The organism is Streptomyces sp. LARHCF249 (assembly GCF_052871255.1).
Map to the genome: position 1 here is coordinate 213128 of NZ_JBIXJQ010000007.1, position 109980 is coordinate 323107.

Consider the following 109980-nt stretch of genomic DNA (forward strand, 5'->3'; position numbering starts at 1 on the left):
CGCCCGAGGGCGAGGCCGAGGTGGTCTGGGGCCGCAGGCTGGACCCGGCCCGGCTCGAGGTCCTCTCGATCCCGCTGCCCTCCTCGGGGCGCCGCTGGGGCGAGGTGGTGCTCCACGACGGGGTCCCGCACGGCGAGCGGGTCACCGCGGCCGGTCCCTCGTACCCCGTCTTCGACGAGATCGAGCTGTGGGCGCCGTCGCCCGTGCCGACCTGGGTGGTGCTCCTGGAGGCGGCCGGCGAGGCGGACCGCAACGCGCTGGAGCAGCTGGCCTCGGACGCGGGCTTCGCCGCCGAGGACTGGTCCTCGTCGGTTCGGCTGCTGTGCCGGACCTGCTCGGAGAGCGAGATGCCGAGCGACGAGGGCGACGGGGAGCACCTGGATCCGCACGACCACAGCGAGCCGGGGCACCCCGGGCCCCTGGGGCACCGTACGGCCGGGTCCGGTTCGCTGTGGGTGCCCGAGCGGGAGTGCGGCATCGCGGCTCCGGCGGGCCTGGTGCGCGGGCTGCTGGACGGCTGGGTCGCCGACAGTCCGGACACCCGGGAGTGGCGGGATCTCGAGGAAGTCTGCTGAGCCGGGGGCCGTAGGCTGTACGGGCACATCGGTGACTTACGGAAGGCGTACGGCGGACATGGCGCAGCAGGAGAACGAGGTTGTCGAGGTCGCGGGCGAGGTGAACGACGGGTACGTCGTGGACACCGAGGACTGTGCGGAGCGCGAGCTCGCCCACCGCGAGCGCGGCACCGCCCGCCCCATCACGGTGGTCGGCAACCCGGTCCTGCACCGGGAGTGCAAGGACGTCACCGAGTTCGGCGACGAGCTGGCTCAGCTGATCGACGACATGTTCGCCAGCCAGCGGGCCGCCGAGGGCGTGGGCCTGGCCGCGAACCAGATCGGCGTGGACGCCAAGGTCTTCGTCTACGACTGCCCGGACGACGAGGGCGCGCGGCACACCGGTGTGGTCGTCAACCCGAAGCTCGTCGAGCTGCCGGCCGGCGCGCGGGTGCTGGACGACTCCAACGAGGGCTGCCTGTCGGTCCCGACGGCGTACGCCTCGCTGGCCCGCCCGGACTACGCCGAGGTCGAGGGCCAGGACGCGCAGGGCAACCCGATCAAGGTGCGCGGTACCGGCTACTTCGCGCGCTGCCTCCAGCACGAGACCGACCACCTGTACGGGTACCTGTACATCGACCGGCTCTCCAAGCGCGACCGCAAGGACGCCCTGCGGCAGATGGCGGAGGGCACCCCGCGCTACGAGACGGTCCCCAACGACTGATCTTGCGCACCCGCGCCCCGCACGCGGCAGGGCCCCGCTTCCCGTCAGGGAGCGGGGCCCTGCCGCGTGCGGCTGCTGCGTCCGCGCTACTTCTGCGCGCAGCCCCAGCCGCTGTCGGCCGGTGCGGCGGTCCAGCCGCTGTCGTTACGGGACATGCGGGCCTCCTGAGCTGTGATGAGCGGTGCGCGGCCGGGCGCTGTGCGCGAGCGCCGAGCCGGGCATCATCACGGTACGACACCGCTTGACTACACAGGGGACTGGTTCGGGCCAAAGGAAGCCGGTTCTCGGCCAAGGCGCGTTCTCGACGGCGGAGGCCGGCGGCCGGGCGGTTCAGGCCACGGCCCGCGGGCCCCGGAACGTACGCCTGAAGGCGTTCGGGGTGGTGTCGAGCGTCCGCAGGAAGTGGTGGCGCAGCGCGGCCGCGGTTCCGAAGCCGCAGCGGCCGGCGATCGCGTCGACGGTCTGGTCGGTGGTCTCCAGCAACTCCTGGGCCAGCAGGACCCGCTGGCGCAGCACCCACTGGTAGGGGGTGGTGCCGGTCTCCTGGAGGAAGCGGCGGGCGAAGGTGCGCGGTGACATGTGCGCGCGCTCGGCGAGCTGCTCGACGGTGATCTCGTCGTCCAGATGGCGCGCCATCCACCCGATCACCTCGCCGACCGTGTCGCACGCCGTGCGCGGCAGCGGCCGCTGGATGTACTGGGCCTGCCCGCCGTCCCGGTGGGGCGGTACGACCATCCGCCGCGCGATGGTGTTGGCGACCTCGGCGCCCTGCTCCTGCCGTACGACGTGCAGGCACGCGTCGATGCCCGAAGCGGTGCCCGCGGAGGTGATCACCCGGCCTTCGTCCACGTAGAGCACGTCGGGGTCGACGACGGCCCGCGGGTACCGGCGGGACAGGGCCGGGGCGTGCATCCAGTGCGTCGTGCAGCGACGGCCGTCGAGCAGCCCGGCCGCGCCCAGGACGAAGGCCCCGCTGCACACGCTCAGCACCCGCGCCCCCCGGTCCACGGCCCGGCGCAGGGCATCGAGGAACGGATCGGGGTACTCCCGTACGGGCGCCTGCCGGTCGGCGGGCAGGCAGATCAGGTCCGCCTCCTCCAGCCGCTCCAGGCCGTGCGCGGGCGCGATGGCGAAGCCGACGTCGGCCATGGTCAGCGGGCCCTCCTCGGCCGCGCACACGGCGAAGTCGTACACCGGCAGACCCTGCGCGCTGCGGTCGATCCCGAAGACCTCGCAGAAGATCCCGAACTCGAAAGGTGCCACTCCGTCGACGAGGGCCACGGCCACGTTGGTGAGCATGACTCCAGTGTGGCAGTAATTCGATCTTCCAAGACAGTCCTGCCACTGTCTGGTGTTCCCGGCGGTGACGAGAGTGGACCCATGACCACCTTCCTGAACTACCTCATCGTCCTCGCCGTCGCCGCCCTGCTCCTCGGCCCCTCCCTGTATGGAGCCCTCCGCGAGCGCCGCATCGACCGCCAGCTGCGGGCTGCCGGGCAGCGCCCGCGCACCGCCCCGCACCGGCGGGTCCGCCCCGCACGCGTCGCCCTGAGGCACGCATCCTGCGAGTGAAGCGGGGCCGTCGCTCCTGGGCTGTGCCGCGCTCTAGGTCAGTGCGGATGCGCCGTGACGCATTCGTGCGACTCTCGTTCAAATGAATGGCCGATAAGTGCTCAATGTGCGGGGGTGTCATGTCGACATTCGGGTGGGAGATCTCGTCGGATCTCACCAAGGCTCTGGCGGAGGGTGGCGACTTCGCCCGGTGGCTGGGTGATCGTGTACCAGTTGCTTCCTACGCACGGATCAGCCGCTCCCAATGGGGTGCTGCCAGTAGGCAGCACCTGAATAATCTGGCCGAAGCGGGCAGGCTCGGCTGGGCGGTGGTCTGCCTGTATACCGACGATGGCGTTTCGGCAGCCAACCCTGACACCGCGCGCCCGGCATTCGAGTGCATGGTGAGGGATCTCTCCCTGCGCAGAACAGCAGGCTTCCCCATCAGCGGCGTCATTGCGGTGGAGCAGGAGCGTCTGGCCCGAAGGGCAGACGACTATCTCTGTCTGCTCAGGGCACTCGCGATCCGACCCGATGGCTGCCTCTACCTGGTGGACACCGGCGAACTCGTCGAGATTCATGCGGTACTGACGTCTCTCGAGGGTGGTGCCGAGCCGCAGGGACAGCTGGAGACGGATCGGATCGGGCGACGCAGGCGCCGCTCCATCAGAGATCGGGCCAGGGAAGGGCTGGGATCAGGCGGGCAGCGGCGATTCGGGTGGCTCGGGCCGGACACTGCCGCGGGGCGGTCAACGAACGCCGTGCTTGATCCCTCGGAATCGACGTACTTGAGAGAGGCCGTCGACAGGGCGCTCGCCGGAGCCACATGGATGTCGATCGCCGACTGGCTGACGGCCGAGAAGGTGCCCACCGTGCGCGGAGGCAGGTGGACGATTCCCACCGTGCAAGCGATGCTGACGAACCCTGCGATCTGCGGCTATCGGATTCTCGACGGGGTTCTCGTGCGCGATGGAGAGACCGGAGCCCCGGTGGTCGGGGGTTGGCAGGCGGTTGCCACACCTGAGGAGTGGTGGGCGTTGGTCGGCCGATGCGACCGATGGTATTCGCCGAACGGTCAGCGGAGCGGCTACAAAGACCGGTACCCATCACAGTCCCGGGGGAACGGCCCGGGTGCCGGGCGGCAAATGCGGCTCGCTGAGGCCGAGCTGTCGCGCAAGTACCTTCTCTCCGGATTCCTCAGATGTGGCCACACGGACGGGGAAGGCGATACGTGTGGCGCCAAGATGGGTGGACACCCTCCGCACGGCACCAATCGGCATGCTTCCTACCGCTGTTCGTCGTCCGGGTGCCGCAAGGTGGGACGTCGTGCCGACCTGCTCGAGCGCCACGTCGAGGCAATCGTGTGCGAGCGGGCGGAACTCAGCGCCGAAGAGTGGCAACTGCTGGACACGAAGGGGCAGCGAGCCGTGATCGCAACGATCACCGACTCGATCGTGGTGCGTCCCCTCCCCAAGGGACGCACCCGGAACGCCCCCTTCGATCCAGCTCTCATCGAGGTGATCGCGAAGACGCCTGCCGTGGCGGACTCTCCGCCCCGAACGTGACGATGCCTCCTCCGGATCAACAGGGTCCGGAGGAGGCATCGTTGACGTGGCTAGAAGTCCTCGTCCAGGTCGACCGTGCCCTCGACGGCGACCTGATACGCCGACGGGCGGCGCTCGAAGAAGTTGGTCAGCTCCTGCACGCCCTGCAGCTCCATGAAGGAGAACGGGTTCTGCGAGCCGTACACGGCCGGGAAGCCGAGGCGGACCAGGCGCTGGTCCGCGACGCACTCGAGGTACTCGCGCATCGACTCGGTGTTCATGCCGGGCAGGCCCTCGCCGCACAGGTCGCGGCCGAACTGCAGTTCCGCCTCCACGGCCTCCTTCAGCATGTCGGTGACCTGCTGCTGGAGGGCGTCGTCGAAGAGCTCCGGCTCCTCGTTGCGGACCGTGTCCACAACCTGGAACGCGAAGTTCATGTGGCAGGTTTCGTCGCGGAACACCCAGTTGGTGCCGGTGGCCAGGCCGTGCAGCAGGCCGCGGGAGCGGAACCAGTACACGTACGCGAAGGCGCCGTAGAAGAACAGGCCCTCGATGCACGCGGCGAAGCAGATCAGGTTCAGCAGGAAGCGGCGGCGGTCGGCCTGCGTCTCCAGCCGCTCGATCTTCTCGACGGAGTCCATCCACCGGAAGCAGAACTGCGCCTTCTCGCGGATGGAGGGGATCTCCTCGACCGCGTCGAAGGCGGCCGCCCGGTCGTCCGGGTCGGGCAGGTAGGTGTCGAGCAGCGTCAGATAGAACTGGACGTGCACGGCCTCCTCGAACAGCTGGCGCGACAGGTACAGGCGCGCCTCCGGGGAGTTGATGTGCTTGTACAGCGTCAGCACCAGGTTGTTCGAGACGATCGAGTCGCCCGTCGCGAAGAACGCGACCAGACGGCCGATCATGTGCTGCTCGGCCGGCGTCAGCTTCGCCAGGTCGGCGACGTCCGAGTGGAGGTCGACCTCCTCCACCGTCCAGGTGTTCTTGATCGCGTCCCGGTAGCGCTCGTAGAAGTCCGGGTAGCGCATGGGGCGGAGCGTGAGCTCGAAGCCCGGGTCCAGGAGGTTCTTGGCGGACTGGGTGGTGCTCATTACTGGCAGGCCTCGCAGGACTCGGGGTTCTCAAGGGAGCAGGCCAGTGCGTCGGCGTCGACGGCCTGCGGGAGCGGAGCGGCGGCGGCCGGGACGGCGGAGCCGGACGCGGCGCGGGCGATCTTCGTCGCCGGGCGCGAGCGCAGGTAGTACGTGGTCTTCAGACCCTGCTTCCAGGCGTACGCGTACATCGAGCTGAGCTTGCCGATGGTGGGCGTCTCCAGGAACAGGTTCAGCGACTGCGACTGGTCCAGGAACGGGGTACGGGCCGCCGCCATGTCGATCAGACCGCGCTGCGGGATCTCCCACGCCGTGCGGTACAGCTCGCGCACCTCGGCCGGGATCCAGCCGAAGCCCTGGACGGAGCCGCTGGACTCGCGCAGCGCCTCGCGGGTCTGGGCGTCCCACACGCCGAGCTGCTTCAGCTCGTCCACCAGGTACGCGTTGACCTGGAGGAACTCGCCGCTCAGCGTCTCGCGCTTGAAGAGGTTGGAGACCTGCGGCTCGATGCACTCGTACACGCCGGCGATCGAGGCGATCGTCGCCGTCGGGGCGATGGCCAGCAGCAGCGAATTGCGCATGCCGGTCTTCGCGACGCGGGCGCGCAGCGCGTCCCAGCGCTCCGGCCAGTTCAGCTCCGCGTCGTAGTGGTCCGGGTGCAGGACGCCGCGGGCGGTGCGGGTCTGCTCCCAGGCCGGCAGCGGGCCGCTGCGCTCGGCGAGGTCGCAGGAGGCCTCGTACGCGGCCAGCATGATGCGCTCGGAGAGCTTGGTGGACAGGGCCTTCGCCTCGGGGGAGTCGAAGGGCAGCTTCAGCTTGAAGAAGACGTCCTGGAGGCCCATCGCGCCCAGGCCCACCGGGCGCCAGCGGGCGTTGGAGCGGCCGGCCTGCTCGGTCGGGTAGAAGTTGATGTCCACCACGCGGTCGAGGAAGGTCACGGCGGTGCGGACGGTCTCGTCCAGGCGCTCCCAGTCGATCTCCCCGTCCACCACGAAGGCGCCCATGTTGACCGAGCCGAGGTTGCAGACGGCCGTCTCGCCGTCGTCGGTGACCTCGATGATCTCGGTGCACAGGTTGGAGGAGTGGACGACGGTGCCCGGCTCGGCGGTCTGGTTCGCCGTGCGGTTGGAGGCGTCCTTGAAGGTCATCCAGCCCTGGCCGGTCTGCGCGAGGGTGCGCATCATCCGGCCGTACAGGTCGCGGGCGGGCATGGTCTTGCGGGCGAGGCCCGCAGCCTCGGCCTTGCGGTAGGCGGCGTCGAAGTCATCGCCCCACAGGTCGACGAGCTCGGGCACGTCGGCCGGGGAGAACAGCGACCAGTCGGCGTCGGCGTTCACGCGGCGCATGAACTCGTCCGGCACCCAGTGCGCCAGGTTCAGGTTGTGCGTACGGCGCTGGTCCTCACCGGTGTTGTCGCGGAGCTCCAGGAACTCCTCGATGTCCGCGTGCCAGGTCTCCAGGTAGACGGCGGCGGCGCCCTTGCGGCGGCCGCCCTGGTTCACGGCGGCGACGGAGGCGTCGAGGGTCTTCAGGAACGGCACGATGCCGTTGGAGTGGCCGTTGGTGCCGCGGATCAGCGAACCGCGGGAGCGGATGCGGGAGTACGAGAGACCGATGCCGCCGGCGTGCTTGGAGAGGCGGGCGACCTGGTGGTAGCGGTCGTAGATCGAGTCGAGCTCGTCCAGCGGGGAGTCCAGCAGGTAGCAGGAGGACATCTGCGGGTGCCGGGTGCCGGAGTTGAAGAGCGTGGGGGAGGACGGCAGGTAGTCGAGGCGGCTCATCAGCCGGTACAGCGAGGCCACTTCCTCGACGGCCGGGACGGACTCGTCGGCGGCGAGGCCGCAGGCCACGCGCAGCATGAAGTGCTGCGGGGTCTCGATGACCTGGCGGGTGATCGGGTGGCGCAGCAGGTAGCGGCTGTGCAGGGTGCGCAGGCCGAAGAAGCCGAAGCGGTCGTCGGCGCCCTCGGCGAGGGTGTGCTCCACCAGCGCGTCCAGGCGGGCCGTGTGGGCCCGTACGAACTCGGCCGTGCGGTCGGCGATGAGCCCCTCGCGGTGCCCGACCTCGACGGACGCGGAGAAGGAGGTGGCGCCCTGGCCGGCGGCCTCGTCGCGGACGGCCAGCGTCAGCAGCCGGGCGGCGAGCTTCGAGTACGCGGGGTCCTCGGAGATCAGGCCGGCGGCGGCCTCGGTGGCCAGCCCGCGCAGTTCGGCCTCGTCGGCGGCGGAGCTGCGGCCGCGCAGTGCGGCGGCGGCGACGCGGCCGGGGTCGGTGTCGGGGAGGTCCGCCGTCAGTTCGGTGAGGGTACGCAGCAGCGTGGCCCCCGGGCCCTCGGTGTTGTCGCCAGAAACGGACTCGGCGCGCGGTGCGGAAGGCGCGATGGTCACGGCGGGAGCTCTCCCTCGCTCGGCCCGGTCGACGGCGGGCGGGCACGGGGAGGCGCATGCGGGCGTGACGGGAACGCGTCGACCGCATGGCGTCCACCGGCCCAACCGCGAGGCCCGGACGTATCGGCACCCGGTTCGGTCGAGCCGGATGCGCTGTCGGCAGGTCCTCGGACTTTTCATACCGTTGCGGGACAGTTCCGGATTCACACCGGATTCCCCTGCGGCGACAGCAGGCTTGAGCATACATGTGGGGGGCCGCGGATGAGCGACCCCCCACATGTTGTGTCGGTGCGTCTACAGCTCCAGACGGTACGTGAGCAAGGTCAGCCCGGGAACGGGCGCCCAGTCCCGCTCCGGCGTCCGGATGAACCCGAGCCGCTCGTAGATCCGCTGGGCCCCCGTCATGCCGCGCTGGGTGGACAGCACCAGGTGCGTGACCCCCTTCAGCTCCCGTGCGCGGGCCATGCAGGCGCGCACCAGGGCCTCGCCGGCGCCGCGTCCGCGGGCCTCGCGGGAGACGGCCAGCATCCGGAACTCGGCCTCGCCGGGCCCGGCGATGTCGCACAGCGGACTCCCGGGCGGGGCGAAGGTCACCCCGCCGAGGACGGTCCCCTGCTCGACGGCCACGAGCACCTCCCCGTCGGCGGCCCGCCCGGCGACATCGCGCAGGACCTTCGCGTAGAACGCCTCACCGGAGCCGAGGAGGCCGTCGCCCACGTAGGCCTGCGCGGTGATCTCCCCCAGCTGCTCGTACTCGGCGGGCCGGGCCGCCCTGATCACTATGTCCATGGGGTCGAGTGTGCCGGACGGGTGTCGGTGCCCGGCGCTATCGTCGGAGACAGCACCGTCGATGAAGGTGAGCGAGGCATGACCGTGATGACCGAACGTCCGCACATGCTGACTGAGGACTTCGAAGCCGTCGCACGGATAGCGGCGCGCGAGAGGGAGGGAACGCGGCTCGAATTCATCGACGGGGTAATCAGGAGCAAGGCCATGCCGGATGGCGACCACCAGATGATCATCCAGTGGCTCACCCGGATCTGCATGCAGCACCGGCCGGAGCTCTGGTTGCACGGAGCGCAGGGGATCACCGCCCAGGAATACCGGGAAGGACGGGCTATCCCGGACGCGGTGCTGGCGCCGTCCCATGCGTTCGTAGGGCAGGGCGACTGGGTGGATCCCGCTCCGATTCTCATGGTCGTCGAGGTGACCTCGTGGGACTCCGACACCCACCGTAGGGACCATGTCGAGAAGCCCAGGGCCTACGCCGAGACAGGCATTCCCGTCTACCTGCTGATCGACCGGGCCAAGTGTGAGGTCTCCGTCTACAGCCAGCCCAACGGCCGTCGGTACGAGAGCATCCACATCGTGCCGTACGGAACGGACATCGCGCTCCCCGAGCCCGTCGGCATCACCCTCCAGACCGAGCCCCTCAAGGACTGGGTGCGCTGAACGACCCGAAGGCCCCGCCGCAGAACGCGGCGGGGCCTTCGGTGTGCGAGGGGCTCAGCAGCAGCCGAAGCCCTCGCGGGGATCCGCCTCGCGGGCGTCCGTGCGGGCGCGTTCGAAGGCGCGGCGGGTCATGACCTGCGCGTCCGGGTCGTGGCCGCGGGCGTGGGCGACGTACCGGTCGTAGGCCGCCTCGCCGGAGAACTCGCGGACGTAGTACCGGACCTTGGCCAGCCGCTCCCGCAGGGAGGTCATGCCACCGGCTCCTTGACCTGCCCGCCGCCCGAGTCCAGGCCCGCCGCGGCGAGCTCGGCCTTCTCCTCGGCGGTCGGGATCAGCCCCGCGGGAGCGATGATCTTCGACTCGGTCCACGGGACCTCGGCCAGCTTCGCCGACTCCGGGTTGCTGATCGCCTTGAAGCAGGTGCGGCCCGCGTCGGCCAGCACGATGATGATCAGCAGCGCGAAGAGGGCGCACAGGACCCCGTCCACCGTGGCGTTGGTGACGACGGTCTGCATCTCCTCCATGTTCTTGGCGGGCGGCAGCACCTTGTCCGCGTCGATGCCGGCCTGGTACTTGTCGCGCTGGGCGAAGAAGCCGACCCGGACGTCCTCGGAGAAGATCTTCTGGTAGCTCGCGGTGAGCGTCACCGTGGCGTCCCAGGCCAGCGGAACCGCCGTCACCCAGGCCCACTTGAGCCGCCCCGACTTCACCAGCAGCGTCGTGCAGACCGCCAGGGCGACGGCGGCCAGCAGCTGGTTCGCGATGCCGAACAGCGGGAACAGCTGGTTGATGCCGCCCAGCGGGTCCTTCACGCCGACCCACAGGAAGTAGCCCCAGCCGCCGACCACGATGGCGCTGGCGAGCCACACGCCCGGCTTCCAGCTGACGTCCTTGAAGGACTTGTGGACGTTGCCCAGGGTGTCCTGGAGCATGAACCGGCCGACCCGGGTCCCCGCGTCCACCGTGGTGAGGATGAACAGCGCCTCGAACATGATCGCGAAGTGATACCAGAAGGCCTTCATCGAGCCTCCGCCGATCACCGAGGCGAAGATCTCCGACATTCCGAGTGCGAAGGTCGGCGCCCCACCCGTACGGGAGAGCAGGCTCGTCTCCTCCACGTCCTTCGCGGCCTGGGCCAGGGCCTCCGGTGAGATGGCGAAGCCGAAGTTCGTGACCGCCTGCGAGGCCGACTCCACCGTGGTGCCGATGACGCCGCCGGGGGAGTTGATGGCGAAGTAGAGGCCCGGCTCCAGGATGCAGGCGGTGATCACGGCCATGACGGCGACGAAGGACTCGGTGAGCATCGCCCCGTAGCCGATCATCCGGACCTGGGTTTCCTTCTGGATCATCTTCGGGGTGGTGCCCGAGGAGACCAGTGCGTGGAAGCCCGACAGGGCGCCACAGGCGATCGTGATGAACACGAACGGGAACATCGAGCCGGCGAAGACCGGGCCGTCGCCGCGCGACGCGAAGTCGGTGACCGCGGGCATCTTCAGGGTGGGCATCGCGATGAACACGCCGACGGCCAGCAGTGCGATCGTGCCGACCTTCATGAAGGTGGAGAGGTAGTCGCGCGGTGCGAGCAGCATCCAGACCGGCAGCACCGAGGCCAGGAAGCCGTACACGACCATCCAGATGACCAGCGTCTCCTTCTCCAGGGTGAAGGTGTCCGCCAGCGAGGACTCCGCGACCCAGCCGCCCGCGACGATGGCGAGCAGCAGCAGGGCCACGCCGATCAGCGAGACCTCGGTGACCCGGCCCGGCCGCAGCACGCGCAGGTAGAAGCCCATGAAGAGGGCGATCGGGATGGTCATGCCGATGGAGAAGACGCCCCAGGGCGAGTGCGCCAAGGCGTTGACGATGACCAGCGCGAGCACGGCCAGGAGGATGATCATGATGGCGAACACGGCGATGAGGGCGGCGGCTCCGCCCACCGGGCCGATCTCGTCCCGGGCCATCTGGCCGAGCGAACGGCCGTCGCGGCGGGTGGAGAAGAACAGCGTCACCATGTCCTGCACGGCGCCGGCGAAGATCACGCCCGCGACGATCCAGATCGTGCCGGGCAGGTAGCCCATCTGTGCGGCAAGCACCGGTCCGACGAGCGGTCCGGCTCCGGCGACGGCGGCGAAGTGGTGGCCGAAGAGGACCCGTCGGTCGGTGGGGTGGAAGTCGACACCGTTGTCAAGGCGTTCGGCGGGGGTGGCCCGCGTCTTGTCCACCTTCAGTACGCGGCGGGCGATGAACCGCGAGTAGAAGCGGTAGCCGATCGCGTACGAGCCGAGCGCGGCGGCGAGCAGCCAGGCGGCGGAGATCTCCTCGCCGCGCGACAGGGCCAGAACGGCCCAGCCGAGTGCGCCGACGAGGCCGACGAGCACCCATACGGCGATGGACTTCGGAGAAGGCGAGCCCGGCGTGCTGCCCGGACTCGCCGCTTTCCCTTGTGCCTCCGGTTCAGGCATGACCCTCGTCCCCTCGTCGATCATCTGCGTGAGTGCAGGGAATCTACGGGGGATCGCCCGGTGTTCGTAAGACCTGGTCCGTATACCGGTACCGGAAAGAAACCTGTGGTCAGACCGCGGGCCGCTTGAGTCGCGCGACGAACTTGTACCGGTCGCCGCGGTACACCGACCGCACCCACTCCACGGGCTCCCCGTCCGCGTCGAGGGAGTGCCGGGACAGCATCAGCATCGGCAGTCCGACGTCGGTGCCGAGCAGGCCGGCCTCGCGCGGGGTGGCCAGCGAGGTCTCGATCGTCTCCTCGGCCTCGGCGAGGTGGACGTCGTAGACCTCGGCGAGGGCGGTGTAGAGGGAGGTGTACTTGACGAGCGAACGGCGCAGGGCGGGGAAGCGCTTGGCCGAGAGGTGGGTGGTCTCGATGGCCATCGGCTCACCGCTGGCCAGCCGCAGCCGCTCGATGCGCAGGACCCGCCCACCGGTGTTGATCTTGAGGAGTCCGGCCAGGGTGTCGTCGGCCGTCACGTAGCCGATGTCCAGCAGCTGGGAGGTCGGTTCCAGCCCCTGGGCGCGCATGTCCTCGGTGTACGAGGTGAGTTGGAGGGCCTGGGAGACCTTGGGCTTGGCGACGAAGGTCCCCTTGCCCTGGATCCGCTCCAGCCGCCCCTCGACGACGAGCTCCTGGAGGGCTTGGCGGACGGTGGTCCGCGAGGTGTCGAATTCGGCCGCGAGCGTGCGCTCCGGCGGCACCGGGGTGCCGGGCGGCAGCGTTTCGGTCATGTCGAGCAAGTGCCGCTTGAGTCGGTAGTACTTGGGTACACGCGCCGTGCGGGTGGCCGCCCCGCCTTCCGGCTCCGTGATCGCCCCTTCGGTGGCCATCGCCGCCCGCCTTCCCGACTCCAGTTTCGCTGCCGTCACCGGCTCCTCCGATATGTGCGGTCACATCGTGACACGTGCGGGGGGACAGGCCTTCTCTCTCCCCAGGTGTCGGTCCGATAACGGACCGAGCACCCGCTCATTAGACCCTTGACACCCCTAAAGGTCTAGGCCAAGCTCCAGCTACTGGTCTAAACCAATATGGATCAGATCCCGGCCCCACGGCAGTACTTCGCGTATGTCACCGCGGCGGGCAAGGGAAGTGCAGGCAGGCATCCCTGAGGAGGGTGGCGTGAAGCGCAAGCTCATCGTGGCGGTCAGTGTGGCGGGCATGTTGGCGGGTGTCGCGGCGTGCGGCAACGGCGACGACGGCAAGGCCAAGGCCGACGCGGGCCCCAAGGAGATCACCGTCTGGGTGATGGACGGCTCCGCGCCGAAGGCCTGGATCGACGAGGTCAACAAGGAGTTCTCGGCCAAGCACCCCGGTGTCACGGTCAAGGTCGAGGAGCAGAAGTGGACCGGCATCCAGGAGAAGGTCACCACGGCCCTCTCCGAGAACACCCCTCCGGACGTCCTTGAGCTCGGCAACACCCAGACCGCCGGCTACGCGGTCACCGGCGGCCTCGCCGACCTGACGAAGGACAAGGCCAAGCTCGGCGCCGATGCCTGGCAGAAGAGCATGCTCGCCTCGGCCGAGGTCGACGGCAAGCTCTACTCCGCCCCGTGGTACGCCGCCAACCGCGTCGTCATCTATGACAAGAAGGCCTTCGAGAAGGCCGGCGTCACCCCGCCGAAGACCCGCGACGAGTGGATCGCCGGCCTCGAGAAGCTGAAGGCGGCCGACCCGGCCTCGCAGCCGATCTACCTGCCCGGCCAGAGCTGGTACGTCCTCGCCGGCCTGATCTGGGACGAGGGCGGCGACCTCGCCGTCAAGGACGGCGGCAAGTGGAAGGGCGGACTGGGCACCCCGCAGGCCGCCTCCGCCATGGAGTTCTACAAGAAGCTCCAGTCCTTCTCCACCGCCCCCAAGGACAAGGACGAGGCCAACCCGCAGCAGTCCACCGACATCGTCCCCAAGGGCGGCGTCTCCTCCTGGATCGGTCTCGGCTGGGAGGCCGGCGGCGCCGAGAAGGCCCTGAAGGAAGCGGGCAAGGAGGCCGACTTCGGCTACTTCCCGATCCCGGGCAAGACCGCTGACAAGACCAGCACCGTCTTCCTCGGCGGCTCGAACCTCGCGGTGGCCGAGCGCTCCAAGAACAAGGAGCTCGCCAAGGAGTGGCTGGCCCTCGCCGCAGGCAAGGACCAGATGACCAAGTACGCCGCCGAGACCAAGGGCGCGCTGCTCCCGAACCAGGCCGGCGCCAACTTCACCCCCGCCGCGGGCTCCTTCGCGGAGGCCATGGGCAAGGCCGGCGTCAACGGCAAGATCACCCCGGTCACCCCGGGCTGGGCGAACGTCGAGACCGAGCCGAACCCCATCAAGGAGTTCATGACCAAGGTCCTGAAGGGTGAGGACGCCGCCAAGGCGGGCGCGGACGCGGACAAGGAAATCGCGAACCGCATCAACAAGTAGTCCCACCCCGCAGTACCGGCTGCACGCGCAGCACGCGCAGTACCCAGCAGTGTGAACGCACCGGGGGGTGCGGCAGGCGCCCGCAGCGCCCGCCGCGCCCCCGGTCGCGCATGTGACTCCACAGTCAACCGCGAGGAAACGAAGACCATGACTGTGCACTCCCAGGGGGCGGCGACCAGCGCTCCACAGGACGCACCGATGAAGTCCGCCGTGCCGCCGCCGAAGGCACCGGTCAGCGGAAGCGACCGCGGCCGTACGTCTCCTCGCGGGGCCGGGAGGTCGCTCCCGTCGGGGTGGCTGCCCTACCTGCTGATCGGGCCCGCGGTGCTCAGCCTCGCGACCCTCCTGTTGTATCCGCTGATCAAGAACGTGATCCTGTCCTTCCAGGACATCAACAAGATCGAGTTCATCCAGCGGAAGTACCCCTTCGCCGGACTCGGCAACTACACCGAGCTGCTCGGCGACGCGAACTTCTGGACCGTGGTCGTCCGGAGCTTCGGCTTCACCCTCGCCAACGTCGCACTGATCATGGTGCTCGGCAGCCTCATCGGCATCCTGCTGAACAAGCTCGGCACGAAGATGCGCCTGGTCCTGTCGATGGCGCTGGTGATGGCCTGGGCCATGCCGATCGTCGCCTCGGTCCAGGTCTTCAAGTGGCTGTTCGACGAGCAGTTCGGCGTCATGAACTGGCTCATGCGCACCGCCGGGTTCGCCGGCTACGAGCAGCACAACTGGATGGAGACCGGCCTCTCCACCCTGGTGATCGTCACGATCCTGGTGGTCTGGGGCTCCATCCCCTTCGTCGCGCTCAACATGTACGCCGGCCTGACCACCGTCAGCTCCGAGCTGTACGAGGCCGCCCGGATGGACGGCGCCAACGGCTGGCAGACCTTCTGGAAGATCGTCTTCCCGAACCTCAAGCCGTTCTTCCTCGTCACCACGTTCCTCGAGGTGATCTGGGTCTTCAAGGCCTTCACCCAGGTCTACGCGATGAACAAGGGCGGCCCCGACCGCGCCTCCGAGATCCTGCCGGTCTTCGCCTACGTCGAGGGCCAGAGCCAGGCCCACTACGGCCTCGCCGCCGCGATCTCCGTCCTGACGATCGTGACCCTCGTGATCGTCATGTCCTTCTACTTCCGCCTGATCCTGAAGCAGGAGGAGGAGCAGTGAGCACGACCACCGCCCCGAAGCCCGCGCCGTCCGGCCCGTCCGCGCCGTCCGCGATGCCCGCGCAGAAGCTCCGTACCCGCCGGCCGGTCCGCCCCGGAGCCGTCGCCAAGAACCTCGGCGCCCTCCTCCTGGCCCTCGTCTTCGTCTTCCCCGTGTACTGGATGTTCTCCTCGGCGCTCAAGCCGTCGAGCGAGATCCTCACCAAGGACCCGGTCTTCGTCTTCACCCCGACGCTGGACAACTTCACCAAGGCCACCGGGGTCGACCAGTTCTGGACGTACGTCACCAACAGCGTCCTGGTCACGGTCGGCGCCGTGCTGGTGGCCCTGATCGTCGCGCTCGCCGCGAGCTTCGCCATCGCCCGGATGAGGTTCAAGGGCCGCAAGGGCCTCGTACTCGCCGTGATGATGGCCCAGATGGCCCCCTGGGAGGTCATGGTCATCGCGATGTACATGATCGCCCGCGACAGCGAGATGCTGAACAGCCTCCCGCTGCTCACCGCCATCTACTTCGTGATGGTCCTCCCCTTCACCATCTGGACCCTGCGCGGCTTCATCGCCGCCGTCCCGGTGACCCTGGAGGAGGCCGCCCAGATCGACGGCTGCACCCGCGGCCAGGCCTTCCGCAAGGTGATCTTCCCGCTGCTGGCCCCCGGCCTGATGTCCACCTCGCTCTTCGGCTTCATCACCGCCTGGAACGAGTTCGCGATGGTCCTGATCCTGAACAAGGACAAGTCCGCGCAGACCCTGCCGCTCTGGCTCACCGAGTTCCAGACCGCCTTCGGCAACGACTGGGGCGCCACCATGGCCGCGTCCTCGCTGTTCGCCGTACCGGTCCTTCTGATCTTCATCTTCCTCCAGCGCAAGGCCGTCGGCGGCATGACCGCCGGCGCCGTGAAGGGATAACGGCCCCATGACTGTCCTTGCGCACAGGGTGACGGCCTCCGATTCGAACGACAGGGTCACCCGCGACGCCCTCGCCGTCCTCCAGCCCGGCTTCGAGGGCACCACCGCCCCCGCCTGGCTGCTCCGGCAGGTGTCCGAAGGCCTCACCGCCGTCGGCCTGTTCGGCCGCAACATCGCCTCGCCCGAGCAGCTCGCCGCGCTGACCGCGCAGCTGCGCGCGGAGCGCGAGGACGTGCTGGTCGCCATCGACGAGGAGGGCGGCGACGTCACCCGCCTGGAGGTCCGCGGCGGTTCGTCCTTCCCCGGGAACCTGGCGCTCGGCGCCGTCGACGACACCTCCCTCACCCGGGACGTGGCGCGCGAGCTGGGCCGGCGCCTCGCCGAGTGCGGGGTCAACCTCAACTGGGCCCCGTCCGCGGACGTCAACTCCAACCCGGACAACCCGGTGATCGGCGTACGGTCCTTCGGCGCCGACACCCGCCTCGCGGCCCGGCACACCGCCGCGTACGTCGAGGGCCTCCAGGCCGCCGGCGTCGCCGCGTGCACCAAGCACTTCCCCGGCCACGGCGACACCAACGTCGACTCGCACCACGCGCTGCCGCGCATCGACGTGGACCTGGACACCCTCCAGGCCCGCGAGCTCGTGCCCTTCAGGGCGGCGATCGAGGCCGGCACCAAGGCGGTGATGAGCGCGCACATCCTGGTGCCCGCCCTGGACCCGACCCGCCCGGCCACCCTCAGCCCGCAGATCCTGACCGGTCTGCTGCGCAAGGAGCTCGGCTACGAGGGGCTGATCGTCACCGACGGCATGGAGATGAACGCCATCGCCGGGACGTACGGGATCGAGCGCGGCTCGGTCCTGGCCGTCGCGGCCGGCGCCGACGCGATCTGCGTCGGCGGCGGGCTCGCCGACGAGGCGACCGTGCTCCGGCTGCGGGACGCGCTGGTCGCGGCCGTACGGGAGGGCGCGCTGCCGGAGGAGCGGCTGGCCGAGGCCGCCGCCCGGGTCCGCGCGCTCGCCGAGTGGACCCGCCGGGCCAGGCCGGACGCGCGACCGGAGGGGAGCCGCGCGTCCGGCATCGGCCTGGAGGCGGCCCGCCGGGCGGTGGCCGTCACCGGTGCGGCGAGCCCGCTGGCCGCTGCCCCCTACGTGGCCACGCTGACCCCGGTCGCGAACATCGCGGTGGGCGACGAGACCCCGTGGGGCGTGGCCGCCGAACTGGCCGCGCTGATGCCGGGGACGGCCTCGGGCACGTACCCCGAGGGCGCGTCGGCGGGGGACGTCCTGGCGGCGGCGGGGGACCGTACGGTCGTCGCGGTGGTGCGCGACGCGCACCGGCACCCGTGGATGACGGAGGTGCTCGACGCGCTGGTCGCGGCGCGGGCCGACACAGTCGTGGTCGAGATGGGCCTGCCGCGGGCCGAGCCGCGGGGCCGCTTGTACATCGCCACGCACGGCGCCTCCGCCGCCTGCGGCCGCGCCGCGGCCGAAATCCTGGCCGGCGCGTAACCGAACAGCCCCGGGGCTCCGCCCCGGCGGCGGGACTGCTGAACCCGCGGATGCGAAAGGGCCGGGCCCCCGTGACGGGAGCCCGGCCCTTTCGCGTGCGGACGGCTACAGGCCCTGCCAGGCGGGCTTGTTCGCGTACGTGTGCCGGAAGTAGTCGGCCAGCTTCAGCTTCGACGCGGCCGCCTCGTCCACGACGACCGTGGCATGCCGGTGCAGCTGCAGGGCGGAGGCGGGGACCAGCGCCGACAGCGGCCCCTCGACCGTCTGCGCGACGGCCTCGGCCTTGCCCTCGCCGGTGGCCAGCAGCACCAGGTGCCGGGCGTCGAGGATGGTGCCGATGCCCTGGGTGATGACGTGGTGCGGCACCTGGTCTATGTCGTTGTCGAAGAACCGCGCGTTGTCCACGCGGGTCTGCTCCGTCAGCGTCTTGATACGGGTGCGGGAAGCCAGCGAGGAGCACGGCTCGTTGAAGCCGATGTGCCCGTCCGTGCCGATGCCCAGCAGCTGGAGGTCCACACCGCCGGCCTCGGCGAGCGCGCGGTCGTAGGCCTCGCACGCGGCGACGATGTCCTCGGCCGAGCCGTCGGGGCCCATGAACGAGGCCTCGGACAGCCCGAGCGGTTCGACGACCTCGCGCAGCACGACCGCACGGTAGGACTCGGGGTGCCCGGCCGGCAGGCCGACGTACTCGTCGAGCTGGCAGATCCGCGCCCGCGACGCGTCGACCTCGCCCGCCTTGACCTTGGCGGCGAGGGCCTCGTAGATGGGCAGCGGGGTAGAGCCGGTCGCCACGCCGAGCAGGGCGTCGGGCTTGCGGCGGACCAGTGCGGCCATGGCCTCCGCGATGAGTTCGCCGCCTGCCTTGGCGTCCGGGACGATGACAACTTCCACGCGGGGCCTGCCGATCTGAGAAGGGTGGGGGCTGTTGTGGTATAGACCAATCTAGCAGAACCGGGCCCGCCAGACCCCGGTTCGCACCCCTTTCCATGGTGGTCCGAATCCCGGCAGGCGCACTCCGGCGGGCGGGGCGGGGCGGGTCGGGCCGATCGCCGGGACCGACCGCGCCGCAGTCGCGCGCTACGGGTTCGCCGAGCGGATGGTGGGTCGCCCCGCACGGCTTCAGAGGCGGCGGAAGCGCCGAGCGCGGGGTGCGGCGGTAGGCCGGAGCCGTACTTCAGGGGATGTTCCGGCAGTCGCGCAATGGGCGAGGCGGGAGGGGCTCGAGGCCGTTTCCTCTGGGCCACGGTGCCCGACGGGACCCTCAGCCCGTCCGGCACCGTAGCCCGGAGTACTCACGGCCGAGGGTGTGCGGTTCCCGCGGCCGTTGGGAGGTGCCTGCGCGGTCAGGGCAGAGCGCGCGGCTTACCTCGATCCGTCCTCCTGTGCGGGGAGGGCGGAAGCTTAAGGCAATTGTGGACTAGACCATTCTGTTCTGTCCATCCAATGACAGCACCCGGAATGCCGTCACTTCCTCCAACAGTACGCGCCCGGGGCCCCTCCTGTGTACTCCCGAGTATTCCCGTGGGGAAAGTCATGGGGCGTACCCGGGGTACGCTCGCCACGTGCCCTCCATGAACGACCTCGTACGCCAGCACACCGCTCTCAGTGAAACCGACCTGGAGTGGCTCCACCTGCTGGTCTCGGAGTGGCAGCTGCTCTCCGACCTGTCCTTCGCCGACCTCGTGCTGTGGGTGCCCACCCTCGACGGCACCCGGTACGTCTCGGTCGCGCAGATGCGCCCGAACACCGGCCCCACCTCGTACCAGGACGACATGGTCGGCCACCTGGTGCCGCGCGGCCGCCGCCCGCTGCTCGACGCGGCGCTCGACGAGGGCCGGATCGTGCGCGAGGGCGACCCGGAGTGGCGCGAGGAGGTGCCCGTGCGCGTCGAGTCGATCCCCGTGCGCCGCGAGGGCCGGGTACTCGGAGTGATCGCCCGCAACACGAACCTGCTCACTGTGCGTACACCGAGCCGGCTGGAGCTCACCTACCTCCAGTCCGCCTCCGACCTGGCCCAGATGATCGCCGCGGGCTCCTTCCCGTACCCCGGCCAGCAGGTCGACATGGACGCCTCGCCGCGCGTCGGCGACGGCCTGATCCGGCTCGACGCCGACGGCGTGGTCACGTACGCCTCCCCGAACGCGCTCTCCGCCTACCACCGCCTCGGCCTCGCAGCCGACCTGGTCGGGCAGCACCTCGGCAACACCACCGCCGAACTCGCCCCGTCCCGCGGGCCGGTGGACGAGGCCCTGGTCAAGCTCGCCAGCGGCTGGGCCCCGAGGGAGACCGAGGTCGAGGGCAGCAGCGGGGTCATCCAGCTGCGCGCCATCCCGCTCAAGCCGAAGGGGACCCGGATCGGTTCCCTGGTGCTGTGCCGCGACGTCACCGAACTGCGCCGTCGCGAACGCGAACTGATCACCAAGGACGCGACCATCCGGGAGATCCACCACCGGGTGAAGAACAACCTCCAGACCGTGGCCGCACTGTTGCGGCTGCAGTCCCGGCGAATGGATTCGCCGCAGGGCCGCGAGGCGCTCAACGAGGCCGTGCGCCGGGTCGGTTCGATCGCGATCGTGCATGAGACGCTGTCTCAGAACCTGGATGAGCGGGTCGAGTTCGACGAGATCGCCGACCGGGTGATCGCGATGGTCTCGGAGATCTCGCCGGGCAAGGTCGACTGCCGGCGCACCGGCCGGTTCGGGATCCTGGACGCGGAGGTCGCCACTCCGCTGTCGATGGTGCTGACCGAGATCCTGCAGAACGCGCTGGAGCACGCCTTCACCCAGGGGGAGCGGGGCACCGTGGAGGTGTCGGCCATCCGCAGCGGAACCGGTCGCGCCGACGGGCGGCTGCTGATCACCGTGCTCGACGACGGCAGCGGTCTGCCCGAGGGATTCGATCCCCAGCGGGCCGGCAACCTCGGGCTGCAGATCGTACGGACCCTCGTGGAGGGTGAGCTCGGCGGAACGTTCGACATGGTGCGGGCGGAGCCGCGCGGCACCAAGGTGGTCCTCGACATCCCGTCCAGCCCGCAGAAGTAGCGGAACCGGCGGAACGAGCGGGACGGATCCGTCACTCAGCGTGGCGGATCCGCCCCCGGACAGCACTGAGCCCCGGACCGAAGGTTCCCGGTCCGGGGCTCAAGAGCACGTTGCTAAGCGCTTATACGGGTACTACGCGCTGCGCGTCGAGGCTCGAAAGTCGTTGTCAGGCGCTGGCGTTGCGCGCCCGGTTGCGAGCGGCGCGGCGCTTCATCGCACGGCGCTCGTCCTCGCTGAGACCGCCCCACACGCCCGAGTCCTGACCGGACTCGAGCGCCCACTGCAGGCACTGCTCCATGACGGGGCAGCGGCGGCAGACGGCCTTGGCTTCCTCGATCTGCAGCAGCGCAGGACCGGTGTTGCCGATGGGGAAGAACAGCTCCGGGTCTTCCTCACGACAAACGGCGTTGTGACGCCAGTCCATGGCTGCTACCTCTCTTGATGTGAAATGCAGGTTGCTTGTGAATGTGAACGCTTTCACGAATCCCCCCGTGGGGGAAGGGCCGACACCCAGTTGCCTGGTGTGGTCCGAAGATTCGTGGAGGGGTTCTGGCGGTCTGTGTGGGTGCCGGTTCTGCGGGCTGTCCCGATCGCCATGTAGAGATTCGCAAACCTCGGACGGGGATACAACCCCTTCCGGAAAGTTTTTTTTGATTCGTCGGTGTCTACTAGGTCACAGCCCTACTTCCTAGGGGTGGACCAGCGTGTAAACGTTCGAGTGAAAGGACTTTGGCCTCTTCCACTCACACAATCACACGCAGTGCCTGCCGTACGCCTGTGAACTGAACGCTGGTGCGCAGACCGAGGTGGTCTCCGTCCATCTGGAACGGAAGCGGAACCTTCGAATGCAAGGTGAAGTCGGTCAGATCGTGCAGAGACACCGCATGCTTGCCGTGCGGACCTCGTTCAGGAGTCGAGGTCAGGAGCTGTGTCGCGTAGCGCGCGACCGCCGGAGTTGACAAACGGTTGAGCGCCAGTACGTCAAGCGCAGTATCGAACGACGCCTCCGGAGAGGCGTAAAGCGGGCGATTGCCCAGAAACGTCCACGGCGAGGTGTTGCAGACTATGGACAGCACCAGATCCGTCACCGGATCCGCGCCCGGACGCTCCAGGGTGACCGTGCCGTGCCGGCGGTTCGGCTCGTCCCAGAACTGTCGCATCAGCTGTCGTACGTACAGGGCGTGCGTCGAACGCTTGCCGCGCTCGCGCTGCTGTTCGACCCGTCCCACCACGCCCGCGTCGAAGCCGAAGCCCGCGCAGAAGGTGAACCAGCGGGCCGGGACCGACTCGTCCTCCGTGCCCGGGGTGCCGGCCGCAAGGCCGAGGCCCACGATCCGCTCGCGCTGTTCCCGCAGGGCGTCGAGCAGGGCGCCGGTCGCCTCGACCGCGTCGTTGGGCAGGCCGAGCGCGCGGGCGAAGACATTGGTGGAGCCGCCGGGCACCACGGCCAGCCGGGGCAGCCGCTCCGGATCGGGCCCGTCGTGCAGCAGCCCGTTCACCACCTCGTTGACCGTGCCGTCGCCGCCCAGGGCCACGACCAGGTCGAGCCCCTCGTGCGCCGCCCGGCGCCCCAGGTCCCGGGCGTGGCCCCGGTACTCGGTGGTCACCGCCTCCAGCTTCATCTCGCTGGCCAGGGCGTGGGTCAGGACGTCGCGCGTGCGCGCACTGGTGGTCGTCGCTGCTGGGTTGGCCACGAGAAGTGCGCGCATGAGCGCCAGACTACCCAGCCCGTCCATGAGCTTCGAATGGCGACCCTGCCACCCGTGCCCCTCCGGCGTCCGGGACGCGCGGCTACCCTGCTGGAGTGAGTAAGAAGCAGCCCGCGAAAGCCGCCGCCCCCACCGCCGCTCCCGCCGCCGAATCCCCCGCCGCGCTGCCCGGCCGGCTGACCGCCGCCGCCGTGCTGACGGCCCTGGAGGGCCTGGCGCTGGCCGGCCTCGGCGTCTACATGCTGTTCGTGGGCATCGCCGGCGACCCCGACTCCCCGCAGCAGGCGGAGACGGGCGGCATCACCCTGCTCGCGCTCGCCGCGCTGCCGCTGATCGCCGCCCGCGGTCTGCGCCTGGGCCGCCGCTGGAGCCGCGGACCGGCCCTGATCACCCAGCTGATGGCGCTGCCGGTGGCGTGGACGCTGTACACGACCGGCGGCGCGATGATCGCCGCCGGGGCGGCCCTGGCCCTGGCGGCGGTGGCGGTCGCCGCCCTGCTGGTGAATCCGACGGCGACCGAGGCCCTGGGTATCGGGCCCGGCGAGCAGGCCCGATAGTCCGCTTCTTCCCGCTGCTCTCTGCTACTCCTCGACGAGGAGCTTCTCGCGCAGCTGGGCCAGGGTGCGGGCCAGCAGGCGCGAGACGTGCATCTGGGAGATGCCGACCTCCTGCGCGATCTGCGACTGGGTCATGTTCCCGAAGAACCGAAGCAGCAGGATCCGCTTCTCCCGCGGCGGCAGGCCCTCCAGCAGCGGCTTGAGGGACTCGCGGTACTCGACGCCCTCCAGGGCCTCGTCCTCCGCGCCCAGGGTGTCCGCGACCGCCGGCGACTCGTCGTCGGTGTCCGGCACGTCCAGCGAGAGCGTGCTGTAGGCGTTGGCCGATTCCAGGCCCTCCAGCACCTCCTCCTCGGAGATCCCCAGCCGTTCGGCCAGTTCGTGCACCGTGGGGGAGCGGCCGTGCTGCTGGGACAGCTCCGCCGTGGCCGTCGTCAGCGACAGCCGCAGCTCCTGCAGGCGCCGGGGCACCCGTACCGCCCAGCCCTTGTCACGGAAGTGCCGCTTGATCTCGCCGACCACCGTGGGCGTGGCGTACGTGGAGAACTCGACCCCGCGGTCCGGGTCGAACCGGTCCACCGACTTGATCAGGCCGATGGTCGCGACCTGGGTCAGGTCGTCGAGCGGTTCGCCGCGGTTGCGGAACCGCCGTGCCAGGTGTTCGACCAGCGGCAGGTGCATCCGTACGAGCCGGTTGCGCAGCTCGGCCTTCTCCGGCGAGCCGTCGGGCAGCGCCCGCAGCTCGATGAACAGGGCGCGCGCCCCGCTGCGGTCGCGCGGATCCGGCAGCGGCGCGGTCACCTGGAACGCGGGCGCCTCCGGGATCACCGGCGCCGCGGAGGCCGTGGCAGCGGCCGCCGGTGGCTCCACCGGCTGTGGTTGTTCGTGCTGGTTGTCGCTCATAGGGCCCGCCCGTCGCTCCGCCGAGTCCAAAAAGCCGTCTTCCGCATCCGCGTCAGCCGGGTGCGGCCGGGCGTGCTGCTGCTCCGGGATGCCGCCGTCGACCTCGTGCCGCACCCGGGGCCGATCCCCGCCCCGCACCGGGATCTCCCCGCCGCTCACGCCGGGCCTGGTCCCGCGCCGCGTTGTTTGTAGAGACTGATGCTCACCGTCCGGTCCTCCTCGACCGTCGACTCGACCTTGCCGGCCAGCGCCGACAGTACGGTCCAGGCGAACGTGTCGCGCTCCGGTGCACGACCGTCCGTGGTCGGCGCCGAGACGGTCACCTCCAGCGAATCGTCCACCAGCCGGAAGACGCAGCTGAGGACGGAGCCGGGCACGGCCTGCTGGAGCAGGATCGCGCAGGCCTCGTCCACCGCGATGCGGAGGTCCTCGATCTCGTCGAGGGTGAAGTCCAAACGTGCTGCGAGACCGGCCGTGGCCGTTCGCAGCACCGACAGGTAGGCACCCGCAGCGGGCAGCCGGACTTCCACGAAGTCCTGGGTCCCGGGCTCGCCTGCGATCTGGGACACCCTCACCTCCAAGGTGGTACGAGCTCTGTTCGCCGGTGACGCTACCGCGATCCGGGCGATCGTGTCGCGGCACCCCTCGTGACGCCCGCTGGGGACACCCCTTCCCACGGCCAGTGACTGATGGTAAGCCCATGGGTACGCACAGTGGCTAGAGGTCTGCGGGCCCAAATCGGGGGAGCCGGCGGAGGTTTGACCTACCCCGCCTCAGACGATCGAACCGTCGACAAAACACCAGCGCCAGATCTCGCCCGGCTCGAAGCTGCGCATCACCGGATGGCCGGTCTTCTCGTGGTGCGCCGTGGCGTGCCGGTAGGGGGAGGAGTCGCAGCAGCCCACCTCACCGCATTCCAGGCACATCCGCAGCTGCACGGGGTGGCTGCCGAGTGCCAGACATTCGGAGCAGGTCCGGTCAGAGGGGACGGGCTCGGGGCGCGGCAGTTCGGCAACGTGGGTGCACTCGCTCATGATGGCCAGCGTACGGCCAGGGTGCGGGTGCGCGATGGCTCCGACGAACACGGAGGGGATCCCCGATGGAGGTCTTGCCGCTGGTGGCACTGGTTGCGGGCAGTGCGGCCGTCGCGGGCGCGGCCCGCCGGACACCGGTGCCCGCGCCGCTGCTGCTGGTCGCCGCCGGGCTGATCGCGGCGTACCTGCCGGGCGTGCCCTCGTACACCCTCGACCCGCACATCGTGCTGCCGCTGCTGCTCCCGCCGCTGCTGCACACGGCCGCGGTGGACAGCTCGTACCTGGACCTGCGGACGAACATCAGGCCCATCGCGATGCTGTCGGTCGGCTACGTGCTGTTCGCGACGATCGCGGTCGGGTACGCCGCCTACCTGGCGGTGCCGGGGCTGTCGCTGCCGGTCGCGCTGGTGCTGGGCGCGGTGGTCGCGCCGCCGGACGCGGTCGCCGCCACCGCCATCGCCCGCAAGCTCGGGCTGCCGAACCGGATCACGACGATCCTGCAGGGCGAGTCCCTGGTGAACGACGCCACGGCCATCACCGCGTACAAGGTGGCCCTGGCGGCCGCGGTCGGGGTGAGCGCCGGCTGGGCGGGCGGGATCGCGGAGTTCCTGCTGGCCTCGGTGGGCGGGATCGGCGTGGGCCTGCTGCTGATGGTGCCGATCCACCAGCTGCGCAAGCGGCTGAAGGAGCCGCTGCTCCAGAACACCCTCTCGCTGCTGATCCCCTTCGTGGCGTACGCGGCGGCCGAACGGGTGCACGCCTCCGGGGTGCTGGCGGTGGTCGTGGTGGCGCTGTACCTGGGGCACCGCAACTGGCAGGTCGACTTCGCCACCCGGCTCCAGGAGGAGGCGGTGTGGAAGATGGTCGCCTTCGTGCTGGAGTCGGTGGTCTTCGCGCTGATCGGGCTCCAGCTGCCGGTGGTGCTGAAGGGGCTGGGGGAGTACGAGGGCCGGGCCGCGGCCTGGTACGCGGTCGCGGTGTTCCTCGCGGTGGTGGCCACCCGCTTCCTGTGGGTGTTCCCGGCGACGTTCATGCCGCGCTGGATGTCGGAGCGGATCCGGACCCGGGAGCCGGACACCGACTGGAAGGCGCCGGTGATCGTGGGGTGGGCCGGGATGCGGGGGGTGGTCTCGCTGGCGATCGCCTTCTCCGTGCCGATGTCGGTGCCGCACCGGAACCTGATCCTGTTCCTCACGTTCACGACGGTCATCGGCACGCTCGTCGTCCAGGGGGTCACCCTTCCGCCGCTGATCCGGCTGCTGCGGCTGCCGCCGCGGGACCTCCAGGCCGAGACGCTGGCGGAGGCGCAGGCGCAGAGCGAGGCCTCCCGGGCGGCGGACGAGCGGCTGGCGGAGCTGCTGGAGTCGCCCGAGAACCAGCTGCCGCCGCCGCTCGCGGACCGGCTGCGCACGGTGCTGGAGCGGCGGCGCAACGCGGTGTGGGAGCGGCTGGGCGAGGTCAACGCGGTGACGGGGGAGTCGGCGGACGAGGTCTACCGGCGCCTGGCGCGCGAGATGATCGAGGCGGAGCGGGAGGTCTTCGTGTCGCTGCGCGACCGCCGCCGGATCGACGACGAGATGCTGCGCGGGCTGCTGCGCCGCCTGGACCTGGAGGAGGCGGCGGCGTACCGCGAGGAGACCTGACCTCGCCCTCCCCCGCACGGGGGAGCGGATCGCCCCGCAGGCGGTACTGGTGGGCTGGATCGGCTTCGCGGCCTTCGTCGGATACGGGCTGGCCCTGCTGGCGGCGACGCGTTCCTACTGGCTGCGCACGCGCCCGGTCACGGCCGGCCCGTGATGACCGCGGCCAGGGTGGTGCCGCGGGGGAAGGCGCCGGATCCGGTGAGTTCGGTGAGGGCCCACAGCAGCTTGGCGACGTAGATCCGCTCGACCGGGAGGCCGTGCCGGGACTCGAAGTCGGCGGCGAAGGCGTCGAGGGCGGCCGGGACGCGGGCGTAGCCGCCGTGGTGGAACTCCTCGGCCAGGGCCCAGTCCCCGGCCGGGCCACCGAAGGCGGCCAGCTGGAGGGAACGTATCTCCGCCGCCAGGAAGCCGCCCGCCAGCACCGGTACGCCCAGCGCCCGCTGCCCGGGGCCGAGTCCGGCCGCCAGCCCGGCCAGGGTCCCGCCGGTCCCGCAGGCCACCGCCACCACATCGGCCGCGCCGCGCAGTTCGCGGCCGAGCTCGGCGCAGCCGGTCAGCGCGAGGGCGTTGCTGCCGCCCTCGGGGACCACGTACGCCCCGCCCGCGCCCGCCCCCTCCAGCAGCCGGGCGAGCACCTCGTGCTCGGCCTTGCGGCGGTACTCCGACCGGGCCGTGAAGTGCAGCCGCATCCCGTCGGCAGCGCACCGCGCGAGCGAGTCGTTGAGCGGCCGCCGGGCCAGCTCCTCGCCGCGCACGATGCCGACGGTGTCCAGCCCGAGCAGCCGCCCGGCCGCCGCCGTGGCCCGCAGGTGGTTCGAGTACGCCCCGCCGAAGGTGGCCACGGCCCGGTGTCCGCCCTCCACGGCGGCCCGCAGATTGGGCGCGAGCTTGCGCCACTTGTTCCCCGGCAGCTCCGGATGCACGAGGTCGTCCCGCTTGAGCACCAGCCGCACCCCGCGCGAGGCGAACCGCTCGTCGCGGACCTCGTGCAGCGGGGAGGGCGGCCGGGGCCGCAGTTCGGGATGACTCACCCGCCCATTGTGCGCCGCGCCGCCCGGCGGTACGGGCGGCGGGCGGGGCTGCTACGTCAGGCGCTCCGCGATGCGGCTCCGCAGGGAGTCCATCGTGAAGCCCTTGGGGTCGATCTTGCCCGGCCGCCATTCCAGGTGGCCGATCACCGAGCGGGCCGTCCAGGCGTGGACGCGGCACAGGGCCGCCGACGCGCGGGTGATCGCGTCGAGCTGGACCGCCGGCCACGGGTCCTCGCCGTCGCCGAGGTTCTCGCACTCGAAGCCGTAGAAGTGGCGGTTGCCGTCGGTGTTCGCGCGGCGGTCCGGCGGCAGCCGCTTCTCGGCGATCACCGCCGCCAGGACGTCGGAGTCCCCGGCGCCCGCGTGGTTGGCGCGGCCGTAGCCGACCAGGTGGACCCGGCCGTCCTTGGTGATCACGCCGTGGCAGAGCGGGCCGGGGAGGTCGGAGTCGCCGTGGCGGCAGAAGGAGACGGTGTTCGCCGTGCCGTTCGAGACGGTGTGGTGGATCATTACCCCGTGCACCGGCCCCCAGGGACCCTTGTGGTTGCGGTTGTGGGTGCGCCAGGCGCCCACCTCGACGACGGTCAGACCCTCGTCGCGCAGTGCGCCGGCGAACCGGTCGGCAGACATGGGTGCGGCCATGGCCCCTCCTCCCATGGACACCCTGTGTGTCCATGTCGCTACGCTCCGGTGTAGCGGAGGAGGGGCTTCCGCGCTAGTGGTTTCGCACGGCGAGCGAGCCGATCCGGACAGCGCTCAGGCCGAGGCGAGCCACAGGTCCGGACCGAACACCTCGTAGTGGATGTCGGCGGCCGCAACGCCCTTGGCCAGCAGCTGCTCGCGGACGGACCGCATGAACGGGAGCGGTCCGCAGAGGTAGGCGCGGGTGCCGGGCGCGACCGGGACGGCGGCCAGGTCGAGGAGGCCCGTGCCGTCGCCCGGCTCGGCCGACTCCTCGTACCAGAACCGGGCCGACGCGTCGGCCAGTTTGTGCGTGAGGGCGCGGTGGTCGGCCCGGAAGGGGTGGTCGGCCGGGGAGCGGTCGGCGTGCAGGACGGTCACCGGGGCGGTGTGCCCGGTCTCCGCCAGGTGTTCCAGCATTGAGAGCATGGGGGTGCAGCCGATGCCGGCCGAGGCGAGCAGGACCGGGGCCGCGGAGTCCTGGAGGACCAGGTCGCCGTACGGGGCCGAGACCCGCAGGGTGTCTCCGGCCCGGACCCGGGCGTGCAGGTGGTTCGAGACCTCGCCGTCCGGGCCCGCCGCGGCCGGGCCGTGGACCCGCTTGACGGTGATCGCGCGGACCGGGGAGCCGGGCGGGGTGGACAGGCTGTACTGGCGTATCTGGCGGGCGCCGTCGGGGAGTTCGACCTGGACCGAGACGTACTGGCCGGGCCGGAACGCGGGGGCCGGAGCCCCGTCGGCGGGGACCATCCGGAACGTGGTGCAGTCCGCGGTCTCCTCGACCCGGCCGGTGACGGTCCACTCGCGCCACACGTCCCCGGCGACGACCTGCTGTTCGGCGTAGAGGCGCTCCTCGACGGCGATCAGGGCGTTGGCCATCAGCCAGTAGACCTCGTCCCAGGCCTCGGCGACCTCGGGGGTGACGGCCTCGCCGAGGATCTCGGCGATCGCCTCGAAGAGGTGCCGGTGGACGACCGGGTACTGCGCGCGCGTGACGCCGAGCGAGGCGTGCTTGTGGGCGATGCGGCCCAGCATCACGTCGGGGCGGTCGTCCGGGTGCTCGACGAGATGGGTCGCGAAGGCGGCGATGGAGCCGGCGAGGGCCTGCTTCTGGAGGCCCGCGTTCTGGTTGCCCCGGTTGAACAGGTCGCGCAGGAGCTCGGGGTGGACCGCGAACAGCTTCGCGTAGAAGAGCTCCGTGATGTCGCCGATCGCCGCGCCCGCGGCGGGCAGGGTGGCTCGTACGGTCGCGGTCGACTTCTCGGAAAGCATCAGGACTCCTCGCGGATCGGGTGGTGATTGAATTGGCATCTAAGATGTGTATTTTTGAATGCGCGTCCGCGGGGTGTGAACGTTTGTTCGGCCGCCCCTCGGAGTCAGCGTATGCGGGCCGGACGCCGGTGCGAATCGGCCATCCGGCCCGGGTGTCAGGGCCTTTCGGCCCCGGTCGGCGCACCGCCCGCGATGCCCAGCAGCAGCGGGCCGGTCGGGGCTGCCACCAGGTCGTTCACCGTCAGCGGGTCCAGCGCGGCGAAGAAGGCCTCCTGGGCCCGGCGCAGCGCCCCGCGCAGTACGCAGCCGCCGCGCAGCGGGCAGGGGGTGGCGCCGTCGCAGTCCACGACGTCGCCCGCGCCCTCCAGTTCGCGCACCACCGCACCCACCGAGGCGCGGTGTCCGGCGGGGGTCAGGGTGAGTCCGCCGCCGCGTCCGCGCCGGGCCTCGACCAGGCCGAGATGCTGCAGCCTGGCGACCACTTTCGCCGTGTGCGTGTACGGGACCTCCATGGTCGCCGCGACCTCGCGCGTCGTCGGGAGGCCGGCCTCCTCGACGGCCAGGCGCATCAGGACGCGCAGGGCGAGGTCGGTGAACCGGGTCAGGCGCATGCGGCCACCGTAGAAAACTTGCATCGCAGATGCAAGAAATGGGCCCGCGGGTGGCTGAACCCAGTGGGTCCAGAGTGGCGTGTGGGAGGGAGGTGAACCCAAAAGGGTGCCCCGCACCCGGACGGAGTAGTCCCACCCTTTTGTGTAATGGCCCCGTCACGTTCGGCACTGGAAGGCTGTGGTCGCAGATTCATGGAGTGATCGAAAGGGAAATACATGTCGGTCCAGGCAGGTTCCGAAACCGAGGCCCAGGCTCCGCAGCGCAGTCTCGGGACATCGGCCGCACGGAACTTGGCAACCACGACCAAGTCCGCGCCCCAGATGCAGGAGATCACCTCCCGTTGGCTGCTGAAGATGCTGCCGTGGGTCTCCGTGCAGGGCGGCACGTACCGCGTCAACCGACGGCTGAGCTACTCGGTCGGCGACGGGCGCGTCGAGTTCATCAAGACCGGAACCCAGGTCCAGGTGATCCCGGCCGAGCTCGGTGAGCTCCCTCTGCTGCGGGAGTACGAGGACCTCGAGGTCCTCGGCGAACTCGCCCAGCGCTGCCGGCAGATCGACTTCGAGGCCGGCCAGGAGCTCACCTCCTTCGGCAGCGCCTCCGACCGCGTCTTCCTCCTCGCCCACGGCCGCATCGACCACGTCGGCCCCGGCCCCTACGGGGACGACGCCGTCCTCCAGACCGTCGCCGACGGCGCGTACTTCGGCGAGGACTCCCTCGTCGACGGAGAGGCGATCTGGGAGTACACCGCCCGCGCCGCCACCTCCGGCACCGTGCTCGTCCTGTCCCGGCAGGACTTCCAGCTGCTCGCCGACCGCGTCGACTCGCTGCGCGAGCACCTGGAGCGCGTACGGACGCAGCCCGCCCAGCGCACCAACAAGTACGGCGAGGCGGCCATCGACCTCTCCGCCGGCCACGAGGGCGAGGCCGTGCTCCCCGGCACCTTCGTGGACTACGACGCCCACCCGCGCGAGTACGAACTCTCCATTGCACAAACGGTCCTGCGGGTGCACACCCGCGTCGCCGACCTCTACAACCAGCCGATGAACCAGACCGAGCAGCAGTTGCGGCTCACGGTCGAGGCGCTGCGCGAGCGCCAGGAGCACGAGATGCTCAACAACCGCGAATTCGGCCTGCTCCACAACGCCGACTACGACCAGCGCATCCAGCCGCACGACGGCGCGCCCAGCCCCGACGACATGGACCAGCTGCTCAGCATGCGGCGCGGTTCCAAGCTGTTCCTCGCGCACCCCAAGGCCATCGCCGCCTTCGGCCGCGAGTGCAACAAGCGCGGTCTGTACCCGGAGTCGGTGGAGATCGGCGGCAACCGGGTGCCGGCCTGGCGCGGGGTGCCGATCTTCCCGAGCAACAAGATCCCGATCAGCGACGCCCGCACCACGTCCATCCTGTGCATGCGTACCGGCGAGGACGAGCAGGGCGTGATCGGCCTGCACCAGCCGGGCATCCCGGACGAGATCGAGCCGAGCCTGTCGGTCCGCTTCATGGGGATCAGCGAGCAGGCGATCATCTCGTACCTGGTCACCGCCTACTTCTCCGCCGCGGTGCTGGTGCCGGACGCACTCGGCGTGCTCGAGAACGTCGAGATCGGCCGCTGGCGCTGAGGCGGCCGGCCGAAGAGCAACGGGGACACGGACACGCCATGGCGACCACCGAGGCGATCACGACCGGCGAGGGCCAGGAGGCTGCGGCTCTGCTGGAACGGACAAGAGAAACGGTTACCCCGCAGCTGCGCCGGACGGTCGAGAGCCTGCCCGGTTCGATGCGGAGCGTCGCGATGTACCACTTCGGCTGGGAGCACGCGGACGGCACACCGGCCGCGGGCAACGCGGGCAAGGCCATCCGGCCCGCCCTGGTACTGGCCGCGGCCCAGGCCCTGCAAGGGCCGGGCGGGCAGGTGGACGACGCCGTGCGGGCGGCCGCGGCCGTGGAGCTGGCGCACAACTTCACGCTGCTGCACGACGACGTCATCGACAAGGACGCCCGGCGGCGCGGCCGGGCCACTGCCTGGACCGTCTTCGGGATACCGGACGCGATCATCACGGGCGACGCCATGATGGCGCTCGCACTGCGCCTGCTCGCGGAGGATCCGCACCCGGCGTCGGGGGCGGCCTCGGGGCGGCTCGCGGCCTGCATCATCGAGCTGTGCGCGGGCCAGCAGGCGGACTGCGCCTTCGAGCAGCGCACGTACGTCCCGCTCGACGAGTGCCTGACCATGGCGACGGCCAAGACCGGAGCCCTGCTGGGCTGCGCCTGCGCCCTGGGCGCGCTGTACGCGGGCGCCGGGCCGGACGAGGTCGACGCGATGGACGCCTTCGGCCGGGAGGCCGGGCTGGCCTTCCAGCTGATCGACGACCTGATCGGCATCTGGGGGGATCCGGGGCACACCGGCAAGCCCGCCGGGGCCGATCTGCTCGCCCGCAAGAAGTCCCTCCCGGTCGTGGCCGCCCTCACCTCGGGCACCGCGGCGGGGGAGGAGCTGGAGGCCCTGTACGCGGGTCCCATGACCGCGGCCGACGTCCACAGGGCGGCCGACGCGGTGGACCGGGCCGGCGGACGCGACTGGGCGCAGGCCCATGCCGCGGACCGGATGGGCCGGGCCGTGCAGCAGTTGTCCCGGGCCGTTCCGGACCTCGGGGCGGCGGGCGGACTGCTGGCGCTCGCGGAGTTCGTGACGCGCCGTACGCGGTGAGTGCGCGGCGGGGCGTCTGAGGGCAGTCCGGTTCCGGTGCCGAGCGGTGCCGGAACCGGGCTGTCCGCGTATCGGGGCCAACTCTAGGATCGCTCAAGGTTGTTGATGATCGAGCGAAGGGTGTGGCCCATGGGGCTGGACATACGTCAGGCGGATCAGTCGGACCGGGACGCGGTCGCGCGCCTGCTCGACGTGGCCTTCCGCACCGACCCGGTGAGCAGCTGGGTCTTCCCGGACCCGGAGCACCGGGCCGCGGTGCACGGCAAGTTCCTCGGGGTCTTCGTGGACGTGGCGCTGGCCGAGGGCCGGATCGACTACGCGGTGGACGGGTCCGCGGCCGCGCTGTGGCTGCGGATCCCGGCAGGAGAGCCGGAGGGCGAGGACGAGGTCCCGGCGAAGATGCGGGCGGCCGCCGACCCCGGCAACGAGCGGTGCGAGCTGGTCGGCCGGCTCACGGGCGCGGTGCATCCGACGGCGGAGGAGCACGAGTACCTGCTGATGATCGCCGTCGCCCCGGACCGGCAGGGGGAGGGGCTGGGCACCGAGCTGATGCGGCCCGTGCTGGAGCGCTGCGACCGGGAGGGCCTGCCCGCGTACCTGGAGGCGAGCAGCGAGCGCAGCAAGGGGCTGTACGAGCGGCTCGGGTGGGAGTTCACGGGTGAGGCGGTGCGGCTCCCGGACGGGCCGCTGATGTGGCCGATGTGGCGCAAGCCGCGGGGGTAGGCCCGTGCGGCGCCGGGTGCGTGCGCAAGCGATTGCCTAACCACTTCAGCTGAAGTACTTTGTTTGGCGTGCCCCGGTGTGGCGGCACTGTCGAACGGAAGAGAATCGCTTGCGCAAGCTCACGTACTTCGTCGCAACCTCGGTCGACGGCTTCATCGCCGACCCGGACGGAGACGGCGACTACATCAACCGCTTCCTGGACGCGGACTACACCGGCTCCCTGTTCGGGGAGTTCCCGGAGACCGCGCCCACCCACCTCCGGGCTGCATTCGGTGTCGAGGGCGCGGTGGGGAAGCACTTCGACGCGATCCTGATGGGGCGCGGAACGTACGACCAGGGGCTGCGGCTGGGGATCACCAGCCCGTACGCCCATCTGGACCAGTACGTCGCCTCCCGCTCCCTCGGCGCCCCGCCCGACCCGGCCGTCGAGATCATCTCGGGCGACCTCCCGGCGCGGGTGCGGCGGCTGAAGGAGCAGCCGGGCCTCGGGATCTGGCTCAGCGGCGGCGCCGACCTGGCCGGACAGCTCGTCGAGGAGATCGACGAGTTCGTCCTCAAGACGTACCCCGTGTTCGCCGGATCAGGCGTCCCGATGGCGCGCGCCGGCTTCGCGATCCGCGAGCTGGAGCTGACCGGCCTCAAGCACTACGGCGGAGGGCAGATCGTGAGCACGTACGCGCGCAGGCGTTGATCCGCCGGACGCACGAAACCGGCCTACCGTAGAGGTATGGCCGGTGAAAAGCAGCAGCAGGAGACGGTCGCCCCGCAAGCCGGGCACGAGCAGCACACGTGCCCGGCCTGCGGGAGCCCCGTCGAGACGGTGATCCGACGGCGCAAGTCCCTCGGGGTGTTCGTTCCGGAGTGGGTGGCGGGTCCCTGCCGGAACCCGCAGTGCCCGCGGTACGCGGCTCCCGAAGGGGCCGGGTCCTAGCCCCGTCCTAGCCCCGTACTGGCCCCGTACTAGGCCTTCGACCCCAGGCCGGAGGCGACGAGGCCGTTGGCCCACAGCTGGTTGACGCGCGCCCGCTCGGTGGAGTTCGGCGTGGCGTTGGTGCACGAGGTGCCCGGACCGCCGCCCGACATGAGCTCGCTGCACGGGCCCGAGTAGTGGTCCGGAAGGCCCAGTACGTGGCCGGTCTCGTGCGAGGTCACCCGGGTGGAGTTGTAGATCTGGTTCTGCCGGTAGTCGAGGAAGATGTAGCCCCGGCCGTGGCCGTCCGTGCTCGCGTACGAACCGCGCGAGTCGTTGCCCTCGCGGTACGAGAAGTTCCCGCCGGAGGAGACCTCCTGCAGTTTGACGTTGGACACCGAGCTGTTCCAGATCTGCGTGGAGCGGGCTATCTGGGTGCGGAAGCTCGGCGCGTTGCGGGTGTTGTAGGTGACGGTCACGGCCAGGGCGCCCGGGTTCGCGGCGCGCTGCTCGGCGACCGAGCGCTGCACGGCCTCGAAGAAGGCCTTGTTGGCGGCCTGATTCTCCTGCGAGTGCTCGTACGCCGCGAAGCTCGCGGTGGTGCCGGTGCCGCCGGCGGTGGCGGCGCTGGCGCTGGGGACGACGCCGCCGAGGGCGGCAGCCATGCCGAGGCCGATGGTGGCGGCCAGCACGGCCTTACGGGAGTGGCGCATGTGGGGGAGCTCCTACTCGTCCGGTGCGGTGGGGGGTGGGTCGTTCGAACCGGAGTCTGAGGGAGCGGAAGTGCCCGGCGGATGATGTCACTCCCCGATAGCGCGGGCCTATCGGGAAGATTTCGACAGATCAACTGGTGTGAGAATGGCGGGATTCGGGGGGCTATAGGCGGCTGGTGCGGTCCACCGGCCGCCGCCTACCCTCGGGACATGGAGCTTGAGGTCAGGCACCTGCGCGCCTTGTGCGCCATCGCCGACGCCGGGAGTCTGCACAAGGCCGCCCGGCAGCTCGGCGTGAGCCAGCCCTCGCTCACGACCCAGCTGCGCCGCATCGAACGGGCCCTGGACGGCGAGCTGTTCCTGCGCGACCGGACCGGCTGCCGGCCGACCCCCTTCGGGCGTACGGTACTGGGCCGGGCCCGTCCGCTGCTGGCCGAGATGGCCGCCCTGGTGGCCGAGGCCCGGGCGCTGGCCCACGGGCCGCGGCTGCGCATCGGCTCCACGGCCAGCCGCGCGCTGCCGGGCTGGCTCCGGCGGATCCACCGGCGGCTGCCGGACACCGAGACCTCCCTGGTGGTGGACGTGTCGGCGAACGCCCTGCTGCGCATGGCGGCTTCGGGGCAGCTGGACGTGGCGTTCGTGCACGAGGTGGAGGGCAGCCCGCTGCGGGTGCCGGCCGGGCTGCAGGTGCGCGTGCTCGTCGAGCGCGAGCCGCAGTTCGTGTCGATGTCACGGGAGCATCCGGCCGCCGGGCAGGCGGTCGTGTCCTTACAGGACCTGGCCGGCGACCGCTGGATGGTGGACCCGTCGGTCGACGGCGAATGGGACGGCCTGCGGCGGGTGTTCGCCGGGGCGGGGCTGGACCCGCCGGTGCTGCACGCCGATTACCACACCGCGAGCTCGCTGATCGTCTCCGGCGAGGCGGTGGCCCCCTGCCAGCCGACCTCCGGGCCGCGCGAGGACATGGCGATCCGGCCGCTGTCCGGCGACCCCCTCGCCGTACGGCTGCTCCTGGCGACCCGGCCCGGCGCCCACGCGGAGCTCTACGAGGACCTGCGCGCCGCCTATCGCGAGGTGGCCCTGCGCACGCCCCCCTACCGGGCCTGGCTCCACCGACACGCGAGCCCGCTGCTGGAAGCGGCGTAGCCGCCCGCTGCCGGTGCACGCCCCCGATCCCCGCGCCTCAAAGGCCGCCGGGGCGATTGCGGCTGCTGCTGCGCAGTGGACCCGGCCGGCCGGCTCCGAGCGCGCCCCCGGCGGCCCTCCTCCACCGGATTTCGGGACCGCGCTTGACTTCGCCCGACCGCGATATATCGTGTTCTCCAGAAGACGCGATATGTTGCGTGCGTCGAGTCCCGTCCGTGAACGCACGAGGAGGACCAGCCCCATGGCCGAGCAGGCGTCGCAGTCGACGTGGCACATCGCCGAAGCGCAGAAGCTCACCCTCGAGGAGCCGGTGACCGAGCTCCGCGTCCGCCTCGTGAGCGGCACGGTGAACGTGGTCGCCGCCGAGGAGGGCCCCGCCCGCCTGGAGGTGACCGAGGTCGACGGACCGCCCCTGTACGTGGTGCAGGAGGGCGGCACCCTCACCGTCTCCTACGAGGACCTGCCCTGGAACGGTTCCCAGGGCTTCAAGCAGTGGTGGGAGACCAAGCCCTGGAAGGCCTGGTCGGGTTCCGCCTCCGGCCGCAAGGCGTGGGAGCGCAGCGCCGCCGTCACCCTCGCCGTCCCCGCCGCCACGCACGTGGAGGTGGCCGTGGTCGACGCCACCTCCTTCGTCTCCGGAATCTCCGGCGGCACCGAGGTCAACGCGGTGTCCGGCGGCGCCACGCTGGCCGGACTGTCCGGCCGGGTCAAGGCGCACACCGTCTCCGGCAGCGTCGAGGCCCAGTCCGTCACCGGCGACCTCGGCTTCCACTCGGTGTCCGGCGGCCTGACGGTGGTCGACGGCGCGGGCGTGAGCGTGCGGGGCGACTCGGTGAGCGGCGACATGCTCATCGACCTGGACCTCGACCCGGCCGCTCCGCGCCCGGTGGACATCGCGGTGAACTCCGTCTCCGGCCAGGTCGCCATCCGGCTGCCGCACCCCGCCGACGCCCGCGTGGAGGCCAACACCGCCACCGGCGGCGTCTCCAACGCCTTCGAGGACCTGCGGGTCTCCGGCCAGCTGGGCGCCAAGCGGATCACCGGAACCCTCGGCTCGGGCACCGGCACCCTGCGCGCCACCACGGTCTCCGGAGCGATCGCCCTGCTGCGCCGCCCGCAGGCCGACGCCGACACCCCCGCCGCCCCCCTCGCGCTCGACAAGAAGGTGCTCTGACATGCCGCCCGTCTTCGCCCACGGCCGCCTCCGCCTCTACCTCCTCAAGCTGCTGGACGAGGCTCCGCGGCACGGGTACGAGGTGATCCGCCTGCTGGAGGAGCGTTTCCAGGGCCTGTACGCGCCCTCCGCGGGCACGGTGTACCCGCGCCTCGCCAAGCTGGAGGCCGAGGGCCTGGTCACGCACGCCACCGAAGGCGGGCGCAAGGTGTACTCGATCACCGAGGCGGGCCGGGCCGAACTGGCCGACCGCGGCGGCGAGCTCGCCGACCTGGAGCTGGAGATCCGCGACTCGGTCACCGAACTGGCCGCGGAGATACGCGACGACGTCCGGGGCGCGGCCGGCGACCTGCGGCGCGAGATGCGGGCCGCGGCCTCCGCGTCGGCGACCCGGGTCGAGGACGAGTCCTGGAAGGCGGCCAAGGAGGAGCTGCGCAAGGCGCGGCAGGAGTGGAAGGAGCAGGCGCGGCGGGCCAAGGACGAGAGCCGCCGGGCCCGCGAGGAGGCCCAGCAGGCCCGCCGTCAGGCCAAGGAGGCCCAGGAGCGGGCCCGCGAGGAGGTCCAGCGCATCGCCGGCCAGCTCCAGGAGCAGTTCGCCAAGTCGGGCGGGGTCCTGGGCAGTCTGGCCGGAGCCTGGCTCGGCGGCGGCGCGACGCAGGCCGGGCCGGCCGGACCGGCTCCGTCCGCCGCGCCGGCCGACTCCGCGGCGCCCACGGGGGCGGACACGGGGGCCGGCACGGACTGGGCGCAGGACCTGGCCCCCACCGGCGACCCGGCCCGGGACCTGGACCGGCTGCTGGACCGCTTCCGCGACGAGGTCCGCGACGCGGCCCGCGACCACGGAGTGACCCCGGCCCGGCTGGCCGAGGCCCGCGCCGATCTCGCGGCCGCCGCCGCCCGCCTGACGGCGACCCTGCGGGGCGGGGCGTAACCCGGGTGCCCCCCAGGCGGGTGAGCCGCCGAGGGTCAGGCCGTCAGGCGGGCCTCGGCTGCCGGGTACGTGACGCCGTGGTCCGTCAGGACCTCGGAGACCGCCCCGGGGCGGGAGAGCAGGGCCAGGAGCAGGTGCAGCGTGCCGATGCGGCGGTCCTTGCGGCCCATGGCGATGCGGAGTGACTGCTCCAGGGCCTTCTTCGAGCCCTGGGCGAAGGGGACGTGGCGGGACGCGCCCAGGGTCCGCCGGCGCGGTGCCGGAGTCGCGAGGGCGCCTTCGCCGTGGGTCTCCTCGATGCGGGAGACGATCTCCGTGAGGTCGATGCCGAGTCCGGCCAGGGCCTCCTCGTCCGCCCGGGACATGCCGCCGCGGCGGCGGGCCGCGGCGAGGTCGGCCGCCACCGCCGTGCGGTCCACGCCCAGTTGGTCCAGGGTCCCCCGTGCCAGCAGGGACAGCAGCAGGTGTTCCTCGGTGACCGTGGCGGATCCGGCCTGCCGGGCCTCCGCCGCGGCGCCCGTCACCGTGTCGCGGGCCTCGGTGGTGAAGCGTTCGAACATCACAGCCTCCCGTGCTTCTTGTGCACGGCCTGCCGGCTTACGCCCAGCTCGGCCGCGATCTCCTGCCAGGACCATCCCTGCGCGCGGGCACTGCGTACCTGTACGGCCTCCAACTGCTCCAGCAGTCTGCGGAGGGCGGCCACGGCACGCAGGCCCACGCGCGGGTCGCGGTCACCGGCCCGCTCGGCGAGATCGGTAGCTTCCGTCATGGGTGTCAATGTAGGTTGACGCGAGGGGGGATGTCAACCCGAGTTGACGCATCAGGGCTTGAGGACGATCTTTCCGAAGAGGTCGCCCGACGCGAGCTTCTCGAATCCCTCGCGCGCCCGGTCCAGCGGCAGCACCTCGTCGATGACCGGCCGCACCCCGGTGGTCGCGCAGAACGAGAGCAGGTCCTCCAGCTCGTCCTTCGAGCCCATCGTCGAGCCGACCACCTTCAGCTCCAGGAAGAAGATCCGGGTCAGCTCGGCGTGCGCGGGGCGGTCGCCGCTGGTGGCGCCGGAGATGACCAGGGTGCCGCCCGGGCGCAGGGACTTCACCGAGTGCGACCAGGTGGCCGCGCCCACCGTCTCGATCACGGCGTCCACCCGCTGCGGCAGCCGGGCGCCCGGCTCGTACGCCTCCAGGGCGCCCAGTTCCACGGCACGCTTGCGCTTGGCCTCGTCCCGGCTGGTGGCGAAGACGCGCAGGCCCGCCGCCTTGCCGAGGACGATGGCCGCGGTGGCGACCCCGCCGCCGGCGCCCTGGACCAGGACGGAGTCCCCGGGGCGGACCCCGGCGTTGGTGAACAGCATCCGGTACGCCGTCAGCCAGGCCGTCGGCAGGCAGGCGGCCTCCTCGAAGGAGAGCCCGGGAGGCTTGCGCAGCACGTTCCAGGCGGGCACGGTGACCTGCTCGGCGAAGGTCCCCTGGTAGCGCTCGGTCAGGATCGAGCGGGGCTCGTCCGGGCCGACCCCGTGCCCGCTCTGGCCGATCACGGAGTGCAGGACGACCTCGTTGCCGTCCTGGTCGGTCCCGGCGGCGTCGCAGCCGAGGATCATCGGGAGTTTGTCCTGGCCGAGGCCGACCCCGCGCAGCGACCACAGGTCGTGGTGGTTGAGGGAGGCGGCCTTGACGTTCACGGTCACCCACCCGGGCCGGGCCTCGGGCGCCGGGCGCTCGCCCAGCTCCAGGCCGTTCAGCGGGTGGTCACGGTCGATTCGGGCGGCATAGGCAGCGAACATGCCGCGACGCTACCGCTGGGTAGGCCGGGGTTCCAGCCCCTCCGGGGCCGGGAGGGGTGAGGTCTTCGTCGCACTGGCCGCAAAAGGGCGGGGGCCCGGCCGGATCGCTCCGGCCGGGCCCCCGCCCGTACAGCTCAGCGCGGCGGTCAGGCCAGGCGGGCCACGCCGTCGGCCCTGGCCGCGGCGGCGACGGCCGAGGAGACGGCCTCGGCGACGCGCGGGTCGAACGGAGACGGGATCACGTAGTCGGCGGCCAGCTCGTCACCCACGACACCGGCGATGGCGTCGGCGGCGGCGATCTTCATGCCCTCGGTGATCCGGGTCGCGCGCACCTTGAGGGCGCCCGCGAAGATGCCGGGGAAGGCCAGGACGTTGTTGATCTGGTTCGGGAAGTCCGAGCGGCCCGTGGCCACGACCGCCGCGTACTTGTGCGCGACGTCGGGGTGGACCTCCGGGTTCGGGTTGGCCATGGCGAAGACGAACGCGTCCTTCGCCATCGAGGCCACCGCCTCCTCGGGCACCGTGCCGCCGGAGACGCCGATGAAGACGTCCGCGCCCGCCAGGGCCTTCTCCAGCGAGCCGGTCTGGCCCGTCTTGTTGGTCAGGCCCGCGATCTCCGCCTTGACGTCCGTCAGGTCGGTGCGGTCCGCCGAGACGACGCCCTTGCGGTCGGTCACGCAGACGTCGCCGATGCCCGCGTCCACCAGGATCTTGGCGATGGCGATGCCCGCGGCGCCCGCACCCGAGATCACGGCGCGCAGGTCGCCGAGCGTGCGCCCGGTCAGCTTGGCGGCGTTGCGCAGGGCGGCCAGCGACACGATGGCCGTGCCGTGCTGGTCGTCGTGGAAGATCGGGATGTCGAGGGCTTCCTGGAGGCGGCGCTCGATCTCGAAGCAGCGGGGGGCGGAGATGTCCTCCAGGTTCACCCCGCCGAAGGACGGCGCCAGACGGATGACCGTCTCGACGATCTCGTCCGTGTCCTTGGTGGCGAGCGCGATCGGAACCGCGTCCACGCCGCCGAACTGCTTGAAGAGGATGGCCTTGCCCTCCATCACGGGGAGGGAGGCCTCGGGACCGATGTCACCGAGCCCCAGCACGGCCGTGCCGTCGGTGACGACGGCGACCACGTTGGACTTCCAGGTGTACTCGTTCACCAGGTCCGGCTGCTCGGCGATGGCGCTGCACACCTTCGCCACGCCGGGGGTGTACGCGAGGGACAGGTCGTCCTTGTTGTTGACCGGCACCGTGGCCTGGATGGCCATCTTGCCGCCCCGGTGGAGCGCGAACACCGCGTCCGGGTTGTTGTCCGTCGCGCTGTCAGTGTGAGGGTTGACGATCTCCGCTGCCACTTTGTGTGACCCCTTAAGTCCTTTGAATCGTTGAGGGTGGCCACTCCTGGTTAAGGGGTGGGCGGGCACCGCGTTCGTACTCCGCATCGACGGTTGGACCGTCTCCGCGAAGGGGAGGTTCGTACGCGCGGGCGCGCCGCACGCGCGCCCTGAGCCCCGGATGAGGGGTGTAAGGATCTGTTCTACCGGATGAACGCTCACCCAGACGAGTCGATTCCGCCTCGACCATAGGTTGCTTGTCATGGTTTTGGCTAAAAGTCCAAACCCTTGTGTCCGATGGGCGAGACGTGCCGCAAATAGTGAGGCCAAACGGGCTGGTCGCGGCGGTTTGTGCGGCTCAGGGGCGCCTTGCCCGCAGTCCTGTTGGGTAGCCGGGGGTGTCCGTTATCTGATTTTGACCTCGCGGGCAGCCTGAATGCGCCAGTCCGAATGGCAAGATGCCGTAATCACACAAGGTCGCGACACTCGATGGTGCGTGCCCGACCGTTTTTCGGTGCTTTTCCACCAGCCGGAGGAACCAGCTCATGACCGCAAGCATCACCCGTCGTTCGACCGCCGCCCGGTCCCGGATCGCCGCGGTCGGCGCGATCGCGGTCGCCGGCGCCCTGATCCTCACCGGCTGTGGCGACCAGACCGACGGCGGCTCCGCCACCAAGGAGAAGACGAGCGACGCTCCGCTGTTCTCCAAGCTCCCGAAGAAGATCCAGGACTCCGGTGTCATCAAGGTCGGCTCGGACACCGCCTACCCCCCGATGGAGTACATCGAGGGCGGCAAGATCGTGGGCGTCGACCCCGACATCGCACAGGCGCTGGAGAAGCAGCTCGGTGTGAAGTTCCAGTTCACCTCCGGCACCTTCGACGGCCTGCTCACCTCCCTGGAGACCGGCCGCCAGGACGTCGCCATGTCGTCGATCACCGACAACAAGCAGCGCCAGGAGGGTCTGGACAAGGAAGGCAAGAAGGTCGGCAAGGGCGTCGACTTCGTCGACTACTTCAACTCCGGTGTCTCCCTCCTCGTCAAGAAGGGCAACCCGGAGAACATCAAGTCCCTCGACGACCTGTGCGGCAAGACGGTCGCCGTCCAGCGCGGCACCACGTACGAGGACACCTTCAAGGCCCAGGCCGAGAAGTGCGGTGACAAGAAGCTCACCATCGAGGCCTTCGACACCGACGCCGAGGCCCAGACCCGCGTCAAGGCGGGCGGCGCCGTCGCCGACCTGAACGACTACCCGGTCACCGCGTACGCCGCGAAGACCTCGGGCGGCGGCAACGACTTCGAGGTCGCCGGCGAGCAGGCCGACAAGGGCCTCTTCGGCATCGCGGTCTCCAAGGACAACGCCCAGCTGCGCGACGCCATCAAGGAAGCGCTCGACGCCATCATCAAGGACGGCTCCTACTCCAAGGTCCTGGAGAAGTGGAACGTGAAGGACAGCGCCGTGCCGTCCGCCACGATCAACGCAGGCAAGTGATCCGAGCGCTCCACTGAAGGGCAGTCATTGTGACTGACAAGAACGACAAGGGTCCGGCCGCGACCACGCCGGCCGGACCCGGCGCCTCGGGCATCTCCTACGAGGCGATCAAGGCAGTCCCCGTACGGCACTACGGTCGCTGGATCAGCGCCGTGGTCGTGGCCGTGCTGCTGGCGTGGCTGGTCTACGCCTTCTCCCAGGGCAAGGTCATCTGGGCCACGGTCGGCGACAAGCTGTTCGACCCCTCGGTCATCGCCGGCCTCGGCAACACCGTGATCATCAGTGTCTCGGCGATGGCGCTGGGCCTGGTGCTCGGCATCCTCTTCGCGGTGATGCGGCTTTCGAACAACCCGGTCACCAGCTTCGTGTCCTGGCTGTACATCTGGTTCTTCCGCGGCACCCCGGTCTACGTGCAGCTCCTGGTGTGGTTCAGCCTTCCGCTGATCTTCCAGTACATCAACCTGGGTCCGATCTACAAGAACGAGACCGTCGACGTCATGACGCCGTTCATGGTCGCCCTGCTGGGCCTCGGCCTGAACGAGGGCGCCTACATGGCGGAGATCGTCCGGGCCGGCATCCAGTCCGTCGACGAGGGCCAGGGCGAGGCCTCGCACGCGCTCGGCATGACCCGGACGCAGACCATGCGCCGCGTGGTGCTCCCGCAGGCGATGCGCGTGATCATCCCGCCGACCGGCAACGAGTTCATCAACATGCTGAAGACCTCGTCCCTGGTCTCGGCGGTGCAGTACACCGAACTCCTGCGGGCCAGCTCCAACATCGGCAGCACGGCCGGTGCCATCATCGAGATGTACTTCGTGGCCTCGATCTGGTACCTGGCGCTGACCAGCGTCTTCAGCGTCGGCCAGTACTACCTCGAGCGCCGCTACGCCCGCGGTTCGCTGCGCAGCCTGCCGCCCACGCCGTTCCAGCGGCTGAAGGCCAACCTCAACATGTTCCGCCGTACGGAGGTGGCGAAGTGACCGCCCAGCCGATGGTCAAGGCAGAAGGCGTCCACAAGTCGTACGGCGCCGCCCACATCCTCCGCGGGATCGACCTGGAGGTCGCCCCACGGGAGGTCTTCTGCCTGGTCGGTCCGTCCGGCTCCGGCAAGTCGACCTTCCTGCGGTGCATCAACCACCTGGAGCGCATCAACGCCGGCCGGCTCTCGGTCGACGGCCAGCTGGTGGGCTACAAGCAGAAGGGCGACAAGCTCTACGAGCTGAAGGACAGCGAGGTCGCGGCCCAGCGCCGGGACATCGGCATGGTCTTCCAGCGCTTCAACCTCTTCCCGCACATGACGGCCATAGAGAACGTCATGGAAGCCCCGGTCATGGTCAAGGGCGAGTCCAAGGCGGTGGCCCGCGAGCGCGCCGTACGCCTCCTGGACCGCGTCGGCCTCGGCGACAAGGGCGGGAACTACCCCACCCAGCTCTCCGGCGGCCAGCAGCAGCGCGTGGCGATCGCCCGCGCGCTCGCCATGGAGCCGAAGCTGATGCTCTTCGACGAGCCCACCTCGGCGCTCGACCCGGAGCTGGTGGGTGACGTCCTGGACGTCATGCGGGACCTGGCCGAATCGGGCATGACCATGATCGTGGTCACGCACGAGATGGGCTTCGCCCGCGAGGTCGGGGACAACCTCGTCTTCATGGACGGCGGCGTGGTCGTCGAGTCGGGCCACCCGCGCGAGGTACTGGGCAACCCCCAGCACGACCGGACGAAGGCGTTCCTGTCCAAGGTGCTCTGACACCGGGTACGCGAAGGAGGGGCGGTACGGGAATTCCGTACCGCCCCTCCGCCGTTCCCGGGTTCCTACTTCAGGCCCAGGACCAGTGCGTCCGAGGGCGAGCGCCAGACCGTACGGGCCTCCGCGAATCCCGCGTCGAGCAGCGTGCGGGCGTGCCAGGCCTCGGGCGGGGTGTCGCCGTCGGCGTGCTCCCCGTAGATCTCGAAGCGCTGCTCCACGGCCCCGGCCAGGACCGGGTCCGCGGCGGCCAGGGCCCACCACTCGCGCCAGTCGGGCACCCCGGAGCCCTTGGCGCGGTCCATGCCGGCGTGCCGGTGGCCGCGCTCGGCGGCGTCGATGCGCGGGGTGGCCGGGTCGGGCATGCGGTCGGCGTTCATGAACACCCCGCCCGGGCGGACCAGGGGCGCGAGCTGCCCGTACAGCACGGCGAGGTCCTTGCTGTGCAGCCAGTGCAGGGCCGTCGCCGTCAGGACCGCGTCGTACCCGTCGTGGGGGAGGGCCGCGCGCCAGCCGGGGTCCTTGAGGTCGGCCGTCACGAGGGTGACCCGGTCGTCGCCCGCGAAGTGGCCCCGGGCGATGGCCAGCAGCGCCGGGTCGAGGTCGACGCCCGTACTGGTGGCCTCCGGGAACCGCCTGAGCACCCGGTCCGTAATACTTCCCGTACCGCACGCGAGATCCAGTACCCGGGGGGCGGGGCCGACCAGGGCCTCGACCATGTCCAGCATCACCCGGAACCGCTCCTCGCGGTCGGGCATGTACCACTCCTGCTGGCGGTCCCAGCTGTCCTGCCACGCCTGCCAGTAGGCGCTGGTATCGGTCGCCCCCGCCGTATCCACCCTCACGAACCCCTCCATACGTAATACCCTCGAATACGTCTCAGCCGTTACCGGAGACACTAATCCGCAGCCGTAAGGACTACAAGTGGAACTGGCCCATTACTCGGACTTCGCCGTGCGCCTGGTCAACACCGAGGAGCCGGCCCGCAACAAGGACTCGCTGACCTCGGTCGACGCCGTCCGCGCCCTGTTCGGCGGCAGCGTGCAGATGGCCCGCCGGGCCACCGAAACCGACGTCACCCGCTTCCGCAACGTCCGCGGCCGCCTGCGCGCCGTCTTCGAGGCGGCCGACAGCGGCGACCACGTCCTCGCCGTCGACCTGCTCAACTCGCTGCTCATGGAGTTCCCCGTCAGCCCCCAGGTCTCCGGCCACGAGACCCTCGGCGAGGACGGCGCCCCCGACTGGCACATCCACCTCGCCGAGCACCCCTCGAACGCCTCCGCGGGCTACGCCGCCATGGCCTCCTTCGGGCTGGCCTTCCACCTCACCGAGCACGGCCCCGACCGGCTCGGCCTGTGCCAGGCCGCGCCCTGCCGCAACGCCTACCTCGACACCTCCACCAACCGCTCCCGGCGCTACTGCTCCGACCGCTGCGCCACCCGGGCGAACGTGGCGGCCTACCGCGCCCGCAAGCGGCTGGAGGCCGAGGCGTCCGCCCGGAGCGGGCGCAGCGCCGAGGCCGCCCACGAGAGCCGCGCCCTCAGCGACCGCTGACCGGCCTCGCGCGGCCGGAACCGCAGGACCGCCGTCGCCAGTACCAGCTCGTCGGGCACCGGCCCGAAGACGGTGCTGTCGCCGGTCTCGTTGTACGGGTTGTCGCCGAGCACCCACCAGCTGCCGCCCGGCCGCCGCTCCACCGCCCGCTTGACCACCAGCAGGTCCTGCTGGAACGGGTGGCGCAGCACCACCACGTCACCCGGACGGACGGCCGCCCCGTAGCGGACCACCAGCCGGTCGCCGTGGAGCAGCGTGGGCACCATCGACGGCCCCGTCACCTCCAGCACCTCGAACCGCTTGCGCGGGCGCCCGTTCTCCGTCATGCCCGACCTCCTCGTCACCCCCGCATGCTGCCGTACGGCTCCGTACATTCGCTCACCGGTCCGCGCGCGAGGCTGGACTTTTGTCCTAAGCCCATGGGGGCGACCGCGAAAACACGATTCCGAGCGAGTAATCTCCCCCTTGAGAAGACGATCACGAGGAGGACACACTCCATGCTTTCCCGCCTCTTCGCCCCCAAGGCGAAGGTCTCCGCCCACTGCGATCTGCCGTGCGGCGTGTACGACCCTGCCCAGGCCCGCATCGAGGCCGAGTCCGTCAAGGCCGTGCAGGAGAAGTACCAGGCCAACGACGACGCCGACTTCCGCGCGCGCGCCATCACCATCAAGGAGCAGCGCGCCGAGCTGGCCAAGCACCACGTTTCGGTGCTGTGGAGCGACTACTTCAAGCCGCCGCACTTCGAGAAGTACCCGCAGCTGCACACCCTGGTCAACGACACCCTGAAGGCCCTGTCGGCCGCCAAGGCGTCGAACGACCCGGCGACCGGCCAGAAGGCCCTCGAGCTCATCGCCGAGATCGACCGCATCTTCTGGGAGACCAAGGCCGCCTGATCCGGCGCCCGGTCCCCGCGCCCGCGCCGTCTTCGGCGGGCGACGCGAGAACGAGAACGGCCCGACTGCCCACCGGCAGCCGGGCCGTTCTCGTGCGTTCTCACCTGAGTGCTGTTCGCACAGCTCGCACCGTTCTCAGGGGTCCGCTCACTCGTCGGCGTCGTCGTCCTCGTCGTCCAGGCGGGCCAGCCAGGTGGCCAGGCGTTCCACCGGGACCTCGAAGTCCGGGTTGAGGTCGACGAAGGTGCGCAGCTGCTCGGCGAGCCACTCGAAGGTGACCTCCTCCTCGCCGCGCCGCTTCTCCAGCTCCTCGATGCCGCGATCGGTGAAGTACAAGTCGGGCTCCGTGCCGTGATGAGGATGTGCAGGGGGTGTTTCCCGCCAGGATAATCCGCGGCGCGGCAAGACCTCCCGCCCGCGCACGCCCCGGCGCTAACGTGGATGCCTCACGAGCTGGGGGGCGCGCATGACGGAAGGGCGCACGGCCGGCTCCGCGCGCGCCTTCGAGCTTCTGGAGCCCCTCGTCCAGGCGGCGACCGTACGCGTCCACGCCCCGCCGGACGGGTATGGAACGGCTGGGACCGGACCCACCTGGGGGAGCGGGTTCTTCATCGCCCCCGGTTGGGTCCTGACGTGCGCCCACGTGGTCGGTGAAGGGGGTGCTGCGGTGCGTCTGACGGGGCGCGAGGTCGGCATCACCTTCTCCTCCGGGGTCGACCGCACCGGCAACCGCTCCACCGGTACGGTCACCGGGCGCGTGGAGTGCGTACTGCCCGAGCGGCTGGAGGAGCGCCGCCCCGGGCGGCGGGCCCTGTGGGACCTGCCCGACCTGGCGCTGATCCGGGTCCTGGCCCCCGTCTCGCACGCCTGCGTCTGGCTGACCGACCGCTCCAGGCCGCGTTTCGACGAGGTCGCGTACTTCGGCTGCACCGAGGACCTCGGCACGCCCGAGATCACCGGCCGCACCACCCGGCTGCGCGGGACCGCGGGCCACGGCGCGGCCATCCGGCTCGGCGACGACGACGAGATCGAGCACGGCATGTCCGGCGGGCCGGTGGTCGACCTGGTCCGCGGCGAGGTCGTGGGGGTGGTCAAGGCCCGGCGGCACGGCGGGGGCGGCGGGCTCGCCGTCTCCGTCGTGCAGCTGCGCACCCTGCCGATGCCCCTGCGCGGCCAGGCCGGGCTCTACCGCCGGGTCATGCAGGCCCACGACCTGCACCACTACGACCAGCACCTGAGCGACCTCAACAGCCGCCGCACCTGGACCGACGTGCACGGCGAACTGCCGGCCGGGGAGGGGGACCCGTACGGCGGACGCGGCCGGCTCACCCCCGGTGAGCGCACCACCCTGTGCGGGCTGCTCGCCGAACTGCCCCCGCCCGGCTCCTCGGAGCTCGTACGGGCCCTGGTGGAGGCGGCGCGCGGGGAGGAGCCGGAGCCGCATCCGCTCGCCCCGCTCAGCTGGCGCGACGGCCTGGGGCTGCTGCACGATCCGCCGGGCGGGGCGGGGGAGGCCGCGGCCGTGCTCCGGTACGCGACGGACGTGAGCGTGGCCGACTACCGCGAGCCGCCGACGCCGGGAGCGGACGAGGAGTTGTGGGACTGGGTGCGGGCCACCGCCGAGCGGCTGTGGCGCCCGTTGCGCCGGGAGCTCGGCGAGCGCCACGAGCGGGGGCTGGCCGAGCGGGAGCGGCGCCGGCGGGCCTCGGCCGGGGAAGCGGCGCGCGGCCCGGTGCGGCCGTCCGGCGGGCTGCCGCCCGGGGCGTCGGTGCTGCTGGAGGTGTGGGCGCACGGCTGGGAGGACGTCTACGACTGGCGGGTCTCGGTGCTGGCGGGCCAGGAGCATCCCGGGCGGGTGACACCGGTGGACTCCGGGGTGCGGGCCGGCGAGGCGGGCCTGCCGGAGGTGTTGCGGGCCCCGCTCGCCGAGGCCTTCCGCCGCTGCGACACCCACGAGGCGGCGGCCCCGCTCGAAGTGGCCGTCGCCCCGGAGCTGTTCGGGCTCGCGGTGGACGCTTGGGTGCTGGTGGGCAGGGTGCCGGTGGGGGTTCAGCGGCCGGTGGTGTTCCGGTACCCGGCCGGGGACCTCGCGCCCGCGGCGGCCGCCCGCTGGGCGCGGGCAAAGGCGGGACCGCTCCTGGACGAACGGGCCGACTGCGTACGGGGCAGGCCCCGCAGCCCGTCCGCGGCCTGGCTGTCCGGGCTCCCCGACAACACCGTGCCGGTGCACTGCCGGGCGGCGGCGCAGGAGCCCACGCTGGGCTCGCTGCATGCGGTGCGGGACGCCGGGTACGGGGTGGTGGTGTGCCGGCGGCCCCCGCCGGACCCGGGGGTGTCGTGCGCCCCCTTCCACCGCGGGCTGCGGGAGGAACTGGCCGACGCCGGACGGGCGGAGGTGCTGCCGCTGCGGTTGCAGGCGCTGCGGGGGCGGGCGTACGGGGCCGACCCGGACGCGTACTGGGCGGCGGGGGCGGCGCTCGTCTGGAACGACCCCGCACGCGCCCTGCCCGAGGACGAGCCGCTCCAGGGCGACCTGTGACCGGCAGGAGGGAGCAGCACCCATGAACGACGAATGGCTCATCTACCGGGGCGTGGGCGAGCCCCACGACGGGATCGGGGCCCTGCCCGATCCGCCGCCGTGGCGGGACTTCGACGGCGGGCCCGTGGGGGAGGCGGGCGGCCCGGCGGCGGTGGCGGACGGGAACGTCGCCCGGCGGCTCGGGGCCCACCGGCAGGCCGCCGAGCTGCACCGGCCCGAACCGGAGGAGCTGGAGGCCATCAACGCCGCGCTGTACCTGCGCAGGCCCCTGCTGGTGACGGGCTTTCCCGGCACGGGCAAGTCCACCCTCGCGCACGCCGTCGCCCACGAGCTGAAGCTGGGGCGGGTGCTGCGCTGGCCGGTGGTGTCGCGGACCGTGCTGCAGGACGGGCTGTACCGCTACGACGCCCTGGCCCGGCTCCAGGACGTGCAGATCGCGGCGAGCGGCGGGTCGCCGGGGGGTGCGCCGGGCATCGGGAAATACATCCGGCTCGGCCCGCTGGGCACCGCCCTGCTGCCCACCGCGCGGCCCCGGGTGCTGCTCGTCGACGAGCTCGACAAGAGCGACATCGACCTGCCCAACGACCTGCTGAACGTGCTGGAGGAAGGGGAGTTCGCCCTCCCCGAGCTGGAGCGGGTGGCCGACACCGAGCCCGAGGTGCAGGTGCTCACCGACGACGGGTCGAAGGTGACCGTCCTGGGCGGCCGGGTGCGCTGCCGGGCCTTCCCCTTCATCATCCTGACCAGCAACGGGGAGCGGGACTTCCCCGCCGCGCTGCTGCGCCGCTGCATCCAGCTCAAGCTCGGGCAGCCCGGCGAGAAGCGGCTCGCCACCATGGTCCGGGCCCATCTCGGCGAGGAGGCCGCCCAGTTGGGGGCCGACCTGATCCGGGAGTTCCTCAGCCGCTCGCAGTCCGAGCTGATCGCCGCCGACCAGCTGCTCAACGCCGTCTACCTGACCCACTACGCCGCGCCGCCCACCCGGGAGGACCTCGCGGACCTGCTCATCCAGCGCCTCGACCGCCCGAGGTGACGGGCCGTGCCGTCCGCCGGACCGCCCGGCATCCGTGAACTGGCCGTGCTGCTGCGCGGCGCCGGGCTCGATCCGTCCGCCGAGGAGCTCGCCGACGCGCTGTGGCTGGCCGCGCGGATGGGCCGGCCGGGGCAGCCCGCGCCGGGTGCGGAGGTGTCCGTACCGGAGCCGGAAGCTGATGATCCGGTCAGCCTGCCCGAGGATCCCGAGCGGGTGGATCCGGAGACTGAGGATCCGGTCAGGCTCTACGCGCCCGGGCCGCGCCGCGCGGGCGAGGCGGAGGCGGAGTTCGCCGGGGAGCCGCCCGGGGAGCGCGGGGTGCCCGTACGGGTCCCCGGGGCGGCCGCGCTGCCCCGCATCCTCGAGATCCAGCGGGCCCTGCGCGCCCTCCAGCGGCACCGGCCGCCCGCCCCGCCCATCCGGACGGTGCTCGACGAACCGGCCACCGCCGAGGCCAGCGCCCGGGCCCTCGGGCTGGTCATTCCGGTGCTCAGGCCGGAGAGCCGGCGCGAGGCCACCGTACGGCTGGTGATGGACGCGTCGCCGTCGATGGCGGTGTGGCAGGACATGTTCGAGGAACTGCGCTCGGTGTGCGAGCGGTTGGGCGCCTTCCGGGACGTCCAGGTGCACTACCTGCACCGGCTCCCCGACGGTACGGCGGCGCTCGGCCGCGGCCCCGTGCCCGGCGCCGGGCTGCGCTCGGGGGACCAGCTGCGCGACCCCACCGGACGGGCGCTGACCATGGTGGTCTCCGACTGTGCCGGACCGCTGTGGCGCGAGGGCGCGGCGCAGCGGCTGCTGCACCGCTGGGCCGAGTGCACCCCGTGCGTGGTCGTCCAGCCGCTGCCCCAGCGGCTGTGGGGCCGCAGCTGGCTGCCGACCGAGCGCGGCACGCTCTCCCGGATCGAGGGCAGCGGAGGGAAGCTGAAATTCCGGTCGGACCGGCCGCCGCTGCCCGGGCGGCCCACCGGAGGGCTGACCGTGCCCGTGCTGCCGCCCAGCGCCATCGCGCTGGGCGCGTGGGCCCGGCTCGTCGCCGGGCTCGGCACCGGCCCGGTACCGGCCGAGGTGGGCCGGGTGCTGGCCGCCCATCCGGCCGCGCCCCTGCCGCCGCCGCGCGCCGTACGGCCGCCGCGCGAGCTGGTGGCACGGTTCCGGTCCTCGGCCGCGCCCCGGGCCGTACACCTGGCGGTGTACCTGTCGGCGGCCCCGCTGACGCTGCCCGTCATGCGGCTGGTGCAGCGCACGATGCTGCCCGACTCCGAACCCTCGGACCTGGCGGAGGTCCTGCTGAGCGGCCTGCTGCGGCGCAGCCCGGAAACCCCCGGGCAGTGGTACGAGTTCGCGCCCGGGGTGCAGGACGTGCTGCTGGGGCCGCTGGGGCGGGACGAGGCCGCCCTCGTGCTCAAGCACTGCTCGGAGTACGTGCTGACCCACTTCGGGCGGGGCGTACGCAACTTCCCCGCGCTCGCCGTCTCGCAGCTCACCGGAGCACCGCCCGCGGCGGCCGACGGCGGTCCGGGGCCGGGGCCGGGTACGGGTTCGGGTTCGGGACCGGGGCCATGGCCGGGGCCCGGGCCGGGACTCGGGCCGGGACTCGCGCCGGGACTCGCGCCGGGTGACGCCGAGCGGATCCCCGCCGAGCGGATCCCCGCCGGGCGGCTCCCGCAGGCCTTCGCCCAGGTATCGGCCAAGGTCGTACGGCGCTTCCTGCCCGGCATGCCGGAGGAGTCGGGCCCGCCGGTGCGCGAGCCCGCCGCACCCCCGGCGCCGCCCGCGAGAGCCGGAGCGGTGCGGGCCGCGCGGGAGCGGCTCGCCGACGCGGACCGGGACCGGGCCGGGGACGCCGACGGGGACGCGCGGGCGCTCTACGAGGCCGTGGCCGTGCTGCGCCGGGCGGTCGCGGCGCCGGCCGGACCCGGCGACCCCCCGGAGGAGGCCGAGACCGAACTGGCCGGCGCCCTGCTGCGGCTGTGGGCCGCGCAGCGGGACCCGGAGCTCCTCGCCGAGGCGGAGCGGACCGTGACCGGCCTGCGCACGGCACCGGCCCGGGCCGTGCTGGGCCGGGTGCTGTACGAGCGGGCGCTGGCAGCCCGGCCCCGGGCGGACCTGCTGGCCGCCGCCGACCGGGAGTTCGCGGCGGCGGGCGCCTCCGCCGACCCCGGACTGCGGCGGGACTGCGCCGTGCGCCGGGCCGAGACCCTGATCCGGCTGAGCGCGCTGCGCGAGGACCCGGGCGCCCTGCGCGAGGCGCGCGACGCCCTGGAGCCCCTGTCCGGCACGGCCGGCGCCGACGGCGACGGGGCGCCGCACCCCGAGCTGCAACGGGCCCTGGGCCGCGTCCTGCTGGCCCTGCTGCCCCACACCCCGGACCCGGCCGAGCGCACGGCCCTGGCCGAACAGGCCGCGGCCCGCCTGGCCGTGACCGGACTGACCGGGGACGACGCCGCCGGCCGGGGGACGCGCGCCCGGACCCGGGTCGAGCTGGCCGGGGCGCTGCGGTACCTGCCCGGACGGCTCGAGGAGGCGGCCGAGGAGCTGTCCGAGGCCTTCGAGGAAGCGGGCGGCGATCCCGACCTGCGGGTGGCGGCCCTGTTGTGCCTGGCACGGGTGTATCGGGCCCGGTACCAGCGGGACGCCGACCCGGAGGCACTGGAGGACGCCGCCCAGGCGTACGGCCGGGCCCGGCGGCTGATCCCCCGGGACGCGGAGGCCTTCGGGGAGCTGCTGCCCGAGTGGGGCGACGTCCTGCTGGAGCGGGCCCGGGCCGCCGACGGCCGGCGGTTCACCGGGGCCGCCGTACGCGTGCTGCGCGAAAGCCGGGCGGCGGTACCGCAGTCCGACCCGGGGGCCGCCCGCCGGCTGCTGCGGCTGGCCACCGGGCTGCGGCTGCGGCACACCTACGAAGGCGACGCGGTGGACCTGCGGGAGGCGGAGTACCTGCTGGAACTCGCCGTCCGGCAGAGCCGCAGCCCGCTGGAGCGGGCCCGGGCCTGGCGGGACCACGCGGACGTGCAGCTGGAGATCCACGGCCACACCCGGGCGGCGGACCGCCTCGACCGGGCGGCGGACTCCTACCGGCGGTCCTGGCGGGCCGCCCTGGAGGCCGACCGCGAGGAGCGCCAGGATCTCGCCGTGCAGCTGGCGGCCCGCGTACAGGAGCTGCGCGGGGAGGTGCTGGAGCGCCTGGCCCGGCCCCGGGCGGCCCTGGACGCCTACCGCTCGGCGCTGGAGCTGTGGGCGCGGCTCGGGCCGGATGCGCAGGGCCGGGCCGAGGGGAGCCCGGACGAGCAGTCGCAGTCGCAGTCGCAGGGGCGGTCCGCGGCGCTCGCCGAGCGGATCAGAGCCCTGGAATCGGCCCTCTGAGCTGCTCTGCGCCCCCGGCCCGGCCGTTTCCGGGCACCGGGGGAGGGGAAAAGGCAGTGGACCATCGAACATCCGACGCAACAGGGGGACGGGCGGCCCATGGTGACGAAGGATCAGAACACGGCAGTGGTGGTCCACGCGTGCCCCGCACGGCTGCCGGACCTCTCCGGGCTGGATCTGGCCGCGCTGCGCGGGATCGACCATCCCGTGCTGGCCCAGGTGATCGAGGGCATGGTCGAGCGGGTGACCCACCCGGCGGAGATCCTCAACGCCTTCGACTCCGGCGTCGATTGACCCGCCCCGGCAGCCGGGCCTCCCGAGCCGCCCCGGCCACCGGGGTACTTGACCACTTTCCGCCGTTAGCCGGGGCCGTCCGAAGGGCAGGGATGGACCGTCCGCCGGGGGCGCCTCCCCGCGGCGTCCGGGGGCGGGGGCGGGAGGTACAGCGATGAGGCACACCCACACGAGCCCGGCCGGGCCGCCCGCGCACCGGACCCACGCGCCATGGCCCTACACCCGGCTCGACGTGCCCGCCCTGCGCGCCGCCGGACACCGACCCCACCCGATACGGCAGTTCGTGCTCAAGACGCGCAGCCGCTGCAACCTCGCCTGCACCTACTGCTACGTCTACGAGATGGCCGACCAGGGCTGGCGCGGCCAGCCCGCCGTCATGGCCCCCGCCACCACCGCCCGCGCCGCCGGGCGGATCGCCGAGCACGCCGCCGCGCACGGCCTGGCCCGCGTCGACCTGGTGCTGCACGGCGGAGAACCGCTGCTCACCCCGCCCGCCCGGCTGGCCGAGCCCGTCGATGCCGTACGGGCCGCCGTGGCCGCGGCAGCCCCCCGCACCCGCGTCACCGCCACCGTCCAGACCAACGGCACCCTCCTCACCCGCGGCCGGCTCGCCGCACTGGCCGCCGCCGGGATACGCGTCGGCGTCAGCCTCGACGGAGGGCTCCCCGCGCACAACACCCGGCGCGTGGACCACGCCGGACGCCCCGGCTACGCGGCCGCCGCCCGCGGACTGCGGCTGCTGGCCCGGCATCCCGACAGCTACGCCGGGGTGCTCTGCGTCATCGACCTCGCCCACGACCCCGTCGAAACGTACGAGTCCCTGCTCGCCTTCGCCCCGCCCAGCGTCGGGCTGCTGCTGCCGCTCGCCAACTGGAGCTCCCCGCCGCCCGGCCGCCACCCCCGCGGGACCCCGTACGCCGACTGGCTCCTCGCCGTCTTCGAACGCTGGTGGCACGACGGGCTGCGGCGCACCCGGATCCGGATCTTCGAGGAGATCATCGCCCTGCTGCTCGGGCTGCCCGCCGCCACCGAGACCCTCGGGCTCGCCCCCGCCGCCACCGCCGTCATCGAGACCGACGGCTCCATCGAACAGGCCGATTCGCTGAAGTCCGCCTACGAGGGCGCCGCGACCACCGGCATGACCCTGCGCACCCACAGCTTCGACCAGCTCCTCGACCATCCCGGGTTCGCCGCCCGCCAGCTCGGACGGGACGCGCTCGCCGCCGGCTGCCGCGCCTGCGAACTGGTCGAGGTGTGCGGCGGCGGGCACTACCCGCACCGCTACCTGGCCGGCGAGGGCTTCCGCCAGCCGTCCGTGTACTGCGCGGACCTCCAGGTCCTGATCCGGCACATCGCCACGGCCGTCGCGCGCGCGGCCCGCCCCCCGGCGGTCGCCTCATGACCTCCGCCCTCGCCCCCTTCACCGTCTCCTCCCGCACCCTGCGGGCCCTCGCCTCCACCGAACCCTGCGCCGAGGGCACCCGCCTGGTGCGCGACGTACGCCGCTCCAAGCGCCTGGTCCTGCTGCGCGCCGTCCTCGACGCCGCCCCCGGCGCCCGGGCCGGGGAGACCGCCGACCACTGGGCCCTGCTGGAAGCGGCCGAACGCCGCGCCCCGGACGCCGTCCGCGACGTCCTGCACTACCCCGCCACCGGGGTCTGGGCCGAGGAGACCCTGCGCCGCCTGCACGCACCGTACGGGCCCCCGCCGGACCTCGCCCACCTCGGTGCCCTCGCCGTCGCCGCCGCCCTGCGCGCCGGACTCGCCTTCACCCACACCCTGCGGCCCGTGCACGGCCGCCTGCTCCTGCCCACCCTCGGACTGCTGCGCCCCGACCGCCCCGGCCCGCTCCAGCTCACCGAACGGTCCTGGGACCCGCAGGACCCGGCCACCCTGCCCCTGCACACCCTGCCCGGAGGCCGTACCGCCCTCGACGACCTCGACCCCTACCGGGCGCCCGGCCCCGCCCGGCCGGCCCCCGTCCGCCCCGCCCGCCGGCTCACCCCCAAGGGCCACAAGCGCTGGGACACCCAGTGGACCGGCGCGCTCACCCTGCTCCAGCGCTACGACACCGCCCGCGCCGAGGAGACCGTCCACCTGCTGCGCTCGGTCGTGCCGCTGGCCGGCGGCTCCCGCTCCAGCGGCGCCACCCTGCCCGCGGCCGCCGGTTCCGTACTGGCCCGCGCGCAGGCCCCGCCCGCCCTGGCCGCCACCCTCGTCCACGAGGTCCAGCACGGCAAGCTCACCGCCCTCTCCGACGTCCTGACCCTGCACACCGCCGACCGCACCCCCCGGTACTGGGCGCCCTGGCGGGCCGACCCGCGCCCGCTGGAGGGACTCCTGCACGGCGCCTACGCCCATCTGGCCCTGGCCGGGTACTGGCAGCGCGCCGCCCTCTACGGGGCCCGCGGCGCCTGGGCCCAGCACGCCCGTATCCGAGCCCAGGTCGCCGCCGTCCTGCCCGTCCTGCGCGCGCACGACCGACTCACGACCGCCGGGCGGGAGTTCACCGACGCCATGGCGGACGCCGAGCGGGCCATGGACGAGCTCCCGCCGCCCGGGGACCAGCACGCCACCGCCCGCCGGGCCGTCGACCGCGAGCGCCGCGCCTGGTGCGAGACCCATCCCGAACTCGCCCCGTTCGTACGGGCTTGAGGGGCTTCGCCAGAGGCCGTGCTGCGGTACCTTTCAAGCCCGTCCACTGCCCGGATTTCAGGGAGACGGCCGCATGACCACCGGTAGTCGGCAGGAACAGGGCTCCACCGCTGGACCGCAGCGCTTCGTCATCAGCTTCGCCGGGTTCAACCGGCCCTGGGCCGTGTGGATCGGCCACCGCCTGGAGGAACACGGCCACCGCGTCGCCCTCCAGCGCTGGGACCCGCAGAACAGTCCCGGCCTGACCGAGGCCCTCGACGACCTCGCCCGCTCCGGCAGCCGGGTCATCCTCGTCCTCAGCGAACGCTACTTCTCCGCCGGCACCCACGCCGACATGCAGGACGCGGAGTGGAACACCGCCCTGCGCACGGTCACCGACCGCCACCCCGACCGGTTCGCGGCGGTCTGCCTCACGGACGCCCCGATGCCCAGCGCCGTGGCCGTCCTGGAGAAGACCGACCTGTGGGGCCTGGACGCGTACGAGGCGGAGTACCGCGTGCTGCGCCGCCTGGAGCTGCCCACCGACCGCATCGGCACCGAGACCGGCCGCCGCGGACCCCGCTTCCCCAACGACCCGCCCGAGATCTGGGGCCGGGTCCCGCGCCGCAACCCCCGCTTCACCGGCCGCAACGACGTCATCGGCACCCTGCGCGCGGCGCTCACCGAAGCCCCGGCCGGCGCCTCCACCGTCACCCTGCTCGGGCTGTCCGGAGTCGGCAAGACCCAGGTCGCCACCGAGTACGCCTACCGCTTCGCCTCCGAGTACGACGTCGTCTGGTGGGTCCCCGCCGAGGACCGGCCCACCCTGCGCGAACGCCTCGCCGACCTCGCCCCCGCCCTCGGCCTGCCGCGCGGCGCGGGCAGTTACGGCGAGCAGATCCGGGCCGTCCTGGAAGCGCTGCGGCGCGGATCCCCGTACGGCCGCTGGCTGATGGTCTTCGACGGCTGCGACAACCCCGACGACCTCACCGACCTGCTGCCCTCCGGCGCGGGCGACGTCATCATCACCTCCCGCAACCGCGAATGGGCCTCCCGGCACACCAGCCTCGTCGAAGTCCCGCTCTACGCCCGGCCCGAGTCCATCACCTTCATCCGCCGCCGGGCTCTGCGGCTCACCGCCGTCGAGGCCGACCAGCTCGCCGAGGCCCTGGAGGACTACCCGCTCGCCCTCGACCAGACCGCCGGCTGGCTCGCCGACTCCCCGCTGACCGTCGGCGACTACCTGGCGCTGCTCCAGCGCCGGCTGGACTCCCGCGAGGCCGTCACCGTCTCCGACGACTACCCGCTGCCCTTCCCCACGGCCCTGGCCATACTCCTCAACAACGTCCGGGAGAACTTCCCCGACGCCCTGGCCCTGCTGCGGCTGTTCGTCTTCTTCGCCCCCGGGCCCGTGCCGCTGCGGCTGCTGCGCGAATTCCCCGTCGACGACGTGCCCGAACAGCTCGCCGGGCTGATCAACGACCAGATCCGGTGGAACGCCGCCCTCAACAAGCTCGTCCAGTTCTCCGTCGTCCGCCTGGAGTACTCCGACCTGCCCGAGGAGGAGGGCGGCGGCGGGCTGGAGACCGTACAGCTGCACCGCATGGTGCACGGCATCGTCCGCGAGAACCTCTCCGAGGACGAGGCCGAACCGCTCGCCCGCGCCGTCCGCCAGGTCCTCGCCGCCGCCGACCCGGGCCGCCCCTCCGACTCCCGGCTGTGGCCCCGCTACGCCGAACTCATCCCGCACCTCTCCACCGCCGGGGTGCTGACGAGCAGCAACCCGCGCATCCAGAACTTCCTGCTGCAGTGCCTGCGCTACCTGATCCTCGCCGGGGAGTACCGCACCTGCCTGCGGCTGTCCGAGGAAACCGACCAGGCCTGGCGGGCCATGCTCGGCGAGGACCACCCCAAGGTCCGCGAGCTCAGCTACCAGTACGGCGGAGCGCTGCGCAACCTCGGCCTGTTCCGGCGGGCCGAGACCCTCACCAAGGCCGTCGCCGACCGGCTCACCGGGGAACGCGGCGAGCGCGACCTGGAGACCCTGCGCGCCCGCAGCGCGTACGGGGGAGTCCTGCTCTGCATCGCCAAGTTCGAGCCCGCCCGCGAGATCTTCGAGCACTGCCTGGCCACGTACCGCGAGCTGCTCGGCGAGGACGACTCCACCACCCTCGGCGCGCAGAACAACCTCGCCGCCACCTACCGGCTGCTCGGCCGCTACCAGAACGCCTACGACCTCGACCTGGACACCCTGCGCCGCCGCGAGCGCGTCCTGCGCGCCCAGCACATCTCCACCCTCTCTTCCGGCATCGCCTGCGCCATGGGGCTGCGGCTGATGGGCCGCTACCGGGAGGCGCAGACCCGGCAGGAGCAGGGGGTCAAGCTCAACACCCAGGTGCTGGGGCTGGGCCACCCCCAGACCCTGCGCGCCGAGCACAACCTCGGGCTGTGCCTGCGCCGTTCGGGAGACATCCCCGGCGCGGGGCTGCGCCTGCGGACCGTGTGGGAGCGGGCCACCCGCGTCTTCGGCGTCGACTACCCGTGGACGCTGATGGTGGCCTCCGACTACGCCACCTACCTGCGGGAGTACGGGGACATCGGCGAGGCCCGCCGGATCTCGGAGGACGTGGTCCGCGGCTACCAGTCGCAGCTGGGCCTCGCCCACCCGTACAGCATCGGCACGGTCGGCAACCTCGGACTGGTACTGCGCGCGCAGGGCGAGCGCGCGGAGGCCCTCTCCCTCGCGGAGCAGGCGCTGGTCGGCATGCGCGGCGCGCTCGGCGACCGGCACCCCTGGACACTGGGCTGCGCCCTGAACGCCACCGGGCACCGCAACATCACCGGGCACCTGGAGGACGCGCTGTCCCTGAGCCGGGAGACCCTGCGCACCGCCGAGCAGGTACTGGGCCCGGACCACCCGATGACGCTGAGCGCCCAGATCGCGCTGGCCGCCGACCTCCGCTCGGTACGGGAGGACGCGGAGGCGGGCAAACACGAGGACGCGGGCATCAAGGGCCTCACCCGCACCCTGGGCGCCCAACACGTCCACACGATCGCCGCCAAACAACAAACCCGCCCGTACTGGGACTTCGAGCCGCAGCCGTAGCCGAACGGGTCCGAACGCCGGAAGGCCCGGCTCCCCGTTGAGGGGGGCCGGGCCTTGCGTGCTGCGGGGTCGCGCTGTGACTAGGCCTCGAAGACCTCGTTCAGGAGGAGCTGCTGCTCCGCCTGGTGGCGCTTGGCCGAGCCGACCGCCGGGGACGAGCCGTGCGGGCGGGAGATGCGCCGCAGGCGCTCGCCGGCCGGGACCTCCGCGCCGACCGCCAGGTCGAGGTGGTCGATCAGGTTCAGCGCGATGAACGGCCACGCACCCTGGTTCGCCGGCTCCTCCTGCGCCCAGATGTACTTCGCCGCGTTCGGGAACTTGGCGATCTCCGCCTGGAGTTCCGCACCGGCGAGCGGGTACAGCCGCTCGATGCGGATGATCGCCGTGTCCGTGATGCCGCGCTTCTCGCGCTCGGCCTCCAGGTCGTAGTAGACCTTGCCGGCGCAGAAGACGACCTTGCGGACCGCGTTCGGGTCCACCGTCGAGTCGCCGATCACCGGGCGGAAGGAACCGCTGGTGAACTCCTCCGCCTTCGACGCCGCCGCCTTCAGACGCAGCATCGACTTCGGGGTGAAGACGATGAGCGGCTTGTGGTGCGGGTTGTGCACCTGCCACCGCAGGAGGTGGAAGTAGTTCGAGGGCAGGGTGGGCATGGCCACCGTCATGTTGTCCTGCGCGCACATCTGGAGGAAGCGCTCGGGACGCGCGGACGAGTGGTCCGGGCCCTGGCCCTCGTAGCCGTGCGGGAGGAGGAGGGTGACGCCGCTCGTCTGGCCCCACTTCTGCTCCGCGGAGGAGATGAACTCGTCCACGACCGTCTGCGCGCCGTTGACGAAGTCACCGAACTGGGCCTCCCAGAGGACCAGCGCGTCCGGACGGGCCAGCGAGTAGCCGTACTCGAAGCCCATCGCCGCGTACTCGGAGAGCAGCGAGTCGTAGACGTTGTAGCGGGCCTGGTCGTCCGACAGGTACTGCAGCGGGGTGTAGTCCTCGCCGGTCTCCCGGTCGATGAGGACCGCGTGGCGCTGGCCGAACGTGCCGCGGCGGGAGTCCTGGCCGGACAGCCGGACCGGGGTGCCCTCCATCAGCAGCGAACCGAAGGCCAGGGTCTCGCCCATGCCCCAGTCGATGGTGCCCTCGTCGATCATCGCCGCGCGGCGCTGCAGCTGCGGCAGCAGACGCGGGTGCACGGTGACGTGGTCGGGGATGTTGACCTGGGACTCGGCGATCCGCTTGACGACCTCCTGGGAGACCGCGGTGTTCACGGCGACCGGGAACACCTGCGCGACCTGCGCGGGCGGCACCGGGGCGCCGGCCGGAGCCGCGGAGGCCTCGCGGACCTCCGCGAAGACCTTCTCCAGCTGGCCCTGGAAGTCCTGGAGCGCCTGCTCGGCCTCTTCCAGCGTGATGTCGCCGCGACCGATGAGGGACTCGGTGTACAGCTTGCGCACCGAGCGCTTCTTGTCGATCAGGTCGTACATCAGCGGCTGCGTGAAGGCCGGGTTGTCGGACTCGTTGTGGCCGCGGCGGCGGTAGCAGATGAGGTCGATGACCACGTCCTTGTTGAACGCCTGGCGGAACTCGAACGCCAGCCGGGCAACGCGGACCACGGCCTCCGGGTCGTCGCCGTTCACGTGGAAGATCGGCGCCTCGATCATGCGGGCCACGTCGGTCGCGTACATCGAGGAACGCGAGGACTCCGGGGCGGCGGTGAAGCCGACCTGGTTGTTGATCACGACGTGGACGGTGCCGCCGGTGCGGTAGCCGCGCAGCTGCGACATGTTCAGCGTCTCGGCGACCACGCCCTGGCCCGCGAAGGCCGCGTCACCGTGCAGGGCCAGCGGCAGGACGGTGAAGTCCGTGCCGCCCTTGTTGATGACGTCCTGCTTGGCGCGGGCGACACCCTCCAGGACCGGGTCGACCGCCTCCAGGTGCGAGGGGTTGGCGACGAGCGAGACCTTGATCTGCTCCCCGTCCAGGCCCGTGAAGGTGCCCTCGGCGCCCAGGTGGTACTTGACGTCGCCGGAGCCGTGCATGGACTTCGGGTCGAGGTTGCCCTCGAACTCGCGGAAGATCTGCGCGTACGACTTGCCGACGATGTTCGCGAGGACGTTCAGGCGGCCGCGGTGGGCCATGCCGATGACGACCTCTTCGAGGCGGGCCTCGGCGGCCGAGTCGATGACGGCGTCGAGCAGCGGGATGACGGACTCGCCGCCCTCCAGCGAGAAGCGCTTCTGACCGACGTACTTGGTCTGCAGGAAGGTCTCGAAGGCCTCCGCCGCGTTCAGGCGGCGCAGGATGCGCAGCTGCTCCTCGCGCTCCGGCTTGGAGTGCGGGCGCTCGATGCGGTCCTGGATCCAGCGGCGCTGCTTGGGGTCCTGGATGTGCATGAACTCGACGCCGGTGGTGCGGCAGTACGAGTCGCGCAGCACGCCGAGGATGTCGCGGAGCTTCATCATCGACTTGCCGGAGAAGCCGCCGACCGCGAACTCGCGCTCCAGGTCCCACAGGGTGAGGCCGTGCTCGGTGATGTCGAGGTCGGGGTGCTTGCGCTGCTTGTACTCCAGCGGGTCGGTGTCGGCCATGACGTGGCCGCGGACCCGGTAGGAGTGGATCAGCTCGAAGACGCGGGCGGCCTTCGTGACGTCGTCGTCGTGCGAGGCGTCGATGTCGCGGTTCCAGCGGACCGGCTCGTACGGGATGCGCAGCGCCTCGAAGACGTCGTCGTAGAAGCCGCTCTCGCCGAGCAGCAGGTTCGCGACGATGCGCAGGAACTCGCCGGAGGCCGCGCCCTGGATGACCCGGTGGTCGTAGGTCGACGTCAGGGTCATGACCTTGGAGATGCCCAGCTTGTTCAGGGTGTCCTGCGAGGTGCCCTGGAACTCGGCGGGGTAGTCCATGGAGCCGACACCCATGATGACGGACTGTCCGGGCATCAGGCGGGGCACGGAGTGCACGGTGCCCAGGCCGCCGGGGTTGGTCAGCGAGACGGTGACGCCGGTGAAGTCGTCCATCGTCAGCTTGCCGACGCGGGCGCGGCGGACGATGTCCTCGTAGGCCTGCCAGAACTCGAAGAAGTTGAGGGTCTCGGCCTTCTTGATGCCGGCGACGACGAGCTGGCGGTCGCCGTTGGGCTTCACCAGGTCGATCGCGAGGCCGAAGTTGATGTGCTCCGGCTTGACCAGGGTCGGCTTGCCGTCCTTCTCCGCGAAGGAGTAGTTCATGGCCGGCATGGCCTTGATCGCCTGCACCATCGCGTAGCCGATGAGGTGGGTGAAGGAGATCTTCCCGCCTCGAGCACGCTTGAGGTGGTTGTTGATGACGATGCGGTTGTCGAACAGCAGCTTCACCGGGACGGCGCGGACGGACGTGGCCGTCGGGACGTCGAGGGAGGCGTTCATGTTCTTGGCCACGGCGGCAGCCGGGCCGCGGAGCGTCACCAGTTCCGGGCCCGCGGGGGCCTCGGTGGCGGGCGCGGCCTGCTTGGCTGCGGGAGCGGAGGTGGCGGGCGCGGCCGGTGCGGCGGCCGGGGCCTGGGAGGTGACAGTCACAGCAGGGGCACCAGAGGGGGTGGCAGGAGCAGGGGCAGGAGCTGACACAGGCGTGGGCGCGGGGCTCGGGGCGGCAGGTGCCGCGGCGCGCGCCGCCCCCGTGGCGGCGGCGTCGACGGCCTGCGGAGCTGCGGCGACGGGGGTGGCGGCCTGTGCGGAGGCGCCATCCGTCGTCGGGGACTTCTTCGGCTCTTCGGCCTTGACCGGAGCGGCGGTGCCCCCCGGCTTGTAGTCGGCGAAGAAGTCCCACCAGGCCCGGTCGACCGAGTTCGGGTCCTGGAGGTACTGCTGATAGATCTCGTCGACGAGCCACTCATTGGCACCGAAGCCTGAGGCGGGGTTCTTCCCGCCCTCTGCTGCTTCGGTCGTGGTGCTCGAGTTACTGGGGGACTGTGGCGACACGGCGGCAACCGCCCTCTTCCGCTTCACAAGGTATGGACAGCGGGAATAAAGGCTACGCCTCCTCGGCCGCGAGATGCAGACCGGGCGGGAGATCCGTCGTGCAGGTCACATCGAACGGCGGGTTTCGCTGCCTGGAATGGCGGGAAACAAGCGTGGTTCGGGTAGGGGGCACCGAGGTTGCGGCCCCCTTGGCTTCGCACCCCTGACGGACCCCGGGTACGTGTGGCCGAGATCATGTCCTTCCCACTCGAACCCTACGTCAACGCGGCGCCTGCGAGCTGCCCGGAAGCGTGACAAGGATGCGGCAGCCCCGTGACGATTCGGCCACGCCGATGTGCCCTCCGTGCAGTTCCACGGCCCAGCGGGCGATCGCCAGGCCCAGGCCGGTGCCGCCGTCGCCGGCCCGCGCGCTGCCCCGGTTGAACCGCTCGAAGACCCGGTGCCGCTCGGCCTCCGGGATGCCGGGGCCTTCGTCGCGTACCTCGACGGCCAGGGCGCCGGGCGCGTCGCCGGCCCGGGCGCGGACGGTGACCCGGCCGTGCGGGGGGCTGTGCTTGACCGCGTTGTCGATCAGGTTGGCGACGACCTGGTGCAGCCGCTCGGCGTCCGCGTACGCCGTCAGGTCGGGCGGGAAGACGTCCAGGTGCAGGTGCACGTCGTTGCGGGTGTGCCCGCCGGAACCGGAGAGCAGGCCCGGCCGGCCGGCGGCCGCCAGCCCCGATTCCTTCAGCACCCCCGACAGGTACGGCCACACCTCGAAGCGGCGGGCCTTCAGGGGGACCACCCCGTTGTCCACCCGGGACAGGTCCAGCAGGGTCTCCACGAGGCGGCCGAGGCGCTCGGTCTGCTTGAGCATCGTGCGCATGGTCTCCGGATCGGCGGCCGAGACCCCGTCCACCACGTTCTCCAGGACCGCCCGCAGCGCGGAGATCGGCGTGCGCAGCTCGTGCGAGACGTTGGCGACTAGCTCCTTGCGGTGCCGGTCCACCGCCTCCAGGTCGTCCGCCATCCGATTGATCGTCGAGGCCAGGTCCCCCAGCTCGTCGCGGCGCCCGGCCCCGCGCACCCGGCGCGTGTAGTCGCCGTGGGATATCGCCCGGGCCACCCGCGTCATGTCGTCCAGCGGCGCCGTCAGGCTGTGTGCCACGAACTGGGTGATCAGCATCGAGGCGATCACCGAGAAGACGGTGATGAACCGCAGCTCGGTGTCCGTGCGCAGGGCCACCAGCAGCAGGCCCGTCGTGATGAAGACCGAGACCACCACGAGGGTGCCCAGCTTGGTCTTGATCGAGAACGGCGAGAAGGGCCTCAGCCCCGGTCCGGGGTGCCGGCCGCTCATGCCTGCGCCGGGGTCTCCAGGGCGTACCCGACGCCGTGGACCGTACGGATCCGCTCCGCGCCGATCTTGCGCCGCAAGGCCTTGATGTGGCTGTCGACCGTACGGGTCCCGGACGCGTCGGCCCAGTCCCACACCTCGGCCAGCAGCTGCTCCCGGGACAGCACCGCCCGCGGGGTCCCGGCCAGGCACACCAGCAGGTCGAACTCGGTCGGCGTCAGGTGCACGTCCTCCGTCTGCACGCGGACCCGGCGCTGCGCGTGGTCGATCTCGAGGTCGCCCAGGCGCAGGGTCGCCCCGCGCGGGGTGTGCGCGGCCAGTGTGGCCCGTTCCACACGCCGCAGCAGTACGTGGACCCGCGCGGCCAGCTCGCGGATGGAGAACGGCTTCGTCATGTAGTCGTCCGCGCCGACCCCGAGGCCGACCAGCAGGTCGGTCTCGTCGTCGCGGGCGGTGAGCATCAGCACCGGGACCGGCCGCTGGGCCTGGACCCGGCGGCAGACCTCCAGTCCGTCGAAGCCCGGCAGCATCACGTCCAGGACCAGCAGCTCGGGCAGCCAGCTCTCGGCCGCCGCGACGGCGGCCGGGCCGTCCGCGGCGGTCTGCACCTGGAAGCCCTCGGCGCGCAGGCGGGCCGCGATGGCCTCGGCGATGGTGTGGTCGTCCTCGACGACGAGCACGCGCCGCTGTGCGCCGGGGGTCGCCGAGGCGCCGTTGTGGGTGTGCGTCTGTTCCATGTCCCGGTCCGCCCCTGAAGATCTGCGTGGTGGGGTGCAGCGTAGAGGAGGCACCGGCGTGCGGCTATGCGGGGTTCGGACAGGGCATTTGTGCTGATCATCCGGGTTGGAGGCGGGATGTACCGGCCTATAGGGACAGCCCGTGGCCGTGCGCGAACACCGGGTCCTCGGTGTCGTTCGGGACGTCGGGGCGGGAGGCCTCGACGGCCTTCATCGAGCGCGGGAGCTCGAACGGAAGGCGGCCTTCCGGGGTCGCCAGGCCGAAGGCCACGTCCAGCAGTGCGGCGTCCGATGCGCCGTAGTCGGCGACCAGGGCGGCCGCGCGCGCCGCGATCTCCGGGAGGACGGCGGCCCGTTCCAGGTTGATGCAGACCAGGGTCGGCACCTGGTCGAGCAGGGCCAGGATCCCGGCGAGCTCGGGCTCGGGGAAGGCCAGCGAGCCGGAGTGGAAGAAGGACTCGAAGACGTTCTCCCGGGGTTCGTACGGGGTCCGCAGGCGCAGTACGGCCAGGTCGGCGGCGGCCGGGTCGGCGACGACCTCGCCGTACCCGGAGGCGACGGCCTCGTCCACGTTCCGCAGGTACAGCTTCGGCCGGGGCGACTTCGCGGAGAGCGGAATAATCTGCTCCGGATTTGTCAGTACCGTCAGTGAGCGACGCTGCGCCGCGGCGCCCAGGGCGGCGAAATCGGCCCGGCCCACCGTCCCGGCCGCCGCGTCCGGGTCCACGTACGGGTTCTCGAACAGCCCGAGCCGGAACTTCTCGCGCAGCAGCCGCCGTACCGACGCGTCGACGCGGGACTCCGCGATCCGGCCGGAGCGGACCAGCTCCACCACCACCTCGGGGCACTGCTCGCCGCCGAACTGGTCGCAGCCGGCGTCCAGGGCCCGCGCCGCTCGGTCGGCCGCGCCCAGGTGCTCCAGGCCCCAGGCGCGCGCCGGGTGCGTCTGCCCGAAGATCTCCGCGTCGGTCAGCAGCCCCCAGTCGGTGCAGACGATGCCCTCGAAGCCGAGCTCCTCGCGCAGCAGGCCGGTGACCACGCCCTTGTTGAAGCCGAAGCCGACCTCCTCCCAGTCGGTGCCCATCGGCTGCCCGTAGTACGGCATCATCTGCGCGCATCCGGCGGCGATCGCCGCCTTGAAGGGCTCCAGGTGGTGCTCGCGCATCCCGCCCGGGTAGACCTGCTCCTTGCCGTGCGCGAAGTGCGGGTCCTCGCCGTCCTTCTGCGGGCCGCCGCCCGGGAAGTGCTTGACCATGGCGGACACGGACGCGGGACCGAGCTCCGGACCCTGCAGACCGCGTACGTACGCCCGCACGAGCTCGGCGGTCAGCCCGGCGTCGGAGCCGAAGGTTCCGGACTGGCGGGCCCAGCGCGGTTCGCTGGCCAGGTCGATCTGCGGGTGCAGGGCGACGCGGAAGCCGACGGCCAGGTACTCGCGCCGCACGGTGTCCGCGAACCGGAAGACCAGCTCCGGGTCGCCGATGGCGGCCAGCCCCAGGGCCTCGGGCCAGGCGGAGAAGGCGCCGGAGTTGAAGGAGGCGCCGATGTTGTCGGTGAAGGCGTGGCGCGGGTCGGTCGAGAGGGTGACCGGGATGCCGAGGCGGGTGGCCGCCGCCATCTCCTGGACGGTGTTCTGCCACTGGGCCATCTCGCGGGCCCCGTACGTGCCGAGCAGGTTGAAGTGGGTGAGCAGCCGGTCCCCGATCAGCTCGGGCGTGGTGAACGGGAGCATCGAGCCGTCGGTCTCGGTGACCGGGGTGCCGTCCGGGTTCATCATCAGCATGGAGTGGAAGAGCTGGCCGGCCTTCTCCTCCAGCGTCATCCGGGACAGCAGGTCCTCCACGCGCCGGTCCACGGCGAGCGAGGCGTCTTTGTAGGCGGGGGTCGCGTTCATCGGGAGGCTCCTGGGCTGCGCGGACTGCCGGGCGCCCCAACGTAAGCGCGAAAACCGTGTACCCACTAGGTTTTGGGAAGTGACCTGGATCACTCCGCGCGGGTGGCCGGAAATACCCACCGCTTAGGGTGGTCCGCATGGCACAGGACAAGGGGCGGACGGCCTCGAAGGCCCCGAAGGCCGCGGGCCGGGGGACCTACGCGGTGGGGGACGCCCGCCGGCAGAAGATCCTCGACACCGCGGTCGAGCACTTCGCGCAGTGGGGCTTCCACGCCTCCTCGCTCGCCCGGATCGCGGCCGACTGCGGGATCACCCAGGGCGGGCTGCTGCACCACTTCCGCAGCAAGGAGGACCTGCTGCTGTCCGTGCTGGCGCAGAGCGAGCGGCACGACGTCGAGCGGCTGTTCAGCGAGCCGGCCGGCTCGGTCGCCGCGCACTTCAGCACCGTCGTCGCCCTCGCCGCCGACAACGCGCGGCGGCCCGGCCTCGTCCGGATGTTCAACACCCTGGTCGGCGAGTCCGGCAACCCCGGGCACCCCGCCCACGCCTACTTCCGGGAGCGCTACGCCCGCGTGCTCGGCTACACCGTCGACCTGCTGGAGGCCGGCGTCGCGCGCGGCGAACTGCGCCCCGGCACCGACTGCGAGGCCGTCGGCCGCGAGACCCTCGCGGTCATGGACGGCCTGCAGATCCAGTGGGTGCTGGCTCCCGCCAGCGTGGACATGCCGGCCCGGCTGCGCGCCTTCCTGGACCGGCTCCTGCGGGAGATCACGGTCGCCGGGACGGGCCTGTCGGCTCCGGGGCCTTCAGGGCCGGCCGGGCCTTCAGGGCCTGCCGGGCCTCAGGCCGTCTAGCCGGCCTCGAACGGGGGCAGCGCGTCCAGCACCTTCCGCAGGGCCGGGCCCAGGGCCTCCTGCTCGGCCGCCACCTCGAAGCCGCCGTGCACGAACGCGTAGGTGAACCCGTCGTAGACCGTCGTGTCGCCCGTCGCGATCCTCGGCAGATGCGCGAAGTCCGCCTCCCGCAGGGCCGTGCGCAGGGCGGCGAGGCCGGCTCGCGACAGCTTTCCGGTGCCCTCCGGTTTCGCCTTGCGGTCCAGGCGGGTCCACGAGCCGTCGCCCTTGACGATGAGGGTGTGGACCTGGCCGGCGAAGCCGCCGGTGCGGCTGGCCCGGACCAGGGTCGCCGTCGCGGCCGGGGAGTCGGCGGGGGCCGGACCCGCCGACGGCGGAGCGGTTGCGGGCGCGGACGTGGCCGCGGGCGCCGTCGTGGCCGGCGTGGACGCCGTGGCCGTCGGAGTCGGTGCGCCGGTCGCCGGCGGCCGGCTGTCGGAGCCCTCGGAACCGGACTGTCCGCATCCGACGAGGACCGTGCCCAGCACCGCCCCCGTCACCGCCGCCGCCCTCACCACGGTCACCACTCGGAACGCTCGCACACCCACCTCCGCAGGTACTCCGCCCGAACCCCGAGTATGGAGTCCCCGCACCCCTTACGACAGCACCCGGAGGCAGCCATCCGCCGCATCGCCCCCTGGCGCGTGCTCCCCCCGCTCCTCGCCGTCCTCCTCGGCCTGTGGGGGCTGGAGCGCGGCGGCAGCATGTGGCGCGACGAATCCGTCACCTGGCAGGTGGCCCACCGGCCGCTCGGCGGGCTCTGGGACCTGCTCGGCCAGGTGGACGCCGTGCACGGCCTGTACTACCTGCTCATGCACGGGGTGTTCCTGGTCTGGGACGGCGGCCTGTGGGCCCTGCGGCTGCCCTCCGTCGCCGCCACCGCCCTCGCGGCCGCCGGCGTGGCCGCCATCGCCCGCCGGCTCGCCGGGGAGCGGGCCGCACTGCTCTCCGGGCTCGCGTACGCCGCGCTCCCGCCCGTGCAGATGTACGCCCAGGAGGGCCGCTCGTACGCCCTCGTCGCGGCGGCGGTGGTCTGGGCGACGTACCTGATGCTGCGCGAGCGGTGGGCGGCGTACGCGGTGGTGCTGCTGCTCGGCTGCTGGCTGCACGAGTTCGCGGTACTGGCCCTGCTCGCGCACGCCTTCACCGCCTGGCGCTCGCGCGGCTGGCGCCTCGCCGCCGCGGCCGTCGCGGCCCTGCTGCTGCCGCTCGCCCTGGTCAGCGCCCGGCAGGCCGAGCAGCAGCTCGGCTGGCTCGGGCGGCCGTCCTGGCAGGACTGGGCGGCGTACGGGGTGCTCGCGGGCGCCGTACTGCTGCTCGCGCGCGGCGCCGCTTCGCAGGACGCGAGCGGCCTCGTCCGCGTGGCCCTGCCGCTCGCCCTGCTGCCGCCCGGGCTGCTGATGACGCTCTCCCTGGTCCACCCCTGGTACGTCGACCGGTACGTGCTCTACGCACTGGCCGGGCTCGCCCTGCTGGCCGGGACCGGGCTGTCGGCGGCGCGCGGCTGGTGGCCGTGGCTGCTGGTCGCGGCCCTGCTCGCGCCCTTCGGCTGCTGGTCGGTGTGGCTGCGTACGCCCGAGAGCCGCAAGGACGACGTGCTCGCGGTGGCCGCCGCCGTCCGGGAGCGGGCCCGGCCGGGGGACGCCGTGCTGTTCCTGCCGTCGCGGCGGCGCGAGTGGCTGCTGTCCTCGCCGGAGGTCTACGACGGGCTGCGCGACGTGGCCCTGGACCGCTCCCCGGCGGCCTCGCACAGCCTCCAGGGCACCGAGCTGTCCTCCGCGCAGATCCGCGCGGCGCTCATCGGCTCCCCCCGGGTCATCGCCCTGCTGGACCCGGCCGGGCAGCCGCTGGACCCGTATCCGCAGGAGGTGGTGAAGCGCCAGACGCTGGCCGCCCGGTTCGACCTGTGCTCGGTCACCGCGGTACGCGGCGCCCGCGTCGCGCTCTACGCCCGCCCGGGCGGCTGCCCGGCCACGGCACCGGACATGCGGCAGGATGTTTCCCCGTCCACGCGAGGAGCGCCGTATGACCCCCAACTCCCTTGACCTGTCCGGGCCGCTGGTCGGGGCCGACTGGCTGGCCGACCGGCTCGGCGCGCCCGGGCTGGTCGTCTTCGACGCCTCCGTGGGCGCCCACCGCGGCGCCGGCCGGCGGATCCCGGGAGCCCGCCCCTTCGACCTCGACGGGGACCTGTCCGACCACGACGCGCCGGCCCCGCACACCATGCCCGCGGCCGCACGGTTCGGTGAGGCGATACGGGACCTCGGCGTCGACGACACCGACACCGCGGTCGTGTACGACGGCGCCGGAATCTACTCCAGCGCCCGCGCCTGGTGGATGCTGCGCGCCATGGGCTTCGACCGGGTCGCCGTCCTCGACGGGGGACTGCCCGCCTGGACCGCCGCCGGCCTGCCCGTGGAGAGCGCCCGCCCCTCCTACGACGGCCCGCGCGGCTCCTTCACCGCACGCCCGCGCCCCGGGCTGCTGGTCGACGCCGCGGCCGTCACCGCGGCCCTGGCCGACCCGGCCGCCGCCGTCCTCGACGCCCGCACCCGCGAGCGCTTCGCCGGCACCGCCCCGGAACCACGCCCGGGCCTGCGCGGCGGCCACATGCCGGGCGCGCTCAACCTGCCCTTCGCCGAACTCCTGCGACCCGACGGCCTGATGCGGCCGGCCGGGGAACTCCGCGAGGCCTTCCTGGCGTTGGCGGCCGACCGGGAGCGGCTCTACTTCAGCTGCGGCTCCGGCGTCACCGCGTGCGTCCTCGCGCTGGGCGCCGACCTCGCCGGCTACCGGCAGCCGGCCGTGTACGACGGCTCCTGGAGCGAGTGGGGCCTGCCGTCGGACGAGCGCCCGGTGGCCACGGGCCCGGCCTGACCGTCAGGAGCCGCCGCCGCTGACGCCGGGGGCTACGAAGCGCCGGTGCAGGGGGAAGAACTGCGCGTTGGGCTCGCTCTGCACACCCAGTTCGCCCTTGAGTACGGGGGCGATCCTGGACTCGATGAACCGGTTGAAGTGGTCCTCCGACTCCCAGATGTCCATCACGTTGAGGCCGCCGCGGACGAACCAGGCGGCGTGCAGCACGCACCCGTCCGGTGCGTCCTCTTCCCAGCCCACCTTCTGGCGCACCGCGTCGTACACGTCGGGTGTGATCTCGGGCCAGGAAAAGGTCATCACGACTGCCATGGCGTGTCCTCTCGACCGTCTGGAGCCGCCGCGGCCGAACGGCGCGCGGCATCGCACAGCGAAGCTAAGCCGCCCGGATCGCCGGTGCACTCCGGGGCGTCCATTCGTGAAGGGCGGCGCCGGCGGGGGCCGCGCGCAGAGCCGTTCGCCCCAGGCGAACGGAGGTTGGGGAACATTGGGCCGCGCAGATGCATTGAGTCGGCATAGCTCAACTTCACTGCCGGAGGGTTGATCATGGCTTCGACGCCCGTAACGCTCACTCTGCCCGTGCTGCCGCTCGACGACGAGGTCGTGCTGCCCGGAATGGTGGTTCCGCTGGACCTGTCCGACACCGAGGTGCGCGGGGCCGTGGAGGCGGCCCAGGCGGCGGCGGGCAGCGGTGGCAAGCCCCGGGTGCTGCTCGTGCCGCGGGTCGACGGGAAGTACGCCGGGACGGGAGTGCTCGGGACGGTCGAGCAGGTGGGCCGGCTCTCCGACGGGGACCCCGGGGCGCTCATCCGCGGCCGCGGCCGCGTCCGCATCGGCGCCGGGACCACCGGCCCCGGCGCGGCGCTGTGGGTCGAGGGCGAGACCGTCGACGAGCACGTGCCGGACCCGCTGCCGGGCGCGGTCACCGAGCTCGTCAAGGAGTACAAGGCGCTCGCCACCAGCTGGCTCAAGAAGCGCGGGGCCTGGCAGGTCGTCGACCGGGTCCAGCAGATCGAAGGCGTGTCGGCCCTCGCCGACAACTCCGGGTACTCGCCGTTCCTGACGGTCGGGCAGAAGGTCGAACTGCTCGAGACCGCCGACCCCGTCGCCCGCCTCAAGCTGGCGGTCAAGGCGCTCAGCGACCACCTCGCCGAACAGGACGTCGCCGAGTCCATCGCCAAGGACGTCCAGGACGGAGTCGACAAGCAGCAGCGCGAGTTCCTGCTGCGCCGCCAGCTGGAAGCCGTCCGCAAGGAGCTGCGCGAACTGAACGGGGAGAAGGACGGCGAGGAGTCCGACGACTACCGCAGCCGCGTCGAGGCCGCCGACCTCCCGGAGAAGGTCCGGGAGGCCGCCCTCAAGGAGGTCGACAAGCTGGAGCGGGCCAGCGACCAGAGCCCCGAGGGCTCCTGGATCCGCACCTGGCTGGACACCGTGCTCGAGCTGCCCTGGAACGAGCGGACCGAGGACAGCTACGACATCCAGGGCGCGCGGGCCGTCCTCGACGCCGAACACGCCGGGCTCGGCGACGTCAAGGACCGCATCACCGAGTACCTCGCCGTCCGCAAGCGGCGCACCGAGCGGGGCCTCGGCGTCATCGGCGGCCGCCGCGGCGGAGCCGTGCTCGCGCTCGTCGGGCCGCCCGGCGTCGGCAAGACCTCGCTCGGCGAGTCCGTGGCCCACGCCATGGGCCGCAACTTCGTCCGGGTCGCGCTCGGCGGCGTACGCGACGAGGCGGAGGTACGAGGACACCGCCGGACCTACGTCGGCGCCCTGCCGGGCCGGATCGTCCGCGCCATCAAGGAGGCCGGGTCGATGAATCCGGTCGTGCTCCTCGACGAGATCGACAAGGTCGGCTCCGACTTCCGCGGCGACCCGGCCGCGGCCCTGCTGGAAGTCCTGGACCCGGCCCAGAACCACACCTTCCGCGACCACTACCTGGAGGTGGAGCTCGACCTCAGCGACGTGGTGTTCCTGGCGACGGCCAACGTCCTGGAAGCCATCCCGGAGGCGCTCGCCGACCGCATGGAGCTGGTCCGCCTCGACGGGTACACCGAGGACGAGAAGGTCGTCATCGCCCGCGACCACCTCCTGCCGCGCCAGCTGGAGCGCGCCGGCCTGGGCGCCGACGAGGTCGTCCTGGAGGAGGAGGCACTGCGCAAGCTCGCCGGCGAGTACACCCGCGAGGCGGGCGTGCGCACCCTGGAGCGGTCCCTCGCGCGCCTGCTGCGCAAGGTGGCCTCGCAGCACGAACTGGGCGAGCGGGAACTGCCCTTCAGCATCGGCGCCGACGACCTGCGCGGGCTGATCGGACGGCCCCACCACGTACCGGAGTCCGCGCAGGACCCGGCGGAGCGGCGTACCGCCGTCCCCGGCGTGGCCACCGGCCTCGCGGTGACCGGCGCGGGTGGCGACGTCCTCTTCGTGGAGGCCTCGCTGGCCGATCCCGAGACGGGCGCGGCCGGCCTGACCCTCACCGGCCAGCTCGGCGACGTCATGAAGGAGTCGGCGCAGATCGCGCTCAGCTTCCTGCGCTCGCACGGCGCCGAACTGGAGCTGCCGGTCGCCGACCTGAAGGACCGGGGCGTGCACATCCACTTCCCGGCGGGCGCGGTGCCCAAGGACGGCCCGAGCGCGGGCATCACCATGACGACGGCCCTCGCCTCGCTGCTCTCCGGGCGCCAGGTGCGCACGGACGTGGCCATGACCGGCGAGGTCTCGCTGACCGGGCGCGTCCTGCCGATCGGCGGGGTCAAGCAGAAGCTGCTCGCCGCGCACCGCGCGGGCCTGACCACCGTCATCATCCCCAAGCGCAACGAGGCCGACCTCGACGACGTCCCGGCCGAGGTGCTGGAGGGGCTCGAGGTGCACCCGGTGACGGACGTACGGCAGGTGCTGGAGCTCGCCCTGTCGCAGGCGCAGGGGCAGGCCCAGGGGCAGGCCCCGGAGGAGGTGGCGTTCACCGCCGCCGCCTGAGCGGCCTCCCCGGAGACCGCTCGGCCTACGGGGTGTCCTCGCCCGCGTTCAGCTGGTTGAGCAGCCGGGCCAGTTCCGCCACCTCACCGCGGTCCCAGTCGGCGAGCTTGCGCATGTACTGCTCGCGCCGGGCGTTCCGCACCCGCAGGAACCGCTCGCGGCCCTCCTCGGTGAGGCCGACCAGGAAGGCCCGGCCGTCGGCGGGGTCGGGCTCGCGGGCGATCAGGCCCAGGACCTCCAGGGCGCGCAGCTGGCGGCTCATGGTGGCCTTGCCGACGCCGAAGTACGCGGCCAGCTCGGTGGCCCGCTGCCGGCCGGCCCCCTCCAGGCGGACGAGGAGCCCGTACGCGGCGGGCTCCAGCTCGGGGTGGAGGGCGCGCGCCATCTCGCCGGAGGAGGCGCGGGCCCGCCGGAGGAAGACGGACAGCTCCCGCTCCAGGGCAAGGAACTCCTGGTCTTCGCTCCCGTGCACGTCCGGCTCCTTCGGTGGTGGATGAGAGCCGCCAGTATTTCGCAGCGGGCGCGCCGACGGCCCGGGGCCCCGCCGCTGCGGGGTCCCGGGCCGTCGTACGGTCGCGAAGGCCGGCGCCGCGGGGCCCGGCCCGATCCGAACGACAGGCCTACAGCTCCGCGTAGACCGCCGAGGCGTCGTCGTGCCGCTTGTGCCGGGCCGGCGGGCGCGCCGGATCGGACTCGAGGGCGCGGACCCGGCCGATCAGCCCCTCCGCGCCCTCCTTCCGCAGTACCGCCAGGCACTCGGCCCAGTCGCCCTCCCCGAACGTGTCCGTCCACCGGCTCGCCCCGTCCGTGAGCGCGGCCACCGCCCGGACCCGGCTGCGCGGAGTGCGACCCGTCACCGCGCGGGCCGCCACCGCCGGATCCGCGGCCGCCGTGAAGAAGCCGCCCTCCGCGTTCCGCAGCGCGTCCGTGGCCTCCACCGAGCGCAGCACCTCCCGGGGCACCCGGTCCAGCCGGTCGTCGAGCACCGCCGTGACCTCGCCCCCGGACTCCTGGAGGAGCAGTACGGAGTCCGAGAGGACCAGGTGCTCCACGTACGCCTCGTCCCAGCGGACGACGACCACCGTCGCCTGCGGGGTGCGGACGTGAGAAAGGTCACAGGTGTCCCGGTGCGCCACCGCCGTGGTGCGGACGGCCTCCGCCAGGATCCGGTCCAGCGGCATGTCCCGCCGCGATCCGGACAGTTCGGTCAATCGGCCGCCGAGCCGGGCCGAGAACCACGGCACCCCGTGCACGCAGCCGTCCTCGCCGCGCGGCGGGGTGACCCCGTCCAGGGCGACCAGTACGCCGCCGCCCGAAGCGGGGATCGCGGCCGACACCCAGTCCTCATTGGGGCGTTCCGGGCTGCCGGGGGCAGAGGCGAGGTCGATGCGCATGCGGACATTCTGCCGGGCGCGGGGGTAGGGAGCGCGAGTAGGTCCGTACCAATGGCGGCGAGGGCGGACGGGCCCCCGCGCAGGGCGCCGGAAGGCCGGGCGCACGGGCGCCCCGGAATGTGGGCGGGCATACTGCCAAAGCCCGCATCGATCTTTCAACCGCCTGTCCACGGACCGGCTCTGACGCCGGATGTCCGAGTTGGTCGCCAACTCATCCGTGATGTTCACTCCTTCGAGTGGCCAGGTGGGCGATGTGCGGCTCTCTTCCCATCACACTGCAAAGGTCTGAGGCGGTACGAGGGGGCAGGAGGCGTTTACTTGTTGACCGGCCGTTACCTCGGCCACACGAGTAGACGAGCCAAGCACACGTACAGGATTGCGAGCACCGGTGCAGAAGAAGCGGTCTCGGAAGAACGGCACCGCCACCGACGGCCCGGCCCCCGCAGGACGCCGCGTCCGCGTGCGCCGCAGGCTGGTCGTGGGCGTGGCCGTCGCCGGCCTCACCGTCCTCGCGGCCGGCGCCCCCGCCGTCGTCTCCGCGACGAGGGAACTGAACGACTCCCAGCGCCTGGTCACCCTCGCGGAACGGACCCGGCAGACCCTCACCCTCGCCCACCTCCTCGGCGACGAACGCGACGCCGTCGTCGAGTACGCCGCCAAGGGGCGCCCCGGCGCGGCCAAGGGGCCCGTCCAGGAACGCGCCGCCCGCACCGACCGGCAGCTCGCCGAGGTGCAGGCCGAAGCCGACGAGGCCACCGCCCGCACCCTCGCCCGCGTCCAGGCCGTCCGCACCGAAGCCGTCGACGGCAAGGGCAGCGCCCTCGCCGCCCACCAGGCCTACGGCGGAGTCCTCGCGGAACTGCTCGCCCCCGGCGACCGGCTCGCCGAGCTCACCCCGCCGCGCGCCACGGCCGCCCTCGCCACCACCCGCCCGATGGCCCCGCTCGGCCAGGCCGTGGAACAGGCCTCGGCCACCCGCGGACTGCTGCTCGCCGCGCTGGCCGTCCCCCGCGGCGAGCAGCTCCCGGGCTCGGCGGTGGTCGACGAACTCACCACCGCCGCCCAGCGTTCGCGGGTACGGGAACAGGCCGCGCTGGACGACTTCGCGCGGGCCGCGCGGCCCGACGTACGCCAGACCCTCGCCGCCACCGTCACCGGACCCGAGGTCAAGGCCGCCGACGACTACCTCAAGCGGCTCACCGACCGGCCCACGCTCACCTCCGCCGACCGCAAGACCGACGGCGCCGCCGTGGGCTCCGCGCTCACCGCCCGCATCGACCGCATGCGGTCCGTCGAATCCACCCTCGCCGGCCAGCGCGCCTCCGCGCTCGCCACCCTGCGCGACGACGACGTGACCCGGCTGGAGACCGTGATCGCCCTGCTGGGCGTGCTGTTCCTGGTCACCGTGGGCGTCTCCACCGCCGTGGCCCGCTCGCTGACCCGGCCGCTGTCCGTGCTGCGCCGCGGCGCGGAGCGGCTGGCGACGCCCGAGGGCTCGGTGGAGCCGGTCCGGTTCACCGGCCGCAACGACGAGTTCGCCGAGGTCGTGCGCCACCTGAACGCGGTGCGCGACCAGACGGTCTCCCTGCACACCCGGATCGCCGGACTCGACGCCGACCGGCGCCGGATCATCGGCCGCAGCGAGGCGCTGGCCTCCGGCCGCGAGGTGCTGGAGGAGGAGCTGACGAAGCTGCGGGCCGGGCTCGAAGAGCACCGCCGCGTCATGTCGACGACCTCCGTCTCGCTGTCGCTGCGGACCCTCGGCCTGGTGGAGCGCCAGCTCGCCGTCATCGAGGAGCTGGAGTCCAAGGAACAGGACCCGGACCGGCTCGCGACCCTCTTCAAGCTGGACCACCTGGCGACCGTGATGCGCCGCCACAACGAGAACCTGCTGGTCCTGGCCGGTCAGGAGCACGGCCACGGCCAGGGCCTGCCGGTGCCGCTGGTCGACGTCATGCGGGCGGCGGTGAGCGAGATCGAGCGCTACGAGCGCGTCGAGCTGGCGGCGCTGCCCTCCTTCACCCAGGTCGCGGGGCACGCGGCCGACGACATCTCGCACGTGCTGGCCGAGCTGCTGGAGAACGCGACGACGTTCTCGCCGCCGGACGCCAAGGTCAAGGTGTCCGGATGGCTGCTGGACTCCGGCGACGTGGTGCTGTCCGTCGTCGACGAGGGCATCGGGGTCACCGAGGACCGGCTCGAAGCCCTCAACTCCCGGCTGTCCACGCCCGAGGCCTACGACGAGGAGCCCGAGGCGGAACACGGCCTGGGCCTCGGCCTGTACGTGGCCGGGCGCCTCGCGGCGCGGCACGGGGTCACCGCGGAGCTGCGCGCCCCGCGGCACGGCGGCACCGAGGCGCTCGTGGTCGTCCCGGCCGCGCTGCTCCCCGCCACCCCGCCGGCCTCGCCGGTCCACAGCCTGTCCACGCCGGGCGGGCCCGCGCTGCACCTGCCGGGCGTGATCGCGGAGGCGAACGAGAACACCCTGCCGAGCCGCTTGCGCGGGGCCGCGCAGGCCGGGCCGGAGGCCCCGGCGGCCGAGGCCCCGGCGGCCGAGGTCCCCGCGGAGGAGGCACCCGAGGCGGCGCCCGCGGTGGCCGCCCCGGCCGAGGCTCCTGCCGGCGTGCCGGTGGAGGCCCCCGCGGCGGAGGTCCCGGGTGAGTGCGGTCCGCAGGAGCAGTTGCTCGCGCGGGTCGTCCCCGACGCGGAAGGGTCGGGCTTCCCGGCGGCGGACCCCGGGTCGGAGACGCCGGCCGACGCGCCCGCTGCCGCGCCCGGTGCCGACGTACGGGAAACCGCGCCCGAGCCGGATCCGCACCGGCATGCCACTCCCGAGGACAACTGGCTTCCCCGGCAGGGCAGTCACCCCGCCGACCCCGCCGACACCGCGGCCGAGGCCGTCACCGACAAGGGCCTGCCCAAGCGCAGCCCGAGGTTCGTGGCCGCCGGCCGCGCGGAAGACGTACGGCCCGAGCCGCCGCGCAAGGTCGACGCCGACGAACTGCGGCGCCGCCTCGGCGGGTTCTACCAGGGCGCCCAGGACGGGCGGCGCGTGGCCGCCGCCGAGCTCGAGCAGGACCAGCACCACGGGCAGACCGACCGGGGGGACACCGCACAGGAGGCACGCACATGACCGCGCCCAGTACGTACGGACTGAGCACCCAGGCCCGCAACCTGCAGTGGCTGCTGACCGACCTGGTCGAGGAGGTGCCCGGCGTCAACTCCGTCGCCGTCGTCTCCTCCGACGGGCTCCTGCTCCTGTCCTCCGACCCGGGTGCAGGCGCGGAATCCCCCCAGGAGGCCCGCCCCAAGGGCCCGCGGGGTGCCTCCGCCGACCTGGCCACCATCGTCTCCGGCCTCGGCAGCCTCACCACCGGCGCGGCCGCCCTCATGGACGGCGGCCCGGTCAAACAGACCATGGTGGCGATGGAGCACGGCTCCGTCTTCGTCATGGCGATCAGCGACGGATCCCTGCTGGGCGTGCACGCCACCCCCGACTGCGACATGGGCGTCGTCGCGTACCACATGGCCCTGTTCGTCGGCCGCGCCGGCCACGTCCTGACCCCCGAAGTCCGCAGTGAGCTGCGCCAGTCGATGGAGAAAACCCCGTGAGGAGTCCGGCCACCGACCGGCTGCCGATACGCGGCGCCGACCGCCGTCCCGCCCGCGTCCGCCCGTACTCGCTCACGGGCGGCCGGACCCGCTTCACGCAGGTCCTGCTGGTGGAGACCTTCGTCGCCACCCTGGACGCCGGTCCCGTCAAGGCACCCGACCGCATGCCCGAGATGCCCGCCATCGTCGAGGTCTGCCGCCGCATGCGCACGATCGCCGAGATCGCCGCGCTGCTGAAGCTGCCGCTCGGTGTGGTCCGCGTCCTCGTCAGCGACCTCGCCGACCAGGGAAGGATCCGCGTCTACGGCACGGGCCACGGCACCGGCCGTCCCGAACGCGCGCTGCTGGAAAGGGTGCTCAGTGGTCTTCGCCGTCTCTGACCAGCCGCTGTCGCCGTCCACCGCGGCCGACGAGCCCGTCCAGCCCTGGCAGTACGACCGCTCCCGCGCTCCCGTCGCCGTCAAGGTGCTGGTCGCGGGCGGCTTCGGCGTCGGCAAGACCACCTTCGTCTCGTCCGTCTCCGAGATCACGCCGCTGCGCACCGAGGCGGTCATGACCCAGGCCGGCGCACCGACCGACGACCTGACCGGCACCCCGGACAAGAACACCACCACCGTCGCGATGGACTTCGGCCGCGTCACCCTCGACGACGACCTGGTGCTGTACGTGTACGGGACCCCGGGCCAGGAGCGGTTCTGGTTCATGTGGGACGACCTGGTGCGCGGTGCCGTCGGCGGCATCGTCCTGGCCGACACGCGCCGGCTGCGCGACTGCTTCCCGGCCCTCGACTACTTCGAGAGCTGCGGGCTGCCGTACGCCGTCGCCGTCAACCACTTCGAGGGCTCGGAGTCGTACGAGCCGCAGGACGTTCGGGAGGCGCTCACCATCCCGCCGGACGTCCCCGTCGTGATCATGGACGCGCGGAGCCGCGCGACGGTCGTCGAGTCCCTGCTGACCCTCGTCGGGCACGCCCTGGACACCACTCCCGAATAGAGCCCGATCCCGAATAGAGAACGTGACAGATGCGCAAGATACTTGTCGTAGGAGCCGGCCAGTCCGGTCTCCAGCTCGCCCTCGGACTCCAGTCGAAGGGGTACGACGTCACCCTCATGTCCAACCGGACGGCGGACGAGATCCGCACCGGGCGGGTGATGTCCACGCAGTGCATGTTCGACTCGGCGCTGCGCCACGAGCGTGACCTCCGGATCAACTTCTGGGAGCAGCAGGCCCCGAAGATCGAGGGCCTCGGCGTGTCGGTGGCGGCACCCGACGCCGGCCGCGCCATCGACTGGCTCGGCCGTCTCAAGGGGTACGCGCAGTCCGTCGACCAGCGGGTGAAGATGGCCGGCTGGCTCGACACCTTCGCGCAGCGCGGCGGGCAGCTGGTCGTCCACGGCGCCTCGGTGGCCGACCTCGACTTCTTCTCCCGTACGTACGACCTGGTGCTGGTGGCCGCCGGCAAGGGCGAGCTGGTGTCCATGTTCGGGCGGGACGCGGCACGCTCCCCGTACGAGGCCCCGCAGCGCGCGCTGGCCGTCTCGTACGTGCACGGACTCGGCCCGCGCCCGGAGCACCCGGAGACCGAGGCGGTGCGCTGCAACCTGGTCCCGGGCGTCGGCGAGCTGTTCGTGATGCCGACCCTGACGACGTCGGGCCGGGCGGACATCCTGTTCTGGGAGGGCGTTCCGGGCGGGCCGCTGGACGTGTTCCAGGGCGTGAAGGACCCGGGGGAGCACCTGGCGCTCACGCTGGAGCTGATGGAGAAGTTCACGCCGTGGGAGTACGCGCGTGCCACGGAGGTTGAGCTGACGGACGCGGGCGGCACGCTGGCCGGCCGGTACGCGCCGGTGGTCCGCAACCCGATCGGGCGGCTGCCGGGCGGCGGGCTGGTGCTGGGCGTCGCGGACGTGGTCGTCGCCAACGACCCGATCACGGGTCAGGGCTCGAACTCCGCGGCCAAGTGCGCGGCTTCGTACCTGTCGTCGATCCTGATGCACGGGGACAAGCCGTTCGACGAGGCGTGGATGAAGGCGACCTTCGACAAGTTCTGGTTCACCACGGGCAAGCCGGTGACCCAGTGGACGAACGCGATGCTGGGCGTCCCGCCGGAGCACGTCCTGAACCTGATCGGTGCGGCCGGGCAGCTCCAGCCGGTGGCGGATCGATTCGCCAACGGCTTCGACCACCCGGCCGACTTCGACGACTACTTCTACGACCCGCAGGACGCGGCGGACTACTTGGAGTCGGTCTCGGCCTCGGATGCGGTCTCGGATTCGGCGTCGGGATCGGGATCGGGCTCGGGGGCCTCCTCCGAGGAGTAGCCGGTGTCGTCCCCCTCCTCCGCCGCCTCGGGCAGCGGCGGAGGGGCGAACTCCGCGAGCGGGGTGCCGCCGGGGTCCGGGCGCACCGCGCCGAGGAGCGGGTTGGCGGCGATCGGGGAGACCTTGACCTTCGCCCCCGGGCGCGGCGCCTGGATCACCTTGCCGCCGCCGACGTACAGGCCCACGTGGGTGGCCTTGGGGAAGTAGACCACCAGGTCCCCTGGCCGCAGCTGGTCCAAGGGCACCTTCGGCAGCGTGGCCCACTGCTCCTGGCTGGTCCGCGGGATGGTGCGGCCGGCGTGCGCCCAGGCCTGCGAGGTCAGTCCGGAACAGTCGAACGAACCCGGGCCCTCGGCGCCCCACACGTACGGCTTGCCGATCTGGGCCGCCGCGTACCGGAGGGCCGCGCCACCGGCGGCCGTGGGCGTACCCGTGCGGGCGGGGAGCCGGCCGGAGTCCACCAGCTCGCGCTGCGCGCCGGCGGTGTTCGCGGCCTCGCGTGCGCCGAGCTGCGCGAGCTGCTCGGGGGTCAGGGCGGCGAGCGTCCGCTCGACCTCCTTGAGCTGCGTCGCGACCTCGTCCTTGTGCTGCTTCTGCCGCGCGGCCAGGGTCTGCTGGGAGTCCAGGGCCCGGCGGGCCCGGGTGGCGAGGTCGCCGGCCTCCCGCTCGCCGCGCGTGAGCCGCTTCAGCAGGGCGGCCTGCCGGGCGCCGGCGCGGGCGGCGAGGCGCCGCTGGTCCAGCGCGGCTTGGGGGTTGCCGGCGAGCAGCATCCGGGCGTAGGGGGAGATGCCGCGGGCGCCCTGGTACTGCTCGCGGGCCAACCGCCCGAGGAGCGCCTTCTCGGAGCCGAGGGCGGTACGGGCCCTGCCCAGCTCGGCGGTGAGCCGCCGCTCCTCGTCCTGGCGGGCCTTGAGGGCGACCTCGGTGGCGTTGTAGGCCTCGGTGGCCTCCTCGGCCTTCTGGTACAGCCCTTGCAGCCGGGTGAGCAGCACCCCGACGGACTCGCCGGCTGCGCGGGGCGCTGCGGGTGCTGCGGGTGCTGCGGGCGCTGCGGGCGCACCGGGTTCGGCGTCGGCGACGGGGACCGGGCCGGCGGCGACGAGCACCGCGGCGATGCAGACGGCGCGAAGCAGCCGTGGGGACAGCCGATGGGACATCGGGATCACCTCCGAGGCGCCCGATGCTGCCATGTCCGGTATGACAAATCCCCCAACGGTGTCGGCCGGTCGCGAGGCGGTCACCCGGTTGGGGGTGGGGAGGCCGTCAGTCCCGCAGGAGCCTGGCCTTGGCCGTGGTGAACTCCTCCGGCGTGAGCAGGCCCTCCCGGGCCAGGCTCGCGAGCTGGGTCAGTTCCGACACCAGGCCCGTCCGGGGAGCGGGCGGGGCCGGCGGGGGTTCCTCCGGGGCGTCGGGGTCCGGGGGCCACGGTGCCGGTTCCCCTTCCCCTTCCCCTTCCGGTTCCTGTTCCTGTTCCGGCTCCCACTCCACCCGGCCCGGGTCCTCCGCCGTCCCCGGGTCCTCCGCCGCCCGCACCGCCCGGCCCAGCAGCCCGCGGGGGGTCCGTGCCGCCGTACCCTCCGCCACCGGGCCCGCCGCCCGTGCCAGCAGCCCCCGCAACAGCGGCCGGCCCGCAGGGCGGTTCGCCGCGCGGACCGTGACTCCCACCGGCCGGATGAACATCAGACCGCCCCCGTCCGGGTGTCCGCCGGGACCCGGTCCGCCGGGATGCGGACCGACCCCACGATCCGCCCGCCCGCCGCCCGTACGGCGATCGCCGCGTCCTCCGCCCACACGTGCTCGACCAGCAGCAGCATCGCGCAGCTCCCGCGCTCCAGCAGCTCCGCCGCCTCCTGTACGTCCTCCGGCCCGATCAGCCGTGCCACGTCCCGGCCCGTCAGCAGGCCCCGCAGCTCCACGAACTCGTCGAACTCGGCCGCGAGGACCTCGCCCGCCGCCGTTCGCGTCGCCACGAGCCCGTCGATCAGCCGGACCACCCCCGTCTTCCGCAGCCCCGTCACCGCCTCGACGGCCGGCACCCGCAGCTGCTCCTCCGGGAAGGCGAGGACGATGAACTCCACAGGTCCCATAGGGCTCGGCTCCTGATCCCGACCGTTTATGACGACTCTTCGGCACACTATGACATAAGCGGACATAGCATCCATTCCCTTGCTACGTTTCGCCTATGACCGCTCTGACGGCACAGGTGGCGGAGCCCGCCCCGCCCCCGCCTCCCGACGCCGGCGCCCCCAAGCGGCGCGGCGTCGAGCTGACGCTCCTCGCCGGCGCCGTCCTGATCTCCGTACTCGGCCACCTCTACGTCGGCCTCGCCACCACCGGCCGCATCCCCGGCCCCGCCGGCCGCTACGCCGCCGGCCTCGCCGTCGCCGCCCTGCTCGCGCACCTCGCCGTCCGCTTCCGGGCCCCCTACGCCGACCCCCTCGTGCTCCCGATCGCCGTCCTGCTCAACGGGCTCGGCCTCGTCCTCATCCAGCGCCTCGACGCGACCACCCCCGGCCACCTCGCCGCCGGGGACCAGCTGCGCTGGTCCGCCCTCGGGGTGGCGCTCTTCGTCCTCGCCGTCGTGGTCCTGCGCGACCACCGGGTGCTCCAGCGGTACGCCTACCTCTCCGTCGCCGCCGCCCTCGCGCTGATGCTCGTCCCCGTCTTCTTCCCGGCGGTCAACGGCGCCCACATCTGGATCCGGTTCGCCGGACTCTCCTTCCAGCCGGGGGAGTTCGCCAAGATCCTGCTCGCCGTCTTCTTCGCCGCCTACCTCGCCGCGAACCGCACCGCCCTCGCCCTCACCGGCCGCCGGCTCTTCTGGAAGCTGCGCCTCCTGCCCGGGCGGGTGCTCGGCCCGATCCTCGCGATCTGGGCGCTGAGTGTCGGCGTACTGGTCCTGGAGCGGGACCTCGGGACCTCGCTGCTGTTCTTCGGACTGTTCGTGATCATGCTGTTCACGGCCACCGGGCGGATCGGCTGGATCGCGATCGGCCTCGTCCTGGCCGGGCTGGGCGCCTACGCCGTCGGGACCTTCGAACCGCACGTGAACAGCCGCGTGGACGACTGGCTGAATCCTTTCGCCTCCATCGAGCGCGGCGAAGGCCCCGGCCAGCTCGCCCAGTCCCTCTTCGCCTTCGGCGCCGGCGGCCTGCTCGGCGCCGGGCTCGGCCACGGCCAGTCCTTCCTCATCGGCTTCGCCGCCAAGTCGGACTTCATCCTCGCCACCGCCGGCGAGGAGCTCGGCCTGGTCGGCCTCGCCGCGATCCTGCTCCTCTACGGGCTCCTGGTCGCCCGCGGCTTCCGCGCCGGGCTCGCCCTGCGCGACCCCTTCGGCCGCCTGCTCGCCACCGGCCTGGCCTCGATCGTCGCGCTCCAGGTGTTCGTCATCGCGGGCGGCGTCACCGGGCTGATCCCGCTGACCGGCATGGCCATGCCCTTCCTGGCCCAGGGCGGCTCCTCCGTCGTCACCAACTGGATCATCGTCGCCCTGTTGGTCCGGCTCAGCGACAGCGCCCGCAGGCCCGCACCGCAGGAGCCCCCCGAGTGATCCGCTACATCCGCTGGTGCGCGTACTTCTGCGCCCTGCTGCTCGTCGCCCTGCTGGTCAACATCGCCCGCGTGCAGGTCTGGGAGTCCGCCGCCTACGGCGCGAACCCGGCCAACAAGCGCCCCGCCATCGAGCGCTACGCCCAGCCGCGCGGGGACATCCTGGTCGACGGGCGCCCCGTCACCGGCTCCCGCGACAGCGGCCAACTGCTGCGCTACGAGCGGACGTACGCGCACGGCCCGCTGTATGCGCCCGTCACCGGCTTCTCCTCCCAGACCTACGGGACCAGCTTCGTGGAGCGCGCCGAGGACGGGCTCCTCGCGGGCACGGACCCGGGCCTCTCGGCCTTCCCGCTCTGGTACGACCTGACGCGCGGCCGCCCGGCCGGCGGGAACGCGGCCACCACCGTCCGGGCCGGCGTGCAGCTGGCCGCGTACGCGGGTCTCGCGGGCAAACGGGGTGCGGTGGCCGCCGTGGAGCCGGCCACCGGGAAGATCCTCGCGCTGGTGAGCAGCCCCTCCTACGACCCCGCGGCGCTCTCCGGTACGGGCGCCCGGGTCAAGGCGGAATGGGCGCGGCTGAACGCGGACCCCGCCCGGCCGATGCTCAACCGGGCGCTGCGCGAAACCTACCCGCCCGGCTCCACCTTCAAGATCGTGACGGCGGCGGCTGCCCTCGACGCGGGCGTGGTCACCGATGTGGACGCGCCCACCGAGACCCCCGACCCCTACCCGCTGCCCGGCACCCGCACGCTGCTGCCGAACGCGGGCACGGGCTGCCAGGACGCCTCGATGGCGGAGGCGGTGCAGTGGTCCTGCAACACGGTGATGGCGAAGATCGGCGTACGGGTCGGCCTGCGCGGCATGGTGGAGGCGGCGGAGCGGTTCGGCTTCAACCGCGACGGGCTGCGGGTGCCGTCGTGGGTGTCGCGGTCGAACTTCGACACCGACATGAGCCAGGACCAGCTGGCCCTGTCCGCGATCGGGCAGTTCAACACCCGGGCCACGCCCCTGCAGATGGCGATGGTGGCGGCCGCGGTCGCCAACGGCGGCGAGCTCACGTCCCCCTATCTGGTCGACCGGACCACGCAGGACGACGGGTCCCCGGTGCGGCGCGGCCATCAGCGCAGCCTGGGCCGCGCCATGAACCCGGCCACGGCCCTGCGGATGCAGCAGCTGATGGTGAAGGTGGTGGAGGACGGGACGGGCAAGAACGCGGCGATCCCGGGTGCGGTGGTCGGCGGGAAGACCGGCACCGCGCAACACGGCGTCGGCAACACGGGGACCCCGTACGCGTGGTTCATCTCCTGGGCCAAGGCCGAGGGTGCGCCGCTGCCGGCCGTCGCGGTCGCGGTGGTGGTCGAGGACGCGGCGGCGAACCGCGGGGACATCAGCGGGAACCTGGCCGCCGCGCCGATCGCCCGGGCGGTGATGGAGGCGGCGCTGGCCGCGCACTGAAGGCCGGCGGCGGCGCAGGCGGCGGAGCCGCGCCCCCGGACCGCGCCCCCGGACCGCGCCCCCCGGACGCACCCCGGAGCCACCCGGGCCCGCTCCGGGGCCGTCGACTAAGGTCTCGGAGGCAGCGAACCGCGTACCCCACGCACGACACCACGCACGACCCCGAGGAGCAGCCGTGAGCGAGCCCGCGTCCACCGCACTGCAGCAGGAGATCGCCCGGGAGCTCCTGGTGAGCGAGACCTTCGACGCGGAGCGCGAGATCGAGCGCCGGGTGGCCTTCCTCACCGAGCGGCTCACCTCGACCGGCCTGCGCTCCCTGGTCCTCGGCATCAGCGGCGGCGTCGACTCCACCACCGCGGGGCGGCTGTGCCAGCTCGCCGTGGAGCGGGCCCGGGCGGCCGGGCACGAGGCCGTCTTCTACGCCATGCGCCTGCCCTACGGGATCCAGGCCGACGAGAAGGACGCCCAGCTCGCCCTCTCCTTCATCCGCGCCGACCAGGTCCTGACCGTCGACGTGAAGCCGGCCAGCGACGCCGCCCTCGCGGCCTCGCTCGCCGCCGGACTGGCCTTCCGCGACGCGCACCACCAGGACTTCGTCCAGGGCAACATCAAGGCCCGCCAGCGCATGATCGCGCAGTACGCGGTGGCCGGCGCGCACGACGGCCTGGTCGTCGGCACCGACCACGCCGCCGAGGCGGTCTCCGGCTTCTTCACCAAGTTCGGCGACGGCGCCGCCGACCTCGTCCCGCTGACCGGTCTGACCAAGCGCCGGGTGCGCGCCGTCGCGGACGCCCTGGGCGCCCCCGCCGAGCTGGTGTGGAAGACCCCGACGGCCGACCTGGAGACCCTCGACCCGGGCAAGGCCGACGAGGACGCGCTCGGCGTCACGTACGACGACATCGACGACTTCCTGGAGGGCAAGCCGGTGGACGCGCGCGCCTTCGAGATCATCACCCGCCGCTACCGGCTCACCGAGCACAAGCGGCAGCTGCCGATCGCGCCGTAGGGCTGTGGTGCTCCAGGGGGCGCCGGGGTTCTAGGGGGCGCCGGCTCCGTCGGCGATCGCCGCGCGTACCTCCGCCACCCGCTCGGACTCCTCGGCCGCGAACCGCTCGCGGTCGAGGGCCTCGGCGATCTCCTCGTCCTGGCTCATCAGCAGGTCGAGGTTGGAGTCGCCCATCTCGAAGACGCCCATCTCCAGGTACGCCTTCTGCAGCCGCTCGCCCCACAGCCCGATGTCCTTCACGCACGGCACGATCCGGCTGAACAGCAGCTTGCGGAACAGGGCCAGGAACTCCGACTGCTCACTGAACTGCTCGGCCTCCTTCTTGGGGATGCCGAAGTTCTCCAGCACCTCCACCCCGCGCAGGCGGTCCCGCATCAGGTAGCAGCCCTCGATCACGAACTCCTCGCGCTCGCGCAGCTCGGCGTCCGTCAACTGCTTGTAGTAGTCGCGCAGCGCCATCCGCCCGAACGCCACGTGCCGGGCCTCGTCCTGCATGACGTACGCGAGGATCTGCTTCGGCAGCGGCTTGTCGGTCGTGTCGCGGATCATCCCGAAGGCGGCCAGCGCCAGCCCCTCGATGAGCACCTGCATGCCCAGGTACGGCATGTCCCAGCGGGAGTCGCGCAAGGTGTCGCCCAGCAGCCCCTGGAGGCTGTTGTTGATCGGGTACAGCATCCCGACCTTCTCGTGCAGGAAGCGCCCGAAGATCTCGGCGTGCCGGGCCTCGTCCATGGTCTGGGTGGCGGAGTAGAACTTCGCGTCCAGGTCCGGCACCGACTCCACGATCCGCGCCGCGCACACCATCGCGCCCTGCTCGCCGTGCAGGAACTGGCTGAACTGCCAGGAGGCGTAGTGCCGGCGCAGCTCGCCCCTGTCCCGCTCGGTGAGCTTGGCCCAGTGCCGCGTCCCGTACAGGGTCAGCACCTCGTCGGGGGTGCCCAGCGGATCGTACGGGTCCACCTCGACGTCCCAGTCGATGCGCTTGGCGCCGTCCCACTGCTTGTCCTTGCCCTTCTGGTAGAGCGCGAGGAGGCGTTCGCGACCCTCGTCGTACTCCCAGCTGAAGCGGGCCGAGCCGGCGGAGGGGATCTGCCAGACGCCCTCGCCCGGGTCCTTGGTGTAGAGCTCGTGCGTCGACACTGACGCCCCCTTGTCACGTACTGCCGTACAGGACTGGTCAGTTGGCAGCGTCACACGTTGGTAGACGCGGGGTCAACAAGTCGTGCGCGGGGGATTGACGACCTTGCTGACAAGCAGTCTCATAACCAGTGACCGCCGGTAACTCGACGACGAGGTGTCCGAAGCCATGACGACCGTGACCGATCGAGCCGCGCTGAGGGACGCCCTCGGCCTCCTCAAGGACCGCGAGCAGATCGCCGAACGACTGCTCGAATCCTCCGCCAAGCACTCCTTCGACCCCGACAAGGAACTCGACTGGGACGCCCCGGTGATCGAGGGCAAGTACTACTGGCCGCCGGAGCTGCTCTCCCTCTACGACACCCCGATCTGGAAGAAGATGGGGGAGGAGCAGCGCATCGACCTCTCCCGCCACGAGGCGGCGGCACTCGGCTCGCTCGGCATCTGGTTCGAGATCATCCTCATGCAGCTCCTGGTCCGCCACATCTACGACAAGTCCCTGACCAGCAACCACGTGCGCTACGCGCTCACCGAGATCGCCGACGAGTGCCGCCACTCGATGATGTTCGCCCGCATGATCCAGAAGGCCGGCGCCCCCGCCTACCCGGTCTCCCGCGTCAACCACAACCTCGCCCGCGTCCTCAAGACGGTCTCCACCACCCCGGGCTCCTTCGCCTGCACCCTCCTCGGCGAGGAGATCCTCGACTGGATGCAGCGCCTGACCTTCCCGGACGAGCGGGTCCAGCCGCTGGTCCGCGGGGTCACCCGGATCCACGTCATCGAGGAGGCCCGGCACGTCCGGTACGCCCGCGAGGAACTGCGCCGCCAGATGCTGACGGCCCCGCGCTGGGAGCAGGAGCTCACCCGCATCAGCTGCGGCGAGGCCGCCCGCGTCTTCTCCCTGGCCTTCGTGAACCCGGCCGTCTACGAGAACATCGGCCTCGACCGCCGCGAAGCCGTGGCCCAGGTCAAGGCGAGCGGGCACCGCCGCGAGGTCATGCAGACCGGCGCGAAGCGGCTCACCGACTTCCTCGACGACATCGGCGTGATGCGCGGGGTCGGCCGCAGGCTGTGGAAGAGCTCGGGCCTCCTGGCGTAGGGGTGTCGTCTACCCTGCGGGCATGACCGTACGCGCCTACCGCAGGCTGAGCGTCGAGGAGCGGCGAGCCCAACTCCTCGACGCCGCCCTGTCGCTGTTCGCGCACCGGGCGCCGGAGGAGGTCTCCCTCGACGACGTCGCCGAGGCCGCCGGGGTCTCGCGCCCGCTCGTCTACCGCTACTTCCCGGGCGGCAAGCAGCAGCTGTACGAGGCGGCCCTGCGCTCGGCGGCCGACCTCCTCGAACTGTGCTTCGCGGAACCGCAACAGGGCCCGCTCACCCAGCGCCTCAGCCGGGCCCTCGACCGCTACCTGGCCTTCGTCGACGAGCACGACACCGGCTTCGCGGCCCTCCTGCAGGGCGGCAGCGTCGTGGAGACCTCCCGCACGACGGCGACGGTCGACGGCATCCGCCGGTCCGCCGCCGAACAGATCCTCTTCCACCTGGGGGTCGCGGCCCCCGGACCCCGCCTGCGCATGATGGTCCGTACGTGGATCACGGCGGTCGAGGCGGCCTCCCTCATCTGGATCGACGAGGGCAAGCAGCCGGAGGTCGGCTCCCTCCGCGACTGGCTGGTGGACCAGTTCATCGCGCTGCTCACGGCCACCGCCGCCACGGATCCGGAAACGGCGGCCGCCGCGCGTGCCGCCCTCGCCCTGGAATCGGCCGACGGCCCGGTCGGGGTGCTGGCCCGCCGCGTGATCCCGGTGGTCTCCGAGGCCGCCCACCTCCTGTGACACTGGTGGGGTGAGAAGCGAACCGACCCCCTTCGAGGGCGGCCCGATGGACGGCCGGGTCCTCCCGATCCTCCTCGGCCCGACCGGCCATCCCCCGAAGTGGTACGAGATCCCCGTCCCGGCGCCGGACGGGGGCCCGCCGACGGTGCTCCTCTACGAACGCGTCCCGGCGGGCTACTCCAAGCGCCTGGGCCTCCAGAAGGGCTGGAAGTACACCTTCCGTCCCTCGGGCCGGAAACCGAGACCCCGCTGGCCGTGGACAAAGCCGCCGCGCGCCTAGTGCCGTGACCGGAGGGGGCTGCCGCCGGGGCGGGGTCAGGGCTCCGCCGGAGGCATCGGCGCCGGCGCCGGAAGCGTCAGTGCCGCCTCCGCGCCGCCGCCCTGCGCCGCCCGGAACTCCAGCCGGGCCCCGATCGCCTTCGCCTGGCCCACCGCGATCGTCAGGCCCAGCCCGTGCCCCCTGCCGCCGCTGCGGAACCGCTGCGGGCCGTGCGCCAGCAGGTAGTCGGGGAAGCCGTCGCCGTGGTCCCGTACCGTCACCACCGGCCCGTCCACGGTCAGTACCACCGGCGCCCGGCCGTGCTTGTGCGCATTGGCCACCAGATTGCCCAACACCCGCTCCAGCCGCCGCCGGTCCGTCTCCACGTGCGCGTCCCGGACGACCACGACCTCCGTCTGCGTCCCGGACGCCCGTACCACCCGGCCCGCCAGCCGCCCCAGCTGGTGCAGGTCCGTCTCCACGACCTCGCTGCCCGAGTCCAGCCGCGAGATCTCCAGCAGGTCCTCCGTCAGCTGCCGCATCGTCCGTACCCGCTCCCGCACCAGCTCCGTCGGCCGCCCCTCCGGCAACAGCTCCGACGCCGCCTGCAACCCGGTCAACGGCGTGCGCAGCTCGTGCGCCACGTCCGCCGTGAACCGCCGCTCGCTCTCCAGCTTCGCCTGCAGGCTCCCCGCCATCGTGTCCAGCGCCCCGGCCACCGTCGCCACTTCGTCCTGGTGCCGCGAGGGGTCCTTCGTCCGCGGGTCGCCCACCCGGGCGTCGAGGTCCCCCTGCGTGATCCGGCGCGCCACCGTCGCCGTCTGGTGCAGCCGCCGCGTCACCCGGGTCACCGCGAAGGCGCCGACCAGCAGCGTTCCGCCGATCGCCAGGACCGACGACCCGATGATCGCGTTGTCCAGCCCGCTGATCGTGCGCGCGCTCTGCTCGTAGTCGATGCCCGCGGCCAGCGCCCGCCCGTCCGCCGGAGCCGCCGCCCACATCGTCGGCCGGTCCCGGTGGTCGCCCACCATCGTCCCGCGCTGCCCGCTCAGGGCCAGCGCCCGCAGCCTCGGCGGCAGCCCCACGGGATCCAGGGCCGCATCGGGCGGCAGGGCCTCCCCGGCCTCGTACGCGCGCGAGGCGTCGTGCAGCTTCCCGAGTGCCTTCTCGCGCGCCGTGGCCACGGTCTGCCGGGTCACCTCCACATGGACCAGCGCGCCGAGCGCGGCCGCCAGCGCGCAGCACATCACCACGATGAAACACGCGGACTTCCAGGTCAGCGTGGCGGTCCAGGCGGGCAGCCGGGGTCTCACGGCGTGCCCGGTCTGTCGGGCGCGCCCGTCGCCTTCGACCGGGGGCCGGTCCCGGGGCCCGTACCGGAGCCGGGTCCGGTGCCGTTGCCCGGGCCCGCGCCGTGCCCCGCGCCCGGGCCGTGGCCGTGGCCGGGACTCGCCGGTCCCTGCGGACTGCCCGGCACCCGGACGATCTGCTCGCGCGTCGGCAGCATCGTCATCTGCTTCTCGTCCCAGGACCAGGCGGTGATCAGCTCGTAGCCGTTGTTCCCGCTGGGCGCCCGCAGGATCACGTCCCGCCCGGCCAGGTCCACGTTGATGACGGTCTGGGTCGTCGCCATGATGCGGGTGAGGCGTCCGTCGGCGTCCGCCGTGTACACCCGCACCGACATCATCTTGTCCGGGTACTCGATGCCGACGATCAGCTCGTCCTTGGCGTTGCCGGTGAGGTCGCGGTAGTACGGCGCCAGCACCGGGCACTCCTGCGGCTCCACCCCGTCCTTGCCGCAGTTCCTGATCGCGGCGGCGGTCTCCGCGGGCATCCCGTCCGGGCCGGCGCCGGTCTTCGGATGCGCCCGCAGCTCCGCCTGCACGAGGGCCACCGGGTCCACGGCGTGCACGTCCTGGTCCTGGACGGGCGGGATTCCCTTGACGTACTCGGGCGGGGCGCCACCGGGATCGGCCGGCGGTACGACGGCACCCTGGCGGTCGGGCCACAGGTGTACGGGCCCGCTCGCGGTCGGCGTCGAACCCGCGGCGACCAGCCCGCCGGCGTCGCCGCACCCCGCCACCAGGGGCAGCAGCACGGCGAGCAGACCGGTCAGTGCGAGCGCCCGCGGGACGGAGGCGGCGGCCGAGCGGAAGGGAAACGTTTTCACAGACCCCAGAGTCCTCCATGTCCGCAGCGGTATGACCTTCGGGTCATGGGGACTCGTCAACCTTATGCGGAGGTTTGCCCTTTTCGCCTACTGCTTTTGGCCGGACCGCTCCCGGACCGCGCTCGGCCGGCTCTCGGTCGGCTCTGGGTCCGGCCTCGGTCAGCTCTCGGCCGGCTCTCGGTCAGCTCTCGGTCCGCCCGCGCCGCAGCATCGCGAAACCGAGTCCGGCGGCGCCGACGGCCGCGATACCGCCGCCCGCGGCGAGCAGGAACACACCCTCGCCCGGTCCGTCGGCCAGCGTGTTCAGGCGCAGCGACTCGGCCGGGCCGGTGGCGGCGGTCCGGCTCTCGCCGCCCGCCTCCGTGCGCGCCGCCTCCTTGTGCGCCGACGCGGGGACGACCCGCCCGGTGCGGGTGCCGGTCTTGTACCCGTCGCCCGCGACGGCATGGGCGCGGCCCTCCGCGGGTACGTCGCCGCCCATCCAGGACGTCAGCCGCCCGTCGGACTCCAGCGCGGCGTGCAGGTCCCCGGCGCCGCCGAAGCCCGTGATGCCCTCACGGCTCGTCAGGGTGGTGGCCTTGTGGCCCCCGGCGGTCAGGATGTCGGCCCGGTACGCGCCCCCGGCGACCCGGTACACGTTCGCGGTGGAGGTGCCGTCCGCCAGGGTGAGGCTCTTCACCAGCGTCGCCTGCGGTCCCGCGGAGTGGGCGGACGAGGCCGCGGGCACTCCCTCGGCGAGGGCGGCGGCGGTGGGCAGCGCCAGCAGGCTTCCGGCGCATGCGGTCACGGCGGCGGCGCGAACGAGAGTGCGGCGGCTGACGGTGCTCACGGGGGAACCCTTCGGTGCTGGTCGGCTCAACTCGGCCCTGGTCGGTCCTAGTGGGACAAACCTAGGCGCCGGCCGTTGCGGCAGAGCCCCGTTCTTGTAACAGCGATGTCGCAGGGTCACGTCAGAGTCGTTACACGGCGGGGGGATTGCCCTGCGGCGCCCCGGCTGCTCCCATGGACGGCGGGGGTGAGGACCCATGAAGGGACTCAGGGTACTGCCGGGCGGCCGGGCCGGCCGGGGCCGGTTGTATGTCAATCTGCCCGACGGGCGCGCGGTGGCCTGGTACGACCGGCAGGCGAACCGGATCAGCGTCCTCGAGGACGCCCACCGCGAGGCGATCCTCACCGTGTTGCGGCCCTACCTCACCGGAACGGTCTCGATCGGGCCCCCGCCCGTCCCCTCGGCCGCCGAGCGGGCCGGCCTCGCCCTCCCGCCGGACGCGGACCTGGCCCCGAACCGCCCCGCCGAGGCCCTGCTGGGCGAACTGGAACACGGCCCGGCGGGCACCCGGGCACGGCACCGGCTGCGCCAGGACCTGCTGGCCCAGCAGCGCACGGGGGACACCTTCGACGCCCTGGAGGCGGACGGCTGGCGGATCCTGCACTGCGTCCCGGTCCCGGGACTGGGCCGCATCGACCACCTCCTGATCGGCCCGGCCGGGATCTTCTGCGTCCGTACGGTCCCGGGCCGCCGCCAGCGCGTGGTGGCCGGCGACCTCCTGCTCACGGTCGGCCGCACGCAGCCCCGCCCGGACCCCCGCTGGACCCGCCGCGCGGCAGCCCGCGCCGCCCGGGCCCTGACGGCCCAGGTCACCCCGGCCCTGGCCGTGGTCGACGCCTCCCGCGTCGAGGTGGCCCCCACCCTCCGCGACGTCCGCATCCTCCAGCCGCCCACGGCCGCCGCGGACCTCGCCTCCGCCCCCGCGGCCCTCAAACCCCCGGACGTCGAAGCCCTGTTCACCCTGGCCCGCGACACAAGAACCTGGCTGGGCCCCACAGCCGACTCCGCGGTCGGGTAAGCGGACCCCCAGCAGGGGAGAGCGCCGCAGGTCCAGGTCCAGGCCCAGGCCCCGGCCCGGGCGCGCCCCGGCACGCCGGCTCAGGCCGAGGTTCGCTTTCGGGCCGGCGTCGTCTTCTTCGCGGAGCCGACCGTCTTCTTGGCGGCTGCCGAGGTCGACTTGGTCGTCCTCGCCGTGGACTTGGCCGTCTTCGCCGTCGACTTGGCGGTCTTCGCGGTCGACTTGGCCGTCGACTTCGCCGCCCCGGCGGTCTTCTTCGCCGTACCCGACGCCGTCTTCTTCGCCGACGCCGCCGTCGACTTCTTCCCGCCCACTGCCTTCGGCGCAGCCGCAGCCGTCTTCTTCCGCCCCCGGATCGGCGTCACCTCGGCCTCGGCATCGGCCGTGCCCGCGCCCGCCGCATCCGCCTCCCCCCGCGAAGCCTTGGCCGCCTTCACGCTCTTCTCCAGCGCCGCCATCAGGTCGATCACCTGGCCCCCGGCCGGCTCCACGACGGCCTCGGACGGTTCGAACGCACCACCCGCCTTCGCCGCGATCATCGCCTCCACGGCGTCCCGGTAGTCGTCGTGCAGCGAGGACAGCTCAACCTCTCCCAACGTCGCCATCAGCGCGTCCGCCAGGTCGAGTTCGGCCGCCCGTACCGTCACGTCCGCCTCCGGAGCCACCCCCTCCGGCGCCCGGATCTCGTCCGGCCACAACAGCCCGTGCATCGCGATCACGTCGTCCACGACCCGCAGCATGCCCAGCCGCTCCCGCCCCCGCAGCGCGTACTTGGCGATCGCGACCTTCCGGCTCCGCTTCAACGCCTCCCGCAGCAGGGTGTAGGGCTTCGCCGCCGTCGCCCCGTTCGCCGCGAGGTAGTACGCCGCGTCCATCTGCAGCGGATCGATCTCGTCCGCCGGCACGAACGACATGATCTCGATCGTCCTGGCGGTCGCGATCGGCAGCTGCGCGAGGTCCTCGTCCGTGATCGGGATGATCGACCCGTCCGCCTCCTCGTACCCCTTCCCGATCTCGGCGCCCGGCACCTCCTCGCCGTCCAGCTCGCACACCTTGCGGTAGCGGATCCGCCCGCCGTCCTCGAGGTGGATCTGGCGGAAGGAGATCGAGTGGCTCTCGGTGGCGTTCACGAGCTTGATCGGAATGCTGACCAACCCGAAGGAGATCGCCCCATTCCAAATGGATCGCACGGTTCCTCCTGTTTCGTGGCAATCTCATCGTATGACGCCGATCACAGTGGTGGAGGGCCGTCGCATCCCGCTCAGCAATCTCGACAAGGTGCTCTACCCCGAGACCGGCTTCACCAAGGGCGAGGTGCTGCACTACTACGCCACCATCGCGGGCTCCCTCCTCGCCCACATCCACGACCGCCCGGTGTCCTTCCTGCGCTATCCCGACGGCCCGGAGGGGCAGCTCTTCTTCACCAAGAACCCGCCGCCCGGTACGCCCGACTGGGTGAAAACCACCCCCGTGCCCCGCTCCGAAGACCTCACGGCCAAACAGGTGGTCGTCGCCGACCTGGCCACCCTCATGTGGTCCGCCAACCTCGTCGTCGAGTTCCACACCCCCCAGTGGACCGCCGGCAGCCCCGCCGTCGCCGACCGCATGGTCCTCGACCTCGACCCCGGCGCGCCCGCCTCCGTCGTCGAGTGCTGCGCCGCCGCGCTCTGGCTGCGCGACCGCCTCGCCGCCGACGGCCTGGACGCGTACGCCAAGACCTCCGGCTCCAAGGGCCTGCACCTGGCCGTGCCGCTCGAGCCGACCCCCTCCGAGCAGGTGTCGGCGTACGCGAAACAGCTCGCCCAGGAGGCCGAGCGCGAGCTCCCCGACCTGGTCGTCCACCGCATGGCCAAGGCGCTGCGCCCCGGCAAGGTCTTCGTCGACCACAGCCAGAACGCCGCCGCCAAGACCACCGCCGCGCCCTACACCCTGCGCGCGCGGGCCCGGCCGACCGTCTCCGCGCCGGTGTCCTGGGAGGAGGTCCGGGCCTGCCGGCGCCCTTCCGACCTGGTCTTCCTCGCCGACGACATCCCCCCGCGGCTCGAGCGCGACGGGGACCTCTTCGCCCCCCTGACCCACCCCGACCGGGCCGGCCGGCTGCCGGGAAAGCGAGGAGGCCGGCCGTGATCCGCGTTGCGCTGGCCGCCGCCGTACGGACCCTCCCGCGCGGCGCGGGCCTGGCGTACGAGCCGAAGTTCGACGGCCACCGCCTCGTCATCGCGCGCTCCGCGACCGACGTCGTGCTCCAGGCGCGCTCCGGCCGGATCGTGACCAGCGCCTTCCCCGATCTCGAGGCGGCCGCACGGAAGTTGCCCGCCGGTACGGTCCTGGACGGCGAGGTGGTGGTCTGGCACAAGGGCCGGACGGAGTTCGCGCTGGTGCAGCGCCGGGCGGCGGCCACGGCCGCGCGGGCCGCCGTACTGGCGCAGACGCTGCCGGCCTCGTACGCCGCCTTCGACGTGCTGGAACTGGCCGGGCTGGACCTGCGCGGGCGCGCGTACGAGCGCCGCCGGGCCCTCCTGGTGGACCTCCTGCTGCCGCTCGGACCGCCGCTGCAGCCCGTGCCGATGACCACCGATCCGGAAGTGGCGGCCACCTGGTACGACGCCCTGCCCGCCAGCGGCATCGAGGGCCTGGTCGTCAAACGGCTGGACCAGACCTATCCCGCCGGGCGGCGCGGCTGGCAGAAGCTGCGGCACACGGACGTGCGCGACGCGGCGGTGGTCGGCTACACCGGCACCCCGCGCCGGCCGCTCGCCCTGGTGCTCGTCCTGCCGGTCGGGGACGAGACCCCGCTGGTGTCGAGCCCGCTGACGGCGGCCCTGCGCGCGGAGGTGGCGGAGGCGGTGTCGGGGCGGGCGGCGGCAGCCCCGGAGACGGCGACCGCCACCGCGATCGGGCTCGGCGAGGTGTCCTTCCGGCCGCTCGACCCGCCCCTGACGGCGGAGGTCCGGCACACCTCGACCCGGCACCCGCCGCCGGAGGTGCTGCGGCTGCGGACGGACCTCTGACCCGCGCGGGGGGCGGCGCGGGCCAGAGGGGGGGCGAGCGAGTGCGCGGGACGTCAGCTGTGCGCGCCGCGCCCCGCGTCCGGGGGAGCCCCGGGCTGTGGATGCGGACCGGGCCCCTCCACGTGCTGGTGACCGGACTCGCGCGCCTTGCGGACCTCGTCCGGATGGCTGGAAGTGGTCGAGCCGAAGTTTCCGTAGCCCTGCATCTCGTGCGGCCGCAGGCCGCCCTCGGGGATCTCCACGTGGTCCCGCTCCTCTCGGACCTCGTGGACGGCTCCGCCGTTCGGCAGGTGGGGCTGGCTCTCGGGGTCGGGCGGCGGAGGCTCCTTGGCCCGGACCCGCTGACCCAGCTTGAAGCCGGCGAGCAGGAAGCCCGCGACGATAATCCCGACGACCAGGAACCAGGCGATGTCGGTCAAGGTCGAGTCCACGCTCAGGATCGTGTCCATGGGATCCATTTTCCCGCACTTCGGAGCGATATGCGCTGTTCTGCCCGGGATACCTTGGGCCATCAGGGGTACGCGCCAGAAGCAGCCGATGGAAGCCCGCCGGGCTCGTAGGCGCCTGCCCGCCCGGGGCCGCTCTCACGCGCCCCCGCCGGTACGCGGTACAGGCCTGACCCGGTCCCGAGCGGCCGGCAGGTCCCCGTGACCGCGTCCTCGGTGACCGCGTCCTCGGCATCCGCCGCTCGGCCCGGCCGGGTATCCGGCGCTGCCCGCGCTCAGGAGTTGATGGGCCCGTCCGTATCCCGCAGGGTCTCGAGCTCGCGTCCCCCCAGCACCCCCAGGATCTCGGCACAGATCGCCAGCGCGGTCTCCGCCGGGGTCCGCGCGCCGAGATCCAGGCCGATCGGCCCGTGCACCCGGGCCAGTTGGGCCTCGCCCACCCCGGCCGCGACCAGCCCTTCCCGCCGCCGCGCGGTCGTCCGGCGCGAGCCGAGCGCACCGACGTACGGAACCCCGAGCGCGAGCGCCAGGCGCAGCGTCGGCACGTCGAACTCCTCGTCGTGGCTGAGCATGACCACGCACGCGGCGTCCCGCCGCGCCCGGAGCACCTTCGCGGCCTCGTCCGTACCGTCGACCAGCACGGCCTCCCAGCCCAGCAGCAGCGCCTGCCGCTCGATGATCCCGGCCAGCTCCCCGCCCCCGCCGATCACCACGTACGGAGCCGACGGGTACGCCTCCACCAGCACCAGCCCGGACTCCCCGTACAAGGCGTCCCGCCCGGCCCGCCGCGTACCCAGCAGCTCCCCGGCCCGCCGCCCGGCATCGTCACGCGCCACATCGCCGGCCCGCACGACCTCGCTGACGGCCTGATCGGCACCCTCCTTCAGCCGGGTCACCAACGCCACCCCGACCCCTTCCGCGAGCAGCTCCCACCACTCGGCCGGGATCGCCGACAGCGGCTGGAGCAGCACCTCGGCCTGCCCGCCACAGGTCAGCTTCGCCTCCACGGCCTCGGCCCCGCGCACGGACACCTCGCACACCCGCGCGGTGTCCCCGGCCCCCATGGCTCCGGCCTCGGCGACGAGCTCGGCATCAAAGACCCCCCGGTACAGCGCGCCGGCACACTCCCCCCGCGCCGCATCGACGAGCACGGCCCCGGCCGGATCCCGCGGCCCGAACCCCTGCTCGGTCACGGGCCGCGCCAGATACCCAGCCCGCCCCTCGGCCACCCACTGCCGCGCCGTCTCCACCAACTCACGCATCGGTGCCGCCCCATCCTCTACCCGCTGCCTCCCGCAAAGCACCAGGTCAACGGCACTATGCGGCCTCACACCCACCCTACGCACGCTCCCCACCCCGACCCACCCCCCAAACCCACAGACCCACCCCCACCCTCCTCGTACAGACCACCGGACTCAGCGCGCTTCTCACCTGCCGATGCCACAGGTTGTGGTCTCATGGGCGGCGGCCCCCATTCCGATCTTGGTCGTTCCACCGGGGAGGGCGTGGACCTCGTGCGTCACTGGGTCGATCGCGAACAGGCCTGCATCAACAGTCCGGTGGAGCGGCGCATCCATCGGCAGGCCGTTGCGCGGATGTGAACTTCCACCCCGGGAACGGGAGTGCCGAAAACGCGTGATGGCGTCCTCCCACCCACATGCCCAGGCCTTGACCGGGATGCCGGCCCTCATGCCGCGGAAGTCGTGAGAACGTCAGCACTACCTGGATACCCGCCCTTCTGCTCATCACCACGGGTTTCGTCCTCTGCGCACGCTGACGTCCCGGAGGATGGTTGACCTCCGGTCCCCTGCACCGAAGCCGGTCGACACGGAGGCGTATCGAGGATCTGCAGACGGCGCTCTCGGCCGCGGACGGCGCGCGGGCCGGCCTACCGGAGGCTGCCGCGCTCGCTGTACGAGTTACCGCGTCCAGGCGCTGGGCGGTCGCTCGAGTGTGGCTGTACGGCCCGGCCAACCTGGCCGCAGGTCTCATGCTCTACGGAACATTGGGAGGATGGGGCGGCCCTCTGCGACCGGCCGGCGCAGCCATCAGCGCGGGCTTGGCAGCCGGCGCGACAGTCGCCGAGGCGGCGTCGCGACGCAGGGCGGATCCCTACGGAGAAGCTACGTGCCGAGGCGTCGCAGCCCTGGAGGCGCTGGTGCTGCTGCCGGACAGCGCGGAGGGCCGGGTCAGGACTCTGCTGGAATCCCTCAGAGGCAGAGATCGCCGGCCGACGGCGTACTTCCCCGTGGACTGGTCCTTCCGCGCCGTCGAGGAGTTCTGTCTCGCGTTGGAACGGCTGGCGCGCCATGCGGTCCTCGGCGGGGACCGCGTGGGCAGAGCGCGGCGAGAGGCGCAGATCCATGTGTACGCGGCGCATGTGCAGGAGTTGCTGGAGCAGTATCGACTGGCGGCCGGTGAACCAGCCTGCGACGCCCATGGAAGTGACGCGGTGCGGGACGCTCACGCGCGAGTGCTGTCCCTCGTCTCCGGTGTGCTGGCGGATGTCTGTCAGGACCGGCTGATCATTCCGGCGCTCGGGTGGGAAGACCTTCCCGAGGATCGGCGAACAGCGCCGAGCCGTGCGACACGGCGGCAGACCGTCTGGCAGGCCGCTGTGGTCATCACGATCCTGATCGTGCTCGCGAGCCTGTTCATCTCGGCCGGTGTACCGGGTGAGTTCGTCTCCCCGATTCTCTTCGGACTCAGCGGTGCCCTAGGCGTACTTCTGCCCCGGGCGCGCTGGTTGGCCTGAGCCACCGACCGATTGAGCGCCCAGCCAGGTGTCATACGCTCACCCGGTGCGCGACGGCGAATGAGCCTTTCGACCCGCCGGGGCCCCCACCTGTGGGCCAAGATCCTGCCTACGAGTAGTGCGCAGGTCCTGACATTGGGCGACCTACGGCGGCAGTTGGCTGCGCATACGCGAAGACCCCGTTCTCAGCGTTCTCGCTGATGGCGGGGTCTTTGGGCACTTCCTGCGAAGTGCCCCCGGCAGGATTCGAACCTGCGCACACGGCTCCGGAGGCCCCGTGCTTCTTCCGTGTATCCGCAGGTCAAAGGTTGTGGGTGCCGTCAATCCCGCCGCGGCGGTCCATAAATAGGCCGTGAGCTCACGGCCCCCCGCCTCGTGCCTCCTATGCGCTGCTGATTGGCGGCTGCTGACGTCAATATTGTTACCGCACCTGAATGAGGCAACAACGCAGGATGCCCGGAGGGGCTCCGCTACGGGATGACCTCAGGCCTGGTACTGAAGAACGTCCTGCCAACCGTCCACGCGGCGAGGCAATCCCCATGGCTCTCCATGAAGGGCCATCAGGTCTCCGCGCGGCTCGACGGCCATGCGGAGGTTCTCGCGCGTGTCCCCGTGGCAACAACCGCCAAGCCGCAGCCTTGGCGAACGGTCAGTATCGCCACCCCTGGTGACGACAGTCGTCTGGCCGCCGATGAACAATCTGTCGCCTTAAGTAGACAGAGTTCGACTACTCGGCTAGTCTGCATGCATGCAGAAGCGAGCTTTACTCCGTGAACTGCGGCAGGTAGCCGCAGGCAAGGGGGTGGATCTCGTGCTCGTGAGACAGGGATCGCGCCACGAGGTGTACGCGATTAACGACGTACTCCTTCCTGTCCCGCGACACAGTGAGATCGCCAAAGGACTGGCTCTGGATCTGATCCAGACGGCAAAGGGGGCTTGATCGACACGGGGGATGCCGACTCTTACTCGGCATCCCCCAACGATCAGACTCTCATCGGTCCGGCGATCTGAACAGGAAGGGAAGGAGAAATGGGCGACAAGCTTACGTATGACGCGCTTGCGGTGCATGACGGAAAGTACTGGATTGTCCAAGTTAAGGGCCTTCCGGCGAACCACGCCGGGATCACGCAGGGTCGAACATGGCCCGAAGCGGAAAGGATGACGAAGGACGTAGTGGCCCTACTGCTGGACGTTCCAGAGGAATCCTTCGACATCGCGCTAAGGCCAGCTGACCCCAAGATGGCCGAGGTCATCGCCAAGGTGGAAAAGACCCGGGAGGAAGCAGAGCGCGCGGCTGCCGTTGCGCTAGATGCACTTCAGGAAGCAGCGCGGCTCCTAACTGACGAAGTGACAGTTAGAGACGCGGGAGCCATGCTTGGGGTCTCGCATCAATACATTGCGAAGCTAGCTCCAAAGAAGTAGCGCGTAGCAAGGCCAAGAGGTCCCCGTCAGGGCTAGAGACGGGGGCCTCACTTGTGCATGCACCCTGCTCTCCCGCAAGTGATGCCCCGCCGCCCTGACCTACGGCTGAACAACCGACCAACGCGCTGACCAGCGGCTGGGCTGTAGTCAGTTGTCGGCGGCGGTCGCTACTGAGCGCCCTAAACCACAGCCCGGGAGGGCGCTCGTCACTTGCGAGCGATCAGTAGGGCGGATCGACCTTGGCGCGTCAGGCCGCAGTGCTGAGGCGTCGACGTTTAGCCTCACGCCATGGCCGAGGAACAAGACAGACGATTGCCGCGAGTGACCATGCACCTCGTTTGGAGCAAGAGCATGCCGGGTGACGTCGTATTTGAGCTCCGTCATGTGGAGCCGGATGTGCAGCTTGACTTCGCTATCTCGACCACACACAGGGAGGAACCCATCAGCAGTAAGTCGGCTGCGAGGGAGCGGGCTGCTGCGGAGGGTTGGGCTCTGGAGGAGAGCGGGGACGCCTGGGAGAGCTTGCCGGAAGCCTGATGCTGCCGGCGGGGAAGGGCGCTAAGCGATGCTGGCCGTGGAGGTCTTGAAAACCGTCGTGGCGCGAGTCACCGTGGGTTCAAATCCCACACCCACCGCAGATGAACGACCCCTGACCAGCAAGAACGGTCAGGGGTCGTTCGTGTGAGCATTGTCCGCTGGCGACCACCGTTCCCCGCTGCTTCCCCTCTGATCGGGCACGGGAAGGGCACGGCCACCTCTGATCCGTAGCTCTACAGAGACTGGCCATTGGAGGTCAAACGGGCTGTGGGACAGCCTGTGAGGGTCGGCGTAGGGCGCTGCCGGATGCAGGGGTTGCTGTACGTCGCTGCTGTACAGCAACAGGCTGGCTCGAAGGCTGTCCCACCAGCTTCCTCATTGACCACGGGTGGCCGTGCCTTTCGGTACATCTGCGGCACGCCGGGCGGTCACCAAATAGCCCACGAAGCGGACGTCTGGCCGGGCCTCCGCCCACCCGTCCGCTTCCTCAGCCGGAACCAGTACGGCTGTGCCTGGCACAGGGTAGTAGTGGTTGGCCGTGCTGCCCGGGGGCACCTCGTACTGGCAGTGGACCTCGGCGATCGTCAGCACCTCCAACCAGGTGGCTGCGCACCCCTGATCCTGGCCGTGATGCTCCTCGCGAAAGTCGATCCCACTCGCTCGTTGGCTACCGACGATGTCGACGTAGTCCTCCGGATCGACCTGAAGCAGGTTCCACGAGACAACATCCCCTGTCGCGAAGCTCTGCCCGCAGCACTGAATCTGCCAGTCATCGACCCAAACTGTCACCGTCATGCTGCCATTGTCCGCCGGGTGACCTGCAGTCATCAGGGGCCTTGTGGATGATCTACGACACCCGCATGAAGGCCCTATTCCCGCGCGTGACGCATAGGCTGCCGTGGCCTCGCTCCCCAGCCCGCCACTCACCCCAACTCCCATCCCGTCTGCCGTCGGCCCACACGCATGTGGAGCGGACGCCCGGTGCCGTGTCTGCTCGGCTTGTCCTGGGCCGACGGTAGACGGGATGGGAGTTCCCCGCCCCAGCCATCCACGGCCGGCACCCGCGTACGGAGCCCCCGCCATCCCGGAGCCTGAGGCCCCCGCCGGAGGCATGTCGGTGAGAGATGGAACCGTGGCCGTTGGGGCTCGACTCATGCCCTTGGGCCTATCCCAGCCGTAGGGGCGGGCGTCGGCGCAGCGCGCGCGGAGCGGGCCGAAGGCAGGAGCGTCGCGCGGAGCGGAGCCGGGAAGCCCGCCCGGCGGAGCGGAGCGCAGCCGGGTGCTTGATGAGGTAGAGAAACCTGTAACAGCTCGCTTTGCGCCTGGCGGTCTTGCCGACCTAGCCGCCAGCTGCTGGCATGTGTGTGGGGACGGCATGCAGGGGGGCTGCTGATGAGCGAACTCACGGTGAATCCGTGGAAGAGGCATGGCAAGGATCGGCTGTACGTGAACCTCCCGGACGGAACGACGGTCGCCTGGGCGGATCGAGCGACGAAGACCGTGACGATCAAGGTCCGGAAGTACCAAGACGATGCGCTGGCACTGTTGCGACGTCACCTTGGCGACGACGGCCTTACCGTGGCCTCCACGCCTACGCACCCTCGTGAACCACGCCCAATACCGCCTCCTCGGCCGCCCACTCATGCCGTCCCGAGGCAACCGACCAGGAAGCCGACACCCCTTCCGCCCCTCTCTCCCAGCGTGGACCTAGCCAGGAACCGCCCCGGTGCCAGTCTTCTTGGGCTTATCGCCGAACGCGGGCCGTCAACGGCTCAGCGTCTGAAGGCGAAGTTGCTGCGGCAGAGCTCGGACTGGGATAGCTGGTACGCCGGCCTTGAAGGAGAGCGGAAGGTGGGACGCGAGCTGGGGCGCCTGTCTCCGCTCGGTTGGAAGGTCCTCCACGGGATCCCGAAGAGCAACGGCGGCGACATCGACCACCTACTCATCGGTCCCGGCGGAGTGTTCAGCGTCAACACCAAGAACCATCAGGGTGCCTCGGCCTGGGTCGGCGACTCGATGGCCAAAGTCAATGGCGGTCCGCCCCATCCGTACGCGGCTGCGAGCAAGACCGAGGCCGACTACGTACGGAAGGTGCTGGAGCACTACTGCGGCTTTGACTTACCCGTCGAACCGGTCCTGGTTTTCGTCGGTGTCGCGTCCCTGCATCGTGCAGCGACGCAGTACACCGTTCGCGTCGCTCAGGAGCGGGATGTGGCAGCTCTCGGACCGATCACAGGCAAGCTCACCGTGGAACAGGTAGAGAGCGTGTACGCCGTTGCCCGTCACCGCCGTGCGTGGCTACGTGCCTGACCGGGCTCTTCCGGCAGGAGCCTACTGGTGAAGCCCTGACGGCACAGTCGCTCGTACGCGTCCAGCACCTCACCCGGCACCTTCTGGCTGATCATGAAGCCCTGGTCCGGGTAGATCAGCAGGCGTTGCAGCGCACCCACGAGCATGTCGACCACCAGGCGGGTGTCTCCAATCGAGTCCACGTACTCATCCAGCGTCATCGGGCTGGAGGCGCTGACGATCTCGACTTCGGGCCACAGCTGGCGCGCGGTGGCGTAGGCGCGACGTTCCTCGTACGGCTTACTGATCAGCAGTACCGAGGACACGGTTACGCCAGCCTCTTGGAGTACTTCCCGGCTGAAGCGGATGTTCTCGCCTGTGTTCCGCGCACGCGGTTCCACAAGGATGGCTGAGCTGGGCACCCCGAGCTCAAGCGCTCGCTCCTGGTAGTGGACGGCCTCGCCGCGGGGCATCCGCTCCTGTGTTGTCGGGCTGGTGGCGCCGCTGAACACGAGCACCGGAGCCATGCCGCGCCGGTACAGGTCGACCGCGGCGTCGGCCACCCCCAGATCATGACTGCCCAGCCCGATGGCAACGGAGCACGGCCGGGGCTCGTGACCCATCTGGTGGTACTCCCACAGGCGCCGCGTGTCGGACCAATCCTGCGTCGTGATCACTCCTGGCCTTCCCTGTCCTTCGCCGAGTCCGGCACCTGGAAGTCGTACTCCCAGGCGAAGCGCGAGGCAGCGTGCACCCCGATAGCGAATTCGACCACTGTGCCGGATGCCGTGTAGGTGGTCCGGTGCAGTTCCACGACTGGCTCTCCGGGCGGCAGCTGGAGGAGTCTTACCTCGTCCGGGGAGGGCGTACGAGCGAAGAGGCGCTCCTTCATGTGGTCGATCTCGTACCCCGCGTCGTAGAGCACCCGGAACCCGCCTCCTCGGCCGGCCGGGCCGGGGGTCGGATCCACCAGGCGGGTGCCTTCCACGTGCTCGCACCGGTAGTAGCTGGTCAGGGTGTGCGTCGGCTGATCGCCCTCTTTCACGAGCCGTGCGCGGGCGTAGACCGGGGCACCCGTTTCAAGGCCGTGTGCGGCTGCCACGTCGGAGGGTGCTTCGACAAGGCTGACCGACTGGGTCTGCTCGTTGCGGCGGTAGGCCCTGCCTGACGCCACGCGGTCCGCGATGAAGGCCACCTCGTCCCCGTCGCGCCACTTGGCCTTGTCATACCGGGCGATGCCGAGCCGCTTGAGGGGCACCTGTTCACGCACGACGGTGCCGTGCCCTCGGGATGAGGTGACCAGACCTTCCGCTTCCAGCGCCTTGTAGGCGGCGTGGACGGTGGCCTTGGAGCCCTCGCCAGCCTCGACCAGGTCTCTGATGTGCGGCAACTGCTGGCCCGGCGCGTAGTCACCTCGTCTGATCTGTTCAGCCAGCTTGTCTGCCAGCTCCCGCCACTTGGGCGCCATCGCGAACCCCTCTCTACTGGAACTAGTCAAACACAGTCCTAGGACTGTTGACAGTCCTAGGACTACGCGCCACTATCTCTTCAAGCGCTCGCAGTCCTAGGACAGCGAGCCTTGGAGGCCCTTCTTGGGCTGCCCCAACAACTCAGGGAGAAGTACTGATGCCGTCGTTCAAGGTAGACACGTCGACCGCTGTGGTGTTCGTGGCCACGGCTCCGACCCCGAAGCTTGTGAGCAAGCAGACCGGTGAGCGTGCGATGGACCGCGAGACCGGTGCTGGCCTGTCCACGGTGGGCCTGCTGATCTCGGATGAGGGGGAGGGCAACCTCTACCAGGTGACCGTCCCGGAGACGGGTCTCCCCGACGGGCTGGTGCCGGGTATGCCGGTGTCGGTGATCGGGCTGAAGGCGCGGGACTGGGAGAACACGTTCAACGGCCAGACCCGGCACGGCATCTCGTTCCGCGCCGTCGCCCTCACGGCCGGGGCCTGATCATGGCCGATCTGACGACCTTATGGGAGGTCGGCCTTCCCCTGGCCGGTGTAGGCGGTGGTCTCGGATTCGCGAAGCACCGTGCCCCGCGCCTCTTCTGGTCTGTGGCGGGTCTGCCCGCGGCCTGTGTGCGGTTCGCGGTGTCCTACCGGGCCACGATGGACGTGTGCGGGCTGACGGTGCAGCCGTCCCGCCTTCGGGCGTTCCTGGTCCGCAACGTCGCCCGCCGCAGTGACGTACAGCCTGTTCCGCCGAAGGTTCGCGGGTTGCGGGGTTCCTCGACCGGGATGCGGGTCACCTTGCGTCTGCCGGCCGGGCTGGAGCCCTCCGACGTGATCGCGGCCTCGGAGCGGCTGCGCCATGCCTGGGGCGTCCACTCCGTCCGCGTCATCGAGACCAAGCCCGGGTTCGTAGAGCTGCGGATGACCGGTTACGACGTACTGCGCCGGGTGAAGATGCCGCGTCGGCGGCCGACCGGTCAGATGGTGGTCCCGGTCGCGCTCCGGGACGATGGCACCGCGTTCGTCCGGGACTATGTAAAGGTTCCTCACGCGCTGACGCTCGGCGCCAACCAGTCGGGCAAGACGATGTACCTGCGCAACCTGATCGCCGGGCTCGCCCGGCTGAAGGTCGCCCTCGTCGGGATCGACTGCAAGCGGGGAGTCGAACAGCGCCGGTACGCCCCGCGGCTCTCGGCGCTCGCCGTCACGCCGGAGGAGGCATCCGGCCTCCTGGACGCGCTCGTGGACGAGATGGAAAGCCGCTTCGACCTGCTGAGCGAATACGGGGCCGCCGATCTGTGGGCCCTGCCCGAAGAGGTCCGGCCGGTGCCCATCGTGCTGCTCGTCGACGAGGTCGCCGAGCTGTTCCTCGTGGCCGTGAAGAAGGACGAGGAACGCCGGGACCGGATGGTCATGCAGATGATCCGCCTCGGACAGATGGCCCGCGCCGCCGGCATCTACCTGGAAATCTGCGGCCAGCGCTTCGGCTCCGAACTCGGCAAGGGCGCCACCACGCTCCGCGCCCAGCTCACCGGACGCGTCGTCCACCGCGTCAACGACAAGCAGACTGCCGACATGGGTCTCGGCGACATCGCCCCGGACGCGGTCGTCGCCGTGACGACGATCCCGCCCGACAAGCCCGGGGTAGCGGTGGCCGGTGACTCATCCGGCGGCTGGTCCCGCATCCGCACCCCCGAGCTGAGCGCCGAGGAAGCCGCCGCAACCTGCGCCCAGTTCGCGCACCTGACCCCGGCGCTTCCCGCCCTTGCCCCGTACCGGCCGGTGATCCCGACTGTGGCCCCGGCCGCCGGGTCCGTTCCGCTCGTGAAGCCGGTCCCGGCCGCGGACTAGCAGTCCTCTCCCCTTGGGCGCGACCGTCTCGCACCAGGTCCCTACCCGACCCATGCCCGAACCGGTGCCGGAAGACAGCTCGGCACCGGCCCCCTTGGAAGGAGGTGACCCGTGTCCCGCACCCTCCGCCTCGACGCCGTGCTCGTCCAGGCCGTCATCGCCGGTGCCCTGTCCTTCGCCCACCTGCACGACCTGGCAGCGGCTGCAGGACAGGACGGCTGGAAGGCGTGGGCCTACCCGGTCAGCGTCGACCTGCTCCTGGTCGCCGCATGGCGCCGGATGCGCACAGACGCGGATAACCGCGACGCCTGGCTCTGGTTCGCCATCGCCCTCGTCGCGTCGCTCGGCGCCAACGTCGCCACCGCCGGACTGCTCGACCTGAACAACGTCCCGCCCTGGCTGCGCATCCTCGTCGCTGGCTGGCCCGCGCTCGCCTTCCTCGGCGGCACGCTGCTGGCCCACGCTCCCGCCCCAGCGCGGGAGCCGGAACCCACGGACCAGCCCGAGGTCGAGCCCGCCCCTGACGTGACCGTGGAGCGCGCCCCGGAACCGGCTCCCGAGCTACCGCCGGCCGAACCCGCTCCGCAGTCTGCACCCCCGGAGCCTGCTCCGGACCGGC

103 protein-coding genes and 1 riboswitch (2 of these 104 only partly in view) are annotated in these 109980 nt (G+C 71.9%); of the genes, 56 read left to right on the forward strand and 47 right to left on the reverse strand.

What is annotated here, in order from left to right; translation table 11 throughout:
• Positions 1–575, forward strand: the 3' portion of a protein-coding gene (locus ACIPUC_RS21935; RefSeq protein ID WP_446591475.1) for a tetratricopeptide repeat protein. Its footprint begins 433 nt before the window's first position; only the last 575 of its 1008 coding nucleotides appear in the window; the start codon falls outside the window, past its left edge; the stop codon is at positions 573–575.
• A gap of 58 nt (positions 576–633) precedes the next feature.
• Entirely contained in the window at positions 634–1278 is a 645-nt protein-coding gene (gene def, locus ACIPUC_RS21940; RefSeq protein WP_446591477.1) for a peptide deformylase, read from the forward strand.
• A 330-nt stretch (positions 1279–1608) separates the two neighbouring features.
• Here the strand turns inward: def and ACIPUC_RS21945 are convergent, their stop codons facing one another.
• Complete coding sequence (locus ACIPUC_RS21945; RefSeq protein ID WP_446591479.1) at positions 1609–2577, reverse strand: helix-turn-helix domain-containing protein; 969 nt, start codon at positions 2575–2577, stop codon at positions 1609–1611.
• Between the two features lie 81 nt (positions 2578–2658).
• On the opposite strand from ACIPUC_RS21945, the gene ACIPUC_RS21950 reads away from it, so the two are divergent.
• Both ACIPUC_RS21950 and ACIPUC_RS21955 read left to right on the forward strand, forming a co-directional pair.
• Entirely contained in the window at positions 2659–2850 is a 192-nt protein-coding gene (locus ACIPUC_RS21950; RefSeq protein ID WP_446591481.1) for a hypothetical protein, read from the forward strand.
• Between the two features lie 119 nt (positions 2851–2969).
• A complete protein-coding gene (locus ACIPUC_RS21955) occupies positions 2970–4394 on the forward strand; it encodes a recombinase family protein (protein ID WP_446591482.1) in 1425 nt (474 codons plus the stop codon).
• Positions 4395–4444: 50 nt separating this feature from the next.
• Here ACIPUC_RS21955 and ACIPUC_RS21960 read toward each other — a convergent pair whose 3' ends face one another.
• From ACIPUC_RS21960 to ACIPUC_RS21970, 3 genes are all read right to left on the reverse strand, one after another.
• The gene (locus ACIPUC_RS21960; protein ID WP_446591484.1) at positions 4445–5464 is read right to left on the reverse strand and encodes a ribonucleotide-diphosphate reductase subunit beta; all 1020 of its coding nucleotides are present in this window, start codon (positions 5462–5464) and stop codon (positions 4445–4447) included.
• Positions 5464–7851: a ribonucleoside-diphosphate reductase subunit alpha gene (locus ACIPUC_RS21965; RefSeq protein WP_446591486.1), complete on the reverse strand. Its 2388-nt coding sequence runs from the start codon at positions 7849–7851 to the stop codon at positions 5464–5466. Before ACIPUC_RS21965 ends, ACIPUC_RS21960 begins: the two co-directional genes overlap by 1 nt.
• Positions 7852–8004: 153 nt before the next feature.
• Positions 8005–8081: riboswitch (adenosylcobalamin-variant (AdoCbl-variant) riboswitch) on the reverse strand.
• Between the two features lie 64 nt (positions 8082–8145).
• Positions 8146–8640: a GNAT family N-acetyltransferase gene (locus ACIPUC_RS21970; RefSeq protein ID WP_446591488.1), complete on the reverse strand. Its 495-nt coding sequence runs from the start codon at positions 8638–8640 to the stop codon at positions 8146–8148.
• Positions 8641–8718: 78 nt separating this feature from the next.
• Between ACIPUC_RS21970 and ACIPUC_RS21975 the strand changes: the two genes are divergently transcribed.
• On the forward strand, positions 8719–9303 hold the full coding sequence (locus ACIPUC_RS21975) for a Uma2 family endonuclease (protein ID WP_446591490.1): 585 nt from the start codon (positions 8719–8721) through the stop codon (positions 9301–9303).
• A gap of 54 nt (positions 9304–9357) precedes the next feature.
• Here the strand turns inward: ACIPUC_RS21975 and ACIPUC_RS21980 are convergent, their stop codons facing one another.
• The 3 genes from ACIPUC_RS21980 to ACIPUC_RS21990 form a co-directional block, all read right to left on the reverse strand.
• Positions 9358–9555 carry a CstA-like transporter-associated (seleno)protein gene (locus ACIPUC_RS21980; protein WP_446591492.1) on the reverse strand — a complete coding sequence of 66 codons (198 nt, stop codon included), beginning with the start codon at positions 9553–9555 and terminating at the stop codon, positions 9358–9360.
• Complete coding sequence (locus tag ACIPUC_RS21985; protein WP_446591494.1) at positions 9552–11762, reverse strand: carbon starvation CstA family protein; 2211 nt, start codon at positions 11760–11762, stop codon at positions 9552–9554. Before ACIPUC_RS21985 ends, ACIPUC_RS21980 begins: the two co-directional genes overlap by 4 nt.
• A gap of 109 nt (positions 11763–11871) precedes the next feature.
• On the reverse strand, positions 11872–12636 hold the full coding sequence (locus ACIPUC_RS21990) for a GntR family transcriptional regulator (protein WP_362393062.1): 765 nt from the start codon (positions 12634–12636) through the stop codon (positions 11872–11874).
• Positions 12637–12925: 289 nt separating this feature from the next.
• Between ACIPUC_RS21990 and ACIPUC_RS21995 the strand changes: the two genes are divergently transcribed.
• The 4 genes from ACIPUC_RS21995 (at position 12926) to ACIPUC_RS22010 (ending at position 17791) form a co-directional block, all read left to right on the forward strand.
• A complete protein-coding gene (locus ACIPUC_RS21995) occupies positions 12926–14206 on the forward strand; it encodes an extracellular solute-binding protein (RefSeq protein WP_446591496.1) in 1281 nt (426 codons plus the stop codon).
• Between the two features lie 147 nt (positions 14207–14353).
• Positions 14354–15376, forward strand: coding sequence for a carbohydrate ABC transporter permease (locus tag ACIPUC_RS22000; protein WP_446591498.1), 1023 nt, complete (start codon positions 14354–14356; stop codon positions 15374–15376).
• Between the two features lie 53 nt (positions 15377–15429).
• On the forward strand, positions 15430–16281 hold the full coding sequence (locus tag ACIPUC_RS22005; RefSeq protein ID WP_446591882.1) for a carbohydrate ABC transporter permease: 852 nt from the start codon (positions 15430–15432) through the stop codon (positions 16279–16281).
• Positions 16282–16288: 7 nt separating this feature from the next.
• Positions 16289–17791, forward strand: coding sequence for a glycoside hydrolase family 3 protein (locus ACIPUC_RS22010; protein ID WP_446591500.1), 1503 nt, complete (start codon positions 16289–16291; stop codon positions 17789–17791).
• A gap of 105 nt (positions 17792–17896) precedes the next feature.
• Here ACIPUC_RS22010 and nagB read toward each other — a convergent pair whose 3' ends face one another.
• A complete protein-coding gene (gene nagB, locus ACIPUC_RS22015; RefSeq protein WP_446591502.1) occupies positions 17897–18682 on the reverse strand; it encodes a glucosamine-6-phosphate deaminase in 786 nt (261 codons plus the stop codon).
• Between the two features lie 680 nt (positions 18683–19362).
• Between nagB and ACIPUC_RS22020 the strand changes: the two genes are divergently transcribed.
• On the forward strand, positions 19363–20832 hold the full coding sequence (locus ACIPUC_RS22020; RefSeq protein ID WP_446591883.1) for a sensor histidine kinase: 1470 nt from the start codon (positions 19363–19365) through the stop codon (positions 20830–20832).
• 166 nt (positions 20833–20998) lie between these two features.
• On the opposite strand, the gene ACIPUC_RS22025 is transcribed toward ACIPUC_RS22020, so the two are convergent.
• Complete coding sequence (locus ACIPUC_RS22025; protein WP_003953983.1) at positions 20999–21256, reverse strand: WhiB family transcriptional regulator; 258 nt, start codon at positions 21254–21256, stop codon at positions 20999–21001.
• A gap of 319 nt (positions 21257–21575) precedes the next feature.
• Positions 21576–22541: a diacylglycerol/lipid kinase family protein gene (locus ACIPUC_RS22030; protein WP_446591504.1), complete on the reverse strand. Its 966-nt coding sequence runs from the start codon at positions 22539–22541 to the stop codon at positions 21576–21578.
• Positions 22542–22636: 95 nt separating this feature from the next.
• Between ACIPUC_RS22030 and ACIPUC_RS22035 the strand changes: the two genes are divergently transcribed.
• Positions 22637–23098: a hypothetical protein gene (locus ACIPUC_RS22035; protein WP_446591506.1), complete on the forward strand. Its 462-nt coding sequence runs from the start codon at positions 22637–22639 to the stop codon at positions 23096–23098.
• 24 nt (positions 23099–23122) lie between these two features.
• On the opposite strand, the gene ACIPUC_RS22040 is transcribed toward ACIPUC_RS22035, so the two are convergent.
• The 3 genes from ACIPUC_RS22040 to ACIPUC_RS22050 form a co-directional block, all read right to left on the reverse strand.
• Entirely contained in the window at positions 23123–24145 is a 1023-nt protein-coding gene (locus ACIPUC_RS22040) for an RNA polymerase sigma factor SigF (RefSeq protein WP_446591884.1), read from the reverse strand.
• 11 nt (positions 24146–24156) lie between these two features.
• A complete protein-coding gene (locus ACIPUC_RS22045; RefSeq protein WP_030153599.1) occupies positions 24157–24570 on the reverse strand; it encodes an anti-sigma regulatory factor in 414 nt (137 codons plus the stop codon).
• A gap of 204 nt (positions 24571–24774) precedes the next feature.
• The gene (locus ACIPUC_RS22050; protein ID WP_446591508.1) at positions 24775–25035 is read right to left on the reverse strand and encodes a UBP-type zinc finger domain-containing protein; all 261 of its coding nucleotides are present in this window, start codon (positions 25033–25035) and stop codon (positions 24775–24777) included.
• Positions 25036–25100: 65 nt separating this feature from the next.
• Between ACIPUC_RS22050 and ACIPUC_RS22055 the strand changes: the two genes are divergently transcribed.
• Positions 25101–26678, forward strand: a complete 1578-nt coding sequence (locus tag ACIPUC_RS22055) for a Na+/H+ antiporter (RefSeq protein ID WP_446591510.1) — start codon at positions 25101–25103, stop codon at positions 26676–26678.
• Between the two features lie 137 nt (positions 26679–26815).
• Here ACIPUC_RS22055 and ACIPUC_RS22060 read toward each other — a convergent pair whose 3' ends face one another.
• From ACIPUC_RS22060 to ACIPUC_RS22075, 4 genes are all read right to left on the reverse strand, one after another.
• Entirely contained in the window at positions 26816–27709 is an 894-nt protein-coding gene (locus tag ACIPUC_RS22060; RefSeq protein ID WP_446591512.1) for a 1-aminocyclopropane-1-carboxylate deaminase/D-cysteine desulfhydrase, read from the reverse strand.
• Between the two features lie 51 nt (positions 27710–27760).
• Positions 27761–28351: an N-acetylmuramoyl-L-alanine amidase gene (locus ACIPUC_RS22065; RefSeq protein ID WP_446591514.1), complete on the reverse strand. Its 591-nt coding sequence runs from the start codon at positions 28349–28351 to the stop codon at positions 27761–27763.
• Positions 28352–28465: 114 nt separating this feature from the next.
• Positions 28466–29662: a globin domain-containing protein gene (locus tag ACIPUC_RS22070; protein ID WP_446591516.1), complete on the reverse strand. Its 1197-nt coding sequence runs from the start codon at positions 29660–29662 to the stop codon at positions 28466–28468.
• Between the two features lie 155 nt (positions 29663–29817).
• A complete protein-coding gene (locus ACIPUC_RS22075; protein ID WP_446591518.1) occupies positions 29818–30273 on the reverse strand; it encodes an RrF2 family transcriptional regulator in 456 nt (151 codons plus the stop codon).
• A gap of 216 nt (positions 30274–30489) precedes the next feature.
• On the opposite strand from ACIPUC_RS22075, the gene ACIPUC_RS22080 reads away from it, so the two are divergent.
• The 5 genes from ACIPUC_RS22080 (at position 30490) to ACIPUC_RS22100 (ending at position 34638) form a co-directional block, all read left to right on the forward strand.
• Positions 30490–31896, forward strand: a complete 1407-nt coding sequence (locus ACIPUC_RS22080; RefSeq protein WP_446591520.1) for a family 2B encapsulin nanocompartment shell protein — start codon at positions 30490–30492, stop codon at positions 31894–31896.
• 38 nt (positions 31897–31934) lie between these two features.
• Positions 31935–32984 carry a family 2 encapsulin nanocompartment cargo protein polyprenyl transferase gene (locus tag ACIPUC_RS22085; RefSeq protein ID WP_446591522.1) on the forward strand — a complete coding sequence of 350 codons (1050 nt, stop codon included), beginning with the start codon at positions 31935–31937 and terminating at the stop codon, positions 32982–32984.
• 129 nt (positions 32985–33113) lie between these two features.
• Positions 33114–33707 carry a GNAT family N-acetyltransferase gene (locus ACIPUC_RS22090; RefSeq protein WP_446591885.1) on the forward strand — a complete coding sequence of 198 codons (594 nt, stop codon included), beginning with the start codon at positions 33114–33116 and terminating at the stop codon, positions 33705–33707.
• Positions 33708–33816: 109 nt separating this feature from the next.
• Positions 33817–34398: a dihydrofolate reductase family protein gene (locus ACIPUC_RS22095; protein ID WP_446591524.1), complete on the forward strand. Its 582-nt coding sequence runs from the start codon at positions 33817–33819 to the stop codon at positions 34396–34398.
• 36 nt (positions 34399–34434) lie between these two features.
• A complete protein-coding gene (locus ACIPUC_RS22100) occupies positions 34435–34638 on the forward strand; it encodes a hypothetical protein (RefSeq protein WP_446591526.1) in 204 nt (67 codons plus the stop codon).
• 29 nt (positions 34639–34667) lie between these two features.
• Here the strand turns inward: ACIPUC_RS22100 and snpA are convergent, their stop codons facing one another.
• The gene (gene snpA, locus ACIPUC_RS22105; RefSeq protein WP_446591528.1) at positions 34668–35330 is read right to left on the reverse strand and encodes a snapalysin; all 663 of its coding nucleotides are present in this window, start codon (positions 35328–35330) and stop codon (positions 34668–34670) included.
• A 210-nt stretch (positions 35331–35540) separates the two neighbouring features.
• On the opposite strand from snpA, the gene ACIPUC_RS22110 reads away from it, so the two are divergent.
• The 3 genes from ACIPUC_RS22110 to ACIPUC_RS22120 all read left to right on the forward strand — a co-directional run bounded on the left by ACIPUC_RS22110 (position 35541) and on the right by ACIPUC_RS22120 (position 38581).
• On the forward strand, positions 35541–36476 hold the full coding sequence (locus tag ACIPUC_RS22110) for a LysR family transcriptional regulator (RefSeq protein WP_446591530.1): 936 nt from the start codon (positions 35541–35543) through the stop codon (positions 36474–36476).
• 241 nt (positions 36477–36717) lie between these two features.
• Positions 36718–37650: a DUF4097 family beta strand repeat-containing protein gene (locus ACIPUC_RS22115; RefSeq protein WP_446591532.1), complete on the forward strand. Its 933-nt coding sequence runs from the start codon at positions 36718–36720 to the stop codon at positions 37648–37650.
• A 1-nt stretch (position 37651) separates the two neighbouring features.
• Positions 37652–38581 (forward strand): helix-turn-helix transcriptional regulator, encoded by a 930-nt coding sequence (locus ACIPUC_RS22120; protein WP_446591534.1) that lies wholly within the window; start codon positions 37652–37654, stop codon positions 38579–38581.
• A gap of 35 nt (positions 38582–38616) precedes the next feature.
• On the opposite strand, the gene ACIPUC_RS22125 is transcribed toward ACIPUC_RS22120, so the two are convergent.
• The 4 genes from ACIPUC_RS22125 to ACIPUC_RS22140 all read right to left on the reverse strand — a co-directional run bounded on the left by ACIPUC_RS22125 (position 38617) and on the right by ACIPUC_RS22140 (position 41713).
• Positions 38617–39141, reverse strand: a complete 525-nt coding sequence (locus tag ACIPUC_RS22125) for a Clp protease N-terminal domain-containing protein (RefSeq protein ID WP_446591536.1) — start codon at positions 39139–39141, stop codon at positions 38617–38619.
• Positions 39141–39350 carry a helix-turn-helix domain-containing protein gene (locus ACIPUC_RS22130; protein ID WP_042818984.1) on the reverse strand — a complete coding sequence of 70 codons (210 nt, stop codon included), beginning with the start codon at positions 39348–39350 and terminating at the stop codon, positions 39141–39143. Before ACIPUC_RS22130 ends, ACIPUC_RS22125 begins: the two co-directional genes overlap by 1 nt.
• Before the next feature lie 51 nt (positions 39351–39401).
• Positions 39402–40364 carry a zinc-binding dehydrogenase gene (locus tag ACIPUC_RS22135; protein WP_446591538.1) on the reverse strand — a complete coding sequence of 321 codons (963 nt, stop codon included), beginning with the start codon at positions 40362–40364 and terminating at the stop codon, positions 39402–39404.
• 146 nt (positions 40365–40510) lie between these two features.
• The gene (locus ACIPUC_RS22140) at positions 40511–41713 is read right to left on the reverse strand and encodes an NAD(P)-dependent malic enzyme (protein WP_446591540.1); all 1203 of its coding nucleotides are present in this window, start codon (positions 41711–41713) and stop codon (positions 40511–40513) included.
• A 524-nt stretch (positions 41714–42237) separates the two neighbouring features.
• Between ACIPUC_RS22140 and ACIPUC_RS22145 the strand changes: the two genes are divergently transcribed.
• The 3 genes from ACIPUC_RS22145 to ACIPUC_RS22155 are packed head-to-tail and all read left to right on the forward strand — an operon-like array spanning position 42238 to position 44926.
• Positions 42238–43182, forward strand: coding sequence for an ABC transporter substrate-binding protein (locus tag ACIPUC_RS22145; RefSeq protein WP_446591542.1), 945 nt, complete (start codon positions 42238–42240; stop codon positions 43180–43182).
• 29 nt (positions 43183–43211) lie between these two features.
• A complete protein-coding gene (locus tag ACIPUC_RS22150) occupies positions 43212–44162 on the forward strand; it encodes an amino acid ABC transporter permease (RefSeq protein WP_446591544.1) in 951 nt (316 codons plus the stop codon).
• Between the two features lie 11 nt (positions 44163–44173).
• Entirely contained in the window at positions 44174–44926 is a 753-nt protein-coding gene (locus ACIPUC_RS22155) for an amino acid ABC transporter ATP-binding protein (protein WP_208948825.1), read from the forward strand.
• 65 nt (positions 44927–44991) lie between these two features.
• Here the strand turns inward: ACIPUC_RS22155 and ACIPUC_RS22160 are convergent, their stop codons facing one another.
• The gene (locus tag ACIPUC_RS22160) at positions 44992–45780 is read right to left on the reverse strand and encodes a class I SAM-dependent methyltransferase (RefSeq protein WP_446591545.1); all 789 of its coding nucleotides are present in this window, start codon (positions 45778–45780) and stop codon (positions 44992–44994) included.
• A gap of 67 nt (positions 45781–45847) precedes the next feature.
• On the opposite strand from ACIPUC_RS22160, the gene ACIPUC_RS22165 reads away from it, so the two are divergent.
• Positions 45848–46477 carry a CGNR zinc finger domain-containing protein gene (locus tag ACIPUC_RS22165; protein ID WP_446591547.1) on the forward strand — a complete coding sequence of 210 codons (630 nt, stop codon included), beginning with the start codon at positions 45848–45850 and terminating at the stop codon, positions 46475–46477.
• Here ACIPUC_RS22165 and sodX read toward each other — a convergent pair.
• Positions 46381–46803, reverse strand: a complete 423-nt coding sequence (gene sodX, locus ACIPUC_RS22170) for a nickel-type superoxide dismutase maturation protease (RefSeq protein WP_446591549.1) — start codon at positions 46801–46803, stop codon at positions 46381–46383. The two genes, ACIPUC_RS22165 and sodX, sit on opposite strands and share 97 nt — an antisense overlap.
• 171 nt (positions 46804–46974) lie before the next feature.
• On the opposite strand from sodX, the gene sodN reads away from it, so the two are divergent.
• Positions 46975–47370 (forward strand): superoxide dismutase, Ni, encoded by a 396-nt coding sequence (gene sodN / locus ACIPUC_RS22175; RefSeq protein ID WP_136215065.1) that lies wholly within the window; start codon positions 46975–46977, stop codon positions 47368–47370.
• Between the two features lie 147 nt (positions 47371–47517).
• Here the strand turns inward: sodN and ACIPUC_RS22180 are convergent, their stop codons facing one another.
• Positions 47518–47706, reverse strand: coding sequence for a DUF6104 family protein (locus ACIPUC_RS22180; protein WP_030709801.1), 189 nt, complete (start codon positions 47704–47706; stop codon positions 47518–47520).
• Positions 47707–47836: 130 nt separating this feature from the next.
• On the opposite strand from ACIPUC_RS22180, the gene ACIPUC_RS22185 reads away from it, so the two are divergent.
• From ACIPUC_RS22185 to fxsT, 7 genes are all read left to right on the forward strand, one after another.
• Positions 47837–49909, forward strand: coding sequence for a VMAP-C domain-containing protein (locus ACIPUC_RS22185; RefSeq protein ID WP_446591551.1), 2073 nt, complete (start codon positions 47837–47839; stop codon positions 49907–49909).
• Between the two features lie 22 nt (positions 49910–49931).
• Positions 49932–50942, forward strand: a complete 1011-nt coding sequence (locus ACIPUC_RS22190) for an AAA family ATPase (protein ID WP_446591553.1) — start codon at positions 49932–49934, stop codon at positions 50940–50942.
• 6 nt (positions 50943–50948) lie between these two features.
• Complete coding sequence (locus tag ACIPUC_RS22195; RefSeq protein ID WP_446591555.1) at positions 50949–54308, forward strand: SAV_2336 N-terminal domain-related protein; 3360 nt, start codon at positions 50949–50951, stop codon at positions 54306–54308.
• Between the two features lie 99 nt (positions 54309–54407).
• Positions 54408–54602 (forward strand): FxSxx-COOH cyclophane-containing RiPP peptide, encoded by a 195-nt coding sequence (gene fxsA, locus ACIPUC_RS22200; protein ID WP_446591557.1) that lies wholly within the window; start codon positions 54408–54410, stop codon positions 54600–54602.
• 154 nt (positions 54603–54756) lie between these two features.
• Positions 54757–56004, forward strand: coding sequence for an FxsB family cyclophane-forming radical SAM/SPASM peptide maturase (locus ACIPUC_RS22205; protein WP_446591559.1), 1248 nt, complete (start codon positions 54757–54759; stop codon positions 56002–56004).
• A complete protein-coding gene (locus tag ACIPUC_RS22210) occupies positions 56001–57257 on the forward strand; it encodes an aKG-HExxH-type peptide beta-hydroxylase (protein ID WP_446591561.1) in 1257 nt (418 codons plus the stop codon). The genes ACIPUC_RS22205 and ACIPUC_RS22210 overlap by 4 nt, the downstream gene beginning before the upstream one ends.
• Positions 57258–57330: 73 nt before the next feature.
• Positions 57331–60342, forward strand: coding sequence for an FxSxx-COOH system tetratricopeptide repeat protein (gene fxsT / locus ACIPUC_RS22215; RefSeq protein ID WP_446591563.1), 3012 nt, complete (start codon positions 57331–57333; stop codon positions 60340–60342).
• An 80-nt stretch (positions 60343–60422) separates the two neighbouring features.
• Here fxsT and ACIPUC_RS22220 read toward each other — a convergent pair whose 3' ends face one another.
• From ACIPUC_RS22220 to ACIPUC_RS22235, 4 genes are all read right to left on the reverse strand, one after another.
• Complete coding sequence (locus ACIPUC_RS22220; protein ID WP_446591565.1) at positions 60423–64295, reverse strand: multifunctional oxoglutarate decarboxylase/oxoglutarate dehydrogenase thiamine pyrophosphate-binding subunit/dihydrolipoyllysine-residue succinyltransferase subunit; 3873 nt, start codon at positions 64293–64295, stop codon at positions 60423–60425.
• Positions 64296–64554: 259 nt separating this feature from the next.
• On the reverse strand, positions 64555–65634 hold the full coding sequence (locus tag ACIPUC_RS22225) for a HAMP domain-containing sensor histidine kinase (RefSeq protein WP_446591567.1): 1080 nt from the start codon (positions 65632–65634) through the stop codon (positions 64555–64557).
• A complete protein-coding gene (locus ACIPUC_RS22230; protein WP_446591569.1) occupies positions 65631–66368 on the reverse strand; it encodes a response regulator transcription factor in 738 nt (245 codons plus the stop codon). Before ACIPUC_RS22230 ends, ACIPUC_RS22225 begins: the two co-directional genes overlap by 4 nt.
• Positions 66369–66495: 127 nt before the next feature.
• Positions 66496–68262, reverse strand: coding sequence for a glycoside hydrolase family 3 protein (locus ACIPUC_RS22235; protein WP_446591571.1), 1767 nt, complete (start codon positions 68260–68262; stop codon positions 66496–66498).
• A gap of 137 nt (positions 68263–68399) precedes the next feature.
• Here ACIPUC_RS22235 and ACIPUC_RS22240 point away from each other — a divergent pair, with 137 nt between their 5' ends.
• The gene (locus tag ACIPUC_RS22240; RefSeq protein ID WP_446591573.1) at positions 68400–69116 is read left to right on the forward strand and encodes a TetR family transcriptional regulator; all 717 of its coding nucleotides are present in this window, start codon (positions 68400–68402) and stop codon (positions 69114–69116) included.
• Here ACIPUC_RS22240 and ACIPUC_RS22245 read toward each other — a convergent pair.
• Complete coding sequence (locus ACIPUC_RS22245) at positions 69113–69697, reverse strand: hypothetical protein (protein ID WP_446591575.1); 585 nt, start codon at positions 69695–69697, stop codon at positions 69113–69115. The two genes, ACIPUC_RS22240 and ACIPUC_RS22245, sit on opposite strands and share 4 nt — an antisense overlap.
• Positions 69698–69799: 102 nt before the next feature.
• Here ACIPUC_RS22245 and ACIPUC_RS22250 point away from each other — a divergent pair, with 102 nt between their 5' ends.
• Both ACIPUC_RS22250 and ACIPUC_RS22255 read left to right on the forward strand, forming a co-directional pair.
• Positions 69800–71200, forward strand: coding sequence for a glycosyltransferase family 39 protein (locus tag ACIPUC_RS22250; RefSeq protein ID WP_446591577.1), 1401 nt, complete (start codon positions 69800–69802; stop codon positions 71198–71200).
• Positions 71181–72032 (forward strand): sulfurtransferase, encoded by an 852-nt coding sequence (locus ACIPUC_RS22255; RefSeq protein ID WP_446591578.1) that lies wholly within the window; start codon positions 71181–71183, stop codon positions 72030–72032. The genes ACIPUC_RS22250 and ACIPUC_RS22255 overlap by 20 nt, the downstream gene beginning before the upstream one ends.
• Before the next feature lie 3 nt (positions 72033–72035).
• Here ACIPUC_RS22255 and ACIPUC_RS22260 read toward each other — a convergent pair whose 3' ends face one another.
• Positions 72036–72341 (reverse strand): hypothetical protein, encoded by a 306-nt coding sequence (locus ACIPUC_RS22260; RefSeq protein ID WP_446591579.1) that lies wholly within the window; start codon positions 72339–72341, stop codon positions 72036–72038.
• A 234-nt stretch (positions 72342–72575) separates the two neighbouring features.
• Between ACIPUC_RS22260 and lon the strand changes: the two genes are divergently transcribed.
• On the forward strand, positions 72576–75005 hold the full coding sequence (gene lon, locus ACIPUC_RS22265) for an endopeptidase La (protein ID WP_446591580.1): 2430 nt from the start codon (positions 72576–72578) through the stop codon (positions 75003–75005).
• 25 nt (positions 75006–75030) lie between these two features.
• Here the strand turns inward: lon and ACIPUC_RS22270 are convergent, their stop codons facing one another.
• Together ACIPUC_RS22270 and ACIPUC_RS22275 are read right to left on the reverse strand one after the other, a co-directional pair.
• The gene (locus ACIPUC_RS22270; RefSeq protein WP_446591581.1) at positions 75031–75477 is read right to left on the reverse strand and encodes a MarR family winged helix-turn-helix transcriptional regulator; all 447 of its coding nucleotides are present in this window, start codon (positions 75475–75477) and stop codon (positions 75031–75033) included.
• A gap of 148 nt (positions 75478–75625) precedes the next feature.
• On the reverse strand, positions 75626–76399 hold the full coding sequence (locus ACIPUC_RS22275; RefSeq protein WP_446591582.1) for a hypothetical protein: 774 nt from the start codon (positions 76397–76399) through the stop codon (positions 75626–75628).
• 388 nt (positions 76400–76787) lie between these two features.
• Here ACIPUC_RS22275 and ACIPUC_RS22280 point away from each other — a divergent pair, with 388 nt between their 5' ends.
• Genes ACIPUC_RS22280 through ACIPUC_RS22300 form a run of 5 tightly spaced genes read left to right on the forward strand, consistent with a single transcriptional unit; the run spans position 76788 to position 82332 of the window.
• A complete protein-coding gene (locus ACIPUC_RS22280) occupies positions 76788–79532 on the forward strand; it encodes a sensor histidine kinase (RefSeq protein WP_446591583.1) in 2745 nt (914 codons plus the stop codon).
• Positions 79529–80011: a roadblock/LC7 domain-containing protein gene (locus ACIPUC_RS22285; protein ID WP_446591584.1), complete on the forward strand. Its 483-nt coding sequence runs from the start codon at positions 79529–79531 to the stop codon at positions 80009–80011. The genes ACIPUC_RS22280 and ACIPUC_RS22285 overlap by 4 nt, the downstream gene beginning before the upstream one ends.
• Positions 80008–80391 (forward strand): DUF742 domain-containing protein, encoded by a 384-nt coding sequence (locus ACIPUC_RS22290; RefSeq protein WP_446591585.1) that lies wholly within the window; start codon positions 80008–80010, stop codon positions 80389–80391. The genes ACIPUC_RS22285 and ACIPUC_RS22290 overlap by 4 nt, the downstream gene beginning before the upstream one ends.
• Positions 80372–81004: a GTP-binding protein gene (locus ACIPUC_RS22295; protein WP_446591586.1), complete on the forward strand. Its 633-nt coding sequence runs from the start codon at positions 80372–80374 to the stop codon at positions 81002–81004. The genes ACIPUC_RS22290 and ACIPUC_RS22295 overlap by 20 nt, the downstream gene beginning before the upstream one ends.
• Before the next feature lie 29 nt (positions 81005–81033).
• A complete protein-coding gene (locus ACIPUC_RS22300) occupies positions 81034–82332 on the forward strand; it encodes a styrene monooxygenase/indole monooxygenase family protein (protein WP_446591588.1) in 1299 nt (432 codons plus the stop codon).
• Here the strand turns inward: ACIPUC_RS22300 and ACIPUC_RS22305 are convergent.
• From ACIPUC_RS22305 to ACIPUC_RS22315, 3 genes are all read right to left on the reverse strand, one after another.
• A complete protein-coding gene (locus ACIPUC_RS22305) occupies positions 82245–83489 on the reverse strand; it encodes a C40 family peptidase (RefSeq protein WP_446591590.1) in 1245 nt (414 codons plus the stop codon). The two genes, ACIPUC_RS22300 and ACIPUC_RS22305, sit on opposite strands and share 88 nt — an antisense overlap.
• A 106-nt stretch (positions 83490–83595) precedes the next feature.
• A complete protein-coding gene (locus ACIPUC_RS22310; protein ID WP_446591592.1) occupies positions 83596–84012 on the reverse strand; it encodes an SHOCT domain-containing protein in 417 nt (138 codons plus the stop codon).
• Complete coding sequence (locus ACIPUC_RS22315; RefSeq protein ID WP_446591593.1) at positions 84012–84419, reverse strand: DUF6325 family protein; 408 nt, start codon at positions 84417–84419, stop codon at positions 84012–84014. Before ACIPUC_RS22315 ends, ACIPUC_RS22310 begins: the two co-directional genes overlap by 1 nt.
• Positions 84420–84514: 95 nt before the next feature.
• On the opposite strand from ACIPUC_RS22315, the gene ACIPUC_RS22320 reads away from it, so the two are divergent.
• The 3 genes from ACIPUC_RS22320 (at position 84515) to nadE (ending at position 88345) form a co-directional block, all read left to right on the forward strand.
• The gene (locus tag ACIPUC_RS22320) at positions 84515–85882 is read left to right on the forward strand and encodes an FtsW/RodA/SpoVE family cell cycle protein (protein WP_446591595.1); all 1368 of its coding nucleotides are present in this window, start codon (positions 84515–84517) and stop codon (positions 85880–85882) included.
• Entirely contained in the window at positions 85879–87339 is a 1461-nt protein-coding gene (locus tag ACIPUC_RS22325) for a penicillin-binding transpeptidase domain-containing protein (protein WP_446591596.1), read from the forward strand. The genes ACIPUC_RS22320 and ACIPUC_RS22325 overlap by 4 nt, the downstream gene beginning before the upstream one ends.
• A 175-nt stretch (positions 87340–87514) precedes the next feature.
• Entirely contained in the window at positions 87515–88345 is an 831-nt protein-coding gene (gene nadE, locus ACIPUC_RS22330; RefSeq protein ID WP_446591598.1) for an ammonia-dependent NAD(+) synthetase, read from the forward strand.
• 30 nt (positions 88346–88375) lie between these two features.
• Here the strand turns inward: nadE and ACIPUC_RS22335 are convergent, their stop codons facing one another.
• On the reverse strand, positions 88376–89485 hold the full coding sequence (locus ACIPUC_RS22335; RefSeq protein ID WP_446591599.1) for a ferritin-like domain-containing protein: 1110 nt from the start codon (positions 89483–89485) through the stop codon (positions 88376–88378).
• A gap of 166 nt (positions 89486–89651) precedes the next feature.
• On the opposite strand from ACIPUC_RS22335, the gene ACIPUC_RS22340 reads away from it, so the two are divergent.
• From ACIPUC_RS22340 to ACIPUC_RS22350, 3 genes are read left to right on the forward strand one after another with little or no spacing between them, the layout of a single operon-like run.
• The gene (locus tag ACIPUC_RS22340) at positions 89652–90581 is read left to right on the forward strand and encodes an AurF N-oxygenase family protein (protein ID WP_446591601.1); all 930 of its coding nucleotides are present in this window, start codon (positions 89652–89654) and stop codon (positions 90579–90581) included.
• 22 nt (positions 90582–90603) lie between these two features.
• A complete protein-coding gene (locus tag ACIPUC_RS22345) occupies positions 90604–91317 on the forward strand; it encodes a TetR/AcrR family transcriptional regulator (protein WP_446591602.1) in 714 nt (237 codons plus the stop codon).
• Between the two features lie 10 nt (positions 91318–91327).
• Complete coding sequence (locus ACIPUC_RS22350; RefSeq protein ID WP_446591603.1) at positions 91328–91597, forward strand: hypothetical protein; 270 nt, start codon at positions 91328–91330, stop codon at positions 91595–91597.
• A 35-nt stretch (positions 91598–91632) separates the two neighbouring features.
• Here the strand turns inward: ACIPUC_RS22350 and ACIPUC_RS22355 are convergent, their stop codons facing one another.
• The 3 genes from ACIPUC_RS22355 to ACIPUC_RS22365 form a co-directional block, all read right to left on the reverse strand.
• Positions 91633–92889, reverse strand: coding sequence for a histidine kinase dimerization/phospho-acceptor domain-containing protein (locus tag ACIPUC_RS22355; RefSeq protein WP_446591604.1), 1257 nt, complete (start codon positions 92887–92889; stop codon positions 91633–91635).
• On the reverse strand, positions 92886–93746 hold the full coding sequence (locus ACIPUC_RS22360) for a hypothetical protein (RefSeq protein WP_446591605.1): 861 nt from the start codon (positions 93744–93746) through the stop codon (positions 92886–92888). Before ACIPUC_RS22360 ends, ACIPUC_RS22355 begins: the two co-directional genes overlap by 4 nt.
• 181 nt (positions 93747–93927) lie before the next feature.
• Positions 93928–94575, reverse strand: coding sequence for a hypothetical protein (locus ACIPUC_RS22365; RefSeq protein ID WP_446591606.1), 648 nt, complete (start codon positions 94573–94575; stop codon positions 93928–93930).
• A gap of 196 nt (positions 94576–94771) precedes the next feature.
• On the opposite strand from ACIPUC_RS22365, the gene ACIPUC_RS22370 reads away from it, so the two are divergent.
• Complete coding sequence (locus tag ACIPUC_RS22370) at positions 94772–95593, forward strand: nuclease-related domain-containing protein (RefSeq protein WP_446591607.1); 822 nt, start codon at positions 94772–94774, stop codon at positions 95591–95593.
• A gap of 80 nt (positions 95594–95673) precedes the next feature.
• Here the strand turns inward: ACIPUC_RS22370 and ku are convergent, their stop codons facing one another.
• Entirely contained in the window at positions 95674–96783 is a 1110-nt protein-coding gene (gene ku / locus ACIPUC_RS22375; RefSeq protein ID WP_446591609.1) for a non-homologous end joining protein Ku, read from the reverse strand.
• A 31-nt stretch (positions 96784–96814) separates the two neighbouring features.
• Between ku and ligD the strand changes: the two genes are divergently transcribed.
• Both ligD and ACIPUC_RS22385 read left to right on the forward strand, forming a co-directional pair.
• Complete coding sequence (gene ligD, locus ACIPUC_RS22380) at positions 96815–97720, forward strand: non-homologous end-joining DNA ligase (protein WP_446591611.1); 906 nt, start codon at positions 96815–96817, stop codon at positions 97718–97720.
• The gene (locus ACIPUC_RS22385; RefSeq protein WP_446591887.1) at positions 97720–98604 is read left to right on the forward strand and encodes an ATP-dependent DNA ligase; all 885 of its coding nucleotides are present in this window, start codon (positions 97720–97722) and stop codon (positions 98602–98604) included. Before ligD ends, ACIPUC_RS22385 begins: the two co-directional genes overlap by 1 nt.
• 53 nt (positions 98605–98657) lie before the next feature.
• Here the strand turns inward: ACIPUC_RS22385 and ACIPUC_RS22390 are convergent, their stop codons facing one another.
• From ACIPUC_RS22390 to ACIPUC_RS22400, 3 genes are all read right to left on the reverse strand, one after another.
• Positions 98658–99053 carry a DUF6479 family protein gene (locus tag ACIPUC_RS22390; RefSeq protein WP_446591612.1) on the reverse strand — a complete coding sequence of 132 codons (396 nt, stop codon included), beginning with the start codon at positions 99051–99053 and terminating at the stop codon, positions 98658–98660.
• A 272-nt stretch (positions 99054–99325) separates the two neighbouring features.
• Positions 99326–100312: an XdhC family protein gene (locus ACIPUC_RS22395; protein WP_446591614.1), complete on the reverse strand. Its 987-nt coding sequence runs from the start codon at positions 100310–100312 to the stop codon at positions 99326–99328.
• Between the two features lie 165 nt (positions 100313–100477).
• A complete protein-coding gene (locus tag ACIPUC_RS22400; RefSeq protein WP_446591615.1) occupies positions 100478–100741 on the reverse strand; it encodes an HNH endonuclease in 264 nt (87 codons plus the stop codon).
• A 467-nt stretch (positions 100742–101208) separates the two neighbouring features.
• Here ACIPUC_RS22400 and ACIPUC_RS22405 point away from each other — a divergent pair, with 467 nt between their 5' ends.
• Entirely contained in the window at positions 101209–101805 is a 597-nt protein-coding gene (locus ACIPUC_RS22405; protein ID WP_446591616.1) for a hypothetical protein, read from the forward strand.
• A gap of 1029 nt (positions 101806–102834) precedes the next feature.
• Positions 102835–103227 (forward strand): type II toxin-antitoxin system HicB family antitoxin, encoded by a 393-nt coding sequence (locus ACIPUC_RS22410; protein WP_446591618.1) that lies wholly within the window; start codon positions 102835–102837, stop codon positions 103225–103227.
• Between the two features lie 912 nt (positions 103228–104139).
• Here the strand turns inward: ACIPUC_RS22410 and ACIPUC_RS22415 are convergent.
• Positions 104140–104559, reverse strand: a complete 420-nt coding sequence (locus ACIPUC_RS22415; RefSeq protein ID WP_446591619.1) for a DUF6578 domain-containing protein — start codon at positions 104557–104559, stop codon at positions 104140–104142.
• Between the two features lie 597 nt (positions 104560–105156).
• Between ACIPUC_RS22415 and ACIPUC_RS22420 the strand changes: the two genes are divergently transcribed.
• Positions 105157–106074 carry a nuclease-related domain-containing protein gene (locus tag ACIPUC_RS22420; protein WP_446591620.1) on the forward strand — a complete coding sequence of 306 codons (918 nt, stop codon included), beginning with the start codon at positions 105157–105159 and terminating at the stop codon, positions 106072–106074.
• On the opposite strand, the gene ACIPUC_RS22425 is transcribed toward ACIPUC_RS22420, so the two are convergent.
• Both ACIPUC_RS22425 and ACIPUC_RS22430 read right to left on the reverse strand, forming a co-directional pair.
• Positions 106047–106730 (reverse strand): YdcF family protein, encoded by a 684-nt coding sequence (locus tag ACIPUC_RS22425; RefSeq protein WP_446591622.1) that lies wholly within the window; start codon positions 106728–106730, stop codon positions 106047–106049. The two genes, ACIPUC_RS22420 and ACIPUC_RS22425, sit on opposite strands and share 28 nt — an antisense overlap.
• On the reverse strand, positions 106727–107521 hold the full coding sequence (locus tag ACIPUC_RS22430; RefSeq protein WP_446591623.1) for a GntR family transcriptional regulator: 795 nt from the start codon (positions 107519–107521) through the stop codon (positions 106727–106729). The genes ACIPUC_RS22425 and ACIPUC_RS22430 overlap by 4 nt, the downstream gene beginning before the upstream one ends.
• 158 nt (positions 107522–107679) lie before the next feature.
• On the opposite strand from ACIPUC_RS22430, the gene ACIPUC_RS22435 reads away from it, so the two are divergent.
• From ACIPUC_RS22435 to ACIPUC_RS22445, 3 genes are all read left to right on the forward strand, one after another.
• Positions 107680–108009: an SCO3933 family regulatory protein gene (locus ACIPUC_RS22435; protein WP_446591625.1), complete on the forward strand. Its 330-nt coding sequence runs from the start codon at positions 107680–107682 to the stop codon at positions 108007–108009.
• 2 nt (positions 108010–108011) lie between these two features.
• Positions 108012–109361 (forward strand): FtsK/SpoIIIE domain-containing protein, encoded by a 1350-nt coding sequence (locus ACIPUC_RS22440; RefSeq protein WP_446591626.1) that lies wholly within the window; start codon positions 108012–108014, stop codon positions 109359–109361.
• A 111-nt stretch (positions 109362–109472) separates the two neighbouring features.
• Positions 109473–109980, forward strand: partial view of a DUF2637 domain-containing protein gene (locus ACIPUC_RS22445; protein WP_446591627.1) — the 5' portion only. The gene runs 158 nt beyond the window's last position; 508 of the gene's 666 nt are visible here — the first part of the coding sequence; it begins with the start codon at positions 109473–109475; the stop codon falls past the right edge of the window.

Excerpts from the sequence above, each read along its gene's own strand:
- ACIPUC_RS22420 (WP_446591620.1), top strand. The coding sequence starts at position 105,157 with ATGAGCGAACTCACGGTGAATCCGTGGAAGAGGCATGGCAAGGATCGG.
- ACIPUC_RS22230 (WP_446591569.1), bottom strand. The coding sequence starts at position 66,368 with ATGGAACAGACGCACACCCACAACGGCGCCTCGGCGACCCCCGGCGCA.
- ACIPUC_RS22065 (WP_446591514.1), bottom strand. The coding sequence starts at position 28,351 with ATGGCCGCACCCATGTCTGCCGACCGGTTCGCCGGCGCACTGCGCGAC.
- sodN (WP_136215065.1), top strand. The coding sequence starts at position 46,975 with ATGCTTTCCCGCCTCTTCGCCCCCAAGGCGAAGGTCTCCGCCCACTGC.
- ACIPUC_RS22090 (WP_446591885.1), top strand. The coding sequence starts at position 33,114 with ATGGGGCTGGACATACGTCAGGCGGATCAGTCGGACCGGGACGCGGTC.
- ACIPUC_RS22100 (WP_446591526.1), top strand. The coding sequence starts at position 34,435 with ATGGCCGGTGAAAAGCAGCAGCAGGAGACGGTCGCCCCGCAAGCCGGG.
- ACIPUC_RS22115 (WP_446591532.1), top strand. The coding sequence starts at position 36,718 with ATGGCCGAGCAGGCGTCGCAGTCGACGTGGCACATCGCCGAAGCGCAG.
- ACIPUC_RS22415 (WP_446591619.1), bottom strand. The coding sequence starts at position 104,559 with ATGACGGTGACAGTTTGGGTCGATGACTGGCAGATTCAGTGCTGCGGG.
- ACIPUC_RS22190 (WP_446591553.1), top strand. The coding sequence starts at position 49,932 with ATGAACGACGAATGGCTCATCTACCGGGGCGTGGGCGAGCCCCACGAC.
- ACIPUC_RS22370 (WP_446591607.1), top strand. The coding sequence starts at position 94,772 with ATGAAGGGACTCAGGGTACTGCCGGGCGGCCGGGCCGGCCGGGGCCGG.
- ACIPUC_RS21980 (WP_446591492.1), bottom strand. The coding sequence starts at position 9,555 with ATGACCTCCCTGCGGGAGCGGCTGGCCAAGGTCCGGTACTACGTCCGC.
- ACIPUC_RS21990 (WP_362393062.1), bottom strand. The coding sequence starts at position 12,636 with ATGGCCACCGAAGGGGCGATCACGGAGCCGGAAGGCGGGGCGGCCACC.
- ACIPUC_RS22435 (WP_446591625.1), top strand. The coding sequence starts at position 107,680 with ATGCCGTCGTTCAAGGTAGACACGTCGACCGCTGTGGTGTTCGTGGCC.
- ACIPUC_RS22300 (WP_446591588.1), top strand. The coding sequence starts at position 81,034 with ATGCGCAAGATACTTGTCGTAGGAGCCGGCCAGTCCGGTCTCCAGCTC.
- ACIPUC_RS22185 (WP_446591551.1), top strand. The coding sequence starts at position 47,837 with ATGACGGAAGGGCGCACGGCCGGCTCCGCGCGCGCCTTCGAGCTTCTG.
- fxsA (WP_446591557.1), top strand. The coding sequence starts at position 54,408 with ATGGTGACGAAGGATCAGAACACGGCAGTGGTGGTCCACGCGTGCCCC.
- lon (WP_446591580.1), top strand. The coding sequence starts at position 72,576 with ATGGCTTCGACGCCCGTAACGCTCACTCTGCCCGTGCTGCCGCTCGAC.
- def (WP_446591477.1), top strand. The coding sequence starts at position 634 with ATGGCGCAGCAGGAGAACGAGGTTGTCGAGGTCGCGGGCGAGGTGAAC.
- ACIPUC_RS21960 (WP_446591484.1), bottom strand. The coding sequence starts at position 5,464 with ATGAGCACCACCCAGTCCGCCAAGAACCTCCTGGACCCGGGCTTCGAG.
- ACIPUC_RS22345 (WP_446591602.1), top strand. The coding sequence starts at position 90,604 with ATGACCGTACGCGCCTACCGCAGGCTGAGCGTCGAGGAGCGGCGAGCC.
- ACIPUC_RS22440 (WP_446591626.1), top strand. The coding sequence starts at position 108,012 with ATGGCCGATCTGACGACCTTATGGGAGGTCGGCCTTCCCCTGGCCGGT.
- ACIPUC_RS22130 (WP_042818984.1), bottom strand. The coding sequence starts at position 39,350 with ATGACGGAAGCTACCGATCTCGCCGAGCGGGCCGGTGACCGCGACCCG.
- ACIPUC_RS22255 (WP_446591578.1), top strand. The coding sequence starts at position 71,181 with ATGACCCCCAACTCCCTTGACCTGTCCGGGCCGCTGGTCGGGGCCGAC.
- ACIPUC_RS21945 (WP_446591479.1), bottom strand. The coding sequence starts at position 2,577 with ATGCTCACCAACGTGGCCGTGGCCCTCGTCGACGGAGTGGCACCTTTC.
- ACIPUC_RS21975 (WP_446591490.1), top strand. The coding sequence starts at position 8,719 with ATGACCGTGATGACCGAACGTCCGCACATGCTGACTGAGGACTTCGAA.
- ACIPUC_RS21970 (WP_446591488.1), bottom strand. The coding sequence starts at position 8,640 with ATGGACATAGTGATCAGGGCGGCCCGGCCCGCCGAGTACGAGCAGCTG.
- ACIPUC_RS22030 (WP_446591504.1), bottom strand. The coding sequence starts at position 22,541 with ATGCGCGCACTTCTCGTGGCCAACCCAGCAGCGACGACCACCAGTGCG.
- ACIPUC_RS22025 (WP_003953983.1), bottom strand. The coding sequence starts at position 21,256 with ATGGACTGGCGTCACAACGCCGTTTGTCGTGAGGAAGACCCGGAGCTG.
- sodX (WP_446591549.1), bottom strand. The coding sequence starts at position 46,803 with ATGACGGAGAACGGGCGCCCGCGCAAGCGGTTCGAGGTGCTGGAGGTG.
- ACIPUC_RS22395 (WP_446591614.1), bottom strand. The coding sequence starts at position 100,312 with ATGCGTGAGTTGGTGGAGACGGCGCGGCAGTGGGTGGCCGAGGGGCGG.
- ACIPUC_RS22320 (WP_446591595.1), top strand. The coding sequence starts at position 84,515 with ATGACCGCTCTGACGGCACAGGTGGCGGAGCCCGCCCCGCCCCCGCCT.
- ACIPUC_RS22240 (WP_446591573.1), top strand. The coding sequence starts at position 68,400 with ATGGCACAGGACAAGGGGCGGACGGCCTCGAAGGCCCCGAAGGCCGCG.
- ACIPUC_RS22085 (WP_446591522.1), top strand. The coding sequence starts at position 31,935 with ATGGCGACCACCGAGGCGATCACGACCGGCGAGGGCCAGGAGGCTGCG.
- ACIPUC_RS22410 (WP_446591618.1), top strand. The coding sequence starts at position 102,835 with ATGGGCGACAAGCTTACGTATGACGCGCTTGCGGTGCATGACGGAAAG.
- ACIPUC_RS22005 (WP_446591882.1), top strand. The coding sequence starts at position 15,430 with ATGCCCGCGCAGAAGCTCCGTACCCGCCGGCCGGTCCGCCCCGGAGCC.
- ligD (WP_446591611.1), top strand. The coding sequence starts at position 96,815 with ATGACGCCGATCACAGTGGTGGAGGGCCGTCGCATCCCGCTCAGCAAT.
- ACIPUC_RS22155 (WP_208948825.1), top strand. The coding sequence starts at position 44,174 with ATGGTCAAGGCAGAAGGCGTCCACAAGTCGTACGGCGCCGCCCACATC.
- ACIPUC_RS21985 (WP_446591494.1), bottom strand. The coding sequence starts at position 11,762 with ATGCCTGAACCGGAGGCACAAGGGAAAGCGGCGAGTCCGGGCAGCACG.
- ACIPUC_RS22285 (WP_446591584.1), top strand. The coding sequence starts at position 79,529 with ATGACCGCGCCCAGTACGTACGGACTGAGCACCCAGGCCCGCAACCTG.
- ACIPUC_RS22080 (WP_446591520.1), top strand. The coding sequence starts at position 30,490 with ATGTCGGTCCAGGCAGGTTCCGAAACCGAGGCCCAGGCTCCGCAGCGC.
- ACIPUC_RS22260 (WP_446591579.1), bottom strand. The coding sequence starts at position 72,341 with ATGGCAGTCGTGATGACCTTTTCCTGGCCCGAGATCACACCCGACGTG.
- ACIPUC_RS22390 (WP_446591612.1), bottom strand. The coding sequence starts at position 99,053 with ATGGACACGATCCTGAGCGTGGACTCGACCTTGACCGACATCGCCTGG.
- ACIPUC_RS22340 (WP_446591601.1), top strand. The coding sequence starts at position 89,652 with ATGACGACCGTGACCGATCGAGCCGCGCTGAGGGACGCCCTCGGCCTC.
- ACIPUC_RS22400 (WP_446591615.1), bottom strand. The coding sequence starts at position 100,741 with ATGAGGGCCGGCATCCCGGTCAAGGCCTGGGCATGTGGGTGGGAGGAC.
- ACIPUC_RS22125 (WP_446591536.1), bottom strand. The coding sequence starts at position 39,141 with ATGTTCGAACGCTTCACCACCGAGGCCCGCGACACGGTGACGGGCGCC.
- ACIPUC_RS22110 (WP_446591530.1), top strand. The coding sequence starts at position 35,541 with ATGGAGCTTGAGGTCAGGCACCTGCGCGCCTTGTGCGCCATCGCCGAC.
- ACIPUC_RS22305 (WP_446591590.1), bottom strand. The coding sequence starts at position 83,489 with ATGTCCCATCGGCTGTCCCCACGGCTGCTTCGCGCCGTCTGCATCGCC.
- ACIPUC_RS22055 (WP_446591510.1), top strand. The coding sequence starts at position 25,101 with ATGGAGGTCTTGCCGCTGGTGGCACTGGTTGCGGGCAGTGCGGCCGTC.
- ACIPUC_RS21950 (WP_446591481.1), top strand. The coding sequence starts at position 2,659 with ATGACCACCTTCCTGAACTACCTCATCGTCCTCGCCGTCGCCGCCCTG.
- ACIPUC_RS22310 (WP_446591592.1), bottom strand. The coding sequence starts at position 84,012 with ATGTTCATCCGGCCGGTGGGAGTCACGGTCCGCGCGGCGAACCGCCCT.
- ACIPUC_RS22070 (WP_446591516.1), bottom strand. The coding sequence starts at position 29,662 with ATGCTTTCCGAGAAGTCGACCGCGACCGTACGAGCCACCCTGCCCGCC.
- ACIPUC_RS22210 (WP_446591561.1), top strand. The coding sequence starts at position 56,001 with ATGACCTCCGCCCTCGCCCCCTTCACCGTCTCCTCCCGCACCCTGCGG.
- ACIPUC_RS22160 (WP_446591545.1), bottom strand. The coding sequence starts at position 45,780 with ATGGAGGGGTTCGTGAGGGTGGATACGGCGGGGGCGACCGATACCAGC.
- ACIPUC_RS21955 (WP_446591482.1), top strand. The coding sequence starts at position 2,970 with ATGTCGACATTCGGGTGGGAGATCTCGTCGGATCTCACCAAGGCTCTG.
- ACIPUC_RS22235 (WP_446591571.1), bottom strand. The coding sequence starts at position 68,262 with ATGAACGCGACCCCCGCCTACAAAGACGCCTCGCTCGCCGTGGACCGG.
- ACIPUC_RS22225 (WP_446591567.1), bottom strand. The coding sequence starts at position 65,634 with ATGAGCGGCCGGCACCCCGGACCGGGGCTGAGGCCCTTCTCGCCGTTC.
- ACIPUC_RS22430 (WP_446591623.1), bottom strand. The coding sequence starts at position 107,521 with ATGGCGCCCAAGTGGCGGGAGCTGGCAGACAAGCTGGCTGAACAGATC.
- ACIPUC_RS22075 (WP_446591518.1), bottom strand. The coding sequence starts at position 30,273 with ATGCGCCTGACCCGGTTCACCGACCTCGCCCTGCGCGTCCTGATGCGC.
- ACIPUC_RS22120 (WP_446591534.1), top strand. The coding sequence starts at position 37,652 with ATGCCGCCCGTCTTCGCCCACGGCCGCCTCCGCCTCTACCTCCTCAAG.
- ACIPUC_RS22020 (WP_446591883.1), top strand. The coding sequence starts at position 19,363 with ATGAACGACCTCGTACGCCAGCACACCGCTCTCAGTGAAACCGACCTG.
- ACIPUC_RS22000 (WP_446591498.1), top strand. The coding sequence starts at position 14,354 with ATGACTGTGCACTCCCAGGGGGCGGCGACCAGCGCTCCACAGGACGCA.
- ACIPUC_RS22050 (WP_446591508.1), bottom strand. The coding sequence starts at position 25,035 with ATGAGCGAGTGCACCCACGTTGCCGAACTGCCGCGCCCCGAGCCCGTC.
- snpA (WP_446591528.1), bottom strand. The coding sequence starts at position 35,330 with ATGCGCCACTCCCGTAAGGCCGTGCTGGCCGCCACCATCGGCCTCGGC.
- ACIPUC_RS22145 (WP_446591542.1), top strand. The coding sequence starts at position 42,238 with ATGACCGCAAGCATCACCCGTCGTTCGACCGCCGCCCGGTCCCGGATC.
- fxsT (WP_446591563.1), top strand. The coding sequence starts at position 57,331 with ATGACCACCGGTAGTCGGCAGGAACAGGGCTCCACCGCTGGACCGCAG.
- ACIPUC_RS22315 (WP_446591593.1), bottom strand. The coding sequence starts at position 84,419 with ATGGGACCTGTGGAGTTCATCGTCCTCGCCTTCCCGGAGGAGCAGCTG.
- ACIPUC_RS22275 (WP_446591582.1), bottom strand. The coding sequence starts at position 76,399 with ATGCGCATCGACCTCGCCTCTGCCCCCGGCAGCCCGGAACGCCCCAAT.
- ACIPUC_RS22135 (WP_446591538.1), bottom strand. The coding sequence starts at position 40,364 with ATGTTCGCTGCCTATGCCGCCCGAATCGACCGTGACCACCCGCTGAAC.
- ACIPUC_RS22010 (WP_446591500.1), top strand. The coding sequence starts at position 16,289 with ATGACTGTCCTTGCGCACAGGGTGACGGCCTCCGATTCGAACGACAGG.
- ACIPUC_RS22205 (WP_446591559.1), top strand. The coding sequence starts at position 54,757 with ATGAGGCACACCCACACGAGCCCGGCCGGGCCGCCCGCGCACCGGACC.